Here is a 115343-nt window from a genome sequence, read left to right as displayed (position 1 = left end):
CAGAATTTGAAATTTCAAAAGAAATAGAATCGGCATTTTTAATTTTCACCGTCTCTTTTATACCGTCTCTTCCTATTGCGTAGGCGCTTAGTTCGTCAGATTTTTCTTTTAAAAAACTGTACTTTTTGCATACCTGCTGAAAGTGCTCATTATTTTTTATTCTCTTTTCCGCGGTAGTGTCAAAAATGATAGGTTTAACGTCATTTTTCTTTGTTTCATTTTTAGCGTTCGCTGTGGTGTCTGTGGCAAGAGTTACTTTGTTCGCTCCGTTCGCCTTTGTTGTTAAGTCATTCATTATTAATCGTTTACTGTAGTAAATTTACGAAAAAAAGACCGAAAAAACGAACTTTTTATAAGTTATTTTGTTGACTTTCAGTTATTTAGAATTGTTAAAAACTAGCTAAGTTTGACATTGCGAAGTGGTAAAAAATGAATATTTTCAAAAATCCAAAATTGTTAATATATTGAAAATCAATAGATAAACTCTATTTTGTTTTTTTTGAAAAAATTGAATTCCATTCTCACCCCGACCCGCTCTATGACGTATGAGGTGATCGCGGTGAATCGAGCACCTCAGATATATGATAGATGCCCATGGATAGGGGGTTTTAGCGATTTTGGGCTATTTTTAAGCCCTAACGGGCTTGGTGATTGACAAAATCTATAGGTTTGCGCGTCACAACGGATGCTGTATGAGTTAGGCAACTTTGCCAAAACAAGTAATCAAATGGCATCAGGTAAACAGATTAGGGATGAGATAATGCGCATGACTATTGCCGTGAATTCTGACCCTGCTCAAAAGGAAATATACAAGCTCAATCAAGATATACTTAAGTACTCCAATACTAATAAAGAGCTTACCAAGACTCTGGGTGCATTAGAGAGACAGCGAAAATCTGAAGAAAAGGCCATCAATAGCTATGCTGATAAAATCGACAATCTTAAGTCAAAGAAGCAACAGGAGTCTGTTGCTGTGATAGAGTCTATCAAAATGCTTAAAAGGCAGCAGGAACAGTATGATGCTGGCTCTCGGGAGTATCAGAAGATACAGTCTAAGATAGAAGATACAAGGGTAAAGGGAATAGCAACAAGTAAGAGGCTGGAGACGGCCATTTATGATCTTACGATGAAGCAAAGAAAGCTTATTGAATCTTATGATCAGTTACAGCCTGAGATTGATAAAGTAAATGATGAGTTAAAAGAGAACAGTGATATTATCGCTAAGAATAAAGATCAGGTAGATGAGCTTACTAAAAGCTTGGATATCAATAGGCTTAATGTTGCTCAATTGAAGAAGGAAGCTTCGCAGCTAAAGGCACAACTCCAGCATGTGATACCAAAGACCCCAGAAGCAAAAGAACTGGAGGAGAGGCTAGCCGCAGTCCGGGATAGATTGGCAGAAGTGAATGACGGGGCAGATGAAGGGTCTGGATCGTTTGGTGAGTTGGCAGATGCATTTAATCAATATGCCGGAATTGTTGCTGCTACTTTAGGAACTATAGCGGGGATTACCTTATCTATTCAGGAGATTATAGATAAGAATAATGAAATGGCTGATGCTATGTCTGCAGTTGAGAAGACAACGGGAATGGCAAGGTATGAGGTTGAAGAGCTGGCTAGATCATTTACTGACTTTGATACAAGGACAAAGAAAATAGATCTTTTAAAGATTGCTGAAGTCGGAGGTAGGTTAGGAGTTGCTAAAGGAGAAATAAAAGATTTTACCAAAGAAGTAGATAAAGCTTATGTTGCATTAGGAGACTCTTGGAAGGGTGGTATAGATAATCTGGCTGATTCTTTAGGCAGAATTTCATCACTTTACAAAGAAACTAAGGATCTACCTATTGCAACCTCCATTAATCAAGTAGGGTCAGCTTTAAATGAGCTGGCTGCTCAGGGGGCCTCAAGTGAGCAGAATATAGCGGATTTTGTTACAAGATTAGGGGCACTTCCTCCAGCAATGAAACCTCCATTAAATACTCTACTTGGCTTCGGATCTGCTTTGGAAGAATCTGGAATTAATGCAGAGATAGGGGCCTCCGGATTTGGGAAATTTATCAGGGTAGCATCCACAAATGCAACTGGTTTTGCTCAGATTATGAAACTACCGGTGGCACAGGTTAAAGAAATGATTAATACTAATCCTGCTGAATTTTTCCTGAAATTTTCTGAAGGGCTTAAAGGGCTCGATACAGTTCAGGTTGGAACAGTGTTAGACTCACTTAAGCTAGGTGACAATGAGGTCCAAAGAGTTATTGGGGCGGCAACGGAGAACACAGATAAATTCCGTGAAAGTGTAAAAGTTGCGAGTGAAGCAGTAAAGGAAGGAACTTCATTGCAGGACGAATTTAATAAAGTAAATAATAATGCTGCTGCCATTTACGAAAAGGTTCAGCGAAAAATAGCGGAAAGTTTTACCAGTAAAATTTTTGCTCAATTTTTGGAAAGTGCTGTGACAGCATTTGGTAGATTTATTGGTGTTGTGGAAGATGCGAGTGGAGTAGCTACAGGATTCAGAAATACTTTGATATTTTTAACAAAAATTATTGCGGTTCTTATTGCTTCGACTGTAACGTATAACTATTTAACAGGTGTCTATAATGCTCTATTGGTGACGACAACTGAAAGAGTTTTAGCCTTATCAATTGTCGAAAAGGCCCGAAATCTTGTTACTGCTATTGGTAGAACATTAAATACTCTTTATACAATGGGACTTGCGCTCATGGGTGCGGGTTATGCTTTAGTTGCCCGTAATACTGCCCAGGCATCTTTCGCAATGCAAGGCTTTAATGCTGCTGCTAGGGCTAATCCATTAGGAATTATTCTAACAATTATCACCTTAGTTGCAACCGCATATTTAACTTTCTCTGATGGAGCAAAAGAAGCATCTAAGGCCCAAAAGTCTCTTAATGATGTTATGAAAGAAGGTGTTGCCGGTGCTGCACAAGAGATAACCCAATTAGATATTGCTTATAAAAAAGCGATGAAAGCAAAAGAGGGGACTGATGAGAGGAAAAAGGCAATTGAAGCTTTACAAAAACAATTTCCTGCTTATTTTGGAAATTTAGATGCTGAGTCCGCTAAAAATGAAGATTTAAGAAAATCATATTTAAACTTGCGGGATGCTATTATTGCCTCGGCAAGAGCTAAAGCTGCTCAGGCAGAATTAGAGAAGAGGGAATCCGAAAGATTGAAAAGAGATGAAGAATGGAGACAAAGAATGATAGAAGAGCAAAAAAAGAAGTTTGAAATTGATTCCAGGGGTGATGGTCAAACTGAAATTGGGGAAACATCAGGAGAAAATATCAGATATGTTGACAATTCTAAATTGCTGGCTGCCAGTAATAAGATAATTAAAGATTTGATGGGCGAAAGATTAGCCTATAAGATAAAAGATATTAAGGATGATGATCAGTATTTAAAAGCAATTGAAGAGAATACTATTAAGGCTGGTAAGCTTAACGAATCCCGTGAGGAAAATGCCAAATCAAATTATTTCGTTCCTGATCCCGAAGGAGATAAAGCCGCGAAGGAAGCCGAGAAACAAAGGAAGAAAGCAGAACGTGAACGTCTAGCTGCTGAGAAAAAAGCAGAACGTGATGCTAACCAGCATGACAAAGAGGTTATTAAAATGCGAAAGTCCGGGGAAGAGGCTGAACAATTAGCTCGTGAACTTGAGGTTAACAAAACTGATGCTGTTATTGAAGCAATGGTTGATGGGTATGATAAAGAAATTGCACAAATTGATCTTCAGGAAAAAAGAAAAAAAGTAGAGATTGATAAAAAGCGAGTTGGGCAGACTGAGATTGATATTCTTCAGAAAAAAATAGATAAAGCCAAAGGAGACGATAAATTGCTGTTTGATGCCTTAATGAAATCTTGGATTGATAACAATAAAGCACTGGATGATTATAAGTCGTCTTTAGATGCGATTTCTAACAATAAAAGATTATCAGCTAAGTATAAAAGTGATCAGAAATCAATAAGCGATCAACAACGATCGCATGAGGCTGATGTAGCAAAAATTCAGCAGGATTATAATGAAGAGATATCACAGTATAATACACTATCGGAGCTTAAGCTTAGCTTAAAAGATCGTCTTGAATCAAAGGAGATCAATAAAATAAAAACCTGGGCTGAAGGAAGGGATGCTCTTCAAAAGATTTATAATAAGCAGGAAATTGATCTTCAGGTGGCTCACCTATCTGCAATGGTTACCCTTTACCAAGGTTTTGATCTGACTCTTCTTACTGAAGATCAGCGCAAGGAGGTTATGAAGTTTATAACCGAAGCAGGAAATAAAATTGCAGAATTTAAAGCTAAAGCTTCTGGCCAGGATCAGGATAAAGAAGAAAAATCCAAAGGTGATCTTGGAAAAGATAGTAACGTTGACATTCTTGGCTTGAATCAGGACCAATGGATCCAAATGTTCAACAATTTAGACAGGGGGACCGATATGCTCGGGACATTACAAGGGGCTGTTACGGCTCTACAGGCAGCCTTCTCCACTTACTATAAATTTGTCGAAGCTAATGAGAAAAGACAACTGCAGACCTATGAGAGAAATGCAGATAGCAAAAAGAAGAAACTAAAGCAACAGCTGGATGCTGGAATTATTAGTCAGGAAACATTTAAGAAGTTAACCATTGAGGCGGATACAGAGTTAGATAAGAAGAAAGCGGAAATATCAGTAAGATCAGCGAAAAGAGAAAGGAATATGCAGGTTGCCAATATTATTGGTAATACTGCCTTGGGGATAATGAAAGTTTGGAGTGATCCAGGTTACCCAATGGCTATTCCCTTGTCTATTGTTGTTGGAGCTTTGGGTGCTTTTCAGTTGGCAACCGTATTGGGAACTCCGCTTCCTACCGCAGAAGGATATGAAGATGGTTACAATATGATGGATCAGGAGTATCCAATGATAAGACAGCAAGATGGACGACGCTTTAATGTTCGACGTAAAAAGCTGTCGTCTGGCCTTGTTGATAGGCCGACTCATTTTATTGCAGGCGAAAATAAAGTAGAAATGGTTATTGATAATCCCACATGGACGACATATTCCCCTGCGCTTAAGGATGCAATTTACACAGCCAATGCCAGGGCAAAAGGTTTTGAATCAGGATTTAATACCGTTTCTCCATTAAAACCAACGTCTGTTTCATCAGATGAAGCTAATATTCTTATTGCTCAAGCGCTGCATAGATATTCAAATGTAATGGAGGATATTAAAACAAATGGAATTCCTTCTTATATAGTAAAAAGTGCGAGAAATGGGAAAGATATTGATGAAATGATTCAGGAGTATCAAAAATTACAATCTAAAAACAAACATTAATATGCCTATAAATATGATCGATCCGGAGGGAGGGACAGGCCCTTATTTTCAACTGATGTTAAGCAACTATGGACAAAATTTAAGTTGGGATGCTTCACAAGAGCAGCCTAATGCCTCTGCATTTACTCTAACACTTGCTTATAATTCTTTGGTGACAAATCGACGAATCACTTACTCAGTTGATGTGATAGAACCTGTTGCACCTTGGCTAACTATTTCCGGGGCTTCTGTAGTTGGCAGTGAAATAGCTACAAGTGGTACCGGTGTTAAGAACATCTCTGTAAATATTGGAAATGTCTCAGCAATGCCAAACGGGATATATAATACTCAGGTTTCGTTTTTTGCATATGGGAAATATCAAGGGCTGGAAAATTTGTACGATTTTGTTAGCTACATTGTGACTTTGACTATTAATAATAGTGGTGCTTCAATCAAAGTTGAACTAAACCAGTATAATGTATTTTTTAATAGACAGACGGGAACACTCTCAGGGGAAACTTCGGTTAAAGTTTTGAATAATACCACTCCGGTAGAGTTAAAATTTGAAGCGCAATATTTTCAATCAAAAAGTGGTGTAACTAACAAATTTGACTTAGTAGGATTAAATATGGCGAATGATCCAAATCTACCATCTCATGGAAGTGTTATTGTAAATGGAGGATTATTCAAGTCAGGAAATACTCGTGTAACGGATGTGAATATTAATTTAATTATTGGTCAAAATGCAGATATTTTTTTAGATAAAAGTGCAATTAATTTATCAATAATAAAATCTAATACCCAGCCCGCTACTACAAATTTCTATTTAACAAACCCTGAAAACAAAAGTTTTACAATTTCATCTCCAAGTTGGTTAAATACATCTATTGTTAGTGGGAGTGCTTCAACATATGTGACCGTTTCAACTATTCCTCCTTCTATGCTTTCGAGTGGTATATATACTGGAAAAATTAAGGTAGACTATGATAATAAACAAATAGTAATTGAAGTGGTACTATCTGTGGTATCATTCATTAATTTTCCTATTTCGGGAAATAATTTTTGTATGGATATACCTAAAATAACTTTCAATAAGATGAATTTATCATCAAGATTTGTAAAGATAACTATCAAGGCAGTTTTTAATCAATTAGGGGTGGAAATGGTAAAAGAAAATCAGTATATCATTCCTTACGTAAATGATAAGGCCGATTTTGCCATAGGTGAAAAAGTACAAAAGCAATTTCCCAGATTTAAAGGGGATTTTTTTAGTGTGAATAATGAAATTGAGTTGATGAAAAATGCAGTAGTAAGCTTTAAGGCTGAAGAATTAGACTCTAGTTATAACATTTTGCTCACAGAACTTCATCCGGAGATAAAACTTTTACCAGGATCAAAACCGGAAGGATATCCTCTTCTTACTAATTTCATGTTTAGGAAAAGAAATCCTAACGCTGTTTTTTTTAATTCTAAAGTTTTTGATGGTAATATTATAGTCGAAAAAATAGAAGATACAAATGATATAGACTCAATCCAGTATGGTGATAAAAAAGTTGTGTATTATGAATATCCAAAATATAATAAGATTCTGCATCTCCATTTTGAAAACGATAACCTTAGCCCTGAATGGTTTTCGTTCACAGGGGAATTTAAAATTTCCTCAGATTACAGTCATATTTATGCTAAGAGTGTTTTTAACATCCAGAATGAGAAGTATGATTTTAGTAAAGTAAAGATGTTGACTGTTAATTCGGGATTCTTTATGAAAGAAGAGTTGGGCTTAATTGAAAAAATAATTGAAAGTAGGCTTTGTTATATCAAAATAAATGATAAGGTCTATAGATGTTTCAGCACTTTACAGAAGCATATATTACGTGATTCATTGGAAGAACTGGCAAATAAAGAACTGGAATTTTTAATAGTAGAATAATGGAAGTAAAGTTTTTTACAAATAGTAATAGAATTCTCGATCTCAGCAAACAAAAGGTTTCTGTCCAAGAAAGCAATTCCAAAGTAAATGATAAGATGTTTTCTAAATTCATGTTTCCATTTGAGATTTATATGGATGAAGAATTTATCAATTCGTTTGGTGATTTTGATAGTTATGAAACGTTTGGTTTAGATAGTAAAATTGAGGGGTTTTTGCTGTTTGAGAACTATTTACATGAAGGAAGGCTGATTATTGAGTCAATCGAAGGTAAATACTTAACAGGTCAAATTGATTTTGGCTTTGAGGAATTACCCAATTGGAGTAAAAAATTATCTGAGCTGTCTCTCGAGCAGTTTGATGTTTCGGACATCCATATTTATGCAAAGGAAATCTGTGGTAAGAAATATCCCCAAACAAATTTTAATTTTCCGAGAATATATACTTCAAAATATTCTCCTGATGATAAAATGTGGGATGCTTTTAATGGTTATTACAACGATCTTGATGTGGGAGGTTTTGAAATGGTGCGTAATGAAGTTGATTCAGCAGGCAACATTTTTAACAAAAATATCATTCATCCATGTGTTCATTTTTTGTATCTACTCAGAAAGTGTTTTCAAGATGCAAATTTAATTTTGAAAGGTGATGTCCTAATAGACAGTATGTTTGAGAACGCATGGGTTTTTTCGGGTACAGAATATTTTAATAAGGTTTCTCAATTTCAAAATAGTCGTAATTTGACTGTAAATGATTATGAAGGTTACGAAAATGTTACCCTGTACCTTCAAGGTGGCCCGGCGATTTTACCAAGATATACCTACAGAGAAACTATTTCTTTAGCTTTTAATGATCAGATTTTTATCAATGGAAAATTTCATGCAAAAGTGAGAGGGCAGACAATGTTGAAATTTGTAATACAGATTAATGGTAATAATATATGGCAACATGAAAAATTTTATTCTAGTTATGAAGATGTAACAGTTCCATTTTCATTAAATCTTAATGTCAACAATGTATCTTTAGCATTTGTTATTGTAGGATTTGTTATAGGATTTAATGAAGGATATAATGTTTTAGAATATCAGTTAAAATCAAAATCTATAGTTTCTAATACATCGTCGCAATCAGATGATGCTGAAGTTGAAAACCCTAATAAAATAGATTTGAAAAGAGCTGTTCCTGATATGACTGTGGGTGAGTTTGTTAATATTATAAGAAATTGGTTCAACTATGAATTTTTTATCAAGGAAAATGTAATCTCGATGAACAGGATAGGTGATAAAGAACCGAACAATATCAAGAATTTTGAAGTAAGCGAAATTAAATCTCCGAAAAGGAATTTGCTTCAGAAGCGGTCCTACGTTTTAAAGAATACTGATCTGGAAGATTTTAAACTTAATAGTATTTATTTTGATAAAGATGGAGTAACTATCAATAAGGAAGAAAATGACAATACTACAGTAATAGAGATCAACGGATATCCTCTCCCAGTCGAAAAAAGAAAGGAGCTTTCTCCTTTAACTGCTTCTGTAAAAAAAGACAGCAGTTCTGTATTAGCTTTGGTTTTTTACAACGGACTTGATAATTCTGGTCAAAACAACGCAATTGCGAAGCCGCAAGCCACTTTTCCAGATTTATTCTATTCTAATTGGGAAAAGTGGCTAAGGCAACGTGTGAATGGTAGTGAGTTTAATTGGAAATTCCAGATACCGGCAGATGATCTTGAGGTTAAGATTAGTGACTACATTAAATGTTACAATAACATTCATATCATTACTGGTTGGACTAAAGATTTGAATGAAGGAACATATGAAATAGATATCACTACTGAGACTGTTTACTAAAAAATGAAATTTTATCAACTTCGTCCATCGCATCTGTATCAATCAAGTGAGTATATCTCATCGTATTGCTGATTTTGGAGTGTCCTAAAAGTTTCTGCAGCTTAGCGACATTGCCATCATTTAGGAGTATTGTGGTTGCAAAAGTGTGCCTACCTACGTGTGTAGTTAAATTCTTTTCAATTTTACAGACTTTGGCCACAAATTTTAGATGACTGTTTATTTTCTGTTCACTAAGCCTGTTAATAAAAAGGTCTGGACAGTGATCAAGTATTTTTCTTAATTCTGGATGTATTTTCATTTGCTGAAAATTTTCAGTTTTAACATGTTTAAAACTGAAAATTTCATTCTCAAGATCTGAACGTTGTATTTTCTGCACATCGGAAATACGCATGCCTGTATAGCAGCAGAATAAAAAATATCCTAATGGTAAAACGTGAGAAGGTGAGATAAATTTGTTGAAAAAATATTCCACCAAACTTTCCATTTCTCCAGGTATTAGAAATACGGGTGTGGATGCAGGCTCCACTACAATGAATTTGTTTTTATTAAAAGGCAATTTTATTCCATGATCATCAGCCAGGTTAATGAATTTTTTTATTATTTTAAAATCTGTGAAACAAGTAGGGTGTTTATTTCCTTTTTTTTCTAAAAGATACTTCCTGTATTTCTCGAAAAAGTCTAATGAAAGCATTGAGAAGGGAATTTCTCTTCGGTATTCTTTTAATTTTTTGATTGCTGTTTTATGGGCTTTTAAAGTATTTGGTTTGTAATTCCCATTTTCACTATGGTAGGTACAAAATGAAATAAAATCTAAATTAGGAGTACTATTATTAATGTGTTCTACTAATAATTCAGGGGACAAGACTTTCTCCATGATTAAGAAATCTCTTTTTATTGTTATAATCTTGGCATCAATGGTATCAAGTATTATATTGAAATTTTCAAAATTATCTGATTTTTTTACTCTGCCTTTAATGTTATCCCAGAATTTATGTTCAATCCTGATATCAAGGTTCATAGTAGTTTTTGCTTTTCCGGATCTTATTATTAGAAAAACTAAAGATTTTCCGTCCTTATTTTTGTCGGAACGAATTGAGAACTTGTGTGTCATAGCCACGAAGATTTTTTTTGTGTCTCTTCTTGTGTCAAAGGCGTTCTGGAGTGAAGATTGTAAATGCATAGTTTAAAGTTTAATTTTAGTGTTAAAAGACTAAAAACCATATACATAAAACGGAAAAAGGCAATTGTATAAATTGCCTTTTAATTGTAAATTTTTCTTTTTGTACCCAGTACCAGAATCGAACTGGTACATCTTTCGATACTAGAGTTTGAGTCTAGCGCGTCTACCAATTCCGCCAACTGGGCTTGTTTTAAATCGGTGTGCAAATATATAAACTTTTTTTAATGTTCAAAAGCTTTTTGAGAGAAAAATTTTAGAATTCTATTTCCAAACCATCGTAAGCCAGATGCATTCCTTCCGGAAGATCCTTATCTTCAATATCATGCAGTCCCAGATGGTGGCTGATGTGGGTTAAAAATAATTTTTTAGGCTGAAGCTCTTTAAACAGGGCGATAACGTCCGGAAGAACAAAATGTGCAGGATGCGGATCAAATTTCCTGATGCAGTTTAAAACCAGCACATCCAGATTCTGTAATTTTTCTTTTTCCGTGTCGGAAATAAAATTGGCATCGGTGATATAGGCAAGATTTTTAAACTTATATCCGAATACGGTAATCTCATAGTGAATCACTTCAATCGGAGTAATCTCCGTATCTAAAACCTGGAACGGTTTATTTTCAATTTCATGAAGATCAAAAGCCGGAGCTCCTGGATACCTTACGTCAGCAAAGGCGTAAGGAAAACGTTTTTTGATCTCATGTCCAACCCTTTTGTAGCAATAGAGCGGCATGTTTTTTCCGCTTTTAAAAATCAAAGGGCGCATATCATCAAGCCCGATCACATGGTCATTGTGTTCGTGCGTTAGAAGTGCAATATCTACGCTGTTTTCGTGATTGAGAAGCATCTGCTCTCTGAAATCCGGTCCGCAGTCGATCAGTATTTTTCTACTTTCCTCTGTAGTAATCATTACTGAGGAGCGGAAACGTTTGTCTTTGGGATTTTCGGAAGTACATACTTCACATGTACAGCCTATAACGGGTACACCTTGGGAAGTACCAGTTCCTAAAAATTTCAACTTCATTTTCTTTTGAGGTTGGTTTAATTTTGGTAAATTTACGAAAAATTTTACGTCCTAATGTATCAGAAACTAACTCCTAAACAAAAAGCATTAACAATTAATCTAGATCCTACTATTTATGGTACTTTCGCGGAAATTGGAGCAGGGCAGGAGACTGTTCGTCACTTTTTTAGAGCAGGAGGGGCTTCCGGTACAATTGCTAAGGCGATGTCTGCTTACGACAAAGATTTTAGTGATGCCATCTACGGGAAAGAGGTGAAAAACAGATATGTTACCCAAAACCGACTCCGTAAAATGCTTCGTTATGAAGTGGCACTGATTGAAGAGAGGATTTCAAGAGAAAACAATCCCAACAGAAAGTTTTTCTCTTATGCGAATACCGTAACAACGATTAATTTCGACAAAACGCTCAAAGGCCACGGCTGGGTAGGAATCCGTTTTCAGACCAAAGAAAATGAAAATTACAATGAGATCGTTATCCACGTAAAATTTAATGAGAATGATGCTACTTTACAGCAGGAAACTTTAGGGAATCTTGGGGTAAATCTGATCTTTGGAGCTTTCCATTATTACGACAATCCAAGAAATTTAATCGAATCTTTATACGATGATATCGCAAAAGACGGTCTTGAAATTGATATGATCGACTTCAGCGGCCCTGCTTTTGACTATGTAGACAATCGACTGATGTCTCTGCAGCTTGTGAAAAACGGAATGACGGATGCGGTGATCTTCAATTCTCAGGGAAGCAATATGCTTCCTGCTGATGTGCTGTACAAGAAGAATATTTTTGCGGTAAGAGGAAGTTTCAGACCGGTAACCAAAGTGAACATTGATATGCTTAAGAACGGTCTTGAGATGTTTCAAAAGGACGCCATCTGTACCCATGAAGAAACAGAAGTTCTGATCGAGATTACGATTTCCAACCTTAGGGCAGACGGAGATATTGACGAAAGAGACTTTATGGACAGGGTAGATATCCTGGGAAGACTTGGCTATACCGTTATTATTTCGAACTTCTCAGAATACTACAGACTGATCGATTATTTTGCTTCTTACACAACCGGAGATATTGGTGTTGCCATGGGAGTAAATAACCTGTTGATGGTATTTGATGAAAAGTACTACAAAGATCTTTCCGGAGGAATTCTTGAGGCATTCGGAAAATTCTTCAGAAACGGAATGAGAGTGTATCTTTACCCTTACAAAGATCCTGAAACTCATGAATTACTGGATTCTTCCAATCTTAAAGTGGAAGAAAATCTGAAAGAACTTTATAAATACTTTAAACACAACAACCGTATTGTTGATATAACCAATCATAATCCGGAGTTTCTGGAAATTTATTCAAGAGAAATACTAAGAAAAATTGCATGTTGCATTAAAGGATGGGAAAACCAGGTTCCTGAAGGTGTTGCAGAAATGATAAAAGAGCGTGGAATGTTCGGCTATAAAGAAGAACTTTCCTTCAAACAATTCTCCTAAAAAACAAAATAAAATGTCAGAATTAAAGAAAAGACTTTCTTCCATTCTAGAAAGCCCAAAACATAATACAGAAGAAAAACTTCAGAAAGTATGTCACCTGTTGGATCAGGAAATTTCTTATTTCAACTGGACAGGATTCTACTTTAAAAATGGAGATAAAGATGAGTTGAAATTAGGACCTTACGTAGGAGCTCCTACCGATCATACCATCATTCCTTACGGAAAAGGAATCTGTGGTCAGGTTGCCGTTTCCAATGAGACATTCGTAGTTCCGGATGTTCATCAGGAAAGTAATTATTTAAGCTGTTCTATTGATACCAAAGCAGAAATTGTAGTTCCGATCTTTAAAGATGGACAGAATGTCGGGCAGATCGATATTGATTCCCATACGGTAGATCCCTTTAAAGCGGAAGACCGTGAACTTTTGGAATGGGTTTGTAATGAAGTTTCCAAGATTTTGTAATTGGAATTTCAGTAGACATAAAAAATATCAGCTCCGATCTTAAGATTGGGGCTTTTTTTTGTTCAAACGTATAGATTTTGGGGGATTGATAGAAGATGAAGTCATAAGTATACTTAACTGCTGAAGGGAATATCAAGTCTCCAACTTTACTATTATTCATGTATGAAATTCGCAGTTTTTCAATCATGTAAATGTACTTATACAGAAGGATTTTAACCTAAAATGAACTTAAGTGTACAAACGTGATATCTTTTTGGATTGAAAAAATCAAATTTCCATCAGGTGTATCTCTGCCAGTAATTCTTTAAAGTAGTTCTCGCACTTTGCGATATGGGTACCATACCATGAAAATGCCTCTCCATCTACGATCATGATCTTTTTATCAGGATAAGACAACTTCATTTCCTCAATATGTTTTTCTTTAAAAGGGAAGGGTTCGGAAGAAAGCATAATAACATCTGCATCAGCAAGATCTTCCATCTGAATTTGAGGATAACGGGTTTTATCTTTAAAAATATTTTCAAATCCTATTTCAGACAGGATCTTATGAATAAAAGTGTCAGAACCGATGGTCATATAAGGATTCTTCCAGATGAGGTAAGCGGTTTTTACCGGAAAAGACAGTTTAGCCTGTTCCAGAACATCATAAATCTTGAGATTGAACTGTTGTGCTCTTTCTTCCTTGTTAAACAGATTTCCGAGCGTTTTAAGAAGGTAGTAATTGTCTTCAATGTTTTCAACATTGGTCAAGAGGACTTTAAAATCTTCCATTAATGCTTCCACCTGTTCTTTGACGTTTTCCTCTTTGTTGGCGAGAATGAGATCCGGTTTCATTGCCCTGATCTTATCAATATTGATATTCTTTGTACCGCCAATAACCGGGACGTTTTTTATTTTGTCTTCGGGATGGATACAGAATTTAGTTCTTCCGATAATTTCATTTTCAGTGAGGCCAAGGTCAAATAATGCTTCTGTGATAGAGGGGACTAGAGAAATAACTTTCATAGGCTAAATTTAATAATATAAGGATATATATTTCAATGTCAGTATGAAAATATATCATCTTTTTTTAGCCAAATGGAATTTTTCCCGAAGATTGGTTAATGGTTTTTCATAAAACTTATAGATTAAAATAGAAAGCAGAATAGTAAGTGCCCAATATAAAAAATAGGAAACAGGTAGTATAATATTGTAATTCTTTGTAAAATAGGTCCAGGGAATATTGCCTAAAATAAAACCTGCAACCAAAGTCAGATGAATCAGATACATGGAATAGGAAAGTAGACTTATTATGGTAATCAATTTTCCGATTTTATACTTTGTTTTCTTTAGACTGGAAAGGAAAGGAAGTAGCAGTAATGTGGCAAAAGATGTCAGGCTATATTCTAAAACAATCCTATAGAAACGATTGAAATCAGATATTTCTGTGAATGAAAATTTTTGATATAAGAAAATGAAAATGCCTGAAATAAATAATGGAAAAGGAGCTGCACTCCAATACCTGGGATAATAGTAATGAATGCAGGCAGCTATAACACCGAATACGATGCTGTCTAATCTGAAAATTACCTCATGACCAAATGTTGCTGCTTTATCGAGATCATTGCTGGCATAAATATCGTATTTCAAAAGACTTACAGATAGCAATACAATAAGAACGGTAACTAGAACAGCTATCTTAGCTTTCACTTTAAAAATGATGCTCGTGAAAAAAATTAAAAAAGGAATCAGTAAATAAAACCATTCTTCCACACTTAAACTCCAGGATTCAGGGAAATAGGGAGGGGTAGGATAAAATAGATTCTGACAGAAAATGTAATAAGGAGCGATGATTGAAAAGGTAAATGAAGGATACTGGATATAGCAGAGCATGGCAATAATTGATAAAACCAAAAAATAAGTGGGTACAGTTCGGAACCACCTCCTTATCCAAAAATCCAACAGCAGAGAAAAGCTGGGTTTATTATTTTCTATTTGCTTAATTAAAATATTGCCTATTAAAAAGCCACTTAAAACAAAAAAAATAGTAACACCATCAAAAGTGATATATTCATGAAATTCAGTGATTTTTTTTGGAAACATATTACGGCCATGGCTGATAATAACTGTTGTTATTGCAAAGAATCTTAATAAATCCAGACCGAAAATCCTGTTTTGGCTTAATTCTGCGTTAAATAAGGAATAAAAATCATCAAGTGTGATTCTATTTAAAAATGTTTTCAAGATTTGTGTTTGTAGAGGGTTAATAAATTTTCCACAAATGAAATGAAATTATTTTAAATAGAATGGTGTGTTTTTTTTTAAATATAATGTTTTATGTGATTATTGGTCTTATTTTAAATTAATATAACGAATAATATTAATCGATTCTCTGGTTGTAATGTGAATTATTTGCCCGCGAAATAATTATAGTAGTTTTCCTGTCAGGAAAAGTCCTGCCACGGAAAAGTAAATAATAAGACCGGTAACATCTACCAGAGTAGCTACAAATGGAGCAGAAGAAGTAGCAGGGTCAAGGTTGAGCCTTTTTAGAATAAAAGGAACCATAGATCCGGAAAGTGTTCCCCAAAGAACGATCATAACGAGGGAAACCCCGACGCTTAGGCCTACATAAGGCCAGTACATTCCATAATTGAAGAAACCTGCTTCATGCCAGACCATAATTCTTAAGAAACCAATAACTCCAAGAATGCTGCCGAGAGCAAGTCCGGTAAAGATTTCCTTTTTCATGACATACCACCAGTCTTTAAGACCAATTTCCTGAAGGGCCATAGCCCTGATTATAAGGGTTGCAGCCTGAGAACCTGAGTTTCCTCCACTGGAAATAATAAGAGGTACAAATAAAGCAAGAACTACGGCTTTTTGAATCTCATCTTCGAAATACCCCATCGCAGAAGCGGTCAGCATTTCTGAGAAGAAAAGAATGATCAGCCAGGTTCCTCTCTTTTTGATCATTTCAAGTAAAGAAGTCTGTGTATAAGGATCATCTAATGCTTCCAATCCCCCGAATTTCTGAATATCTTCTGTATTCTGCTGTTCGATCTGGTCGAGGATGTCATCAATGGTTACAATACCTACCAGAACACCTGCTTCTGTGATAATAGGAAGGGCAGTTCTGTCATATTTTTCGAAATAGGTTACCGCATCTTCTTTTGAAGTCACGGTTGTTATTGCCACGAAATGATTATCGGTCATGTCTGAAATCAAAGTATCCTCTTCGGCCAAAAGAAGACTTCCAAGGGCAATATCATCAATCAGACGGTTTCTTTCATCCACCACATAAAGGTGGTTCATCGTTTCCACTCTCTTTCCTACCTTTTTGATCTGCTGAAGACACCTTTTTACGGTCCATTCTTTACGGATCTGTATATAGTAAGGCGTCATCAGACGCGCAATAGAATCAGAATTGTAGCCCAGAAGCTTCAGTGCAATCCTTCTTTCCTGTGGATTAAGATGATTGATGGAATACTTGATCAGCTCATCAGGAAAGTCCTCAAAAAGAGCTGTTCTGTCATCCGGTGTCATGCCGTTTAGGATCTCAGAAACTTCTTCGCTTCCGATACTTCTAATGGTATCCTCCTGGAAATCAGGGTCAAGATGGGAGAAAACTTCCGCTTTGTATTCTTTCGGAACTTTTAAAAACGCCAGAAGCCTCTCGTCAGCAGGAAGGCTGCTAAGAGTTTCGGCAATATCGGCGGGATTAAAGATAAGTTCGTCTCTGGAATTCAAAACGTGAATTTTTTGGATATGCAAAAATAATTCAAAAATTTAAGACTAAAAAAGAAACCGTCACAATTAAGAATTAATTAAAGTATAAACCAGGCTGTAGAGCCTCTGACATAGAAAAACATCTGCCGGAGCAGATGTTAAAAAATTAAATTTAAAATTCATAAATACCTATATTATTCTAGAATAGGTCCGCACATAGGATAAAACAGGGAAGGCCTGCACATGCCTCCTTCACAGCATTCCTGGTAGCCGCACTCAGGGTGATCATGACATTTTCTGATCGGTCCGCCACCGTTGATTTTCTGCTGCTCTTTTCTTGTAAGTTTCTTAAGGTTTTTCATATCAATAGTTTAATATTAATAAAAATCTGTTTATTCCATACAAATGTGTTCCATACAGGCACCCTGGCAGCAGTAACCTATAAAACATGGTCTGGTTTCACTGCATTTGTTGATCGCTCCACCATTGATCTGTTTTTGCTGCTTTCTGTTGAGCTTCTTAATATTTTTCATATCAATCAGTTTAGGTATTAAATAAAAGATCCTTAATTTTCAATACATGCATATGGACTGCAGGTTCCATCACAACACCATCCGATAGTGCATGGTCTGGTTGCACTGCATCTCCTGAAATCCCCTCCGTTAATTTTTCTTTGCTGCTCTCTGTTGAGCTTCTTTAAATTTTTCATATTAATAAGTTTTAATTTGTCATACTAAAATAGTAAAAAATATTTAATTATTCACCATGTGATGAAAATATTTAACTAACAGTCAGTATGTTCGGAGTATTTTTCAGTTTTATAAAAAAAAGACACCTGCCTAAACAAGTGTCAAATATATTTCAAGATTAAAAAAAAATTATACTTCCGGACATGGACTGTAAACGCATGTATTCTGACAGCATGCTCCACCCGGACATTCGAATGAGTAGTTGCACTTTTTAAACCATGGACCATTTCCAAGGATTTCTTTCTGACCATTTCTGCTTAGCTTTTTTAAATTTGAATTTTTCATATGATTTAGATTTAATATATATCTAAATTAAAGAAAAACAGTAGGTTATTGAATATTTAGGGGCGGTTTGCCTGGTAAAGTCTATGAATGGATCAAAAACATATGAAAAAGTGAATAACGTATTGTTATCGGCAAATGGTCCCAATAGAAAATAACTGACCATCGACCATCAGATCTGAACTGAGAGAATTCATATCTGAAAATAAAGATTGGGAGTGAATAATAGATGTTCCGGCACATATCAATTGACTATCGACTTGTGAAGCAGAATTGACTATTCCCTTTTAAAGTTCAGCGCCAGCAAAAGATTTAAGTTTCCTCAGCTTTTTCAGAATACCCTTTATTGCACCGTCTGTTCCTATTTTAATAGAGTTCTCAGTAGAACCTAAAAGGCGCATATTTTTGCGGTACGTATCATAATCTGATTCGGTGACAAGATTTCCTTCGGCATCAAAGAGCTTCATGCTTACCACCACCTGGTTGGAAAACACATACTTTCCGATTCCTACTTTGAAATACCTTACCTTGGGAACAACGGCAAAATCAGCATCATTATTAACACAATAATCAGTAATGGTCCGTTTTTCTATACTGTCAAAAGGAATCTGCACTTCAGCTCTGAGAATTTTATTTTTTCTTCCGCTAAAATTATCAGAAACCGCACTGAAAAAAGCAAGGTTGGTGGGTTCTTTAATTTCTTCAATATCAGGTTCAACCTCAGGATTGAAGTATAGGATTTTTTTTACTTTATGGTCTGTATTTTTCTGTGCTTTCACCGAAATAACACCTACAAGTAAAAAAGTGCTGACTGCTGTAAAGAATATAATTTTTCTCATTTGTAATTCGTATGCAAAATTACTGCCTTTTCATTGGATGACATACAATTTATTAAGAAATTTTTAACATTTTTTTCTATCAATTTTGATACATGAAATCAATAATGTTTTGCTGAATTGAAAAATAGTTGTAATTTTGCACCCGTTACATAATAATCATTAAACAATATTGGAATGTACTTAACAACAGAAAAAAAGCAGGAAATTTTCTCAAAACATGGAAAATCTGCAACAGACACAGGAAGTGCTGAAGGACAAATCGCTCTTTTCACTTTCAGAATCAATCACTTATCTCAACACCTAAAGGCTAACCGTCACGATTTCAACACAGAGAGATCTCTAGTGAAATTGGTAGGTAAGAGAAAAAGTTTACTAGATTACCTTAAAAACAAAGATATCGCAAGATATAGAGCAATTATTGCTGAACTAGGTTTAAGAAAATAATCTACAAAGATTTTCAAATAAAAGCAACTTCGAAAGAGGTTGCTTTTTTTGTTTATTATTTCCTGTCTTTTCCAATTCTCCCAAGATGCGTATTCTGAAAACTATCCGGATATTTGAGTCCGTACCCCAATATTCTGTCAAATGCTGAATGTGAAAACAAAATGGCTCCTGCCATCTGCAAGTAAGGTAGAGTTAGTGCGCTTCCGGCAAGATAGATAACAACCGCCAGTCCAAGATGATGAAACAGATTGTAGAAAAAAGCCCCTGTTTTATTATTGACAGCATATCCAAGCATAGAAATGTCAGGTGTTAAAAAAAGTCCTGCAAACCACCACCATGAAAGCTCTGTACGGTTAAATGCCAAGATTCCCAGCACCAAAAAGGCAAAATATTCCAGTTTTAATTGAAGCTTCATAAAAATAATAATCTTACTTAAGGCAAAAACTAAGTCTTAAATATAACAAAAAAGTGAGATGCTTTTTCAAACATCCCACTTTATATTATTGATTAAAAAGAATCTGTTCTTGGAAAAAACTTCTTTTAGTTTACTTTTATGCAGGTTTTAGTGCCCTGATTTAGATTCAGTACTTTCTACATGTCCTAAATACTTAGTGCAGTAAGCACCAAAGATAAGAATCACCAGATAACAGAATACAGGAATAATAAAAGAATGCTGTACGCCAAACTGATCTGCAAGAAATCCCTGGAAAATAGGAACGATAGCACCTCCCAGAATAGCCATAACCACCAGAGAAGATCCCTGACTGGTATACTTGCCTAAACCTGAGATGGCCAAAGTATAGATATTGGAGAACATGATGGAGTTAAAGATTCCGATTCCTAAAATGCTGTACATCGCCAGTTCACCATGATTCACCATTGCAGAGATAAGAAGCAGAACATTGATGGCTGCAAAAATCGATAAAGTCCTTGCAGGAGCTGCCTTACCGATAAAGAATGCTACAAAATTAAGTATGATGAAGACAATGAAAAAGCTGATCTGTGAAAAGCTCAGATCTACAATACTGAAAATAACAAGGAAAACAGCAGCAGCAGCCCCCAGCATATAAAGCGCTTTTTTGCCCTGACTTAATGATTGGTTTAAAGATATCGCTCCCAGAAAACGTCCGATCATAGCACCACCCCAATAAAGGGAAAGGTAATTTTTACTGATGATCTCATTGAAGCCCATAATCTGAGGCTGCTCTAAAAAGCTGATGATGAAACTTCCTACAGCAACTTCTCCACCTACATAGCAGAACATGGCAAAAACTCCGAATTTCAAATGGCTGAACTGAAGAGCTCCCCAGCCTGTAACAATCTCTTCTTCCTGAGTTTGGAAGGAAGGTAGTTTTACTCTTGAAATTAATAAGGCAACCAATAAAAGGATACCTGCAAAAATCAGATAGGGAATTCTGGTAGCAACTGCACTGAAAGAGCCGTCCGGGGCCGAGAAAAATTCAAAGATCAGATGTCCTCCAAGTACCGGAGCAATCGTTGTTCCGAAGGCGTTGAATGCCTGAGTCATATTCAGACGGCTGGAAGCTGATTCTTCACTGCCCAGTAATGATACATAAGCATTGGCCGTAATCTGAAGGACCGTAAAACCCAGTCCCAGAATAAACAAAGCCCCTAAAAATAACGGATAATAAGAAAAGGTTGCTGCCGGATAAAATAAGACACAGCCAAAAGCTGCGAGAAAAATACCAAACACAATTCCCTTTTTATAACCGGCCTTATTAATAGGGTCTCCCTTTGATATAGAGATCAGAAAATAAATAAGTGAACCGATAAAATACGCCCCGAAAAAACAGAACTGTACCAGCATGGATTCGAAAAAGGTAAGCTTGAAAAGTTGTTTCAGATAGGGGATCAGAATATCATTCATACAGGTGATGAATCCCCACATAAAAAAGAGCAGGGTGATCGTGATTAATGGGATCGTATAGTTTCTGCTCTGTGTTTTCACTTCTTTATTGATCATAAACATTTATTTATTTGAAAAGAATTGTTAAGCTCTTTCAGTTGTTTTATCTGCTGCATATAGTTTGAGAAGCGTGGCAAATAGAAGGCAGTAGCCTGTTTTTCTGCAACTTTTCAAGTATTTATTGTTGTAAATAAGGCGTCTTTAGAAATGTAAAAACATTATTTACTTTTTTTGAGACAATAATACGAAAATGGCTTGATTCTTTAATCAGTTTTCTTTGGAAAAATTCTTTTTATTGAGAGAATGTGATGAATAAGTTAAACATTCTGTGAGTAATTCATACAACTTTCCTGAAATATACGGGTAAAATCTTACCATGAAATTTGCTATTTCTGAGACTGAAAATTTAATATTTCATTATTATACATTACCTTTGCACACGAAAATTTAAAGAGTTTAAATATTAATTCATACTCAATACGGAGTATCAAGACGACAAATTTATGAGTGTACCTCAAGCGTTTACAGAAACGATTACTCTTGCAGACGGCAGAGAAATCACAATTGAAACGGGGAAGTTAGCCAAGCAGGCTGATGGATCTGTGGTAGTTAAAATGGGTGGAACAATGCTTTTAGCAACTGTTGTAGCCAATAGAGAAGCAAATCCTGGTGTAGATTTTTTACCATTAACAGTAGATTATAGAGAAAAGTTCTATGCAGGTGGAAGAATTCCTGGAAATTTCTTCCGTAGAGAAGCAAGACCGTCCGATCAGGAAATTTTAACAATGCGTTTGGTAGACAGAGTTCTACGTCCGCTTTTCCCTGAAGATTTTCATGCTGAAGTTCAGGTAATGATCTCTTTAATATCTTACGACGGAATTTCTATTCCTGATGATTTAGCTGGTTTAGCGGCTTCTGCTGCGATTGCTATTACTGATATTCCTTTCAACGGACCAATGTCTGAAGTAAGAGTAGCAAGATTTGATGGCAAACTTTGCGTTAACCCAAGCTATGAAGATCTTAAAGTTTCAGAATTGGATATCATGGTTGGAGCTACTAAAGACTCCATCGTAATGGTAGAAGGGGAGATGAAGGAAATTTCTGAGCAGGAAATGCTGGAAGCAATTATCTTCGGTCATGCTGAAATTAAAAAACAAATCGAAGCTCAGGAAAGATTAGCTGAAAAAGTAGGAAAATCTTTACCAAAGAGAGAATATTCTCACGAAAATCACGACGAAGCTATTCGTGAAAAAGTTTGGAAAGAAACTTACGATAAAGTATACGAAGTAGCAAGAACTCCATCTGGTAAAGATGAGAGAGGAGAAAAATTCAAAGCGGTACGTGAAGAATTTTTAGCTCAGTATGTTGATAACGCAGAAGAATTGGAAAGAGTAACGCCATTCGTAAAAGTATATTATCATGATGTAGAGAAAGAAGCAATGCGTCAGATGATCCTTGAAGACAATATCCGTCTTGATGGCCGTGATCCTCAAACGATCCGTCCGATCTGGTCAGAAATTGACTACCTTCCGGGAGCTCACGGTTCTGCTGTGTTTACAAGAGGTGAAACTCAGTCTCTTACTGCAGTAACATTAGGATCTGTAAAAGATGCTAATATGGTAGACAGCGTTATCTCTCAACACGACGAGAAATTCTTCCTACACTATAACTTCCCTCCATTCTCAACAGGTGAAGCAAGACCTTTAAGAGGAACTTCAAGAAGAGAGGTAGGACATGGAAACTTAGCTCAAAGAGCATTACAGGCAGTTATTCCTGCAGAAAATCCTTACACCATCAGAATTGTTTCTGATATCCTTGAATCAAACGGTTCGTCTTCAATGGCAACAGTTTGTGCAGGAACATTGGCGTTAATGGATGCAGGGGTACAGATTACAAAACCGGTTTCCGGGATTGCAATGGGTCTGATCACAGATACAAAATCAGGTAAATTCACGGTGCTTTCTGATATCTTGGGAGATGAAGATCACCTTGGAGATATGGACTTTAAAGTAACAGGTACTGCAGACGGTATCACAGCTTGTCAGATGGATATCAAAATCCAGGGACTTTCTATGGATATCATGGAAAAAGCTTTGATGCAGGCAAGAGACGGAAGATTACATATCTTAAACAAAATCACGGAAACTATTTCCGAGCCAAGAGCAGATGTGAAGCCACACGCTCCGAAAATGGTAGTAATGGAGATCTCAAAAGACTTCATTGGTGCTGTAATCGGACCTGGAGGAAAAATCATTCAGCAAATGCAGAAAGATACAGATACGGTTATCGCTATTGAAGAAGTAGGAGAAATCGGACGTATCGAAATTGCAGGAAAAGACAGAGAGAAGATCAACGCTGCTATTGCGAAGATCAATGAAATCACTTTCGTTCCTGTAGTAGGAGAAGTGTACAACGGTAAAGTAGTGAAAGTAATGGATTTCGGAGCTTTCGTGGCCATCGCGAAAGGTACTGAAGGACTTCTTCATATCTCTGAAATCGAATGGGCTCGTCTTGACAAAGTTCCTTATGCAGAAGGTGATGAAGTAGAAGTGAAGTTCATGGGTTACGATGACCGTAAGAAAATGAAACTTTCAAGAAAAGTTCTTTTACCAAGACCTGCAAGACCTGAGTCTAAACCAAGACCTGAAGGGCAGGACAGACCTCAAGGTGACAGAAGACCAGAAAGACAGGACAGACCGGAAGGTGAAAGAAGACCTGAAGGGCAAGCTCCGAGAGAGAATCAGAATCCTTCATCTGAAGCTTAAGATTTAAATCTTATATATAAATGAAATCCCTCAATTTGAGGGATTTTTTTTGGTCATCATGAGATCCTTAGTGTTTGGGAAGATGTAAAGTTTAGCTTGATAAAATTGTTATAATCAATTTTAGAAAGGCGGCTATAGGGTTTTAAATAACTTATCAACCTGTTTTCTCGCAGCTGTATCAGGACATACTTTATAAAATTCATTAAGGAGATCCAGAGAAGACGGTTTCTTGGGATAATGATTGTTCTCAAGGAAATTTTTCAATGCTTTATTCACTTTTTCTTCTCCAAGCAATTCACTTAATTTAACCATAGCCACGGCTCCTTTTGAATAGGCGATATGGGGAGAATCACCCGTTGCCCTATAAACAGGTACGTCTTCAGAGAGTCCCTTCTCGTTGTCATAAATTTGCTGATGCACCTTTATTCTTTCCTTCATTTTTTCGTAGCCGTGCATTTTTTTGTAAAGCATCATTTCCGTATACATGGCCAGGGTTTCTGTAAGCATTACATTGCCCTCCCTATCATCCGGATCGATCTGACTGTTTCCCCACCATAAATGGGAAAGTTCATGTCCCGCGAGTTCATTAATCACGTCCTGTTCCTTATCCGCATGAATATTGGCGTGAAAAACCATGTCCTCCGGCATAAAAATCACAGAAGGATAAGCGGTGGCTGCAAATCCTTTGGTGAAAGATGAAATTTCAGCAAAATTTACCGTTTTAAAAGGATATTTTCCAAAATTATTAATGCAGTAATCTAAAGTGATTTTTGCATTTTCAAGGAGATGGTTGACGTTTTCGAAGTGCTTTTCGTGATAGAAGATATTCACTTCAATACCTTTATATAAAAAACTTTTCATCTGATAATCTGCTGATGAGACCGCAAACCGGAATGGAATGCTTTGAGCCTTATACTGAAAATAATTCCGTCCGGATTTTGCCCATTTTTTGACCAGATCTCCTGTACCTATAGGAGTTTGTCTGGCTTCTGTGGAAACGGTCATGTCTAAATTCACAAAATCCTTTTTAAAGACTTCCGGAGCTTCCGGCTTTTTGAGAGGTAAACGTTTTCCGAGCTGATGTTGTTCTCTTTGCTTTTCATCCTCAACTTCTTCGTCTTTCTGATATCCGATCACCGGATAATACCTGCTGATACGCATAAAAGATCCGTTTTCTATAATAGCGTTGAAGGATTGATGTCCGTTAACAGGGTACCATTTGTAAGAAAGTTTAAAATCAAAATAGGCGCTTTCACCAGATAGCAGAGGTTCCCTTAATTTAACTTCCGATGTATTTTCATTAAGTCTTATTTTTTCGGAACCTGCTGTAAAAACAGAGGATTTTACTGTGAGATCAGGATTAAAATGAACAAGGATTTTGTGAACAGGTTGATCTGTAAAATTGGTCAGGACATATTTTCCTGTGATTTGATAAGAGTTTTCCGAAGGATATAATTGCACCTCAGTGATGACCTCAGTAATGTCCGGTTGAGGCAGGGTCTCATATTTCTTAAAATCCTTTTCATACTGCACCGCTGCCGTGAGCTCTTTTTCTTCATTTTCCGGCATATATCCTTTCATGAATAATCTTCCTGCCCAAATTCCTGAAATGAGTAAAAGCAGGCTAAAGAGAAACGGGATAAGATGAAACTTTTTCGTTTTGACGATCCGATTCATCATCCATAGAAAAGAAATCAGTCCGGTTCCGAATAAAAGTCTTTCGGTAAAAGCTTTTACATAGGCACCATATCCACTGAAATCACTGTAACTGCCTTTGAAATCAGAAAATATTCTGAATAAAGGATAAGGAATGATCTTACCCGAAGCCGGACCTGCCAGCAGAAATACAGCAAGAATCGAAACACCTAAAGCAACAAATTTATTTCGGATATTGTTATTAATGAGCAGGATCAATCCAGAGAACAGAATCAATGGAAAAGTGTTGAAAAGAAAAACTCCCAGATAAGCATTCCAATCTATATGAAAATACCGATACATAGCCTGAAATCCAATTCCCTGCAAGATTAAAATTCCGGTAAAAAAGATCAGCAAAATACAGATAGAAATAAAGTGCCCTGACATTTTGCTTTTTGAAAAGAAGGTACTGTCCTCAATCAGAGAAAAGCCTGAGGACAAGCTTCTCCAATACAGATCATTCATGAAATAGGCAACAAGAAGAAGTCCAAAAAGAGTAAAGTTTTCTGAAATAGTCATTGCCATGAGACCTGAGCCTGCGTATTTCTGCGGAAGACGGATGCCTTTTTCAATTTCTGCATACATTTCCATTCCAACGAAAAAAAGCAGTAGAATAGAAACTGCTGGAATGCTGATACTTCTGAAAAGGTAAAGCAGATCAATTCTTGCATAAGAGACTACAGATTTGAAAGCATTTTTTTTACCAAAGTTGACCATTGAGATCGTGTAGGTAAGTGATGGCGTGTCTTGTCTTTCTTGATTAATGATTGCTTTTTTTGCTTTTTGTTTTGAAAGAGATGAAAAAGAAAATAACCGATAGGTAATGAATAGAAATATACCGGCTGTAACTGTAAAAAGAAGTCTGTTAAGAAGTATATATCTGGTAAAAGGGATCAACAAAGTATTTTTCTGATGCGCTGAAAATGTTCTGGCCTCAAAGAAAAAGGATGATAATCCGAACGGATCTATAACCGCGGAAATCTGCTGGGTTTCTATGGATTGGGGTAAACTTCCTGCCATAAAAGGAGAATTGGAAAAGACTAAAATGACCATATAGAGAACATAAAGCAATAATCCTCCTACTACTGTCAAGAGCTTTTTCTTCGATATTAAGGAAATTAGAAAAAGAAAAGCGCATACAAAAAAACAGTTGATGACTCCAAAAATAAACATCGGGTAAAGGTAGGATCCAATATGGAACTCCTTCTGCATTTCGCTTCCTGTCCGTGTGAGCTGTCCTGCAAGGAAACCAGCCATTAAAAAGAAGAAGCTAAGGAAAGTCTGTAAAAAAAAATTGCTGAATTTTCCACTGAGATAAGTCCATTTAGAAAATGGAAAAGAAAACAGGACGAGATCAAATTTTGCATCCTGATCTTTAAAAAGCAATTGAACAGCGTAAATAACAGCAGTAAATATGATGGAAAGACTAAGCATTCCGGTCATAAACCCAATAGTATAGGGGGAATTGAGATAGATGCTTTCACCGGCAGTTAGATTGAACTGACTGCCGCAAAAAATACCCATGCCCGCTAAGATCATAGCTATAAGGTAAGCTGGCCAGTGCTTGATACTGCGTTTGGCTTCGAATAGAAATATGGCGTTCATGATTAGATTTTTTGAGTGAGTGTACGGAAATATACATGTTCCAAAAGAGGGCTTACAGCTTCAAAATCTGTGGGTTGTACTTCTGAAAATACGGTAATGTGAAGCTCTCTTTCGATCAGCTGACGGCTGATAATTTCGTGACTGGAAAGATAATTTTCCAGTTCGCTTTTATCGATAGGTTTTGACCAGATCCGGTCTTTCAGTTCTGAAATCAATTCTGCAGGTTTCCCCTGCCTCAAGATTTCCCCTTTGTTCATAACGGCCATTTTGGAGCATAGATTTCTGACATCTTCTACGAGATGGGTTGAAAGGATCACAATCACCTCTTTGCTGATATCATTCAGAAGAGAATTGAAGCGGTTGCGTTCTTCAGGATCAAGACCAGCAGTTGGTTCGTCTACAATAATAATCTCAGGATTTCCCAACAGCGCCTGAGCCACACCAAAGCGCTGTTTCATCCCTCCTGAAAAAGTATGAACTTCTCTTTTTCTGAAATCCGAAAGATTGACTTTTTCAAGCAGGTTCAGGATCTGACCTTTACGTTCGTTACGGTCTGTAATTCCTTTTAGTACTGCGATATGTTCCAGTAGATCATACGCCGAAACTTTAGGGTAAACTCCAAAATCCTGTGGAAGAAACCCGAGGTTCTTTTTGATAAAATCAGGATCTTTGGAAACATCCGTTCCATTAAAAATAATATGTCCGGACGTAGGTTTCTGCAATCCCACTATAGTTTTCATTAAAGAAGATTTTCCGGCACCATTGGGGCCCAGCAAACCGAACATTCCGTTGCTGATGTCAAGCGATATATCTTTAACCGCCTGATAGCCATTTTTGTAGATAAGGCTGAGATTGTTGATAGATAAGGTATTCATATGATAAGGTTTGGGTAATACGAGGGCAGGGCAGACCTTTATGGTTGCTTAAAAAGTGTTGGATTTTGGATATCAGATATCAGACGTCAGAAAAAGATTTGAGCCTGAAACAACGACCGTAATTTATAACTGTCTATGAGAGATTAATTGGGATTTATAAATTAGAGAAGACTAAAAATTCATCAAGTTGAAATGCTTATTCTCTAAACTCAAGAATATCTCCCGGCTGGCATTCCAGAATTCTACAGATGGCTTCCAGGGTATCGAAACGAACCCCTTTTGCCTTGCCTGTCTTAAGAATGGAAAGATTAACAGGTGTGATTCCTAATTTTTCTGCCAGTTCTTTACTCTGCATTTTACGCTTGGCTAGCATGACATCTAAGTTGACTATGATCGGCATTATATAAATAGGTCTTGTTCGTTTTGCAAATGTAGTCCTTGCTTAAAGATATTTGCAAGAAACAGACAGAAAATTCCAAGCATGAAATGGATAAAAACCAATCCCCAGATAATACTTTCCACTTCCACAAAGAAACTGGCCGTGATCACTACTGGCAGCGGAACGAAAATATTATACATGTAAAATCTCTTAAGCTGAAGTATATTTTCTTTTATAAATAGTTTTGACTGAAAAAATACTTTGAAAACCTTTGCAGAAAGCCAGAAAAAAATTCCATATAAAAATAAAACCATTAAAAATGAAAAGATAATATAGGGATAATTACGTTCAATATTCAGAAAGGGCTGTTCCGCAAAAGGATAATTGATATGAAGGTAAAGATTATTCTTATAGGGAGTCACCGAAAAGTCGGTAATGAGACAGAAGACAGAGTAAACAAAAGTAATGAGATATCCTGCGGATACTATACAGCACAGATAGTACAGAATCTTCGAAATAATTTTAGTCTGGTTCATGGCAATCAGTATTTAACTATTGCAAATGTATAATTAATTATCGTAAAACAATAATTATTTTAAATAAAATTATATTTTTAAAATGAGATTATATGAAATAATAGTGAGAAAATACTGCTTTAATCGTAGCTTTTAATTAATTTTAATGGAGAAAAAAATTAGATCATGGCTTACAGTATTGAACTTGCAGACAGGGTCCGTGAATGGCTTTCAACAGTAGATCATATTGAGGTGGTGGAAAAGAAAATGTTCGGCGGATTAGCATTTCTGGTGAACGGGAAAATGTGTATCAACATCAGCCATGATAATCTGATGTGCCGCTATAACCCGGAACTTGAGGATGAGGTATCAGAAAAGAAAGGTTTTCTACCCATGATTATGAGGGGAAAACAACTTAAGGAGTATTGCTATGTAGAGCCGGTAGGTTTTCAGAGGCCTGATGATTTTGAGTTTTGGATGGAAATTTGCCTGGATTATAATAAAATTGCGAAAGCTTCCAAAAAGTGAGTTTTTGTGGGAGAGGAGTGCTATTGCTCCCACAGTGTATAACTCATAATGTATGATTTTTCACATAGAGAATCTCTCTGATCTCTATTAAAATTTTTGTTGTTTTTTCCATGTCAGGGAAGTCAGGAAGAAGAGATGCTGAATGATGGTATTCAATAGACCGGATAAGATCTTCTGCTTTTTCCATGACGGTTTCATAGGATTGGTTACCTGATTTGATATCAAGCAGCTCATCCCGGTTTTCTACACGAATTCGCAGCGTATTGTTTTTAAAAACAGATTCGCATGACTGCAGCAACCGGATGGTGTGCATCATATTTTTGCTGTCGTAATTCTGGCCATGCTCCTGATTGACGTTGTAGCGGTCTTCATTGCGTTCCGAAACCCATTTCCAGTATTCCCTATAATCTTTACAGTAGGTAGAATAAGCATTCAGATTGCAGTAAAGGTATGCCGCTGCTTTTTCATCTTTGGGAACAGACGAGACTGAAACCTGATTGGCCTCTTCGTGCTGAATAATTCCTTTATAGCTTAATACTCCGGATTCATCATAAAACAGCGCGTACATTCCATTGGTATTCCCGATATTGGTAAGTCCGCATTTTTCCTGAATCTTTTCATTTTCATAGAGCCATTTTTTCACAGGAACGGATCCATGTCCTTCAAGAATATAACAGAAATCAAGAATAGATTTTCTTTCTTTATCGATTGGATTAAGAATCTTTTTGTTAAGTCCTTTGGCTTTTTTAATCTGTGAAACCGCATATCCTGCAAAAGTATCTTTACATAATTTTGATAAGAAATCTTCGGGACGAAGCAAATCCATAAGCTGACTTTTCTGCAGGATACATTCTTCCGGGCTTGCCAGTATTTCCAATATATTGGGATTGTTTTTCTGCAGAAGCTCTACGAATCTTCCGATCTCATAATACGTGATGTCATTGGTTTCATTGGAGATCTGTGGGATATAATTCAGTCCGAAAAAATCTTCTTTTGGCAGATAATAAACTCCCCGGATATCTGTATCCGAGTTTTCCGTTGCCAATCCGAAAGCACGGCTTCCTGATATGGCTTCAAAGAGGATGAGGTTCTTGTTTTTTAAATCTTGGATAGTCATTTTTTTAAGAAAGTTCAAAACCTTCGTATTTTAATTTTTGAGAAATATTCTTGAAATATCTGTTGTCTTTTTTGAATTAAAAATAATATCTAAAGTATCCCGTTCCTGAGGGGTGTATTCAAAATCAAAAATGCTTTCCGTATTTAATTGTGAGATAATATTTTCCACAGAAATTCCATTCTCAAAATCTTCAGTAGGAATCATGATTTTCCCAAGTCTTTTTGATTCTTTTGTGCCTGTATATCTGCTTGAAGTCCAGATATATATGTTTTTTATTTCATAAATATCTCCTTCTATACAAGAGCAAAATTTTATCTCGTTATTGGGTGTACACATAATCATTTAATCTAAAAAATAAGGTATGAATTAATTTATAAGAATTCCATGAATTTTTCTGCGGTTCTGTTATTTGCTTTGTAGAATATTGTCCAAAAATAATCTGTAATTCTCTCTTATCGGTAGCTCTTTTTCCAGATAAAGTTCATTCCTCACGCATTCCGAAATGATCTCGGTTAAGGGGTTAAATCCTTGCTTGACGGCTTCTTTGGAATACATTCCGACGCCCCTTTTCTGCCACAGCGGAAGATTATTATAATTAATTCCCAATTGAAAAAGCAATTCATTTTTATCAGATTGCGGCATCTTTTCAATTTTTGAAGCTGCCTGTTTGGCTGTGAAATTATTCTTTATCAAAGTCCAGTAGCAATAGGCAGAAAGAGAATTTCTGTGAGAATCCTCCTGTCTCCAACAGAAATAATCCAGGATCATATCGTGGTTGGGAATCGCGATCGTTCTACAGTCGAAAACACAGATCTGCTGAAACTGCAAACTGAAAAAAGCACTTGCCTCCCCGGCCAGAACAGAGTTGAATTTTCGTACTTTTCTGCTGAATACATTTTCATCCTTGTGGATCAATAGTGAAATTTCGTCACTCTGCGTATAGCCGTAAATAACTCTAAAACCTACGGTAAAAAGATGCTCCATTGTTGCCGTCATAGCTAAATGAAATCTTTCATCAAAAGGTTTTTCAAGATTCAGCTTTTCTTTAGTTAATTTTGTAAATCCTTTTCCATCTAATCTTACGAGGATAAAATTTTCCGGGAGAATATACTGCTCGGATAGAGCTTCATTTTTTCTCATTAAGCCTTCAATTTCTTCAAACTTCATAGGGGGTGATTATAAATTCATTATCGACCATGTTCACAGTGTGGATATGGTCAAAACCTTCCTCATAGAAAGGTTTGGCCAATTCCTTGTATTTTGTTTTTATACCGATTTCACTAATGGTATCCTTGCGGTTTTTATTTCTTTCCAGGCAATCTTTGAGATGGCTATCAAAATAATATCCGATGATTTCGTAATTATTTTGCCGGGCCAGCTCAATGTATTTTTTCCTTTCTTCTTTCGTCACATTTGTATTGTCGATAACCATTTGTGATTGGGTCTCAAAACAGTATCGAAGGAGTTTTCCCTCTTTGTTTCTTGTATTAAGAAGATCCATGCTGATCCTGATATGGGAATTGAAAAAAAGCTCCTTGTAAAAAGAACTTTTTCCGCTGGCAGGAATCCCGATGAAAATAAGCATTTGCATATATGTTACATCATTTTAGATAGTTAATTACTATAATAAAAGAATTCCGGAAAGTCATCCGTTTTCAATGCTTTAATATAGTGAAATACTTTTTTCTATATTTTATTTCTTCACACAGCTTCCCACAATCACCTCCAGTGCTTTCTCTGCATCACAGGCATACAAACCGGAACACCAGGCCGGATTGGCTTCAATCAGTGCCCAGCCTTTTTCTTTGATGATCCCAAAATCTAAAACAATAGATTCCGGAAGTGTTGAAGCGTTTTGTTTCATAAACGAATCAAAAAACGAGAACATCCCATTCTGCTCTTCTTCTGAAAGCGGACTCGTATCAAATGTATCGTTGCGCCAGTAAGAAGAGTAGGTTTTTATGTCATTGTTTAAAACAAAACATCTTACTTCCAGCTGCCATTCCACAACTTCCGAGGTGAAAACTGTACAGTTGGGATCCACTGTATCAAAACCTTTGATATCTGTGATTTTTTGATAAACTCCAGCCTTGAAACTTTTAAAATCAGAACATTTAATGAAAATATTCTCCTTATTGATAGAGTCTTTGAGTTGTCCGTAAGAAATTTTACGTTTTGTAAACTCTTCAGAAATAAGGGAAAGCGAGTTGTCGTCAGGTTTCATAAGCGTCAATTCACACTGTTCAGCAACAATCTCGGCATAGATGTCTTCACTATACACTGCAATAACATCAGCCCGAAACTCCTCCGGAATATTCCACTTGGCATTGAAACGGTTAAGTTCGTAAGGTGAATTGATAGAAGCCTTTTTCAGATTGTTGCTGTCTTCCGTATACATGGGAGAAAGTGCTATTATGTTTTTCATGAATTTGTTTTTATTAAGTAAGGTGCTGTAACTTTTCGCTGTGAATTTGGGGTATTCTTACGTTTTAAAAAGTAAATATTTTCATTGTTTTTTTATTTTAATACTTCTCTAAAAAGCGATCTCTTTCTCACCTTTATACATATTGTTTGCCTTAACACTTTTGGATTCTTTCACTTTTAGCAGTATCTAAATCTTGCAGTGCTTCAATTAAAGGCTGAATGGACTTAAGCTAATAATCCACGGCTTGATAGAAAAGTAACTTTATAAATTACATCTATCAAAACGAATTAAAATAGTATAAAGTATTCTTATTTTGCTACACTATCTTAATTACAGCCCTCTTATTGGTTGATGACGCAAAGTAAGAAGGAATATACGCATTGTTTTTGCGTACAATAAAGTGTTTGATTTAAAAAAGGAGATCCTAGTCCCAATACAGCCAACAAATTAAAACGTCCTATATAGTAATAAGGTTGCTTTATTCTGATCTGTTGTATATCAGTTTATTATCAGATTTCATCCATTAATCATTTATTTTTCGAAATGCCGGGTTTCATTTAAAATTTATCTGAAAACAGGGATTTTCTTCCAAAAGTCTTTTTTTATATCAATTCTGTAAAAATCAATGTTGAAAAGGAATTAGCAGGGGCTCGCTTGATTTGTTGTTATCCGGAGTATGGTTTATAAAAAATACGAAAACACGTTGCATGGACATTTGGGTGGACATCTGCATGGACATTTTGATATCATTTCAGAAGGATTGAGAAACTGATCAAGCATTAAAAGCTACGTGAATTGTCAAAAAATAATGGTTCAGCACCCTTTAGGGGATGCTGGAATAAATATAAATAGATTTAAAATCAGTTACTTATGTTTCTGTTTAGTTTTAAATACTGTATTTCTGCTTCCAGATCATTCAATCGGTCATAAAACTCTGCAGGATCCGGCAGATTAAAATTAAGGTGAAGCTTAACTTCCCAAACTTCCTTTATGGTATTGGGGTGAATGTTTTGAGTCGGATAATTGCGTCGGTTATCTGATTTACAAATAAGGTTATCATATTTCTTAATCCTGTTCAGGCATCTTTTGATAAGACCATCTTCGATTTCATTGGATATGATAGCATACAGTCTGTTGTCGCTGATTCCGTGAATCCAGTCTTCCACAAACTGTGCTACAACATAAGTTCTGTCCGGCAGAGTCGGGAACATAGAATTTCCTTCTATTTCAAACATTCTGAAAACCCCGTTATTAAGATTGGGCAATCTGAAGGTTGGAAGAAGCTTAATAAAGTTAGGGTCATTATATCCCTGAAGATATCCTGCTTTCAGTTTATTGGGAACAAGAGCTATATTATCCCTGGTGTGCGAATCAATAGTAACGACTTGTGGAACCCGATGGTAAAAATCAGTATGAAGGGCTGTTTGCTCTTTTTTGTCTTCTGCAAGCATTTCTCCATTCCCTAAAATAATCCATTCGAAATTTATTGCGAGTGCTGTGCAAATTTTTTCGATGATATTGAATTTAGGCTCTGTACCGTTGATATAGCTTCTGATATTAGATTCGTTTACTCCAATCATATGGCCAAAAACAGAATTGTTGCCATTGGCAAAGTGATCAACAAGTTGTTTTATACGAAAATTTATTCCATTCATAATCAGTTAATTAAGACTTGATTCGTGAAATTATTCGAATTTTCATTTGGTTATTCGTGAAACTTTGCGATATTTGTCCCATCCAAAAGACAAACAACACAATGAACAAAACTACTAAAAAAAGGACGTATTACAATACGGAAGTATTAAATATTCTAAAGGGAAGGCATGACTGTTCCTTAGACTTTATTCGTAAATCTTTACGTGGAGACAGAGTTGGCGAAAAATCTGATGTTTTAAGAAAAGAATACAATAGTTTTTTAAAGAAAACTGAAGAAGCAATTAATAATGAGATGCGATCACTTAGTAACAAAATACCATGAAAAAAATAATTCAGATGCTATTCTGTCACAAAGAAATAGATGTGATAGATGCTAAAACAGGAAAGAAAGAAAAGGCAGTTTATAAAATCATACTGGGCGTTTTCTTCAGAATAAGATACAGACCTCAGTAAATCAACAAAAATTACGAAATCATGCCGATTCAATGGGGAAGTATTTTAGCGGTAACCAAGGATGAACTTGTTCCGGCCTATTTCGGCACTTTAGATGCGCTACAGAAGAAAATCCAGAGATACAGGGAACTTCCCTTTGGAATCAAGCAGGTTCGAAAAGGAGGAAACGGACGTCAGATGCTCATTGACTTTGATTCGCTTCCGAAAGAAATACAGGACAGTATTGGAGATCCACGTACCATGAAGCATCCCATGATTTCTTTCTTTCAGTTTGACCCTTCTGCGGTTCGTTATTATACCGATTTCAGATTTGAAGACGGAACTCCGTTAAAAGAGAATTTCAAACAGGAATACATCGTCAACGCCAGTGTACTCCTGGCTGCAGAAAGACTTAAAACCGCAAGACTTGAAGAGTGGAAGAAACTCAAAAAAACATCAGGACGCGGGCTTATGCCTTCCATCTGTACAGACGTCATCACTTTTAATGAATATCTGCCGAAACTTTTCAATACAGGACACACGATACCATCATCATACAGGGCATTTGACAGGATATGGAAACCCTTTTTTAATACGTATGAGGACGGAGGATACAACTACAGCTGTCTGATCTCCGGGAAACTGAAAAATCAGAACCGTAAACTCATGACTGATGAAATGATTGCACTGCTGAATGACATGTTTGCAGGACAGGATTATAAACCTTCCAGAACACAGGTCGCTGCGCAATATCAGGCTTTTCTCAACGGTGAACTTGAGATCATCTCCAATGAAACAGGTGAAATTTATGATCCCAAAGAAAGCAGAAAATTTAAAGAAATATCAGAAAGCTCAGTCATCGCATGGCTTGGAAAGTGGGAAAATAAGATAGGAACGTACGCCAGACGTGCGGGAGACAGGCAGAAACTCATGCAGGAATTTATCCCCTGGCACAAACTGACCAAGATTAAAGAAGCAGGAACACTTATCTCTATTGATGACAGACAGCCTCCCTTTATGTATGATAAAAAGAGAAACCGGGTATGGTTCTATATGGGGATAGACCTAGGTTCTGAAGCCTGGACTTGCTGGGTACACGGAAAAACAAAGGAAGGGATTATTATAGAATTCTACCGGCAGATGATAAGAAACTACACAGAATGGGGCTTTAATCTTCCCCTGGGATTAGAATGTGAAAGCTCACTGAACAGCAGTTTCAAAGATACATTTCTGCGTAACGGTGCCATGTTCGATCAAGTAAATATTTATGCAAACCGGGCCCGATCCAAGGCCATCGAAAGAAAATTTGAAGAATTGCGGTACAGACACGAAAAAAGCAGACTCGGATGGATGGCCAGACCTTTTGCAAGAAAAGAAGAGAATCAGAAGAGAGCAGATGAAGAAATCATCATCCCATACGATGAGATTATAGATGGTTCTCTGAATGATATTGAGATCTGGAACAACTCACCCCACTCCGTGTACAATGATAAAACCAGATGGGAGGTGTTCTGTGAAATGCAGAATAAAAATACCAGTCCTGCCAACTGGCACGCATTCCTGCCGTATCTGGGGAAAGAAACAGTGTCAAGCTGCAATGCGGGAATCATCAATTTCAGGAAAAGTACCTATGTTTTGGGGCTGGACGGGGAAATTGTTTTGGGAGAAGATCTGATAAGACTGATGAAATATGTAGAAGGAAAGGAATTTAAGATTTTCTGGCTTGATGGCAATGACAGCAGTACACTGAAAGCAATGATTTATTATGACGATATGATGCTGTGCGAAATCATTCCTCATCCGGAATATTCCAAATCAAAGCATGAAAGAAATGAACAGGGAGCGCTCAATAGAAAACTGATGTCCGCTTATGAAAACACCGTGAATTCCTTCATGGCGCAACAGAAGAGAGAAATTGAACAGGTAACTATTATAGACAACCGTAAAAAAACACTTAATAACAAGTTTCAGATTCCCGGTAGAAAAAGGTATACACAGACAGAATCTATTCCTGAGGAAGTTCTTTTTGAAGAAGCTCAGGAATATCAGTACAAGGAAACAGAAGGAACTGCAAGAAGCTGGAAATCAAATTTTAAATAACAAACACAAAATAGAAAATATGGAGATCACTAAAGAACTAAAACACCAAATCCGGGAAGCCATGATGAAGTACCGGAATAATTTCGGGGGAACCGATTCAGCTTTCGCGAAGACTTTAAATATAAGCGGCTCAGTATACAGCAGAATAAAGAAAGGCGAAACCGACAAAGTATTATCTGCCGGCGAATGGCTTAATATAGGAAGAAAATTCCAGGTGGATATCAATAAGAACAGCTGGAAGTTTGCAAGAACCGAAGTCTACGAACAGATGTATGAGAGTTTCATTTTCTGTCAAAAGTCCAAAAGTTCTATGATCCTGGTGGACGATTGTGGAATCGGGAAAACAGAATGCGCAAAAGCCATTATTTCACAAATGAAAAATGCTTTTTACGTAGATGCTTCGCAAACCCACACAAAAGTAAGATTCATCAGGCATCTGGCCCTGGCCCTGGGATGCGGAACCAAAGGAAAATACCATGAGGTTCTTGAAAATGTAAAATATGCTCTGAATATTCTTGAAAATCCTTTTGTATGCATAGACGAAGCCGGAGACCTTGAGTACAGCGCATATTTAGAATTGAAGGGTATTATGAATGATACCGTAGACAGTTGTGCCTGGTTTATGATCGGGGCAGATGGTCTTAGAGCCAAGATTACAAAAGGCATCAACAATCACAAGGTTGGTTTTGCTGAAATATTCAGCCGCTTTTCGGATGATTTTGTAAGCCTGGTTCCCAGAGGTCCTGAAGACCGGAAGAAATTTTACACCAAACTCATTGGAGATGTAGCCTACGTGAACCTTGAAGATAAAACAACCGTAAATGAGGTGATTCGGAGCTGTATGGTGAAAACTGATGCCTATTATAAGATCAGGAAAGGCCAGGAAGATGGAAAGATCAGGTCCTTAAGATATTTGAAAACTCTTGTAAATATCAGCAGATCATGAAATCAATATCAGTAAAACAGGCGCTATCGATCGTTTTTAAACAGTTTGAATTCAAAGGATTGTGGCAGGCTGCATTCGGACAGCCGGAGACAGCCGGATTCTGGTACCTCGGAGGTGCCGAAAAAAATGGAAAAACCACGTTTGCCATGATGCTGGCCAAATACCTCACCGGATTCGGAAAAGTACTGTACGTATCAGCAGAAGAAGGATTTTCAAAAGACATTATCGCAGCAATGGTTGCAGCGGGACTGTCCGATACAGATAAGAATTTTAAACTTCTGGATTATATGCCCTGGGACGAATTAAACCAAAAATTTGAATCAAGGAAATGTCCAAAAATCATTTTTATCGACAATACAACGGTGTACCGTGATGAAATCACAAGAAAAATGGTGCTGGAACTTAAAGAAAAACACAAAAACAAGCTCATCATTTTTGTGAGCCATGAAGAAAAAGGACTGCCGGACAGTGCGCTGGGAAACATCTGGAGAAAATTATCCAAAATCATCATCCAGGCAGAAGGGCTGAAAGCTATTATTTCAGGAAGATGTCCCGGTGGAACAATACATATTAACGAAGAAAAAGCAAACCTCTATTGGGGAACAACAATTCAAAACCAAGAACAATGAATACAAGAGAAAATATACTAATAATTGCGCTGCAGTACGACAGCTATGGGGAAAAGTACCTTACCGATTTCGACAGAATGTTTATTCATAAAGAAATCAGCTCTATTTGGAACGAAACACATTATGCGGTTCCTGAAGATGTGGAAGGGAAAATTCAGATCAAACTGAGGATTATCAACCAGCTTCAGTGGGAATCTCCCTATTAGAAACCAGTAAAATCAATACCAGTAAACACACCAAAAAAACAAGAAATATGATTACAGAAACATTAAAAATAATGTCCATTGAAGAACTAGAAGCGGAACTCAACGTAAGAAAACAGAAAGAAGCCCGTAAACGTGAAGAAAAACGCACCCAATATGAAAGCTTAAAAAAATCAGTTATCAATGATCTGGCACCTGCAGCAGACCGGATTTCTGCGCAGATTCAGGACTTTAAGACCAAAGCCTTTTCAGATTTAGGATCGCTTTTCGATCTTTTAAAAGATTACAGTAAAAGACATCAGGACGGAAAAGGAAACTTTAAAATCGAAGACGAAAATTTTAAAATTCAATACAAAAGACAGGGAAAAGGAATTTTTGACGAAAGATCCCATCAGGCAGAAAAACATATCATTGATTTTTTAACCTCAAAATATCACGGCGAACCGGATACGAAGGATCTCATTATGTCTCTCCTGGAACGTAAAAACGGAGCTCTGGATATCCTTCTGGTTCAGAAGCTCTACAGCATGGAAGACCGCTTTGATGATGAAAACTGGAGAGAAGGGATCAGATTGTTAAAGGAAAGCTACAGCTTTTCATTAAGCAAAGATTATATCTCCTTTTTTAAAAAGAATGAGAGCAATGAGTGGGAAGGTATTAATCTGAATTTTTCCTATTAAGAAACCAATGAAACTCCTTTTATCCTTAGACAACAGTAAGCTCAGCGTTCTCAATAGCACCATGCAGATCCTGGATTTACTGAACCTCAATACGCAGCCCAGAAACAGGAAAAGCAGTATCTCCATCTGTATGGAACTCCGAACGGAACTGCTGCAGAAAGCGGTAAAAACAAGACAAAAAGATAGGTCCTTCATCATCAGGCTTCCTTATTATAAAGCGGATGCACTCTGGCAGTTTCTAAAAGAATACGAAATTTATTTTCCGGACGATTTTGGAAGTTATGAAACCAATGCAGTCCTGATGATGAAAAATGAACTTCACAGGCAGCTGCAGTAATCCCATTTCAACATCTTATAAATTCAATGTAAACATGATTAAAATAAACGGTCACTGGTACAGCAGTAACGAAGTAAAAGAAGCCCTGGAAAAGAAAGGGTATACCATAATCACTCTGGAAATAAGTACAGAGCTGAGGGATTATCCTCATTATGAAACTTATGCACTCATTAACCAGGAAGAGCCCAATGTTCTGAACACCATGAAAAGTATTGCCCTAAAGGAGTTTCAAAAGAAGCCACCACTCCTCTAAATACCAAAAGCTATGGATATCCATAGCTTTTTTTGTGCCCGAAAATCGCCTTGACTCGTACAAAAAGACACTTTAATTTTGTAGTAATGTCTTACAACAATAAAAATTACATCAAACGTGCCCGGTACATTATAAATGTTTATAATGCACACAAGCATTCTGATGTACCGGATACAAAAATTGTAAGACATACTTTTCCGAAATACAACATTCACCTGTCCTACAGACAATGGATGAACATCAAAGGAATGGTGATTCCCAAGGAGGAAACCCAGCTTACCTTATTCTAGGTTGGGGTTATCGGATTGAAACTGTAACGGTAGATATTCCCCCGGGTTTCTTCAGGACTTGCAGAAAAATCCTCATACTGGGTTGTAAACATCAATTCTCTTACCTTAAATCCTATATGCTTTTTACTTGTACTCTTTGCCTGTGTTCTTGACAGTGGCGAAAAATAATCCATGCTCCAGCCCTGAAGTGCCTGATATAATTTTTGTTCGATTCTTAAATAATCCAATCCTTTTTTTCGTTCTTCTACAGGAGCCTGATGCCAGGTTAGGTGATCATCATTAGCTACCAACTGAAATGATATCGGAATGGTTCCCAATTGTCCGTTGGCAGACATTTCGGAATAGGAAGCTTCCGGGAAATCCACATCATAGACCGCTTCCGGGAAATCTATGAACAGGGCAGGGTAAATCACCGGGGTCTGTGTTCCGGAAACATTCTCAAGCTGTCCCAGCTGCTGATCTATATATTGTATTTCGGGTACCTCCTGGGCAATTCTTTCCTGAAGGTCTAATACCAATTGTACATAAAAATATTCTTCCATAAATAGTAATTATAGTTTCTCAAATTATTTCTGTTTCTCAATAGCATACAACAAGAGGCCAGTTATTTTACTTCCCGCTTACACTATTTCATGATACAAAATTGAGCTTAAAACAGCGCTTATGAAAAAAGCTGTGCAATCCTTGCGCGCTTATTTTCAAACCGGCGCCGGGTTTTAGAAATTTGTACTCAGAAATCAGACACAACCCTTATATATTAATATGGATTCACTATCAATAGCGGCACTACAGACCGCCATTACCCAAATAGGACAGGAAGAAAAGCCATTAGGTTCCAACTGGGGAATTCCGGTTAAAAATTATCTTTCATCAGTAGGAATCAATTTCCCTGCAAGCTGGTGTATGGCATTTGTATACTGGTGTTTTAATGAAGCTTCAAAACAGAAAAAATTACCCAATACGGCCATTAAAACAGGAGGTGTACTGTATGCCTGGAATAATGCTCCCAAAGAAAAGAAATCTTCAAAGCCTTCTGAAGGCGCTGTTTTTATTATGGATTTTGGGAAAGGTTTGGGCCACACAGGTTTTGTAGAAAAAGTTGACGGGCAGTATATCTATACCATAGAAGGCAACACCAATGATAACGGAAGCCGTGAAGGTATCAAGGTTTGCCGTAGAAAAAGAGCTTTAAACACCATTAAGGGCTATTTAAAATATTAACATGAAACAATTTGTTTTCTTCATAACGCTATTTTTTGTTTTGCTGGTTCTGGTTTCCTGTGCAAACAGGAAGCCTCAGGAACCGGTGGTCATAGAAAAAACACGGGAAGTCCACACAGTTGTTAAAGATACAATCTTCAGAATTGAAGCAGACAGCACCTATTACCATGCTTTTATAGAATGCATCAACGGGCAACCTGTTTTGAAAGAAGCTAAGGTAAAAGAAAATAGAAATGATAGATCTGAAAGCGGGCTAATGAAACCTAAAGTTTCGCTGACTCAGGGAAATCTATCCATAGAATGTTACAAACAGGCACAGGAGTCATTTAAAACATGGCGGGAAACCTATATCAAAGAACACGAGCAAACACCTATTTACATTGAAAAACCTATATACAAAGAAAAAGCTTTGTCATGGTTTCAGACCACACAGATATGGCTCGGAAGAATCTTTCTTGGTGTACTCGCCCTGTTCGCTCTTGTCCTGCTTATTAGATGGAACAGAATCATTTAAATATCATTTAAAGAAATAAAAAACGAACAGAAAAAGGATTTCTGAGTCAAAAAAATATGTACAACAACTTTTTAAAAAATAATTAAAAAATGTCACAAGGAAATGGAACACCGAAAGTAAAAGCGAATGTGGCCTCAGGCAACTTACTTCGTCAGATTCAGGTAATCGACGGCGTTGCAGGGATCGTGGGAACTGCTTACAAACCCAATAATATTGGTACAGTACAAAGAGTTTACTCACCGGCAGACGCAAAAGAAAAAGGTTACACAGAACAGGACGAGCCGTTTTTGTTTCAGGTAATCAATGAATTTTATCAGGAGCTTGGCGGTAGCCAGGAACTGTGGATCTTAGGAACAAAAGATACCACAACGATGAAGGATGCAGTAACAACTACCAATAATGAAGGGGTAAAAAGACTTCTTGGCGCTTCCAACGGAAGGGTTAATCTGGTAGGAATATGTAGAAAACCGGATGCAGCGTATGTATCTCCTGCAGGATTTCTGGACAAGGATGTAAAAGATGCATTAATTGCTTCAAGCGCATTGGGTGAATACCAGCAGTCTATTAACAAACCGGTAAGAATGTTTATCGAAGGAAGAATAAAAGATGCTTCTGCAATCTCTGATTTTGAGCCTAAAACGGCTGAAAATTCTTTCGCAGGAGTCGTTCTTGGAGGTTCGAAAAAAGACGGTTCTGCATCAGTAGCGCTGGTTTTAGCAAGAGCTTGTAAATATCCTGCTCACGTAAAGATCGGTGACGGACAAAACGGAGCCTTGAGCATTACAGAAGCTTATATCGGAAGCAAAAAAGTAGACGAATATTCAGTGGAAGAACTAGATAATTTTACAGATGCAGGTTTCATCACTTTCCACACAAGAGAAGGAGCAGCTGGATATTATTTCAGTGTAGACAGAATGGCCGGAGCAGACGATTTCAGAATTTTGGTTCACGGAAGACTGATCGACAAGGCTCAGAGAATTTCTACCGCTGCCGATACACCGTTCCTGGAAACATCAGTAAGATTAACTCCGGACGGAAAACTGAACGAAGTAGATGCGATGTACCTGGAAGAGATGACGAGAGCACAGCTTCTGAATAATATGGCAGGACAGATCAGCGGAGCACAGGTATTGATTTCTCTGGATCAGGACCTTATCAACACAAATACCCTTAACAAACAGATCCAGATTCAGCCATTGGGCTATATGACGTGGATTGTACTGAACATGGGATTAACAAAAACAATTTAATTTAAAACATGGCTAATATTAATATTACATCATCAGAATGTGCATGGTCTCATTTTGAAGTGAAATTATTATCGAAAGTAATCAAGGGACTTAAAGGTTTCAGTACCAAAAAAACAGTAGAATCTGAGCATATCTACGGTTCTGGAAACGAGCCTATTGATATCATGAAAGGTAATACAAAATACGAAGGAAATATCAAACTTTTAGGTTTTGAAGCAGATGCACTGAACAAGGCAGCACAGGCTGCAGGGTATGAGGATATCACAGAAGTTCCGCACGAGCTTATCGTCATTACAATTTCTTACAAGAAAAGACCGGGCGAGAAAATTAACACCATAGTGACTTCAGGAGTTCAGTTTACAGAAGACGGTTTCGAAATGGAACAGGGCGCTAAAAACAGAGAAGTTACCCTTCCGTACATCGCGATGAGCAGAAGAATGATCTAATCTAATCACTAAACAAAAATAAAATGGCAAACGAAAAATTACAGGAAATTTTCAATAACAGAAAATCTAAAGAAGAAAAAAAGACTAAGGAAACCAAAAAAGATGCAGTAAAAGATCTTAGTCCTTTTGAGGCAAGATATACAGCAAAAAAACTTGATGAGTGGAAAAAAGAGTACGGCAACAGAGACCTTATTTATTTGAAGGTGGATGACTTCCTTGCTGTTCTGAGACCCCCTAAAGCAGATGACCTGGGCGACTATCTTACAGCCATCGGTTCCAATGGAATGAGTAAAGCTGTAGCTATGATTGTAGAACAGCTTTGGATTGAAGGAGATTATCAGCTGATCGAGGATGAAGACTGCTTCATCGCAGTGTTCTTACAGATGAACAACATCCTGGAAAGCAAGAAGGCCGACTTTTTTCGCGCTTAGTGAAATCGGCCGGAGTTCATTCTCCGACAAGAAGACCGAAGGAATAGAGTTCCTCATTGTTTTTGGAAGTATGCAGTTTGGAGCCGATGCTTTAAAGAATTGGGGTGATGAAAAGTTTTTCTATCGCACCGGAATAGCCTTGGAAATTTGGAAAAAACAGGGCGAAAGAAATTTTTAAATTATGAATGATAACGTTGACTGGATTGCAAGAGCAACCGAACTGCAGAAGCTATTCAATAGCATAAGGGATACTTACAAAGCAACTAAATTAGGCAAGGGACTTGATGCTGTAAATACAGACATGCAAAATGCAGCCGATGTCCTGAGAGGTGATATAGTTGCTGGTTTTAAACAAGCAGGAAAAAATATAGGCGGAGCCATTATAAATATGGGGAAAGCTATTAAGGATCTTCCCACCTCCGTTCCCGATGGAATTGGAAAAGCATATGATCAGTTCAAATCCTCTATCTCATCAAACTACAACAAGTTTAAAGACTATATGAAGGTAAAGCTGGGGGTCCCGGGTGCATCTGCGCCCTCAGCCCCTTCTTCATCAGACGCACAATCAGGTGGCGAAGGCGGAGGTTTTCTAAGTGGTGTACTGGGATCACTGGGTGGAGGACTTAAAGTAGTGGGAGATGCCGCTTTAAGCCTGCTTAAAAGTGGTGCTTCAGCCGCTATTTCAGGAGCCATGCAGAGAGAAAAAGAGGTTGCCGGCCTTTCGGGGCTTTTAGGTAAAGGGGGTGCCAATGCTGCATACAAAAATATTAATACCGATTCCAATAACAGCACATATGACATGACTACATTGTTAAGTGCCAACAAAGCGCTTATTTCTGTAGACGGAGATGCCAAACGTGCACGGGTGGAAGTGATGAATCTTGCCAATGCCGTAAGTGCAGCAGGAGGGGGAGGCAGTGAACTTTTGAACCTTTCAGAACAGATGAAAGAGATCAAAAGCGAAGGCTCTGCATCCAGCGATCAGCTCAAGCAGTTTGGAGCAGCCGGAATTGATATATATGGAGCATTATCATCATCCACAGGTAAAAGTATTGAGCAGCTGAAAGGAATGAACATTACTTATGATATGCTGGCAAAATCACTCGCTGATTCCAGAGGAAAAGGAGGAATGTTTGAGGGAGGCTTAGAATCCCAAAGCAATACAGTAGAAGGTAAGTTAGATATCATCAAAAAAACATCTACGAGCATGCTTACAGAAATCGGAACTGCTTTCATGCCACTTATATCGAGAGTATTGGAAATAGGTGTACAGCTGGTGAAAGGTTTTGAGCCTTTAATGACTATGGTACAGCCTTATATTGATTCTATCGTAGGAAGCCTGGGCTCGGCACTGGACTTTATTTTAAATCTGGGAGGCGAAACCAATGCCTGGGGAGGATTTGTAACGACCATTCAGGAATACTTCTCTACCGTCTGGAGTACTCTCGGAAGTGTTTTTGATGCGGTATGGAGTATTGTTTCAGGACTGATCACCTGGATTGCCAATAGTGAACTGATCAAAGATGTTTTTGCAGGAATCTACGGAATTTTAGGCATCGTCCTAAAAGTGATCGGATGGGTTGCTGAAGGGCTTAAATGGGTTTGGAATAATATTTTAAGTCCGATTTTAGATGGTATCGAAAGTGCCTACAGATGGGCTAAAGAACTCATCACCGGAGAAGAAATAAAAGTGACCAAAACGACTGAAATCAAAGCCTCTGCAGACCTCACCAACAACATGCAGGAGCAGACGGCGTTAGTAAACGGATTCTTAGTTTCAAAAGGTCCGGCAAAAACCGATCTGACGTCAGCAGGAAAACCAACAATAAACAGAGCCGAAGATACCAGAAAAAGCAATACCGCGAAATCCCAGGAAACAGGAGACACCGTTTCAGGAGGCGGGCAGAAAACCATCAATATCACACTGGGCAAATTTTTCGATACGATTCAGTTTAATACTCTGAATTCAGGAGAAACCTCAGACCAGCTTGAAAGTGTAGTCATGGAATGTTTAGGCCGTGTACTTTATAACGGAGCAAAAGTAATATAATATGCAGACAGTTTTTGATTTAGAAAATTTATATAAAAGTTATTTCTCAACGTCCCCTTACCGCATCAGCGGACCGGATCTTAGCATGTTAGGAATTCCAGGCTGGGATCTGAAGAATCCATCGCCCAGAGGAACTGTACATTACAGCAAAAATACCATACCCTTTAATAAAATAGGGGCTTATGGTCAGGATATCTGGTTCCCGGCCCTCTTCAAAATTAATGAAGTTGAGGCTATTGAAATCGATATCTGCACCATTGCTGTCAATCTCAGTAAAACGATCATCAGAACTGCGGTCAGCGAAAGAAAAGGGACTGTGAAAGAAATGTTCAATATCGATGACTATAAATTCACGATAAGAGGCTTTTTAATGGGAAAAAACAGAAAAGTTCCGGAGGACGATATTGAAGCGCTCAAAAAAATTTTTGAAACAGACCTTCCCGTTACCCTTCATGGAGGATATCCCGAAATGTTTTTAGATAAAAGCTGCCGCGTAGCAGTGACCTCTCTGGAGTTTCCGGAAACACAAGGCAAAACACACTGGGTAAGACCATTCAGCTTGACTTGCGAAAGTGACTTTATTGCCGATGTAAAAAATTTAGAAGTACCACAAAATGCTAACATTAACCAGTAACATCTCTATTGCAGATGAGAACAATGTAAAACCCAGCAAGGTAACCTGGAAAAGTGAAGTAGGATCTTTTATTGATTCATGCACGATTGAGTTACCTAGAATCAGCTACCTGAAAACAGACAAAGTACAGACCCAGGATCTTAATAAAGAGCGTACAAGCAGCGAGAGAATGGGGTATGCTTTTAAAGAAGGTGACAAAGTAAGCGTCTCTTTAGGATATAATAACGTCAATAAAAAAAGGTTTGAAGGCTTTATCAAAAGAGTCAACATGGGAATTCCCGTGAAAATTGAGTGTGAGGGATATGGATACCAGCTCTATGAGACGATGTTTAATAAATCCTATCCTACAGTAACTGTCAAAAAGCTTTTGGATGAACTTACCGCCGAAACAGATATAGTCGTTTCCGGAGAAGTACCGGACATTCCGTTAAAAAATGTAAGATTCAAAAACGTCAATGGAATCAAAGTCTTGGAGTGGCTGAAAGATGAATGTAAGCTTTCTGTCTATTTCAATATGAATGAAATCTTTGTAGGAACACTTTATGGAAAAGTACAGGACAGGATAAAAGCAAAGGTTGGCTGGAATATAGTAAAAGACGATGAATTTCAACAAAAGGCTGTAGATAAAAGTACCAAGATTGTCATCAGGGAAAAAAATGACAAAGGACAAGTAAACAAGACGAAATCTGATCAGCAGAAATCGTCAAATGAAAAAAGCTTAAAAGTAAAGGCAGGAATTCCTGCCCAGTTTTTAAAGCAGATCGCCAATCGTTTACAGACCAAAGAAAACTACAAAGGCTACGAAGGAAACATCACTCTTTTCCTGGAACCATATGCTGTAAAAGGAATGGTCCTGGAACTTGATGGAGGAATGTATCCGGACAAAACGGGTGAGTACTTTATAGAAAGTGTAAGCGGCGAGTTTGGTGCATCAGGAGGAAGACAAACGGTAACATTAGGATTTTTAATGCAAAAATAATGGCAACACCAGAGTATATAAGAGAAGGATTAAGACAGATCGCAAGTTCGCACGCCCCCGCAGTAAGCAATATTGCACAGGTAAAATTTGTGGATGAAGAAAAAGCCATCTGCATCCTGATTGATGAAGACGGGCAGGAATACCTGGACGTAAGACTTCGGCCGGTACTTACCGGTAACAAAAGCTTTATTCAGATTCCAACAATTGGCAGCTACGTATTGGCGGTAAGAGTGGAAGATGATGATGATTGGATGGTGATCGCCTGTGATGAGGTAGAAAAATTTTACTGGAAAACAGGAACAGCCAATCTTGAACTGAGTGATAAGATTCACATGGAGGCTAACGGAAAAAATTTTGCTCTACTTGTAGATACACTTTTTGATGCCATCCGGGACATGAAGTTTACCACCAATTATGGTCCCACTATCAATCTGATCAATCTCGCGGATTTTGAAAAACTTAGAAATGAATTTAAATCCCTTTTAAAATGAGTTTAAGCACAGGAGAACCAGTACTTATCAGTGACCTGATCAGTATTATGGAAGATGAGACCGCTGAAAAAGATGATGCAGGGGCATCAAGAACAAGAATTGCCCAGGCAATGGCCAAAGCAATAAGAAAATTTGTAGAAGCCGGACAGGTCAAAGTAATAGTAAATACAACGGGGACGGCAGCTGCCCAAACCGGTACAGGAACAGGAAATATAATATAACATGCCGACAGATATTCTTTTAGACGAAAATTTTGAACTGCAGTTCAGCGATGGCGATTTTGCCGTGGGAGAGAGCACATACGAACAACAGAAAACACTGCTCTTTGCAGATAAAGGTGAAATGAAGCTCTTTCCCAAAAATGGAGTAGGAGTAAGAAGATACCTGGAACATGAAAGGCCGGAAGACCTGGCAAGAGAAATACGACAGGAGTTTTTTGCCGATGGAATGACAGTGCATCACGTGAAAATAGATGAAAACCTTGAGATTGATATAGACGCAGATTATGGAGATTAAAGTATTAAACCAACAGTCCATTCTGGACATCGCCATACAGTATACCGGAGATGTTCAAAACTGTTTCGACATTGCCGTAGCCAATGGAATGGCTGTGTCAGACCTTCTGAATACAGGAAAAACACTCAGTGTTTCAAATAATGCCAACGCAAAAACAGATGTCCTGCAGTATTATACCTCAAAAAACCTCAAGCCTGCCACAGGAACCACGCTTAGCCAGGACAGCCAGGTTCCTTCGCTGAAAGGTATCGGATATATGCAACTGGAAAATAGTTTTAAAGTAAGTTAAAGATGAATAAAACGCTTCAAGATATAATCAACAGCATCATAGCACTTAAAGATGCAAACCCTTATCTGCAGAAACTCACCTCAGATGTTTCTAAAAATCCGTTCTGGAGGAAAATTTTTGAGGTTGTAGGATTTACCATATGGAATTTCCAGGAAGCCTGTAAGCTTCACCTGAAGGAAATTGAAACCAAAATTAAAGAACAAAAAGTACCTACCTTAAGATGGTACAGAAACGAAGCCCTGAGGTATCAGTACGGTTTCAGTCTGTTACCCGAAAGCGGAGACTTTTCACCACTGTACAAACAGAACGGAACGTCAGTACCTGCAACAGAAGACCAGATAGAAGCCTCTAAAGTGATCAGATACGTGGCGGTTACGAAAGCTCCCAACTCCTCAAAGATATCGATGAAAATCGCGACGGAAAAGGACGGAGAAATTGTACCGGTAGCCGATAATATCGGAATGGCCTTCAAATCTTATATTGAAGAAATTCAGGCAGCAGGAGATAATATCGTTATTGTCAACTATAAACCTGATATTCTGAGAATTAAATTCGTTGTGTGCTACAACCCCGGAGTTTTACTTGCGGATGGAAGAAGCATCCTCGCTATCGGAACTTATCCTGTAGTGGAAGCCATCAAAAGATTCCTGAAAAATCTTCCCTTTAACGGAGAATTGAGTGTCCAGAAACTGGAAGCTGCAATTTTGGCCGTAGATGGAGTAACTGATCTTCAGAACCTGATCGTAGAAAGCGGATGGGTAGAGCCTGGCTCCAATTATCCAGCGGTATTCCAGCCTATTGCTATTTCGGTGATTCCAAAATCAGGATACTTCAAAATTGATGACTGGAACGGAATACAATATCTTAATTATCAAGCAGAATAACGATGGACGATAAGCTTTTCAATATTAATTTTAAAAGACTGGCGCAATGGTGGCTCTTTACTTTCTGGCGCACAAAGTCTGTTCTGAACCTGATCTGGGTGCTGATTTTTGAAATCGAAACCCTTTACATCGAATTTTTGAAAGCCAGAAAACAAAACCTGATTAAGATGGATTTCAATTATCAGAAATTCTCGCTTCAAAAGCTTCTCAATAATAAGTTTGATCCACTTGGCAGAAGGATAAAAATAGTGAAATCTGTACTCTACGAAGGAACTTTTCTTTACACGGAAGCAGAAGATGATCAGTATTATTCAAAAACCAAATGGGTAAACGGTGACGAAAGACCACTTTACCTGAGGACAGAATCAGAACTCTACAGTGAATATGATTTCAAAGTGGAAATACCCGATACAGCCATCAACCAAGACCAACTCAAGGCGGAGATTGATTTTTACAAACTGCCGTCCAAAAGATATATAATAACAATCATTTAAAAATGAAATACAATTTCAAATTTTTACAGACAGGAGGTATGCCTCTTACCAATGACTTAATGAATACCATTGAAGAGGCGTACGAAATCTTTGAAGTACTCGGAGATCTGGCAGGAGACAAAACCATCCTTGCAGGTTGTGAAACAGTAGGCTCCAGTGTAAACCCGGGGGTCGTAACTATTGAAGGAAAGCTTTACTACTTTGAAGGAGGAGTCTATTCGCCTACAGCTACCGTATACATTCATAAAGAAGATATTCCGAAAACATTCCAGGATCAGCTTTCAAAAGCTCTGATTGAAAAAAGAACCGTTAAGTTCGGGACAGGAGCTGTGAGTTACAACTGGTCCGAGTTTCTGAAACTGGAAACGTTAAGAAATATCCAGGTGAAAGTAAACAACACGGCTACCCAGATAGATTTGTCGGCCCTGACGGCCAGAATTGAAAAACTGGAACAGAAAACGGCACCTATTATCAACGGAGGTATTGTTGTAGCCTGGAGAAAACCTGCAGCTGAGATTCCTGCCGGATGGAAAGAATGTCTGGATTTCAGAGGGAAAACCATCGTAGGATGGAGTCCCAATGAGTCGGAATTCAATAACCTGGGCGGTGAGTACGGATCCAAAACCCATACCCTTAACATCGATCAGATGCCAAGACACTCCCACCAGCACTATTGGACCATCGGAAGCGGCGGCGCCAGCGGAAGAGGCGGAACCCTGGTAGACGGATGGAGAAGCACCTCTGAAGTAGGTGGCAACCAGCCTCACAACAATATTCAGCCATCGAGAATCGCCTTGTACATCGAACCCAATTTTCAGTAAATAATTATGTCAATACCATTAAATACCATATACAGTTACTTTGAAACCGGAGACTTTCCTACCCAGGATCAGTTCCAGGCTTCGTGGTCATCATTCTGGCACAAAGATGAGTCTATCCCGACAGGTAAAATTGAAGGGCTGGATCAGCAGCTACAGAATAAAACAGATAAAAAAATTTTTGAACAGCATCTTGCCAATCCGGATTCTCATGCTGATTATCTGGCCAAAAAAGATGCGACCAACCTTACCGAAAGAAATATCCATTCCTGGAGAGGAGCTTTAGGTGTGGGACAACTGCCGGACAATATCGCAACGGTAGATAATGGAGATCAGACAGGAAGTACTTACACCAAAAGGCAGAGTGATACCAGATTTATGATTTGGGATGATTTTGTGAATGGTGACGAAAAAATCCTTGCCGAAAAAATAGAAGCTTTAGGGATTACGACGCTCATACAGTCGGTGGAGACAACCATAGCAGAATTTGCAGGAAATTCAAATGCTTATCAATTTGAGGATAATGATTTCATTGCAATTCCTGATAACAATGGTCACTTTTCACTGTATATGTTTAAAGGCGGTGAAAAAACAAATACTGCAAATTATCTCCCGACAGGACTTTCCAACGTCACTATAGGAATGGTGGAAGGTTTACAGAATGTCCTGAACACCAAAATGGACAAGCCCACTGCTTCAGGAAATTATATCGCTTCTCTTTTGAACGGAACAGTCACCTGGAAAGCAGTCAACCCTGCCTCCAACTACCTTATGTACTGGAACGGAACCGATTTTAAAGAATCAGGTGTTTTCCATAGTGCTGGTAAGCTTGGAATAGGATTAACAACCCCTGCTGAACAGTTGCATTTAACGGGAAGGGTGCGAAGTATGGGGTATATTTTGGAGGAAAATAATGAAACAGTTAATAATCAAATCACTGCCTTCAATAGAAACCTTTTATTCACAAACAGTGTCGGAATCAAAAAGACCATTTTAACTAATGAAGATCTGCCGTCTGAATTTTTGAAATTGCCTGCAAAGCTCACTAAAGCTCAGAAAGAACAATTTGGAATCGATTGGAATAACCAATACTCCAACGGAAATCTGAATGTATACGGGCTCACTCCTACTGTTATTAAAAATGATCATATTGTCAGATACTTTGTATTGCAGGGATTAAACCTCAATGTCAATCCGGCATTCACTTCCATTAAATTTATTCCGGTTGGAAATGCTATTGGAACAGGTGAAATCGAATGTTTAGGATTTCAGACTTTTGCCAACGGATTATCGATGATTGTTTCTGTGTATGGTGATTCTCTACAACCAGGAAATAGCTATAACCTGGTCATCAGAACAACTAATCCTACGATCCAGGTACATAGAACGACTGGCTCCATCAATGTTGTAGATACGATCAACAATATTGATATCAGCGGGCTTAAATGGGAAACCAAATCGTATACGCCGGAACAGGAAGGAAATATATTTAACATTAATGGAGGATTGTTCAAGTATAATTCAAGCCCTAACAATAAAGCGTATGTTTACGAACCCAATGTTATTGTAGCAAGTGCTAAAAGTGATGTTGTTTTTGAAGCCAACACCAACTTTTATCTGGAAATGAATATGGCTCTTTCAACAGTGGGACCATCTACCGTAAGTGATGCGTATGATTTTTATGGTTACCTGGGCTTAATTCAAAAAAGTATCCCTTTAGCCTTAGCAGATAACTCATTTTTAAGAGTGATAGGTTCCAGTTTCAGAAGTGGTGGCTATGAATCTGTACTGGTTTGGAATAATATTTCATCCCTTGCGACCAAAATTGAACCGGGTGCGGCAGTTATCAATGCCAATATTATTATCATGAGACAGGGGAATGTTTATACACAGTTTGTGACAGTAGGCAGTACCTCCGTCATTCAATCCATTACATCCACAACAGAAGCAGTTTCCTTATCACTGGTTACTTCAAACAGTTCAAGACAGAAAACCATCAACGGATCTGTTGTTCAGGCTTTTACATTTTAAGCAAAATATATAAGATCATTATTCAATTATAAAAATTATGTCAATCCCATTAAATACTATATACAGTTACTTTGAAACCGGAGACTTTCCTACGCAGGACCAATTTCAGGCTTCATGGTCATCATTCTGGCACAAAGATGAATCTATACCAACCAGTAAAATCACAGGCTTAGAAAATCTTTTACAAAATAAAGCTGATAAGTCGGTGTACGAGCTTCATCTTTCAGATCCTGAGGCACACACTGCATTTTTAGCCAAAAAAAATGCTTCCAACCTATCGGAATCAGACAGGCAGTCATGGAAAGCCGCCCTGAATGTAGGTGAGCTTCCGGACAATGTGGCCACGGTAGACAGTGATCCGTTAGTCGGTAATGTGTACACAAAATCTCAATCGCAGGATTTATTCATGATGATTGATGAGTATGTAAACAATGATGGGAAAATTACGGCTGACAAACTTGAAGCGCTTGCTCTGACCAGAATCTTTAAGGTCAATGAACATACACTTCAGGATTTTATGAACAATTCTGATGCATATGAATACGAGGAAAGCGACATTATTGCCGTTCCTTCCGCTGATTCTGAACCCAGATACACGCTGTATTTCTATATTGGAGGAGACAAAAAAGACATTAAAAGCTACCTTAATACCGGCGTTTCTACTATATCAATGTCAATGGTGGAAGGGTTGGCAGATGCCTTAAAACAAAAACTGGAAAGACCTACAAGGGATGGGAATTACTATCTTAAGCAGGATCAGGGCTTCACCCTGTGGTCACCATTACCTGAGCCTACCCTGGCGGATGTTGTCAATAAAGATGCCTATAGCCCTCAACCTATTACCTTTATAAACGGAGAAGAAAGACCTAATGGGATGCTGGGAATGAACCCTGCGACCTATTCGCTTTTCTTCGGAAATATGAATCCTAACCATACGGGGGTGTATAATATCGCCTTGGGGTACAACAATATGCCGTCTCTTACTACAGGATCATCCAATACGATTGTGGGACATTTTGCTGGGAAAGCAGTTACTACAGGAGGAGCCAACGTTGTCATGGGACTTGATGCCGCAACAGGGCTGACTACAGGGAATGACAATACGCTGATAGGCGTTTCATCCGGATATGGTCTTGCAGGAGGTAAAGGAAATGCTATGCTTGGAAAATGGAGTGGATGTTTCATTACCGGAGATAACAATACCTTCCTGGGATATCAGGCCGGGCAGTATTGGGGGAAAGGAGGAAGCGGCAAATGGTCGTCAAACATTGTCATAGGAGGAGGAACTACGGGGCATCCTATGGGAGTCTGGGGCGAAAACAGTATTATTATCGGATCCAACCTTGAACTGAACGGACAGCAGAACAATAAGTTTATCATTAATAACTTCCTGGCTAAAGATAATAATTACTACAAAACACACTTCATTGAGGGGAATTTTGCTGACCGATGGCTGAGGTTTGACACCAGCTTGCAGGTGCTGAGAATGCCTGCAGCAGACGCTTCATACACTAAAAATATAGTGGCGCGACCTGATGGTACTTTCGGGACTGAAGATAGGGTTGATTATATACCGTTAACAGGTACAAAGACTGGGAAACCGGTTTCAGGAAATATTGAATTCTCAAAAGACTTCCTGGCAAAATTATATTGCGGATCTTCTGAGCTGTACATCAATAACGGGCTCATTTCAATGCACGCTAACCAATCAAATATCTCAGTAAGTGATTTTGGCGCGGATATAACAGATGGAGTGAATGCTATTAATTTGAAAAGTGACACTTCGCACATCTCTGTTAAATCTAATGTTGATGGAGCAGGTCTGTTGGGTGCTGATTACTATGGCAAGAATTACGAACCTAATTCATTTGTTCAGAAACAGTGGGTTGAAGAGAGGATAGGCGGTATCGGTGACGTTCATCCTTATAAAGTATACATAGCGCTAATGCAATTCAGTGACGACGGAAATTTTGAGCCTCAATTCAACGTCCTTGAAAATACAATCGGTGATTTTGAATGGAAACGTCAGGATATCGGACGTTATATAGGATTCAATAAAGACCTGTTTAGCGGAAACCTGTGGATCAACAGTAATATCAATTATTACGATCGGGGAATGATCGTGGACTGCCGTTCAATCCGTAATTCCAAAGACAGCGTTGACCTTAATATTTTTAGAGTCAGTGAATATAATCCTATTGATCTTACCGGTGAAATCGGGATCATAGAAATTCGCCTTTATCCGGTAACAAACTAAAAAAAACATATGAAAGAAATACTAACCGAACATATAAGCACCTTTCTGGGACTCATGGTTACAGGCATTGCGGGATTTGTTTTCGGAAGAAAGAAAATAAATGCCGAAGTTGCCGGAATGGATGCAGACAATGAAGGTAAAGAAATAGAAAATGCAGACAAACTGGTCAAGCTGTACAAAGATGCACTTGACGATCTTGCCGGACGCTATGAGGTGAAATTTAAAGAATTTTCAAACCTTGCAGAAAGAAAGATTAAGCTGCTTGAAGAAGAAATAAATATACAGAAACGTATTAATGATCAGCTAAAAACTGAGAATACAAAGCTGAGAACAAAGCTTAAAGAAAATTGAATTATTAAAAAATCCTGTAATTTTTTTAGTAATACTGCCATGAAACACCCGCAAGGGTGTTTTTTTGGTTTTGTAAGAAAGGATCAACCATTTACTTCTAAAAAAAAACAGACATTTCGAAAACGTGTTCCGGCATTTGGTATTGCTGTCTGTATCAATTAAAACATACGTGGGTGATCCCGATTGTTCAGGTTATCTCAATAATTCCCTAAAAACCCTTTCCATTTCACCTTTATCCGTATTTCCTCCCTTAAGACTTTTAGATTTTTCTTCATTTTCTGCAACCGTCTTTTCCAAAAATCCGAACAGTTCCCAGTCATTGGGGTGATAGTAAGATTCTCCTTTAGTCGCTTTTAAAGCGATCAGATCTTCTATTTTTTTTCTGGTAAAATCATCAACCAAAACCAATAGCTCACTAAATAAGATTGGTGGAACCGTTCCTTTTTCTATGATCCATTTTCCGGTTAATGCCGTTCTTAAACAGTAAAAATAACTTTTCAATTTTACTTCATCACTTCTGCACGCTTTCAGGTATTTTTTGCTCATGCTCAAATAGTGATAGGAAACTGCTATCGGCGAAAAACAGGCATCTGCCAAAGGAGTGAACAGCTCCAAAAAAGTATCATTCTTTCTGTAAACGATAGGAGAATAGAACCAGCTCAATAAAGCCGCATTTGATTTCAGCAAAAGATGAAAAGTCTTTCGGAGATCCCATCCGGAACCATCCAGGTCATCCTCAGTCATGAATTCTATCGTCTCATCTTTATCCCACGGAGAAACATACCAGTCTTTTTCATGGCGGTAGATAAAACGTATATCATAATCACTGTCCGAAGAGGCAAAACCCCAGGCTCTACTTCCTGATTCTACGGCAAGAAGTATTTCTATGTTTCTTTCTGCCTCTATTTCTTTTAATTTTTCTAATATTCTCGGTCTCATTGTTTTAATTTATATTGCAAAGTAAAAAATGGAATGCGCAGTGTTTTTGCGTTGTGAATTTTAAGATACGCGTATGAAGTTTTTAAGCAGATTAATTTCAAATAATTTTCTTCACTTCAGCCCTGGTTGTAATTAAAAATCTCATATCTGTTATCTCAGATATGAGATCTAAAATCTTGACGCTCTCCTTAATTTCACTAATATTGCAACTTCATTATTCAACAAAAACGACGTATACATCCATGTTAGCAGAAGAACTACAACATAAAATTGATTTCAAAACAAAACCTTTGGGCGCATTAGGGCATCTGGAAAATCTTGCTTATAAAATTGGGAAGGTTCAGAATACCACTTCACCTCAGCTGTCAAAACCTCACATGATTGTTTTCGCCGCAGACCATGGTATTGCGACAGCGGGAGTAAGCGCCTATCCACAGGAAGTTACCTATCAAATGGTGATGAATTTTATAGGTGGAGGGGCAGCAATCAATGTTTTTTGCAGACAGCATGGTATTGAGATTAAGATTGTAGATGCCGGGGTAAATTTTGATTTCCCGGAAGGCTTGGATTTAGTCAATAAAAAGGTCAGAAAATCAAGCCGTAACATTCTTGAGGAACCAGCAATGACTTTTGAAGAATATCAGCAGGCGCTGGAAAATGGAAGATCTGTGGTTGCTGAAATTGCCGGAACGGGATGCAATATCATTGGTTTTGGCGAAATGGGAATTGGGAATACTTCCGCATCTTCACTGATGATGAGTCAGTTGTTTGATTTGCCAGTTGTAAGCTGTATTGGTCGTGGTACCGGTTTGAATGACGATCAGTTGCAGAATAAAATCAATATTCTGTCTGCTGTCATAGAAAAGTATCCGGGGATAACAAATCCGGATGATATTGCTCAAACTTTTGGAGGGCTGGAAATTGCCCAGATGATAGGCGCCATGGAAGAGGCTTTCCGTCAGAATATGCTGATCATGGTAGATGGCTTTATTGCTTCCGTTGCTGTAGCCACTGCATGGAAAAAAAATCCTGAAATCCTCAACAATTGTATTTTCTGCCATGTAAGTGATGAAAATGCTCACCTTCAGCTGATCGGACTTTTGGGACAGAAAGCTTTACTCAATCTGAATTTACGTTTAGGAGAAGGAACAGGCTGCGCACTCGCTTATCCACTGATTCAGAGCGCGGTTAATTTCCTGAATGAAATGTCAAGTTTTGAAGATGCACAGGTTTCAAATAAAGAATAGATGAAAATCCTGAAGAATGAACTGATTTATTTGGCGACGGCACTTATGTTTTTTACAAGAATTCCGGTTCCGTTTGCCATTCCGTATTCAAGTGAGATTATGAATCAATCTCAAAAATATTTTGCCTGGGTAGGATTGCTGGTAGGATTGCTGAATGCCCTGATCTTATATGGATCTGTCCAACTTTTTAACCTGGAAATAGGGATTGTCCTTATGATGATTGGCAGTGTTTTGCTGACCGGAGCTTTTCATGAAGATGGTTTTACGGATATGTGTGACAGTTTCGGAGGTGGGTACGGAAAAGAAAAGATCCTTACCATTATGAAAGACAGCAGAGTGGGAGCCTATGGCACGATTGGGATTATTCTTCTGTTTGCCTTGAAATTTTACAGTATTCAGGCACTGGGAACAATAGATTTGTTTCAGGTTTTGTGCATTATTGTTTTAGCTCATACATCAAGCCGTTTTATTTCGGGAACTATGATCTATACCCATCAGTATGTAACAGATATTGATGTCAGTAAATCCAAACCTTTAGCTAATAAACCATTGGAGGGGACCGCCTTACTGACGGGATTTATAAGTGTTTTGATTGCTTTTGCTTTTATTCCCGACTGGCGTCTGATCTTTGCTTTTGCGCTGGCATATTTAGGTAAAATGTATATGGGATGGTATTTTAAAAAACATATCGGAGGATATACCGGTGACTGTCTGGGCTCTGTACAGCAGGTTTGTGAAGTTTTATTTTATTTGGGAACAATGATCGTATGGAAATTCATCTGATCCGTCATACTGCTGTAGAAAATCCTGAAAATCTGTGCTATGGTTTTTCAGATATATCTTTGAAAGAGAATTATAAGGAAGATTTTAAAAGAATACTCCCGGATCATGATTTTGATCTTGTGGTTTCAAGCCCATCCTTAAGATGCCGTCTTTTAGCAGATCATTTTAAACTGGACTATAAAACAGATGATCGACTTAAGGAAATGAATTTTGGAAACTGGGAGCTAAAGAAGTGGACCGAGATTCCGGAAAAAGAAATCAATCCCTGGTATCAGGATTTTATCAATGTAAAAGCTTCAGGCGGAGAAAATTTGCTTGAAATGCAGGCTCGGGTCATTAGCTTTTGGACTGAACTTACTGCAGAGAAGAATATAAATAAAGCTCTGGTCGTTACTCATGGAGGAGTAATCCGCCTCATTGTACAGTATGTTTTAGAGTTTCCGTTACAGAACATCTTTAAGATTCAGATCGATTATGGGAAGAAAGTGATCATTCATTTCAATGAAGGATATTTTTATGTCCATAAAATGAATGTATAGAGAGAACTCAAATGTCTTAAGGATCCCATATTGTATCGCGTATCCCATCAAAGTAGATTATCTGAAAATCTTTGGATATCCGCATTCAAAAACTTTACCTCTTGAAAACAAAAAAAGAGGCTGTACACATGAGTGACAGCCTCTTTTCAATAAAATTAAATTCTAACTACTTCTGCCTTTAAGCAGTAATCTGCTTAGGTCCTTTTCCTTTGTCCTGTTCTTTTTTATCTAATTTCTCAGATATTTTTTTTACGATATATTCTATCGCAATAGGTGCTATAATTGCAATCAATGCTTTAAATATTCTTGATTTCATAGTAAGATTTTTTAATGTGCAGATTAATACAATTTCTGAGCCATTTTGAAATTTTCTTTGCAGATCGGGGTTTTACATGAAGTGATTTTTTAATGTGACAATTTTGTATTGTATGAAACTACGGCGGCAAAAATTCAAAGAATTTTTGCCGCTCCTATATGACAGAACAATTCCGATCCTACGAAGTTCTGTCATCAAAAATCTTAGATTTTCAGGAAACTGCTCCCCAAAAAAAATATGGTTTTAAAGGCTTCTGTCACCCTTTTGGTTAAAAAATAATATAGAATTATGACAGAAAATCAGTTTTCATCCGGAACAATTAATTCCTCATAATTTTTACATCCCGCCTTAAACTTATCCTGAAGTTTTAATCTCAGCTTTTTCGGGCGGTGCACGATCAGAGAGTCTCCAAAACCAAGAAGCAGTCTTTCCAGTTCATAATTTAACTGTACACAGATTTTAAACAGCGTACCACCTTCCTCATCGCTTATGGTTTCCTGGCTTTTATGAAGGGGCTTTGTTTTTACATAAGGAGCATTTGCGGAATCAACGAAGAAAACTACGTTCCTTGGGGCCATCGTTTCCGAAACGGTAACGCCTACAATATCTTTGAAATACTCATCACCATCAAGATCTTTATCAATGTAAGGCGTATTTTCATCTACGGAAATACTTTCCATCCGGTCTAAGGCCAGATTATACATTTTACCTTTGTGCTGGCAGATCAGGAACCAACGGTTATTAAATTCCTTCAGTAGCTGGGGATGAACCACATAATTGCTGGATTCTCGGGCAGTAAAACTGCGGTAAAGAATATTCAGCACTTTTTTGTTTGATATGCCTTCATATAGAATGTCAATATGTTCAAGCCCTTTCAGCTGTTCATTTTTATCCAAATGAATAATTGATTTCTGTCCGGTAGAATGGATGGAATCTTCCAGTTTTTGAATGACCCCGTTCATTTCTTTAAACATCGAAAAATCCTTGAACTGCTTAAGAATCTGAACGGCATTATTCATCGCTTTCAGATCACTTTCGTTCACGGAAATATTATGAATGCTGTATTCAGGATCACTGTAACGGTAGTATTTCCTTTCGAAGACCTCAATAGGCGCTTCATACCCGAATTTTTCACTTCGCATATTCTGCAGATCAAGCTGAACCGTCCGCCTGCTTACGTAAGATTCTTTTCCTTCAAATTCAAAAAGGGCATCAGAGCAGGCATCGATAAGATCTTCCAGTGTATATTTTCTGTATTTGTTCTTAAGGCATTTGTCTAATGTTTTGTAACGGATCAGAGCGTTTTTATTGGATGACATATTTTGTTTTTTGTGATTAGGGAAAGGGAAAAGGGAATAATGAATTTTGCGTCGTAAGTCAATTTTTTAATCGGTTTCATATTCACAATTCACTGGCGAAGCAAAATTCATGGTGGAATTATATAATTATTTCTCCTTCAATGCTTCTCCTTCAAAAGAAATTCCATCCCATCCATATTCCATAAAGTTTCTGATATTCTGGTGATCTGTTCCTTCAGGGTTTTGTAATACATCTTCTCTGTAGAAGTCACCAAAAAGAGGAAGGGTCTGCTCTTTGGGCAATTGGAGAAGTTTTGCAAAACTGAAAACTTTGCATGAACCATTGTTCTGACCTTCTTCATTGACAGTAGTTCCGTTTTTAAAAGAAGTAGGTGTAAAATCATAACGTTCATCAATATAAGCAATAACCTCTTTGAATTGAATGGTTTCAGGATTGTTTTTTAATTGTTCTAATAGCATTTTTTTAATTTTAAGCGTTGAAAAGTAAGTAAAAAGAGAGATCTGAAAGTTCTGCATTTTCACTTCTTTACAAAAATAAATAAAATATTTTTATCTACGCAGAATTATTGCGCACTTGTATTATTACTTTGCATTATCAAAATGAAAAGAACAATGGAATTTAACGGAAATCACTTAATTGAATTAGGTTATAGACCAGCCAAATGGTTTAAAGATGCCATTACCCATATCAACGAAAATAATCTGGATGAAGTTCAGATCACAGAATATCTGGATCAGTTCAAACAGCCTGATATTATTCCGCTTCATGAAACAGCGAAAGACTTTATCATCAATATCAGAGCGGAACATGAAGCCGAATCTGATAATGTAGAAAAAGTGATTGATACGATGAAAGTCTTAATGAAGACGCCAACTTTAATTAAGGGAGCAATTATGCCTGATGCCTGTCCGACAGGTCCTGCAGGTCAGATACCGGTAGGTGGAGTGGTCGTGGCGAAAAATGCCATTCACCCGGGATTCCATAGCGCAGATATCTGCTGTTCTGTAATGTTGACAGATTTTGGAGATGCAGATCCTAAAGAAGTACTTGATGCAGCTCATTCAGTGACCCATTTCGGATACGGAGGAAGACCGAGAGGTGAGCAGATGCCGGTATCTAAGGAGTTAATAGATGCTTTTAAAGGAAACTATTTTCTAAATGATGAAAGACTGATTAGTATTGCACGTGATCATATGGGAACTCAGGGAGATGGAAACCACTTCTTATTCGTAGGAAAGTCTAAGAATACAGGAAATACTATGCTGGTTACTCATCACGGTTCAAGAGCTCCGGGAGCAGCCCTTTATGATAAAGGAATGAAGGTAGCAAATCGTTTCAGAAAGGATATTTCCCCTGAAACATTGAGAGAAAATGCATGGATTCCTTTTGACACTGAAGAAGGTCAGGCCTACTGGGAAGCTCTTCAGTTGATAAGAACATGGACGAAGGAAAATCATACGAACATTCATGATGCGGTTTTAAATAAACTGGGTGCTGAAAAGAAGGATAGATATTGGAACGAACATAACTTCGTTTTCAAAGACGGTGACTTATTCTATCATGCCAAAGGAGCTACTCCGTTAGATGATAAATTTATGCCCGATATTACTGGGCCGAGATTGATCCCATTGAATATGTCAGAACCTGTTTTGATCGTTCAGGGAAAAACCAATGATAGAAACCTGGGTTTTGCTCCTCACGGAGCCGGAAGAAACTTCAGCAGAACACAGCATAAAAGATCATTGGCTCATAAAACAGTTGAAGAAATTTTCAATGAAGAAACCAAAGGACTGGATATCCGTTTCTTCTCCAAGGAAATTGATATCTCCGAACTGCCGAGTGCTTATAAAAGTGCAAAAAACGTGAGAGCACAGATCGAAGAATATGGATTGTGTGAAGTTCTGGATGAGGTGATGCCTTACGGATGTATCATGGCAGGTGATGTGGAGAAAAATGCACCGTGGAAGAATAAGAAGAAGTATAGAAAAGCATAGCGGTAAAAGCCTGCTTTTAATTCAAACCTTACAGGTTGTATAGCTTGTAAGGTTTATAAAATATTGAACAAAAACGGGGCAGTAGCTCAGATGGTTAGAGCAGTGATTACTTTCCGCTGATGGCAGACAAAGTTCCTGTTATACGGGTCACAGGTTCGAGTCCTGTCTGCTCCACAATACTGATGAAAATTACTTATATTTGAAATACCATTGAAGTGTTTTTATCATTAAAAAAATTACAAGGCATCCAGAGTTCCTATAATTGGTAATTACTCTCCGCCATTTTCAAAATAATAGGTAAAAGGAGTTCCTATATGTTTCTTTTAAAACCATACTCCTCACTTATTTTTAATGTTTATCAAGATGAAAACACTTCAATTATTTAATGCTGTACTGGCCAAAACAACAGAAACTAAACCTTTTGTTTCTGAGGAAGGTTTTGTGATCGAAGCAGATGCTGTTTGGGCAAAAGCCGAGATCATCAGATTTTATGCAAAGGAAAAATTAAACGGAAATGATCTGAACAAATCATTCCATAAGTCCTGGGAAAAGATCAGGAGCAGCACAAGAACCGAGCTGTTTATGGAACAGATCAATCACTATATGTCTACGTATGGAAGTTCTTTTCAGGATGAAATCTATATCCCTGATGAAATATTGAATGTTCCCAATGCAAAAATTGTTTTCAAAGTAATTAAAGCCTTTTCTGAACAGGAAATGACTGAAAAGTGTCTTTCCCTTTTGAAATCAGGAATAGCTCTGAAAGAAGAAACCATCAACGATTTACTTTCTGTTTTAACAAAAGAACTGAATTATACCTTTACGGGAACCGAAAATATCAGAAATAAGGAAGCCATTGTCAAAATAGCAGATATCTATAAAGTGTATCCTGCAAACCCGGTAGAATTTTTCAGATATGTGATTTATAAAACCACGGATACCACCCTTTTAATCAAGAATGATGAGCTGATTAAGGCAATCAGAGAAAGCAAATTTAATGCGTCAGCTTTATTCGAAAACTATGGCCTGGAAAAACTGGCTCAGATTTTCAACAGATTCAAACCTTTGTTTTTAGCCTATAAAAAAAGATCATCTAAAACGATTAATAAAATCTCAAAGCTGTCTAAAATCCATCATCAGCCACTCGTTTCCAATCCATTGAATGAGGCTACTCATATACTGCTGGAAAAAAGCGATCTGCACTGGCTGGATCATGCGACTCCGTTTGCTTTGTTTAAAGCTTTGTCGGCATGTTACCAAAGAATGTACGGACAGGATACCTTTGTGTACAGGATCAGAAATGGAAAATCATATGTCAAAGCAGGAAAGACAGGAACTGCGAGTGAAAAGAATTTTGATTTTATATTGAATTATTTAAAATCAAGATTTGATCTTTCCGGAAAGCAGTTTTATTTCCCTGAAAATATAGAGTACGGATTGCCTTCATCCGAAAAAATGTTTGTGGGAAACCTACCTGCAGGAACAAGATTTTTCGGAGAAAATCTGGCGGTCGGGATCTATTGGGAAAATGCCTGGGGAGCTGCTGATCTTGATCTTTCGGGACTGAATATCGGAGGGAAGGCCGGATGGAATGCTGCTTATAACCAGGATCAGGGAAATCTGATGTATTCCGGAGATATGACTTCTGCACCCAATGGTGCTGTTGAGTATCTGTATGCATCCAGAGGGTTGAGTGCTCCGACTTTGATTATGAATAATGTTTATTCAGGGAGTGCGGATTGCGGTTATAAAATTGTAATCGGAAAAGGAGACCGTATTTCAAGAGAGTATATGATGAATCCTGATCACCTTTTCGCAGAATTGAAATGTAATTCTGTCCAGCGACAGACTATCCTCGGAATGCTTCTTCCAAAAGGAGAAAAGCAATGTTTTGTATTGCTTAATTTCGGAGCCGGACATACCCATGTTTCAGGGAATTCTGAGATATCAGTGATGGCAACTAATGCTCTTTATCAGCAATGGTATGAGCCAATGTCATTTAATATGCTCGTCATGGAACTGGGAGCTTCAGTCACTTCTGAAAAAGAAGAAGCCGACTTTGATTTCTCATTGGAAAGTCTTGAAAAAGATAGCTTCACAAAGCTTTTTAAATAATATAATACTGCCATTTTGATTGATAAAATCAGAATGGTTTTGTATTTTAAATCCCGTCATATAAAATCATAGATTCCATTTTTCCAGCCCAATACTTTGGAAGAATCAGCTTTCAGCCAGTTTTTCAGAATCGTGGCATATACTTTTCTGAAATCTTCAGTATAAATCAGATCGCCTTCGTTCAGTTTTTGAAGATCAGGAAGGGCATTCAGAAGCCCCTTTTTTTTGAGACCTCCGCTGATGAAGAACATTTGATTGGCGGTCCCGTGATCCGTTCCGTTGCTTGCATTTTGCGCTACCCTGCGTCCGAATTCTGAAAATGTCATCAGCAGAACATCATTGAAAATTCCGTTGCTTTTGAGATCTGCTACAAAAGACTTTACCGCTTCATTAATGTCGCTGAACAGCTTGGCCTGTCTTTCATTTTGGTTGACATGGGTGTCAAAACTTCCAACCGAAAGATAATACACCTGCGTATTGATATCAGATTTAATCAATGAAGCAACAGTTTTAAAATCCTTTCCCAGCTGTGAATTTGGATACAACTGATCTGTTTTTTTTGACTTGCTTTTTTCAAAAATATATTCTGCATTATTGATGGTCGAGCCAAGGGTCTGATATAAATAAGAAACCGTTTCATCATCGTGATGATGGTCATACAGAGATTTAAAATACTTTTCCTGACTCGTCTGATACAGTCTTTTCGGATCCTTGAAGGCAAATGCTTTATTGTTTTCTCCTTTCAGCGCAAGACTCAGCATATCGTCTACTTCCAGTGCCTGGGTAGGATGATCGCATCGGTAGCATTCTTCATCCAGAAAACGGCCCAGCCATCCTGTTTCCAGAAATTCATCGCTTTTGCTTGCAGAATGCCAGATATCCATACTTCTGAAATGGGATTTGTCAGGATCCGGATATCCTACATTATTCATCACCGACAGTTCTCCATTATCGAACAGTTCCTTAAAGTAGGAGAGTGCCGGATTGATTCCCGTTTCATCATTCAATGGGAGAGAATCCTTGATCGCAATACTGTTTCTTTCTTTAAAGTAAATATCATTTTTCGTAGGAATGATGGTGTTTAACCCGTCATTTCCACCAGTGAACTGCAGTACGACAAGGATCTTCTGATTCGGCTCAAGGGCTTCGTCCAGCGTCATTGCTTTAAGGAAATTAGGCATCATCAGCGATGTCGCAGCTAATGAACTTATTTTAAGGAATTCTCTTCTTTTAATTAACATAGTCTTCTTTTTAGGTTAAAGATTGCAGGACTTGGCTGTATTTTATTAATTGGAGGCTTCTGCCAATGTTTCCTAACACAACTGATATTCCGGTGTAGACATGAGATTAATAATATTCATCTTTATACTTTTGTCCGAGAAATTCTTTACCGAATTCATATCAAGGGTTTTTGTATTCTGGATCAGATAATCCTCACCGTTTTTGTCGGCAAAAATCTTTTCCAATCTGCTCCAGTCAATGGTAATGTTTGGATTCTTGAACGATTTGTTGAGGGCGGTTTCACGGGATTTCATACCCATATCAATATCATCATCCTGCCGTGGGCTGTATTCCAGAGGACGCAATCCCGACCATATCTGTGGAATCTGCAGACGGACCATCAGCGTAGAACTGTCGATCCATGATTTTCCGTTCGGCCATCCCGCGACATTGGGCGGATAGAGGAGCATTTGGCCAAGCAGTTTCTGATAAACGATGAGGTTTTCCGGATTTTGAATAGTCATGGGAAGCATCCGCATCATTCCGGCCATCAGCTCGATGGGCGATTTTATCCGGTTTCCGATATTCTTTTGATCGTAAAACCAGGAGCTCGAAAATATATCAGTCATTAGTTTTTTTATATCGTACCCCGACTTGTAAAATTCAGTGCTTAATTGCTCTATAATCTTAGCGTCTGTATTTTCATTGACGAAGAACTTATATATTTTAGTGGTAATAAACGTTGCGGTAGCTTTCTGTTCAAGAATAATATTTAAAACATCGGTTCCTGTGAAATTTCCCGTCTTTCCCAGAAATGCCTTTGTTCCTTCATCCTGAAGATTTTTTCTTTCCTTAAAATTACCTTCCTTATCATAGCCCCAGCCTGTAAAAGCTCTTGCTCCTTCCCGGATATCTTTTTCAGTATAGTTACCTCTTCCCATAGTGAACAGCTCCATGACTTCGCGGGCAAAGTTTTCATTGGGATGATCTTTTTTGTTTTGCTGATTGTTGAGGAAGCCCAGCATTGCGGGAGATTGACTTACTTCAAAAAGAAGGTCTTTAAAATTTCCAAGTGCATTGTTCCTGATCGTATTAAGAAGCTGTTTACTGAATTTGGAATTATTGACTCTCGATGCAAAATGTCCATGCCAGAAAAATGCCATCTTTTCTCTCATCTGATCTTTGCCGTTCACCATCTGGTTCAGGAAATTAAGGTTCAGTTCATTGCTCTGTTCGCGGATAATCCGTTGTGTCTCCTTTTTCTTTTCTGCTGGAGTTCTGCTGTCCATCATTTCCTCGGAAACCGGAATGTCAGGGGTGTCGTAATTTATTTCTGAAAATGGCTGTACTTTAAATAGCTCTGTGACCAGCGTTTTTATATTCTTGTTTTTCAAATCCCCGATCTGATTGATTCCGGGTCCGAAACCGGCACGCCAGAGGAGGTGTTTATTATGTAATAGTGAATCGGCCATATAGAGAATTTAATTTTTTGATGCTGTATAAAGACAAAGGTTAAAAAGATAACGGTTAAGAATTCTTAATATTACTTTTTTTATGATTTAACTTAAACAATCATTTAATTTTAGGATAAATTAACATATTGATATTCATTGATTTGTGTTTTTGTTTAGTGTTAAAATCAAACCAGATGCTCCCCTTGGCACGATTTTTACATCTTATTGCTTTAGTAAAATTTAAAATTAGAGTTATGAAAATGTTAAAACAAACCATATTACTCGCTGGAATCTTAACAGCAGGTATCGCAAGCGCGCAAAGCTCAAAAATGAACAACATGATCAAGGTAGGCGCCAATGTTGGTTTAGCAGTTCCTTCTGATAATGTTTCCGCAGCTGCAGGTGTAGATGTTTCTTACCAAAATCTGATCACTCCTGGATTTGGATTGGGTATTGCAACGGGATATACTCATTATTTTGGAAAAAGTAACAACGGTTATGATAACAATGATGTAGGAGTAGTTCCTGTAGGAGCTCTAATCAGAATCTATCCTAAACAGACCGGTTTCTACTTTGGAACAGACCTAGGATATGGTTTTCTGGTAGGAAATGACAAGGTGGCTTCCAACAGTACGGTTGACAGACCAGACGGAGGTTTCTACATCAAACCGGAGATCGGATACCACAACAGAGACTGGAATTTCTTCGTACAATATCAGAAAGTTTTTGTAGGAGATAAAGGCGATATCGCCGGACAGGACTATAATGTGGGTAATATCGGAGTAGGATTCGGATACAACATTCCATTAGGAAAGTAGTAAGATTTACATATAAACAATTATAAGCCAAACCTTTTTATGGAAATGAAAAGGTTTTTTGCTTCCCTGCAGGATTTACGAAAACTATTATTATATTTGATAAAATTTGAGGTTATGATATTGAATCCAAAATTTCCGCTTTATTTACCAGGAGTAGAGAACAGTAATAATGATAATGTTTCTATCATTGGGGCAAGTCTCCGTGAAGATATAACCATCTTAGGCTATTTTGTTTCCAGTAACGGAGGTCTTGAGATAAAAATTCAGAATGAGTATAGCACAAAAGACTATTCTTCGTTTTCTGATATATTAAGAAAATTCATTCAGGATAATAAGCTGGACAATGTAAAACGTTTGGCAATGGCCGTACCAGGACCAGTAATCGACGGGAAAAGCAGCCCGGCAAGATTAGGATGGGATCTAAGCATCGAAGAGTACACCAGAGATTTTGGATTTGAGAAAGGAGATATGCTGAATGACCTTGAAGCTTCCGCTTACGGAATGGGGCTTCTTGCAGACGATGATCTAGATCCGATCTATACCAGCGGACATCTTGAAAAAGGAAATGTAGCCATCCTGGCACCCGGAAACGGACTTGGGGAAGCTGGGTATTTCTTTGACGGAAAATACCTGAGACCTTTTGCTACAGAAGGTGGACATTCTGAATTCTCACCGAGAACGAATGTGGAGGTTGAATTTTATCAGTTCCTAAACAATATCTATGGTATTGTAAGCTGGGAAAATGTTTTGTCTAAAACAGGTCTTTTCAATATCTATAGATTCTTAAGAGACGTAAAAAGACACCCTGAACCGGAATGGTTGGCAGAACGTCTGGCAGGACCAAATTTTGTTCAGGAGTTATACAAGGCTGCTGTAGAAGAAGAAGTTCTGATTTGCAGAATTGCTTTAGACACCTTCCTGGAATTCCTTGCAAGAGAAGCGAATAACCTTACGCTGAAACTTAAAGCAACAGGTGGATTGCTTATTTCGGGAGATATTCCACAGACCATCAGAGAGTATATCGACAAAGGAAAATTCTATGATAAGTTTAAGATAAGTGATAAGATGGAAGAGCTGCTTAAAAACACTCCGATCTATCTGGTGAAACAGAACCACACGGCATTGAAAGGAGCCGCACTGTACACCGCTTACTATCAAAATTAAAATACAAAACTCCGAAGCTTTCGGAGTTTTTTTATGGGATGATATTATTCATAAAAATAATTGTTTTTATTGATATACATCAATGAAATCTATCGGATAAGTTGGCTACATTTGCACCGTTAAACAAGTACATAACTTTATTCAAATGAAAAAAATATTCTTATTAGCAGTTGTTGCCAGCGGTTTGGCATTCGGACAGTCAAAAAAAGTAGTGGCATCTGATGTTCACTGGTGGGGATACAAAGTAGCAAAATCTGAGGCAAGCTCTCACGATGGTACAGTAAAAGTAAAATCAGGAGATATGATCATGAAAGGAAATGATCTGGTGGGTGGAAGCTTTGTATTGGATATGACTTCTATCAACGCAACTGACCTTACAGGAGAGTATCAGCAGAAACTAAACGGACACCTTAAGAATGGTGACTTCTTTGAAGTTGAAAAATTCCCTACTGCTTCTTTCAAAATTACTGCTGTAAAGAAAAACAGTGATAAAATCTACAACTCGTTAGTAACAGGAAACCTTACTGTTAAAGGAAAAACAAGTCCAATTACTTTCCCTGCAAAAATTGCTTACAGCAAAGGAGTAGTAAGTTTGGTTTCTGATAAGTTCGCTTTCGACAGACAGAAATTTGATGTGGCGTACAAGTCTACAATGCAGGATGTTTTTGTGAAAGATGACATCGAAATGCTTGTAAAGGTCACTGCTAAATAATTTAATCAAAAAAAGATTGTTAAAAGTGTAGAAGTTCTACACTTTTTTTTATTTTTGTTGAATTGTAAATAAAAAAGAATGAAAAGATTACTATTGTTTGCTATGGTGTGCGCGAGCATATCATTTGTTTCTGCACAGAGGAAATTTGATAAGGTTTCAAAAGTGACTTCATCAGAGATCAGGTGGTGGGGATATAAAGTCGTAAAAACTGAGGCTTCTTCGCATTCAGGGACGGTAAAGCTGAAAAGCGGAAAATTCAATTTTGATAAAACGGTCTTGGTAGACGGAGAGTTTATTATAGATATGAGAAGTATGATGGCGGGAGATGTTTCAGAAGAAGATCAGATCAAGCTTACCAACGAACTGAAAAGCACCAATTTCTTTGAGGTTAAAAAATTCCCTATCGCAAAATTCCACTTGACTAAAATTATTCCTTTAGCAAACAGTGAGTACAATTCTACGATATATGGTGATATTACCATCAAAGGAGTGAGAAAAACAATCACCTTCCCGGCCAATGCGTACGTTACTCAGTTTACTGTGGTGATTGAATCTGCAAAGTTCTCACTGAACAGAAGAGATTTCAAAGTATTCTACCAGTCTTCACTGAAAGATTATTTCATCAAGGACGAAATGGATTTCCAGTTCAAAGTTTCTACAGAAAAACTGGATAATGACAACAGAGTTCCTGTAAAGAAAAAGAAATAAGAAAACATATTTCAACATAGTAATGGGCAGTTTTTATAAACTGCCCATTTTTTTATGTCTGTTTTTGAATACTGAGTGACCATTATACAAAAAGATTTTTTGCAGAAAGTAAATCCGCTGGAGAAATTTAATGAATGTCTTTACCCTAATTTTTTATAAATTAGTAGTATGAAAATTTATGTGGTAAGTGGTCTCGGAGCAGACTTTAAAGTCCTGGAAAGACTTGAATTTCCCGAGAACTGTGAATTGATTTTTATAGACTGGCTTATTCCTGAGAAAAATGAGCCCTTTTATTCCTATGTGGAGAGAATGGCCGAGAAAGTAGATCCTTCTGAGCCGTTCAGTCTTCTTGGATATTCTTTTGGTGGGATTATGGTGCAGGAGATCAATAAACTCAAGCCTGCGGAAAAGGTGGTCATCTTGGGAAGTATTAAATCTGATAAAGAAAAATCTAAATTTATAAGAACAGGAGAGATCACAAAGCTTCCAAGGATATTGCCGGTTGGAATGTTTAATGATAGAGCAGCCAATGTGTATTCTGTGGTTAGAAAACTGTTTGATCCCAAAAACCCTAGAATTCTTCAGTATTTCAGAGTCAGAGATCCATATTACCTGAAATGGTCTGTAGAAAAGGTTTCAGAGTGGAAATTTGAAGAAATCCCTGAAGTGATCCAGATATTAGGGGATAAGGATATTGTCTTTCCTATTAAATATTCAAAACCGGATTATGTAATCAAAGGGGGTACTCATCTTTTTCCTGCTACAAAATATAAGGAAGTATCTAAAATATTAAAGGAGGTGTTTGTTTGATAATGATAAAATTTCAATTTTTATCATTTTTTTAAGGGGTGTTTTTGTAAAAATATATGTTTTTATAAAATTTATATTTAATTTTGATAGGGTTAAATGTAAATATTATGAAAATTGGTTTAAAGTGGATCGTTTCATTCTGCGTCATTACCCTGGTCGCATTCGGAGGACTGTTCTGGAGTCCGGCCGTTGATTCCCCTGATGCCGGAGATTTTCTCAGTGAAGATAAGATCGTAGGGGCAGATGTCGCATGGATCCTTGCTGCTGCAGGTTTGGTCCTGCTTATGACGCCCGGACTTTCATTCTTTTACGGGGGAATGGTAGGAAAGAAAAATGTGATTTCTACGATGCTGCAAAGTTTTATTGCACTCGGGGTTATCTCAATTTTGTGGGTCGTCGTCGGATTTTCATTGTCGTTTGGGGATTCTTTAGGTTTTGAGATCAATGGTGTGCATTACGGAATCATTGGAAATCCGCTGAGCTACCCGTTTTTCAATCATGTAGGGGTGCTGCCTCACAAAATGATGGCTACTACGATTCCCTTCGTACTGTTTGCCCTTTTTCAGATGAAGTTTGCGGTTATTACTCCTGCACTTATCACAGGTTCTTTTGCCGAGCGGGTTCGTTTCATCTCTTATCTTCTTTTCATGGTGCTTTTCAGTATTTTCATCTATACCCCGCTTTGTCATATGGTGTGGCATCCGGACGGTCTTCTGAATAAATATTTTGGAATAAGAGATTTCGCCGGCGGAACAGTAGTTCATATGAGTGCCGGTTTTGCAGCTTTAGCGGGTGCTATGTTTTTGGGAAACAGAAAAAATCCACATCATGAGCCGTCCAATATTCCTTATGTACTTTTAGGAACCGGAATGCTGTGGTTCGGATGGTTTGGTTTCAATGCGGGTTCTGCTTTAAGTGCCAATGCATCTGCCGCTATGGCTTTCGGAACAACGACCATTGCTTCTGCTTCCGCTATGATGACCTGGATCTTTTTTGACAGGATAAATGGAAGAAGTGTTTCTGCATTAGGAGCCTGTATCGGAGCCGTGGTGGGATTGGTAGCGATTACTCCCGGCTGTGGTTTCGTCAGTATTCCGGAAAGTCTTTTTATAGGATTTTTAGCAGCTGTCGTTTCAAATCTCATGATGAACTGGAAAGCTTTGAAAAAGATAGATGATACCCTTGACGTGTTTGCCTGCCATGGAGTAGGAGGGATTATGGGAATGATCCTTACCGCTGTTTTTGCTCACGGTGAGAATGCCAGCCTTCTTCACGGAGGAATTGGAGTTTTTGCCCATCATATGGCTGCTTTGGCTCTTGTTTCTGCTTTTACATTCTTTGGTTCACTGCTGTTGTATAAATTGACAGATTCCATAATTACATTACGGGTTTCCGAAGAGTCTGAGAATGCGGGACTCGATCTTTCTCAGCATCAGGAAAGCTTCAGGTGATGATAAAAAAAGGGCACGGGCAGCTTTGCCGGAATGCCCTGATTGAAAAATACCTTAATTAAAAGAGGTTTTCTGATCTTATTCAATGGATTGGATGATATTGAAAATATTGTTTTTCGATTCTTCAAAGACTTTTCCTCCAAACTCTTCATTATCTAAAGAAATAATAGTGATGTTTTCGACTCCCATAATTCCGAAAATGTGCTTCAGATAGGTCGTTTGAAAATTGACATGCCTATTTTTTTCATTTTCTCCGTATCCTGTGTCGCCTCGGGCAGACAGTATAAATGCCTTTTTGTTTTGAAGTAAACCTACGTAGTCGCCATCCGGAACTCCTGACCTGAACTTCCAGGTTTCATTGATCCGCATAACCTGATCTATATAAGCCTTTAATCCACCTGGAACAGACCAGTTATACATTGGTGTTCCAATAATATACATATCATGTTCTTTGAGTTCTTTTACCAGCTCATCGCTTAGCTCTAATGCTTTTTGGTTTTCTTCAGTTCTGTCTGACGGTTTTTTAAACGCTGCTGCGATCCAGGATTCGTTAATATTGGGAATGCTGTCAATACCCGTTTCTCGGTAGGTAAATACATCTGAGGGATATCTGGTTTTCCAGTTTTCAACAAAAAGCTGGGTTAGTTTTCGACTGTAAGATCTTTCATTTCTTACGCTTGCATTAATAATTAGGACTTTCATTTGTTATAAATTGTATAATAACAAAATTCCTGATTATTCATTTCTTAAAAATTGATCTTGTTCAAGAGGATTTATTTTTTTTCCTTATTCTGCTTATAAATTCTGGCGAAACTCCTAAATAGGATGCAATTAAATATTGAGGAACCCGGGAGACAATATCCGGATAGGTGTTGAGGAAATCATAATACTTCTGCTCAGCTTTGTACATATTGTTAAATACAATCCGCTTCTCAAGTGTTCCCAGGTACCCCTCTAAAATAATCCTGAAATATCTTTCAAGAGAAGGAATTGCCTGCAGCATTTTTTGAAAAGCTGTGTGACTGATCTGTAAAAGAATTGTTTTTTCTACAGCCTGTATATTGTACATTGAAGGTTGTTGTTTAGAAAAGCTGGAGATATCGGTGGCCCACCAGTTATCAATCGCTAAAAAAAGAATCTCTTCATTTCCATTATCTGAATTGATACAAAAGGCCTTTAAGACCCCTGAAACAATATAGCTGTCGTAACGGCAGGTTTCTCCGTTTCTCAAAAGAAATTCACCTTTTTCCAATGTTTTTTCACTCCAGCAGCTTTTAAACACAGTAATTTCTTCCTGGGTAAGTGTGACATGCTTTAGAATATTCTTAATTAATATTTCCATTTGAAGGCGTTAAAAGGATAGAAGTTTATATGATTGATTTAAGAGCCGGTACCGTACCAGCTAATTTACAAAAATACGGATGATAAATTCATTTCAGGATCTGTTGTAGTGTTGGTAATTCTGGGATGAGGACATACTTTTATTGGGATTTATCATGTATCTTTGTTTTTCGAGGAAAATGATGAATTGTCTATGGAATCAATATCGGTTTTTGAGATTATTAAAGTAGGAATAGGCCCGTCCAGTTCGCACACGATGGGACCGTGGAATGCAGCATCTGCATTTATCAGAATTATAAAAAGGGAAAGATCAATCGCAGAAGTGAAGGAAGTTTTCCTTGAATTTTTCGGTTCTTTAGCCAAAACCGGAATCGGGCACGGAACGGATATTGCCGGAATGCTTGGGTTGAATGGCGAAGATTTTACCACCATCAATACTTCAAAAATTGATGAAAAAATAGCGAAAATCAAAAATGACCAGATCATTAACCTGGGTGGCGAAAAGGAAATTCCTTTTATCTACGGCTATCATTTGGTTTTAAATATGCAGAAATCCCTTGATTTTCATCCCAATGGAATGATTTTTAAGGCTGTTTTCGAAGATGGAACCGAGCTTGTTCAGGATTTTTATTCTGTAGGAGGAGGTTTTATAGCAAGTCAGGAAAAAAACTCTATAGAAAAACAGTGTGTCCGCACCCTGTATCCATGCCACCATGGTTCGGATATTATCAAATATTGTAATAAACTGGGTTTTGAAAAGTTTTCAGATCTGATCCTGATCAATGAAGAAAGCTGGAGAACACAGGAAGAAACCAGACAGCAGGCATTGCATATCTGGAAGAATATTAAAGAATGTATCTACAAAGGCGTCAATAAAGAAGGAATTCTTCCGGGCGGTTTAAATGTAACCAGAAGGGCTGCGGGAATCAACCGAAAGCTTTTGGGAGACAAGATCTATAAAAATATCGACGAGTGGTTTAAGCTTGTTGTAGATGCTGAGGAGAACTTTACCAATATCAATAAATGGATCGCGTGTTTTGCATTGGCAGTGAATGAAGAGAATGCGAGTTTCGGAAGAATCATTACAGCACCTACCAATGGAGCCAGCGGTGTTATTCCGGCAGTTTTAATGTATTCACAGGCATTCACAGAATGCACCAGCGAAGATGATATCACCAGATTTTTACTGGTAGCCGGAGAGATCGGAACTTTATTTAAGAAAAATGCTACCATTTCAGCTGCAATGGGAGGATGTCAGGCAGAGATAGGCGTTTCATCAGCGATGGCAGCAGCAGGGCTTACAGAAATCTTAGGCGGAAGCATAGGACAGGTGCTGATGGCAGCAGAAATTGCCATGGAACATCACCTGGGACTAACCTGTGATCCTATTAAAGGTCTTGTCCAGATTCCATGTATTGAAAGAAATACAATGGGAGCAATGAAAGCAATCACAGCAGCTAATATTGCATTGGAAAGTGATCCTTCCAAAGCAAAAGTAACGCTGGACGAAGTAATTCAGACCATGTGGGAAACCGCTTTATCAATGAGTGACCGTTTCAAGGAAACTTCAGAAGGCGGACTGGCTATTGCCGTAAACGTTCCCGAATGTTAAAATAAATGACCTTGTTTTAAAATACAAAATCCTTAGATGATCGTCTAAGGATTTTTTTTGAATATATAGTGTGTTTTCTTGGTAATTAGTTGAGTGATGTGTTTTTATCTTGAAATGTAATAAACCATTAAGACCAGTTATGAAATGAAGAAGAGTTAAGAAAAATCAAATGATTTTTAAGTTCTTATTGGCTAGTCCCAACTTATAATTCTTAAACACTTAAAAACTCTTAATGGTTTGAAGAAAAGTACGAACTACTTTTTATTAAAAAGAGATGTTTTTCCCTTTTGTATCAATTGCATTTGCTTACTTTCCGGAATGAAGAGAATCGTAATTCCTGCCTGTTCAAACTGATATTTATTTTTTTCAATCTTTTTCAGGGGAAACTCAGGTTGTCCTTTTCCCTGTGCAAATAAAGATCCGTTTTTGGAGAAGACAGTTAAAGGAATCGGAATTTCTTTTGATTCATATTCTCCTGCATATGGGTCCAGCTCAGGATCAGATTTTCCATGATCAAACGATGGATATTTATAATCTCTTCCATACAACAGGTTTAAAATGCCAAGGTACAGATCATTATGACGCATGTTTTCTCCGTTCAGAGTGACAGCAAAAGAAAGCTTGTCGGTAGGTTCATAAGATACGGTAGAATGAGAACCTGCTGTATCGCCACCGTGTCCGTAAGCAGTAATGGTATAGAAAGGCATTTTCATCATTCCTATTCCGAAGACCTTTTCATTTTTATTGGAGATCATCATGTCAAGCGTTTCTTTTTTGATGAATTTTCCACTGAATAAAGCGTCCATGAAAAGGTTCATATCCTCCGTTGTAGAGACGATATCTCCCAAACCGATACAGTTATAAAAATTAAAATCAGAAACTTCGTTCCAGTTGCCGTCTGTGAATTTGTAGGATTTAAACACATTCTTTGGATCATCCATGACCGAGAAGGTATGTTTCATTCCTGCTTTTTCAAGGATATTTTCTTTTAATATAACGTTATATGGCTTACCTGAGAGTTTTTCAAGAATTCTGCTCAAGAGAAAATAGGCTGAGTTGGAATATCTCAGTTTTTTTCCGGGTTCAAAGCTTACGCCCTGCTTTTTGATCTCTGCGATGATCGCTTTATCACCTACAGGCTTTTTGAAAAGCCAGTTGTCCTTTGGCTCACCTACATAATCGCCCAGTCCGCTGGTATGATTCAGCATTTGGTGCAGGGTGATCTTTTTTGCATTAGGAATTTCGGGATAGAATTTTGACAGTTTTTCGTCCAGTTTAAGCTTTCCGTTTTCAACAAGCTGCATCAGCATTACTGCGGTGATCATTTTACTGACAGATCCTATCTGATATTGGGTGTCTTTGTCATAAGTCACGTTTTTTAACAACTGCTGGCCAAAGTCTTTGTGATATTCCTGAACCCCGTTTCTGAAAATAGCAACACTGCCTATTCCCTGATTTTTCTGAGCAATATAGTCCAGAAAATCATCAATTTTTTCTTTGTTGATGGCTTTTCCATGGAGATAGGAAACATCATCGTTTTTAGAAACCGGAAGATCTCTGAACAGGTTCAAAGGTAGAGCCTTTCCGCCCTGGGTGAGAGTCCCTTCAATGTGATCTTCTTTAAAAATACCTTTGTAAGAGGCATTGATTTTCCTGATCTCAAAACTAAGCTCATTATTGGTAAAACCTGTCCGGTCTACACTAATATCGTCTTTGCTTTGCTTAGGGCTGTTCATCAGGGATGTATATCCTTCAGGTCCTTTTTTAATCTTTAAAACCAAAGGAAGTTTCATCATCTGGGTATCGAGTTCACCGTTCCATGTTCCTTCGATTTGGGCGTGACAAATCTGTGCCAGAAAGACCAGCACCAGTAGAAATTTGATTTTCATGTTATTTAAAAGTATTTAGATATTAAAATTTGGCATATCATAGTCGTTAGTAATGAAACGGCCGCAAAAAGAGTAATGTGCTGCCATTTTTTGATGTTGGTTGCTGTTTTGAAACCATTGTAATAGAGTGTGATACTATAGATCATAATGATAAGGCTGATGGTTGCTATGCCTATCGTAACGGTAAGGTCCCAGATAGGTAAGGCTTCCGAAGGGTGGGCCTTTTGGCTGATCATTCTGGCCTGGGTATTTTTTATTAAAGGGATTTTATCCATTACCTGCATAACACTCACCACCAGTTGTGAAATGAGTACGGTATTGACAATATCAATGACTCTTGTCTTATTGTTTAAAATCCTCCCCAATATGAAAAGAATGATAATGGCTGAAGCAAAACTTATAAAAGTGGGAATAGCGATAGCCTCAAAGGTTACCTTGTCCATGCGGCTGATCCTGTAGATACTGATGAAGGAGTTACCTGTCCAGTAGTATCCCAGCAAAACAATTAGAGCTGTTCCCAACAGGCCGATAACCAGCAGAAGTTTATCATCAAATCTTTCAAACGGATTAAAAATAGTTTTCCAGTTCATTACGGTCGGTTTACAGGTTATTTTTTAACTGTCCGACTTTGGTTATCAGGTCGTCCATTTTATTTCTCATAGTCGGGTAGGAGAGTCCGGCCTGCTTGGCCATTTCTTTGATGCTGCCGCTGGAAAGTAAAAAATTCACAACAAATTCCTGCTCTTCGCGATTAAGCTTAAGCAGAACGGGAAGTTCATATTCGCCGCTTACCTCTGTTTTGCAGCTCGGGCATTTCATCTGACTTACGTTTAAAGTATTTTCGCAACTTGGACAAACCGTCGGAAGTTTCATGGATTATATTTTTTACGAAAGTAAGCTTTTTTTTAATAAAGTTAAAATGTTTTTTAATTTTATTAAAATTTAATTGATGTAATTACTTGAATGACCCAAATTTTAATGCTGTAGAAAGAAAAAATTGAAGTGTGGATGAGTAATGGACTGAAAGATGGAACCACTCCGTCAAATCTAAGGTTTACCACCATAGGAGGGGAGTTTTTTCAATGAGAATCAAAAGGAAATGCTTAAAATAGAAAAGCTGAAAGAAGCAGTAAGAGCGGTCCTGACCTTCGTACTGTTTCTTTCAGCTTCCTGTTATTTGAATATCCGTTAATCCGGATTTACCTTAATATGCCTCTGATCCTGTTGGCATTCGTGATCAGTTCTTCCAGGTATTCATAATTTTCTTTTTCCAGAGCAGCCTTGAACTTTCTGAGCTGGGTGATATGTTCATTCAGGACATCGAGTACGTTTTCTTTATTTTGTTTAAAGATGGGTACCCACATTTCAGGATGGGATTTGGCAAGACGTACTGTACTAGAAAAACCGGAACTGGCCAACTGGAAAATGGTTTCTTCTTCACGTTCTTTTTCCAGAACCGTATTGGCTAAAGCGTAAGAGGTAATGTGTGAGATATGTGAAATATAAGCGGTATGAATATCATGGTCTTCCGCATTCATATAGATGAGGTGCATACCGAGGTTTTCCGCCACTTTTTCTACCAGCTGAAGGGCATCGGGTGCAGACTCTTCCTTGTTGCAGATCACACCTGCCTTTCCTGAAAAACTGTCTGAAACAGCTGATGCAGGACCATTGTTTTCTGTACCCCACATCGGGTGGAACGCCACAAACCGGGAGCGTTTAGGATGATCTTTGACGGCATTGACGATTCCTGCTTTTGTAGATCCGGCATCCATGACGGTCTGATGATCAGAGATCAGATCCAGAACAGAGGGCAGGAGTTTTCTGGCTGCGTCCACAGGGATCGCCAGGATAATAAAATCTGCATTTTTGACCCCGTATTCAAGATCAGTACCTGCATCAATGATCTTAAGTTCCAGAGCTTCATTGATGTGCTGCTGATTGTTATCGATTCCATAGATGAAATCGGCCATGCCTTTTGATCTTAATTTTAAAGCCATTGAACCCCCGATTAAACCTGCACCAATAATACTTATTTTCATCTTTCTTAATTTTTTAAAATAAAAAACCCCGTCAAAGGACGAGGTTGTAAATTATGTTCATAAGAATCCCTAGCCCAGATCTGAGTTTAAAATTCTATAATAATATGTTCCGTTATTGAAATTCACAGAGCAAAGGTATAAAACATTTTTTAAACACAGGATATTTTTGGCTTAAATTATTATGGAGCTTCTTCGCCGCTTTAGTCTGCGCTGTGAATGATAACTCTTTTAACGTCTTTATCTTTCTGCTCCAGACTTAAGGTGGTTACTCCGCCCTCAAACTGAAACTCAATATCTGTTTTCTTTGGAGAAACTATGTAGCTGATGGAAATCAGACCGTCTTTATTGATTTCTTTAGTGATATTTTCTTTTGGAAGTTCTGGCAGTAAAAGTTCTGCTTTTTCTATCTCCCGGTCTTTTATAGTCTTGTGATAAACTTCACTGACGTCTTTGTTTTTAAAGATACATTCGACTTCGGTTTCATATTCTACCTGCTTTTCTGTGCATTCTTTCAAAGTGGGAAGCTCTTTGGTTTCAGCGGTTGGTGTATTTTCTTCTGCCTGAGTTTTAACGATAACGCTGTCTTTTTTAGCAGTGACGGTTTCAGTGGTCGTTACTTTTGAATCATTTTTACAGGCTGTAAAAACTAACAGACTGCAGCAGACGAAACTTATTTTTTTCATGGATGAAAGTTTAAATTTACTTTGTAGAATGGTTCAAAAATAATGAATATTCCTCTGTGAAATTGATTAAATCTACAACTTTAAAGTTTCTGTCTTTATACAGTATTGAATACCAGTCGCTTTTTTGTTTGGGAATCACTTTGGTTTTCGTTCCGTCCTTATAGGCTAGAATGACCGTTTCATTTTGGTTCGTGTATTTTTCATGTAAAGAATCCATATGCTCTGTGGAATTGGCGTAATAATAATTGGCATCATCTGCAATCGTGTAAAAGTCTTCTCCCTGTTCTTTTTTCAGTTTTTCGATTTTCTTGAGGCTGGGAGATATGAATACAACTGTTTTTTCTTTTAGCCATAAAGTATCTTTGTTAGGGATATGAATCACTGTATTTTCATTCTTTTTACAGGAAAATGAAAAGAAGAACATGAGTATGACGATGAAGAATATACTTTTCATAGAAGTTCGTGGGATAAGTGTTTTTATTTATATTATTACTGTAGTTTTTCTAAATGTAAAAGTAAAATAATATTTCTTTTTCAGAGACCTTTTCCAGAAGTATTGTTCCGGGAATACAGTTCGATATTAAGATATTTGGAAATGATAAGTAGTGATCGGAAAACCTTATTAACTTTCAGTAACAAAAAATACAGAATTGATACATTTTTATACTGGTAGTTCATTCTATTGGGATATTGATCATTGTAAAATAAAAATAGGCCTGATCCAAGTGGTCAAGCCTATTTTGTGTAAATTTTCAGAATGAAATATATTATTAGTGATGGTAATTAATTAGTTTCAAACTTTGTGCCATCCATCGGCCTAAGTCATTAAATCGTGATTTTTGTGGTATCTAATTATATCGTTAGCCAATAAGCGAACCTAAAAGTTAATACGCTCGCAGGATTTGCAGGTCCTTTCGGGACTCAATATAATGTAATCGCTTAAGCACGGGCTAATTTAACTGGCTTTTCCTGCTAGAAGTGAGAGGGTAGTTGCAGCCTTTTTGTATTTTTGTACGGCGAAGTCTTTTGGTAACAACAAAACGATTTCACTACATCTTATGTATCTTATCATTAAAATATAATCATATGAGCTATCTGAAAAAAGTAATATTTGGTATATGCTTTACCGCCGGTATCTGTCACGCCCAGCAAAAGAATACAGACGCAAATTATAGTTTTAGCGGTCTTCTTGACAAAAAGATCCCTGTTGAACTCACCATCAGCGTTTCAAACAATGTGGTTTTGGGAAATATTAAATATGTAAAGACTAAAGAAAAGAAACCCATTAAAATAATTGGAAAGTTGGATTCCGGAAATCATTATCATCTGGAGGAATTTGAGAAAGATGGAAATATCAGCGGAATTATTGACGCGGTATTGAAAAATGGAAAATTAGAGGGTGCCTGGAATTCTACAAAGTCTGATGCAGTTTATCCTATGGTACTTGATGTCCAATCTAAAGTAAATCCAAAGCCGGAAGTATTTTCACCTGCTTCATCTGATCGTTTTGAAGGAACATATACCTACCAGTATGGAGAAGATGGGTATCAGGGAAGTATCACTATTAAGAAGATAAAAGATCAGATGTATTCCTATGACATTGGTTCTGTGACGAGGGCCCCGGGTAGAAATATTGCAGATGCGTCGGGAGAGGTGATGATTAAAAATAATCAGTTTACTATTGAAATCAATACATCATGTGCATTCCTCGTTACGTTTTATAATGGGTTTTTAACCATTACACCAGTCTCGTCTGAAAAGGTATCAGGGTGTGAGTTTGGATTGAATGCAACGTTACGTGGAACTTTCCTTAAAGTGAAATAAGGTCGTGAATGAATACAAAAACAAACGTATTGAACACACTTTTGAAATAAAAACCAACTTTTTAACAGTTGGTTTTTTTATGTAGTACATCAATGCTTAATCTAAAAAAGTCTGATATTGTTGAGTCTTTATTTGGATACGAGCGCTGGCATTGGAGATACTTCTTCAGGTTTTAAAACGCTGCCTGATGCAGGAATAAATAAGATTGAGTAGATTTGCTGTTGAACAGCAGATCAATATCACAGCAAAATACAATGATCATGAAAAATCGTTTTTACACTTTACTGGCGGCCATTGCGGCCACACATTGTTGCCATGCGGAAATCTTCCCAACCGAAACTGGAAAGCAGCGAATTCCCACGTCTTTACAGGTTAATACATCTGATACGATAAAGATTAAGGAATCCTTCAATGAAGAGGATAAAAGTGTTAATGAATTTTTGGACGACAGGCTTAAGCCCATTCGCCAAAATTTCAAAAGGATCAATTCCATTACAAAATGGAGTTCAATAAAAAAGAAAGATATAGAAGGGGAGTCTGCAGAAGGCGGGGAAGCTGTATTTTACGAACAGAAAGGAGGTCTTGAAAAGATTACCGCAAGACTTTATGGCGAAATGGGGCAGGTGCTTACAGAATATTATCTGCTGAATGGAAAGTTATCTTTTGTTTTTGAGAAAATATATACCTACAACCGGCCACTTTTTTATGATGTAAAAGCCATGAAAGAAAATAATGATACCGAAGCTTTTGATTTTGAAAAATCAGAGATAGAAGAGAACAGAAATTATTTCGAAAAAGGAAAACTGGTTCACGTACTCAACAGTCTGGATTGTGGTGCTCCGTTCAGCAGTGATTATATCAATGAAGAGCAGAAAAGGTTTTCCGAAGCATTTCAGAAACTCCTGAAACTAAAGAACGAAAAGTAATATGATTGTTGAATACCAGTTTATTATATTGTTATTACACGGGTGCATTGTTACCCGGGTGAAAATTTCCGCAGATTCCCCGGCAGCTTTCCCTTCTGCAGGAAGGTCAGCTGCCGGTTCTACAGTTCCGTATCATTATTGATCAACCACGCTTGGAATAGCATAAGAAATAGAAATTTGCTGATCAATACTGAAAACGAAAGTTATGGACTGTGGACTGTTTCTTGTTATATAAAGTGATGTGATTCTGTATAACCTATTTAATGTTTCTATAGGTTCTTTATTGTTCCATTGTCCTTTTTTTGTTTAAAAACTATGGATTAGAGATAATCAACGTTGAAGGAATGTCTGATAACCAAAGGCTCTTGCTGTCGATCAGATTTTTCCAGCTCTTGCTGCTGACCAGCATCAGATCCTGTGAATTCAGAAACTCTTTCTCAATCTTTTTCTCATTATATAAAGTAATGTGATTGGGAGCAACCTGTTCTATACTTCTGATCAGTTCCTTAACCTCAATATTATTTCGGATCTGTCCGGCTGCATCCAGGATAATGATCTGGGAATTGTTATTGTTGATCAGTCTTTTGGCATATTCCAGAAGATAAAAATCGCTGAGGTTGAAAATCGGCACAAATACTTTATCTGCAGACTTGAAATTTTTTTCTACCATAACGCCAACCGGGATATGGGTTTTGTCCAGGATTTGAAGCGTAAAATCGTCAAAAGGAGAATTGTTGAAAATATTTCCTTTGCCTTTTACTGTGTTCAGAAGTTTTTCAGGATTGATGATCTTTGTGGTGAATCCCAAAAGTCTTCCCAATAAACTTCCTTCATACATCGACTTCCCGAGCATGATCAGAAGAAGATCATAGTTTCCTTTATTTGAAATACCTGTAAGATCATTCTCAATATCTGTAGAAGCTTTGAAAAGAGTAGTGACTTCCAGTTTAAGATCGTGTGAAGTTTCAATCACGTTTTTGAACTGGGCATCTTCATACTCATTGATATCATAGGCATGCATCTCGTCCACCGGAGCAATATTCATGGCAGTGATGCTTTTATTGCCGTTCATTTTATTGGTGAAATCATGGGCCAGTTTCAGTAAGGTGCTTCCAGATTCAGGCTTATCAAAAGAGAGCAGTACGCGGTACTTGGAATCATTATCATCGTGAATTTCTTCATCACCGCTTTTTTTAGATTTAAAAATAAAATTAATAAAATCCAAAGCTGGGCCTGTCATAAACGTTGTAAATAAAGCCATGATCACAAGCATTGCGAATATTTCCGGACTTAATACCCCAAGATCATATCCTATATTCAATACAATAAGCTCCATTAACCCCCGGGTATTCATCAGAGCACCGATCGTTAAACTTTCTTTCCAGTTGATTCCTACAAAGCGTGCGGTGAGTGCACTTCCTATAAATTTTCCGGTCACAGCCGTTAGGATGATAAATCCTGCCGTAATCCAGAGATGTCCGTCATTCAGTAATCCGATCTGGGTACGAAGACCTGTAAATACAAAGAATAAAGGAAGAAGCAGGACTAAAGCCACGTCTTCAACTTTATCAATGAAAAGAGTACGGAATTTTGCATTTTCAGGCATAATAGCTCCCGCCATAAACGCTCCGAATAATGCATGAATACCAATTACTTCAGTAGCATATGCAGAAAGGATCAGCGTCAGGAAGAAAATAGCGACCATCGGTTTGCTGATGGTATTTTTGCCTGCCTGAAGATCTCCGATTCTTTTTAAGAAAGGCCTTACAATTTTAATCATTAAAAATACATAAGCAATAGCCATGATGATCACGTAAATAGAACTGGTAAAAGAACCTGCTTTTACAATCGCGATCACTGCAGCAAGGATACACCATGCCGTAATATCATCTGCTGCCGCACAGGTAATCACAATGGTTCCCAGTTTGGTCTTCTGAAGATTTCTTTCCTGAACAATTCTCGCCAGTACCGGAAAAGCCGTAATACTCATTGAAATAGCAATGAAAAGGGCAAAGGAAGTAAACTGAATACCTTCCGGTGCAAATTCCTGATAAACAAAATAGGACAGTCCGATTCCTAATGCAAAAGGAATAATGATACTCGCATGGCTGATCACCACGGCATCATGAGCTTTTTTCCTTAATACACTAAGATCCAGCTCCATACCTACGATGTACATGAACAGGATAAGTCCTATCTGACTCAAAAACTGTAAGTTGCCTAAAGATTCTTTCGGGAAAAGAAATGCTGAAAATTCCGGAAAGTACATTCCCAATAGGGAAGGCCCTAAAACAATACCTGCAATCATTTCACCAATAACTGTAGGCTGCTTGATCTTCATACAGATCCATCCAAACAGTCTCGCCACAAGAATAATGGTGACAATCTGGGCAAGAAGCAGAGCCAGCGGATGATGAAGGTTTGCCTTAAAGGATTCCTGGAAATTTTCCCAGGTAGATCCGGTGTTTGTTTTTGTTACTATATTTTCCTTGATCTCCAGCGTTTGTCCTTCTATGATGAAGAAGTACATCAGGCAGGAAAAAAAGGCGATCGTCAGTATGTAAAAAATTAAATTTCTGTATTTCCCCCAGTTCATGATTCCTTATATTTTAATGCAAAGTTGATAAGAATATATTGATGTTACACATCCTAATTTCTAAAATGTAATAAATGTTCTAAAAAATGTAATAAAAGTCTATTTAAAAGAATAGCCGAGGCCTGCACCAATTTTCCAGGCTCCGTTTTCTGTAGATGTTTTCGTATTATAATAGACCGGTATCTGAAGAGCGATCTTTTTGTACACTACCGTAAGACCAGCACCCAGGTTGGGCATCACAGGACTGTTTTTGGTTCCCGGTGAACGGTCTTCTTTGATTCGCAGTGAAGGAAGCATTCCCGCGATAAGTTTCACTCCTTTATGGGTAAAGCTTATATTAGGTCCTGTAAAGTTTATAAAAGCTCCATGATCTACATATCCGGCCACCACAATCCCATCGAAAAAAGAGGCTTTTACTCTTGAAACGGTTTCCTGGGAAAAGCAAAGTCCGGATATGAGAATTCCTGCTGCATACATACAATTTTTCATATAATCATTTAATCAGCCACAAAAATACACAGGATAGGCCCTGTAAAAGAGGAGATGTAATGAAACCGATATATTATGCAGTAAAACCGGAAATGTCTGAAAGATCTACTTTCCGAACAGTTCCATTAAGGCTTGTTTATAGGCATCTCCAATCTGGAGTTTAAGAAAATTTTCTCCTTCTGAATGAATGGTTGTAATAATTTCGTTGGTGGAAAATACTTTAATGGAAGAAAGTGCAATGATCTCTTTTTTATTTACCTGAGCAAAATCTTTTGGAGGAAGCATTTCAAGGAGTGTTTTAAAGCTGAGGTTTTTAAGGACAATGGTAGTGCCGTCATTCAGGATAATATCTTTGTCGCGGCTGTCGATCTCTGATGTTTTTATATACGCAATCTGTTCAGTGAAAATCACTGTCCTGCCGATGTTGGTATTCCATTCAATCAGATCCTTTTTATGAGGAATGTCTACCAGTTCTTTTGCTTTTTCAAATGCTTGAATCAGTCTCTCTTTTTTGATAGGTTTTCTGACGTAGTCTACCACATTAAGGTCGAAAGCTTCCGCAGCATATTCCTTATAAGCAGTGGTGAAGATGATTTTTTTGGATCCTGAAATAAGTTCGGCTACCTGAAGCCCGGTCATTCCCGGCATCTCAATATCGAGGATACAGAGATTACAGTCGATCTTATCTATTTCGCTCAGAAAAACTTTAGGATCGTTGAAGGCCTTTACGACTTCTACATTTTCAATCTGTTCGCATAAAAGCTTTAAATAGCTGATCGCCAGAAGTTCATCATCAAGAATAACGCATTTTATCATAGAACTCTCCTAAATTGATTTTTAATTCTGCGGTGAATATACCGTTTTTTGAACTTTTCTCCAGCTGGTAATGACTGCTGTAAATCATTTTAAGCCGTTGATCCAGTGATTGACTTCCGAAACCACTGTTTTCCTTTTCAAGAATATTCTTTAAGGAAGATTTATTGCTGACTTTCATGGTGAACACCCTGTTTTCAAGCTCCAGATGGATCGAAATAAAAGAATCCTGTGCCAGAAAATCAGTATGTTTAAAGGCATTTTCAATAAGATCTACAGAGATCAACGGAGCGAAGACTTTTTCTTCATAAACGGTGTCAGACTTATCGATCTTAGATTTTATTCTGAAATCAAAAAGAGGATTGATCTTTATTTTATTGATTTCAATGAGGCTTAAAGCAAAATTAAGCTCTTCTTTGGGACTTACAAATTTATTGTTGCTTTCATACAGAATATAATCCAGAACGTTCGCAAGCTTATCAAGAGACATATACGTCTGGTACGCATGCGACTGCACAGAATTGAGAATATTCTTAAAAAGATGAGGGTTAAGCTTTGTGCCGATATGCTCTAGTTGAACTTCATTCAGTTTTTTCTCAATGATGTTGTTGGTTTCGGACAGTCGGATGTTTTTCTGTTTCATCCTTGCGTTCTGGCTGAACAGGTAAATACTGACGGTAAGCAGAAAGAAAATAGCAAATACTCCAATGAATATCAGATAATCGTGGATCATGTAGTAATTGCCTTCCATAAAAATAACGGTTAATGGTCTTTCAGTAAAATAAGTGAAAGATCGTCAGGATTATTTAAGTTTTTTCAGACTGTTTACAGTAGTGGTTTCTTCACACTTTTCAAACGTAATCTCATAAGAAGGATTATTCTCCGGATAAGTGATCACATAGTCCGGACACGGCTTTTTCTGAGCATGGCTTCTTTCGAAATCTACTTTCCCGTTGGTAATGATATTGTCTTTTATAAACTTTTCATCTATTTTATAAGTGCTCATTGCACTTTTGGCATCTTCAGAATATTTGAATTCTTTAGAAAGAGTTTCGGCAATCACACGGCTGTTTGGAAGATATCCGCTGCAGCTTGCGCCTTTTTTGTTTAAAATAAAGAATACAAGAATCAGCCCTGGAATAAGGCCTATTAAAAAGAATTTAAGCTTTTTCATTAGAAAATTAAAAGATTGATATCATGATAAGTAAGTCCGAAACGGTCGCAGATCACTTTTTTCGTATGTCTTCCTTTGTACATGTACAAACTCTGCTTCATTTCATTTTTGCGGATCAGCATATTTTCAAAACCACCTTCTTCATCATAATTCAGAATATAAGACAGGAAGAAATTGGAAATTGCTTTGGTCGTTGTTCGTGGCATTCTTGACGTAAGGTTCGGAAGTCCGCAGTGGATGACACCATGTTTGATGATATAAGGATCTTCCATTGTCGTAAGTTCCGATGTTTCGATCACCTTGCCGTTATCTATGGTAATATCAATAATGACACTCCCTTTTTTCATTTTCGCAACCATTTCTTCGGTAACGATAGGCGTCATATTTAATCTTGGAAGGGCACCGATGACCACATCAGCACGTCTTAATGCTTTACTTAATTCTTTAGGATCAATGATCGATGTAGGAACTCTGCTGTCTACAAGGGTATGAAGCCTTCTCAGCTTGGAAAGTGAATTGTCGAAAACCCTCACACTGGCTCCCAGTCCGATGGCTGCTTTTGTGGCAAATTCGCCCACAATTCCCGCACCTAATATAACCACTTCTGCAGGTCTTACTCCTGTGATCCCACCCAGCATTAAACCGTTGGAAAGGGCAAGAAGTTCAGAGGCATATAAGATAGATACTGTTCCTGCTATTTCGCCGACCAGTCTTACCAGAGCAAGCTGTTTGTATTCGTCAACGATAAATTCAAACGCAATAGCATTGATCTTTCTTTCGGCCAGCTTTAAGAAATAAGCTTTATCTCTTAAGTTGATCTGAAGAGCTGAAACCAGATACGTATTAGGTTTCATATAATCAATTTCTTCTTCTGTAGGAGGATTGATCTTTAAGATAAGATCCTGTCCGAAAGCTTCTTTAGGATCATTAGTGATCTTTGCTCCGGATTCAGAATACTGCAGATCTGTAAAAAAAGAACCTTCTCCGGCACCTGCTTCTATAATAAGCTCATGACCGTGTTCTACCAATACCTGTACCGCGTCAGGAGTAATGCAGGTTCTCCTCTCATTAAGACAGGTTTCTTTAGGAATTCCAATACTGAACTGTTTTCCTTTCTTTATAACCTCCAGCTTTTCTTCTTGCGGCATTAATTCTTCTTCGGTAAAAGGAGTAAAAATATTTGTAGTACTCATTCTTTAAATAAATTATGTCTTACAGGTTGTTATTTTACAATTGAATTGATAAGCAAAGATACATAATATTTACTCGAATGAAATTTCTCTTTCATCCCCTGTATTCACGATGCTCATTGTGTGGTAGTTAAGCCCATAGAGCTCTTCTTCGTACACTTCAGGCCATTCTATGATGCATAAAAAAGCATTATCCAGGTACTCTTCAATGCCGATATCATATACTTCTTCAATGTTTTTTAACCGGTAGAGATCAAAGTGATAGATCTTTCCTTTCGGCGTATTGTATTCGTTGACAATAGAGTAAGTAGGAGAGTTCACTTCATCCTGACTTCCCAGTTTTTTAAGAAGAAATTGAGTGAACGTTGTTTTACCTGCGCCAAGATTTCCCTTTAAAAGTAATATGTTATGCTTCAAGTCAGGAATGATCTTATCAACAACTTCCTGCCATTCATGTAAAGACTGTATTTTCATACTGCAAATTTAAATCTAAATTATATAATTTATACAAATACTTAATAGGATCACCGGAATACTGTTTTAAAATACTCAAAAAAACCGGCTGAAAAAATACTTCCAGCCGGTTTATCATTTAATAATACAAAGACTACTGTTTAATGATCTTATTGATAACAGTCCGGCCATTGTCCAGCGTTACCGTAAGGATGTATATTCCCGAAGCTAGATTTTCAAGTGATACTTCCTGAACCTGACCGCCTGTTTTCACAAGCTGTCCAGAAACATTATACAGTTCAAAAGATTTTACTTTCTCCTTAGAGTCGATCTTTACGAAAGAGACTGCAGGATTCGGATAGATTCTTAATTTATCTTTTACCGTTTCAAGAGTAGAAAGTGAACCTCCCTTAATTTCAAAACTGTCAAAAGAAAGATCAAAATCTCCCGCCGTCCTGTTGGCATTAATTCTAACTTTTACAAACTGGTTTTGGTAAGCGGCGAGAGAATATGTTTTTTTAATATAACTTCCTGTTCCGGCTTCATTACTTACTGTTCCTATCGTTGTCCAGGTAGCTCCGAAATCTGTAGAGATCTGTACTTCAAAACTTCCCCAATCGGGTAATGATGCGAAAGGGCTGCTGTAGTTACTCTGTTTATAATAGAAACTTAGTTCATAATCAGCAGTGTTCAGCGGGCCTACACTGATTGTGCTGAAAGTTCCTGCCGTTGAACTTGCATATAGATTTTTATAAAGGTTTCTTGGTGTCGTTCCTGTTCCTGTAGCTCCTCTTTCCGAACCAAGGGCAAATGCCTGCGGACTGGTTCCGGTAGTCCATCCCTGAGGAAATGTCGATGTTGAGAACTCTTCTTTCCATGGTGCAGGTGCCGTAGGAACGGTCGTAAACATTACTGATTTCCACGGGCTTTTGTCTCCCGGTGCACACACTCTTCTGATCCAGAAATAATAGGTCCCGTTTGCAAGTCCTGAAACAGTTACAGAGTTTGCTGTTGGCGCCAGTGAAACAAAGGTATTTGTATCTGCAGGCGGTGTGTTGGATGCAGATACAAAATATTCATATCCTGTTCCGGGCTGTTGATTGTTTACATTGATCCATGAAATTTGAGCACCATTGTAAGTTTCTGCGTTGAGAGTCACCGAAGCCAGTTCCGGACAGGTTGGAGCAGCTTCCCAGATCACATCATCTACATACATATAAGACCATGTACTTCCGTCTATTCTTCTTATTCCTAAATGATCAGCAGATCCTGTGTAATTATTGATATATACGATATACTCCTGATATGTAGTTGTTAGTGGTAAAGTTTCGATAATTTCTACGTTGGCGGAAGCCGTGTTTCCTGTTAAGGCAACGATCTGAATTTTGGAATCCGAAGACGTTTTTTTTGCTTTAAAACGGAGTCTGTGTGTTCCGCTGCTGATATTTGTCAACTGAGGGCTTACCAGAATGATCTTTGTAGAAGCTTCCGTTGTGGTAGCTCCGTTTCCGTAAAAACTGATATTATTCGGTGCTGAATCAGCTTCTGTAGTCGTTAAGTTAATGGTCGGTGTAGATCCGTTATTGGATGTCAGAATCTTACCCCAGCAATTAGGAAGACTGTTGGTTCCTGAAACCGCATCAAAGTTTTCATAAAATGCAGAAACAGGGGTACAGGCAGTATATATACTTACCGTGCTGGAGTATGAGCTTTCACACTGTGTGGTTACACTTTTTCCACGGATGAAATATTGAGTGTTCGGCTGAAGTCCCGCAATATGCTGAGACAAAGTAGAAGTACCCAATGTAAAAGGTGAGCCCGCTACCATTGAACTAAAATTACTGTCAGCTGCCACTTCGATAATTGTGCTGACCGGCAGTGCATTGCCGTTTTCAGGAGCTGGCCATGCTATATCAAATGAATTGGTCGTTGCATTGGAAGCCGTAATGCTGTTTACGGAAATCGGGCAGTTAGTAACAGAGCTGCTTACAGGATTCTGTGTATTGTACAGAGGCCCGTTCAGACAGTTTGAATTCACAGCATAAACGGTATAAGTATACTGATTATTTCCCCTTATACCGTGATTGTAATTATTTTCAAAAGTGGTATTGGCACCATAATAGGCCACATATGCATTAAGGGAAGAATTTTCTCCTGTGGTATATACCGTTCCGTTTGACGGAGCATTAGGAATCATTCCGTTGACGTTTCTCAGGATAAGATATTTATCTGCTGCAGGAGAACTGGCAGTAAAACTTCCGTTAATAATAATTCCAGAATTCGTTAAAGTTAAATTAGAAGGCTGTGTGGCGGGTGCAACACATGCACTTGGAGCGGTCCAGTTGAAAGTAAGACCCTGCGAAGGAAGAAAACTGTAGTTGGTGGCAATTCCTGCAGAAGAATTCGTTCCTGCTGTCGTATTGTTCCAGTTGCTGCCGGTATTTCCTGAAGCAGCCCTGTTGTTGTAATCGCTGCTTGTCGTTCCTCTCAGACCCACTTTAACATTTGTTGCACTTGGTGTTCCCTGGGAAGTCATATTGTATACATATTGTACACTGCCGTTTTCATGCAGTCTTGCCTGGAAATTCCAGTTATGGTGAGAAGCTGCAGTAGCAGGAGTGGATGCATAAGGCCTGAAATGACTCCATTGTACAACAAATTCACGGTTCGGGGCACTTCCCACAACGGCATAATCAATAGATCCTGTTAACCCGTTGATGTTATAAAGGGACTCAAGGTCCGCAGACAGCGGTGAAATAACCCCCGAATAAGAAACTCCTGAACTGATAGGGTCAGTAGAACTGGTATTGGCACTTCCAAAGCTGATGAATCCATTGGCATATACCTTTATAGAATTAAATGAACTCCCGTTAAAAGGAAAAGAAAAGGGAATGGCATTATTCAGTTCATACACATTGTCATCCAGTGCACCGGTACCTGAAGATGCTGTAGCGGTTGCAATATTCGTTGGGCTGGACAGTGAGGTATATGTTCCCTGATTCTGAGAGAATGAATAATAGGAAACCACCTGTGCCTCCATGGCAGTCCAGCCTGAAAGGGCAAGAGCCCCGATCATGCTTAATTTGGTCCGCTTTAATAAATTAAAGAGTTGATTTGTAATCATGCTTAATGTTTAAAATTTTTCAATGCAAACTTATTATTTTTACTTAGAATTAATATAAATAGCTGTAATGATTAAAATCATTCTTTTGAGGTAAATTTTTTTCTTCAAACTAAATATTTAATTTTACACTATGATTTCCAAACAGACCATAGATAAAATTTTTTCAACGATACGGGTAGAAGAGATAGTAGGAGAGTACGTTCAGCTGAAAAGAGCCGGGTCTAACTTTAAAGGGCTCAGTCCTTTCCATGATGAAAAGTCACCCAGTTTTGTCGTTTCTCCAAGCAAACAGATCTGGAAAGATTTCTCAACGGGGAAAGGGGGAACAGCCATTTCTTTCCTTATGGAAATCGAAAACTTCACGTATCCTGAAGCCCTTCGCCACGCTGCTAAAAAATACGGGATTGAAATTGAAGAAGACCAGCGGGAATTCTCCGAAGAAGCCAAACATGCACAGACGGAAAAAGACCAGCTGTACAAAATTCATGAGGTAGCCAATTCTTATTTTCAGGAGATCCTTTGGGATTCAGAAGAAGGAAGAAGTATTGGTTTGGCGTACTTCAGAGAACGTGAGCTGAAAGATGATATCATTAGAAAATTCCAGCTCGGATATTCCGTTGAGCAGAAGAATGCTTTCACTGTGTATGCGGAAGAAAAGGGATATACAAAAGACATCCTTGAAAAATCAGGACTGTCCATATTCCCTGAAAACACACCTTCCGGAATCGACCGTTTCAGGGAAAGGGTAATATTCCCGATTCACAGTTTTTCAGGCAGGGTTTTAGGTTTTGGAGCCAGAATTCTTAAGAATAATGTAAAAACAGCCAAATACCTGAACTCTCCGGAAACGGAAATTTACCACAAGTCCAATGTACTTTACGGTTTAAATCAGAGTAAACAGGCCATTTCAAGAAAAAACAACTGTCTTCTGGTGGAAGGGTATATGGACGTTATTGCGCTCCATATGTCCGGAATTGAGAATGTAGTGGCCAGTTCGGGAACCTCTTTGACGATCGAGCAAATTAAGCTGATCAAAAGGCTGACTGAAAATGTAACCATTCTTTTTGACGGTGATAATGCCGGTATCAAAGCCAGTTTCAGAAGTATTGACATGCTTTTGACGGAAGGAATGAACATCCGTGTCCTGCTTTTCCCGGAAGGTGATGATCCGGATTCATTTGCCAGAAAACACCCACAGGATTATGTGGAAAAATTCATCGAAAATGAAGCGACTGACTTCATCGACTTTAAGGCAGATATCCTTTTAAAAGATGCCGGAAATGATCCGATAAAAAAAGCCGAAGCTATTCAGAATATCGTGAAATCGGTTTCTTTTGTACAGAATGCTTTGAAAAGAGAAGTCTATCTGAAAGAAGTTTCCAATAAATTTGGTCTTTCGGAACAGAGCCTTTTTAATGAGCTGGATGTTCAGAAACAGATTACACAGAACCAGAATCAGCACGTTCAGCAGCAGAAAGAAAAAATTCAGCCGAAACTGGAAATTGTACCTTTGGATGAGGAAAAAGAAGATCCTTATCTGTATGATGTCCTCTTTATGGAAAGCAAACTGGTTGACCATATGCTGATGTTCGGTGATATTGTTCTGAAAAGGACAAATGAAAAGAATGAAGAATATCAGATCACAGTGATTGAAGAAATCCTGCTGCATTTCGAAGAGGAACAGTACAGTTTTTTAGTAAAAAGCAATGAAATTATCATTAACCAGGTAAAAGAAGGTATTCAGAAGGATGAACTGAGGAGCGGAAACTTTTTTGTGGCTTTTATGGATGAAGAAATTACATCCAAGGTCGTAGATGCGCTGATTCCTTTGGACGAACTGGAAAACTGGGGTTCCAGAAATATTTTTGCTCCCAATTACGGAGACAAGATAGCAGAACAGGTACAGGGCGATGTTTTACTGCATAAATACCGGTATATAGATTATCTGATCAAAGAGACTGCAAGACAGTTGGATCAGTACAGCGGAACAGATGAGGTGAAATATTACGAACTGATCAAAAAGATTACCTTGCTGAAACAGGCATCAATCAGGCTGAGTGATATTATCGAATATTCACCTATCAAAGGCATCTACATGGATAGGAAAAGATAAATTTCAGACATATCACTTACTGTGAGATGGAATTCTCTGACAAAAAGTCCTATAAAATTTTAGGAATAAAAGTTGTAATTTAAACTTCGAAAAATATTTAATAATACATAATAGAAATATGGACATTAAAAAAGACTTCAGAGATTTCTCTGTAAAACATTTAGGAAACAGCGGTCTGGCTACCGATCAGTATATGGGAATGTATGGTCCAACGAATCTTACACCATATATCATGGAAGAAAGAAGATTAAACGTTGCACAAATGGACGTATTTTCACGTCTGATGATGGACAGAATTATCTTCCTGGGAACAGGAATTGACGATCAGGTTGCCAACATCGTAACTGCACAGCTTTTATTTTTAGAAAGTGCAGATCCTTCTAAAGATATTCAGATCTACATCAACTCTCCGGGAGGAAGCGTTTATGCTGGTTTAGGAATCTATGACACGATGCAGATCATCAAGCCGGATGTAGCAACTATCTGTACAGGAATGGCAGCTTCCATGGGAGCGGTATTGCTTGTAGCAGGAGAAAAAGGAAAACGTTCAGCACTTAAGCACTCAAGAGTAATGATTCACCAGCCTTCAGGAGGTGCTCAGGGAGTAGCTTCAGATATGGAGATCAACCTGAGAGAGATGCTGAAATTAAAGCAGGAGCTTTATGAAATTATCGGTCACCATTCAGGGCAGACTTATGAATGGGTAGAAAAGTCTTCAGACAGAGATTACTGGATGACTTCTGAAGAAGCTAAAGGCTACGGAATGGTAGATGAAGTTTTACAGAGATCTACAGAGAAAAAATAATTTCCTCTTTTTTAGGAATATTGAAAACGCACCGGAACCGGTGCGTTTTTTTGTTTTTATTGTAGCCACAAAAGGAATAAATGTTCTTGAACACTTAGCTACTCCTGAGTTTAGTCACCTTGAAAAATAAAAGACCACTTAAGTTTTATGAAAATTCGTAGAAATAAGAAATCGTTTTTTTTTGAGTTTAGACAAGTGTTGATTGGGAGGAGATATTTTAATATAGGGCCTGATGACTTAGGAAGCAGAGGCGTTAAAAAAATGATTTCTATGAACTTTAAGAAAATTCTACTGTTTGAGTGCGGGATAAATTCTGATTCTAAACATACCTATCTACCGAACGAGTTTAGAATTTTTAGAGAATAAAAATCATCTTCAGCCGATGATTCCAGTCTTGAATTTTTGCTGCTTTTGTTTCAAGACAAAAGTAAGAGATGAAAAATACTTCAGTGATTAATTACTATTAAAATCATAAAATAAAAATGCGCCTCGAGAGGCGCATTTCATTTATTTCTTAATAATCTTATGAATCGTGGTTTTCTTTGAGGTTTTAATTTCAACGATATAAATTCCCGTTTTCAATGACTGTATATTAATTTTTGCAGTAGAAGCACTTAATACTTTCTGTCCTGAAACAGCATATATATTGACTTCTTTAAGATCCTCCGCAGTTTCTATCTGGATAAAATCACTCGCAGGATTTGGATAAATTCTGAATTCTTTTTTATGGATATCAGAAACACCCAGAATCAGATTAGAAGCTTCTCTTGGAGTAAACGGAAGTCTCTGTCCGAAACTTAGACCCAGCCAGTCATTATTACTCAATTGGATCTGTGAAAGGCTGGATTGTCCTCTCCAGCTTGAAAGATCTTTTCCTTTGAATAATTTCCATGTATGGTTGCCGGAAGTATTTCCTGTAAAATTATTTAGAGCCAATGTGCTGACCTGACTGTTGTCTGCTGTAAAATTAAAATAAGGAGCTTGTGCCTGAATCAGCTGAAGAGCCTGTTCTGCCGTTAAGCTTCCGTTGTATCTGATTCCGAAAACAAAAGAATGAGCATCTCCTGCAGAACTGTCGGTTCCGAAGTCAATAACAACAAGGCTGCTGTTGCTTCCCGTTCCGATCCAGTTAGAGATCTGCACGGGATTATAAGATGCGGAGCTATAGGCAGCCACTGGTGTGGAAGGATGAGAAAGAGGTGGCGTAGTATCAGTAAATCCGTAGCCAAAAGAAATTCCGTACCATTTTCCATTTATTAGAGGATCGTTATTCACCCCGTTGTTCAGTTCCATATCTTCAGCAGAAGGACCGGACCATGTAGACCAATAGTCTTCCAGGCTTGGAATATGGTGGTTATAATTGAAACTGTAAAGAAAACCTGAAGGAACCTCCGCTTCAATTTTAGGTTCTGCTGCTGCAACAGCATTGATAAGGTCTTCCATCGTTAGATCATCCGAATCAAAACGGTAGCCCCATGCATACGATGTGGGATTGTCGTCATCATTAAAATCAGCAATAAAATAAGCCTTTTTGGAACCTGTTCCTACCCAGAACTTAATGTCATTCTCTGTAAACTGGGCTGAGAATAGCTGCAGACAAAGCAGCAGAAAAAAAAGATAGATCTTTTTCATAATATAATTAAATTAAAGTTTTATTCCCGAAACTTTCCCGCAGGAGAGCACATTTAGAATCTTTTCAAATCCTTCTCTTCCTGAAGTGAATGCAGATAAGGCAGGTCTCCTGGCTCGCTTCTCAAAATACGCCTTCCCGGAAATGGTTCCAGTGGCATCATGTATCTTAAGTTTAAAACAGCTTACAGTTGCGGGTACAGCCCAAGCATTGAATCTCTTCTCACTTGATTCCCTCTTAATGAACAGATGTTCAGCCTTAACGGGTGCAAATATATCATATAAATTTTTGAAGACGTTTTGTGAATTATTGTTCTTTTTTTCTGTTTGTTTAACTGTAGAATCAGTTTTAAGTGATTGATTTTTTAATTTAATAAAGAATTAAAAGAATAATTGATGATATCAGGATAATTTTAGTGTTTAAAATTAATTCATTTAAAGATCTTATTGTTAAAATACAATTATTATTAAATTCAACATCAGTTTACAATCAATGTATACTTTCGCGGCATAAAATTTACTATGAAAAAACTGCTGCTATCGGCTATGGTATTCACAGCGCTCGCATCGTGTAAAGATGATGACAAAATGAATAATCAGGATATCAATTATACAAAGCTGCCTCAGGAATTTCCTTTCTCCAAATTGGCAACCGTGAATGGTGTTGACGTGATTAATGGTGGATTCGGTTCCGGTGCGGCGGCTCATCCGACCAGAAAAGGAGAGTTTTATGTGATCACCGACAGGGGGCCGAACACCGACTACCTGAATGGTAAGAAATTTCCGGCTCCGAATTTTACTCCTACTATTATGCATTTTAAAATTAATGCAGAAGGAAATATTGAAATCATTAAATACATTAAACTGAAAAATCCTTCAGGACAGCCAATCACGGGACTTCCAAATCCTGCAGGAATGGGCAGTACAGGAGAAACAGCTTATGATGTCTCCGGAAATGTATTGGGAACGGATAATTATGGTTTGGACAGTGAAAGTATTGTAGCTGCAGCGGATGGAACTTTTTGGGTTTCTGATGAATATGGACCGCATATCGTTCACTATAATGCAGATGGAGTAGAGCTGGAAAGAATAAGCCCGATTGGCGTTAATACCGGACCAAGAAAACTTCCTGCAGTCTTAGCTAAAAGAAGAGCTAACAGAGGAATGGAAGGCTTGTGCATTACACCCGATGGAAAAACATTAGTTGGTACGATACAGTCCACAATGTACGTGCCCACAAAAGCTCTGGCGACCAATACAACATTAACAAGAATCGTCACTTTTGATATTGCAACAGGACAAACCAGACAGTATTTGTATAAGCAGAATGGGGGAGCTTCAGATTCCGTATGTGATATTACGGCTATCAGCAGTACGGAGTTTCTGGTCATTGAGAGAGATGGAAACTTTGGTTCACTGGGTGGAACAAAAAAAGTGTACAGAATCAATATAGCAGGGGCTTCAGATGTGAACGGTACCGATATTTCTGCCGTGGACGGACTGAAGATCAATAATAAAGCTTTAGAGCAGTCTACATGGGATGAAATTACAAATGCCGGAATCAAACCGGTATCTAAAATTTTAGCCGTAGATCTGGTTGCTAAATTAGGATATGAACATGATAAATTTGAAGGAATCGTTTACTTGGGCAATAACAAAATAGCGGTTTTCAATGATGATGATTTTGGGATCTTAGACGACGGAAACGGAAATCCGAAAGCTAAAATTCTTCCTAAAACCGGAAAAGTAGACAAAGGAACAATGTATGTAGTCGATATTCAATAATTAGATTTTTTTTAAGAAAACGGCGGCATCGAAGATGCCGCCGTTTTTGACTGTATATATTTCTGTTTAAGCGCAATGAAAAAGATTCCATAGGAATGTGCTTTAGCCCATTTAATAAAAATGATCCATTCCATTGGCTTTAGCCAAAACCTATGAATTAAATCCCTCAATAATTTTAGAGAAATCCTCTAATTTTAAAGCTGCTCCTCCGATTAATCCACCGTCGATGTCAGGCTGGGAGAAAATTTCTTTAGCATTATCCGGTTTTACAGAACCTCCGTAAAGAATAGAAATCTCGTCAGCAACCTCCTGACCATACTTTGCAGCGATGATACTTCTGATATGAGCATGAATTTCCTGAGCCTGTTCCGGAGAAGCTGTTTCACCTGTTCCAATAGCCCAAACCGGTTCGTAAGCAATCACCACTTTTTTAATTTCTTCAGCAGAAAGCGTAAAAAGAGCGACTTCAGTCTGGTTTTTTACCACCTCAAAATGCTGTCCTGCTTTTCTCTGTTCAAGCGTTTCACCATTACAGTAAACAGGGATCAGACCTTTATCAAGAGCCAATTTGATTTTTCTGTTGCAGTGAGAATCCGTTTCACCATGATACTGTCTTCTTTCAGAGTGTCCGATCAATGAACCGGTTGCATCGATAGATTCCAGCATATCTGCAGAAAGCTCACCTGTATATGCACCGCTTTCATGCTCACTCATATCCTGAGAGAATACTCCGATCTCATCCTTTTCAAAGATGTCTTTTGCCATCATCAAATACAAAGAAGGTGGCGCAATCCATACTTCACAGTTGGTGGCATTATTATTTTTATAGCTCAGTAATTGAATCATTAACTGTTGTGCGTCAATGACATTTTTGTTCATTTTCCAGTTTCCTGCAACTATTTTTCTTCTCATAATTATTTTTTATTTTAATCTTCTACTATTTTGGTGTCGGTAAAGGTATAGGTATTGTCTTTTTTGCCCATCAACTCAATAGACTGAAATTTGACATCTCCGTTTTCTAGAACTTCATAATTATAAACGTCAGTAACTTTGTCATAATTGTGAAGCTCATAATATTTGCCATCTTTGGTCCACCATGTACCGTTTTCTGTTTCCTGTCTTACATCACCATCTTTGTCAATGGCTACAAACATTAGAATACTTTTCCCTTTTTCCAGTCTGCATGATACCCAATATTTTGAAATACCATCAACCTGTTGATTGGCTTCAGAACCTTTATAGCATCCAATCATTTTCTGATCATATTCTTTTTTCTGTGCCGATATCTCTGCTGCCAAACAAAACAGAGATAATACCAATAATTTTTTCATTAAGTTATTTATTAATTCCTTCAAGTTTAAACATAAAAGCATACACCAGGGAAATATCCTTCAGATAATCAAATCTTCCGGAAGCACCACCATGACCGTAATCCATATCCGTTTTTAATAGCAATACGTTTTTATCAGTTTTCATATCCCTAAGTTTGGATACCCATTTTGCAGGTTCAAAATACTGAACCTGAGAATCATGAAGTCCTGTAGTTACCAGAATGTTAGGGTAGTTTTTCTTTTCAATATTTTCGTAGGGTGAATAAGATTTCATGTAAAAATACGCCTCCTTATTGTTCGGATTTCCCCATTCGTCATATTCATTGGTCGTTAATGGAATACTTTCATCAAGCATGGTATTCACCACGTCCACGAAAGGGACCTGTGAAATAACCCCATTCCATAAATTCGGACTCATATTCGCTATAGCACCCATCAATAAACCTCCGGCACTTCCGCCCTGAGCATAAAGATGTTTTGGTGAAGTATATTTTTCTTTAACCAAATACTCTCCTGCATCGATGAAATCCGTAAACGTATTTTTCTTTTTCATCATTTTTCCGTCTTCATACCATTGTCTTCCCATTTCCTGACCGCCACGGATGTGAGCGATAGCAAAAGCAAAACCTCTGTTCAGAAGGCTCAATCTCGTACTGCTGAAAGAGGCATCCATTGAACTTCCATAAGATCCGTATGCATAAAGAAGCAGTGGACTGTTTCCGTCTTTCTTGTATCCCTTTTTATAAACAATAGAGATTGGGATTTTTGTCCCGTCTTTTGCCGTGGCAAAAAGTCTTTCGGTGGTGTAATTATCCTTACTGTAACCGCCAAGAACCTCCTGTTGTTTCAGCAGCGTTCTTTTCCCGGTCTTTAAATCCTGCTCAAACTGAGAAACCGGCGTAATCATGGAAGTGTACCCAAAACGGAAATTGTCTGTATTGTATTCAGGATTTTCCAGCGAAGAAATGGTGTAAGCAGGTTCGTCAAAGGTCAACGCTTCTTTCTTAGCTGTCCTTCTGTCATAAATAACCAATTGGGTAAGTCCGTTCTGTCTTTCACTGAAAACAAGATAATTTTTAAAGGCACTCACAGCCTGCATTAAGACATCACTTCTGTGCGGAATGAAATCTTTCCAGTTCTCCACACCTGTTTTATCCAGAGGAGTTTCTGCTATTTTGAAGTTAAGTGCATCCTTGTTCGTTCTGATCAGGAATTTGTCTTCCAAAGGCGTAATTGAATACAAAACATTTTTCATTCTCGGCTGGAAAACTTTGAATGTTCCGTTTGGTTGATCAGCATCCAGATACCTTGTTTCAGAAGAAGTGGTAGCTCCGGAATAAATCAGGATGAATTTGTGATTTTTAGATTTATATACCGAAATATAATTGGTTTTATCCTTTTCCTCGTAAACCGTCACATCTTTAGCAGGATCAGTTCCCAGCGTATGTTTCTTAATCTTTTCAGACAAAAGGGTAACCGGATTGTTCTCCGTATAAAAAATTGTTTTATTGTCATTCGCCCATTCTGAAGAACCTTCGGTGTTTTTTATGCCGAGATCGGTTGTTTTTCCTGTTTTCAGATCCTTTAAAAATAAAGTATACTGTCTTCTGGAAACATCATCAACGCCATACACCAGTTTGTTATTATCTGGACTGATGCTGAAACCGGTAGCACTGTAATAGGGGTGACCTTCGGCAAGTTTATCTACGTCCAGAAGAATTTCTTCGGGAGCAGTAAGACTTCCTTTCTTTCTGCAGTATTTGAAATACTGCTTTCCGGCTTCAGTTCTGGTGTAATAGTAATATCCGTTTTTTAATACCGGAACCGATTCGTCTTTTTCTTTAATCCTGGCTTTCATTTCCTCGAAAAGCTTTCCTCTGAAAGGTTCCGTATCTTTCATCATGCCTTCCCAATAGGTGTTTTCAGCTTTCAGATAATCAACGACTTTCGTGGAATCTTTTCCTTTTTTGAAATAATCGATCATCCAGTAATACGGATCATTCACTTTATCTCCGTGAATTTCCCGGATGTGTTCCTGCTTTTCCGCGATAGGCGCCTTAATAGCAGGAAACTTTTGAGATTGTATCGTTGAAGCACTCATAATTAATATTCCAAGATAAAATTTTTTCATGATGTATTTTGTTGTTTGGTGTGCTTTCTATGCCAAATTCCAAAGATTTTTTAAAAGCTTATAGAAAGTATGCTCTTCATCAGTTACTTTATTGTCAGCTTTGATCAGTGTTTTGGCAAATTGTACAAATTTTACACGTTCGTCTTCAGTAGAATCATCATAGAAACATCTCGCATGGAATTCAAAGTGGTCTTTCCATTCCTCAGGCTGTAAAAGAGCCAGAGTTTCCAGTTCATTGTCAAGATTCATTCTGAATGGAAATTCATCTGCCATATACTGTTGAACCAGCATTCCCTCTTCAGGAGCAAATTCCCCGTCTACAGAAGAAAGGATCATTAAAAGATGATAACCGGCGATTGATTTATTTGATTTTTGCATGTGTAAGTATATGTTTTAAGTTTAGTGTTTATATTTAAATTTTGGCAGTTGTCTAAGGCCAAAGTTAGAGTTTTGTGACCGGGAATTTTAAATTCAAAATCTACGATTCAGAATGCACTTATTGACCATTCACTTATTCCCCTAGTCGACATAGTCTTTCGCAGGCTGCTTGTCTACAATTTTACCCTTTTCCAGAATCACAACAAACGGATTGCTTCTTGCAATGGTTTTGATCGCAGTACCGTCCATCATAGCATTTTTAATGGTTTTGAAGGTATTATGATCCGTTGAAATCCCATAGATTACAGCGCCTTTTTGGGCATTGACTTTAGCCTCAACTTTCTGAATAAGATCAGCGGAAACTTCCTTCGGGTGGTAAGAGAAAACCAGCACAGCTTTGGGTGCATTGATGATTTCATCCGTAAGATCCATTCCTGTAGGATCTTCAATTTTGAACTTTACGATCTCAGATTTATACCCTTCTTTCGTCAGAACAGATTCATTTTTTCCTTCTTCAATTTTCCATGGAGAATCTTCTGCCCAGTATTTTGTTTCTTTAATATAATCATCCTGATTAACCTTTAAAACTTCTCCTGTCTTTTGATTTTTAAGCGAGTAAAAAGTCTTGTATTCAGAAGGATTTTTATTGATTTTTTCCTTTTCAGCTTTAATGTTTGTTCCTATCTTATAATCACGGAAATCAATTAAGGGCTCATGCATAATTCCTTGAGCCATAATGTAAATCATGATCACAGAAAAAAGACCTAAAAGTGCATATCTGAATTTGCCCGAAGACTCTTTCGTGTTATCGCTGCTGTACACATCTTTTTTGCGGAATTCCTTTCTGTAAAGGATAAAGACAATAATAAGACCGACAAGAAGTACAATGTCTTTTATAAAACTCTGCCACGGTGTAAACTTGATTGCATCTCCAAAACATCCGCAGTCGGTGACCACATTGAAATAGGCCGAATAAAAAGTAAGAAACCCAAAGAAGATACAAAGGGCTATTAATGCTGAAAGAGTGAATTTAAGCTTCAGTTTAAGAAGAAGCATAAATCCTAGGAAAAGCTCCAGTACGACGACAATGATCGAGAACAGAAGCGCAAATTTTTCCAGGAACGGCATATTGAAAACCGGTGGGGCAAAATATTCTTCCATCTTGAAAGAAAATCCTACCAGATCCACAGCCTTTACAAAGCCTGAAAGAATGAAGATGACAGCAATAATAAAACGTAATAAACCTTTGATCATATTAAATTATTTTTTGGGTTCAGAAATATTTTCTTTTTCAGAAAACTTGATCAGACAGAAAACAGCATAATTAAGCATATCAAAATAGTTCGCATCAAGACCTTCAGAAGCAATTGTTTTGCCCTGATTATCTTCAATCTGTTTTGTTCTCAGTACTTTCTGATAAATAAGATCAGTGATAGATGAAATTCTCATATCTCTCCATGCTTCACCGTAATCATGATTCTTTCTCTCCATTAAGGCCTGAGCGTCGTTGGAATACCGATCATAAAGACTTAAAATTTCTTCCTTATTTTCATTAAAATCATTGGAAAACCCTTTTTCAAGCTGGATCAATCCAATGATCGAGTAGTTCACGATGGCAATGAATTCATCCTCTTCACTTTCATCCACCATTTTTTTATCTGTCATCTGCAGCGTACGGATTCTGTTTACTTTGATGTAAATCTGATCTGTAATGGAACTGGGTCTCAAAACCCTCCATGCTGCCCCGTAATCCTGTAATTTTTTACTAAATAGATCACGGCATTCACTGATAACTTTCCCGAACTGTACTGATGTTTCTGACATAAATTCTCTTAATCTCCCAAATATACGAATTAGGTTTTAGGTAGCAGGAATCGGAAATTGATTTTTGTCAGAGTTTGAGGCTTTTGAATAGGAGAGTGGGAGATGTTTAAGGTTTTAGAGTTTAGGGGGTCCGGGGGAGACAGTGGGTTGCTGGTTGTCAGTTTTGGGTTTCTTGTCAGGAAATTTTAAATACTCGTTTCTGCTGCAAACTCTTACGAACGAATAACAAAGCAGCAACTGAGAACCAGGAACAACTAACCAACAAAAATCATCAAGTCTTATATTCCACAATAAGTCTTAATTTTGCAGAACAGTATCACGTATCAATCATCATTTATCAATCGTAAACATGCTTTCAAACTCCGGAACTCTCAAATCCTCTGACGCTTCGACCCAAAAACCTTTCCACTCCATCAATTGCAACGGAAAACTGGTGGAACTTGATAGCCCCAAAATCATGGGTATCCTCAACCTTACTCCGGATTCTTTTTCCGATGGGGGTCAGTTTACCAGTGAAAAATCAGCATTGGAGCATACAGAAAAACTCCTGAAAGACGGTGCCGAGATCATCGATATTGGCCCGCAATCCACACGTCCGAATGCTCAATTTTTGAGCAGCAAAGAAGAAATAGAAAGAATTGGCAGCATGATTTCGGAGATTAAAAAAGAATTTCCCGAAGCACTGATCTCACTGGATACATTTTATGCTGAAACCGTTAAATTTGGATTCAATGAAGGAATTGATATGATCAACGATATTTCTGGTGGACAGTATGACGGTAAAATGTTTGATGTTGCTGGCGAAACAAAACTTCCCTACATTTTGATGCATGTGAATCCGTCTTATGAGACGATGCACGATAAAGTGAAATTTGAAGATATTACCCTTGAAGTCAATCGCTATTTTTCAAAAAAGACCAACGAACTTCTTCAGAAAGGAGTAAAAGATATAATTCTTGATCCTGGTTTTGGTTTCGGAAAAACAGTAGAAGATCAGATGAAAATGATCAGCGAAACTGAGTATTTGGGATTTGGTAAATTTCCTTTACTCATAGGGATTTCCAGAAAATCATTTATCTATAAACCCCTTGGTAAATCTCCTCTTGACATCAATGAGGAAACGCAGAAACTTCATATGAAAGTTTTGGAACAGGGAGCTAAAATTCTTCGGGTACATGACGTGGCTGAAGCAGCAATAACCATAAGAGAATTTTGCGAAAAAAATAAAAAGCTTTAAAAAAACTTGTTCAGTATTTAAAAATTAATACATTTGCAGTATGAATTTTACGAATCAGAAAAATATTATGGTCATTTCTACAATTATTGTTGTCATTAACAGCAGTAAGGAAGCGGCATTGTAAAATATTTTAATTTAAATTATATAAGCCGTTTCATATTGAAGCGGCTTTTTTTATTTCAGAAATTATGTATCAGTTATTAACCGTAATTATTATCGTCATTATTATTCCCTTGCGTCTGTGAGAAGGATAGAGTATGACTATACATATTTTGCAGCCCTCTCACATCGTGAGAGGGCTTTTTTTATACCCATTTGTTAATTTTTAAACCCCATACAATGTATTACAGCGACAAAACTATCGTGTATTTTAATGGAAACTTCTTGAAAGCCGGAGAAGCTGGAATGGATCTTTACGGACAGTCTCTTCACTATGGTTATTCTGTTTTTGAAGGTATTAAATCCTATGCTACCAATCATGGAACCAGAATCTTTAAAGCAGAAGAACATTATGAAAGACTGAAAAGATCAGCAGAATTGATGCACATCCCCTTTGATTATTCAGTCAGCCAGCTTACAGGTCTTACCTATGAGCTTTTGGAACGTAATGGATTCAAAGATGCCTATATCCGGCCATTGGTGACCTGCTCCCCTAATATGTCTCTTTCCAAAGGTAAAGAATCCTATCTGTCTCTGCTTGCCTGGGAATGGAGCAACGGCTATCTCGCAGACAAAATGAAGATCATGACCTCCGGTTTTCAACGCCCAAATCCTAATGCTTTTAAAGTAGAAGCCAAAGTAAGCGGACACTACGTCAATTCTATTCTGGCCTGTCAGGATGCCAAAGACAAAGGTTATGATGAAGCCCTTTTACTCGATGAGTACGGAAATGTTGCTGAAAGCTCAGGAGCCAATATATTCTACGAAAAAGACGGAACATTATATACACCTGCAAAAGGAAGCATACTGCCGGGGATCACAAGACAGACCGTTTTTGAAATATGCAGTGACCTTCATATTCCCGTTAAAGAAACCTTCTTTAAACCCGAAGATATGAGAGGAGCTGATGCCGCTTTTTTTTGTGGGACAGCGGCGGAAATTGTGGCCCTGGATTCTTTGGATGATGTTCCGTTTACCAAAAACTGGAGCGACACAAGAAGTGAAAAGGTACAGAAGGCCTATCAGAAACAGGTAAGACTTCTGTCATTGTAAATTTATAGAATTTAAAATATTGATTATCAGTTAATTGTGTCTATTTTTCAAACGGTTGGATATTGTAATTTTCATAAAATTGAAAATGAAAAAGATATTACAAACTGTAGTTTTGGATCAAAATTAAGTAAAAGCTTCATTTATGAATTCCGAAAAAATTGAAATTTCTGATATCACACTGAGAGATGATAACAACAGCAAATGCAGGATAATATGTTAAATAAATATTCAAAAACATTCACACAGAACAAGGAACAACCCGCTGCAAAAGCAATGCTTTACGGAATAGGTTTCACAGATGATGATATGCAGAAAGCCCAGATAGGAATAGCGAGTATGGGCTATGATGGGAATACCTGTAATATGCACCTTAATGATCTTGCAAAGGTTGTAAAAAAAGGAACCTGGAATCACGGTCTTGCAGGATTGATATTCAATACCATAGGCGTAAGTGACGGGATGAGCAACGGCACAGACGGAATGCGGTATTCACTGGTAAGCCGGGATGTTATAGCAGACAGCATCGAGGCAATCTGCGGGGCGCAATATTACGACGGGATTATTGCTTTACCCGGCTGTGACAAGAATATGCCGGGAACCATTATTGCGATGGGAAGACTGGACAGACCATCCATCATGGTGTATGGAGGTACAATTGCCCCCGGATGTTATAAGAATGAACCGCTCAATATAGTTTCAGCTTTTGAAGCCTTGGGGAAAAAGATTGCCGGAGAAATTTCAGAAGAAGATTTCAACGGGGTTATCAAAAACTCCTGTCCGGGAGCAGGAGCATGCGGAGGAATGTATACCGCTAATACGATGTCTTCAGCCATAGAAGCTCTCGGAATGAGTCTTCCATACTCCTCTTCCAATCCGGCACTAAGTAAAGAAAAGCAGAATGAATGTCTGGAAGCAGGAAAGTACATCAAAATATTGCTCGAAAGAGATATCAAACCATCAGATATCATGACGCGTAAAGCTTTCGAAAATGCACTTCGTCTGATCATCATTCTTGGAGGCAGCACCAATGCCGTTCTCCATTTTATCGCAATGACAAAAAGTGTAGGCGTTTCCGTAACTCAGGATGATTTCCAGAAAATGAGCGATATCACACCGGTATTGGCAGATCTTAAGCCGAGCGGAAAATACCTGATGCAGGATCTTCATAACCACGGAGGAACACCAGCTGTAATGAAATACTTGCTTGAAGAAGGTCTACTGCATGGAGACTGTTTAACAGTTACCGGAAAAACCATCGCTGAAAATCTTGAGAATGTTCCAAGTCTTGATTTTACAAAACAAAAAATCATCAGACCCTTATCAGATCCCATCAAAGAAACGGGGCACCTGAGAATACTTTACGGAAACCTGGCAGAAAAAGGAAGTGTAGCGAAGATCACAGGAAAAGAAGGCGAAAAATTTTCGGGGAAAGCAAGAGTATTTGATGGCGAAAAAGATTTGATCCAGGGCATTGAAAACGGAAGAGTTCAGCAGGGCGACGTGATTGTAATTCGTCATGAAGGACCCAAGGGCGCACCGGGAATGCCTGAAATGCTGAAACCAACCAGCGCTCTTATCGGTGCAGGCCTGGGCGGAAGCGTAGCTTTGATTACTGACGGTAGATTCAGTGGAGGGACTCATGGTTTCGTAGTGGGACACATAACTCCCGAGGCATATGAGGGTGGTCTTATCGCTTTTGTAAAAGACAATGACCTTATTGAAATAGATGCAGTCAATAATACCATACAGCTGAAAGTCTCCGAAGAAGAGATCAAAGAGAGAAAGAAAGGGTGGCAAAAACCCGAGCTTAAAGTAAAAAAAGGACTGTTGTACAAATATGCACTCACCGTGTCATCAGCTGCCGAAGGTTGTGTAACAGACGAAATCACTTAATATCAAATATAATGGAGAATTTACATATATCCGCAAACACCGAAATCAGTGGCAGCAGGATTATCCTTGAAGCATTTATTCAAGAAGGGGTAAAAACCATATTCGGATATCCGGGAGGAGCTATTATCCCAATATATGATGCACTGTACGATTATAAAGATCAGCTCGAACATATTCTTGTGCGTCACGAGCAGGGAGCAGTTCATGCAGCACAGGGTTTTGCCAGAGTATCTGGAGAAGTCGGAGTCGTGCTGGCTACCAGCGGGCCCGGTGCAACCAATCTGGTAACAGGACTAGCTGACGCACTGCTCGATAATACTCCAATTGTATGTATTACAGGGCAGGTGTTTGACCATCTTCTGGGAACTGATGCTTTTCAGGAAATAGATGTAATGAATGTGACAAGCCCGGTTACCAAATGGAATTATCAGGTAACCGATGCCGATGAACTTTCTGAAGTATTGGCCAAAGCCTTCTATATCGCAAAATCAGGACGTCCCGGCCCGGTGCTGATTGATGTCACAAAAAATGCACAGCTGCAAAAGGTTTTCAATCAGGGCTATACTCCCTGTGATTCTTTGAGAAGCTACAGACCGGATCCTGTTCCCAATATAGAAAATATTGAAAAAGCATCTTTGTTGATCAATCATGCAGAACGCCCTTTTATTATTGCCGGGCAGGGAATTATGTTGGGAAAAGCAGAAAAAGAATTTTTGGAGTTTGCAGAGAAATCCGGAATTCCAGTGGCGTGGACAGTTTTAGGAATGAGTGCTATTCCCACAGACCACCCGCAAGCCGTAGGAATGGTAGGAATGCATGGAAACTACGGACCCAATATCCTTACCAATGAATGTGACGTCCTGATCGCAGTGGGAATGCGCTTTGATGACCGGGTGACCGGAAGACTTGATCAGTACGCAAAACAGGCGAAAATCATCCATCTTGATATTGACAAGGCAGAGATCAATAAAAATGTAAAAGTTGATGTCCCCGTTCTGGGAAACTGTAAAGAAACATTACCGCTTCTTACCCAGTGGATAGAACCACGAGAACATACGTCCTGGCATCAAAAGTTTAAGGATTGCTATGACATAGAACATCTTAATCTGATAAATGATGAGCTGTATCCTTCAGAAGGTGAAATTACAATGGGAGAAGTGATTCGCCACCTGAGTGGTATGACACTTGGCGAAGCTGTCATTGTAAGCGATGTAGGGCAGCATCAAATGGCGGCCTGCAGATACTCCAGCTTCAGACATTCCAGAAGTAATATTACCAGCGGGGGGTTGGGAACCATGGGATTCTCTCTTCCCGCTGCCATAGGAGCGGCTTACGGAACAAACCGTCCTGTTATTGCGATAATGGGCGATGGAGGTGCACAAATGAATATCCAGGAACTGGGAACACTGATGCAGTATCAACCCGATATTAAGATCTTGATTCTGAATAACTGCTATCTGGGAATGGTAAGACAGTGGCAGGAACTGTTTCATGAAGAACGGTATTCTTCGGTAGATATTCAGAGTCCGGATTTTGTGCAGGTTGCCAAAGGATATCATATTCCGGGAAGAAAAATAGATCAAAGGGAAGAATTAGAAGAAGGTCTCAGTGAAATGCTTCATCATAAAGGAGCTTTCCTTCTGGAAGTAATGACGGGAAAAGAGCATAATGTTTTTCCCATGATTCCTCAGGGAAAAAGCGTTTCAGAGATTGTACTGACTCATAATAAGACATAACAATATAAATAGGAAAAGATGAAATCAGAAAACAAAGAATACACCATTACGGCCTACACAGAAGATTATCTGGGATTGATCGGAAGGATCAATGCGATTTTTTCAAGAAGAAGAATTTCTATTGTGAATTTCAATGCCGGGCCCTCCGAAATGGAAAAAGTGAAAAAGTTTGTCATTGTTATCAGAGAAACAGAAGAATCTGTACAGAAGATTACCAGACAGATCGAAAAGCAGGTGGACGTACTGGAAGTTCATTATCACAAAAACCCATACCTGACAGCGGTAGGACATGCCAGCTGATCATCAGTAAAAAGTGAAATAATAATTAACAATACATAAAAATTTAAGAAAATGGCAAAATTGAATTTTGGCGGAGTAGAAGAAAACGTAGTGACAAGAGAGGAGTTTCCATTGCAGAAGGCACAGGAAGTATTGAAAGATGAGGTAGTAGCGGTCATCGGATATGGAGTACAGGGGCCCGGACAGGCGCTTAACCAGAAGGACAATGGGATTCATGTAATTGTTGGCCAGCGAAAAAATTCAAAATCCTGGGACAAAGCAGTGGCAGACGGATTTGTACCGGGAGAAACCTTATTTGAAATAGAAGAAGCCCTGCAGAAAGGAACTATTATCTGTTACCTCTTAAGTGATGCGGCACAGATCGAATACTGGCCTAAAGTAAAACAACACCTTACTCCGGGAAAAGCACTGTATTTTTCTCATGGTTTTGGAATTACATTTAACGAGCGTACAGGAATTGTTCCTCCGGAAGATGTTGATGTATTTCTCGTAGCACCGAAAGGATCAGGGACATCATTAAGAAGAATGTTTCTGCAGGATCGAGGACTCAACAGCAGCTTTGCTGTGTATCAGGATGCTACCGGAAAAGCAAGAGAAAGAGTGACTGCATTGGGAATAGCAATCGGAAGCGGATATTTATTTGAAACAGATTTTAAAAAAGAAGTATTCAGTGATCTTGCAGGAGAAAGAGGAACATTAATGGGGGCTGTACAGGGAATATTTGCAGCACAATATGATGTACTGAGAAAAAACGGACACAGTCCTTCAGAAGCCTTTAACGAAACAGTGGAAGAACTGACGCAGTCATTAATGCCTTTAGTTGCAGAAAACGGAATGGACTGGATGTATGCAAACTGCAGCACAACAGCTCAAAGAGGAGCTCTGGACTGGTGGAAACGTTTCAGAGATGCCACTTCTCCGTTATTTGAGGAGTTATACGACAGCGTTGCTACAGGAAATGAAGCCCAGCGTTCAATAGACAGTAACAGCAAACATGATTACAGAGAAAAACTTGAAGTGGAGCTTACCGAACTTAGAGAAAGCGAAATGTGGAGAGCCGGAAAAACCGTCCGCAGTCTCAGACCGGAGAACAATTAACTCAAAAAACAATGGAAAAAGAAACGTATCCCTCTGTTTTGGACAACGTCTATAAAGCAGCGGGAAGGCTCAAAAATATTGTGGTAAGAACACCTTTGGCGATCAATAATAATCTTTCTGACCGATATCATGCGAAGGTAAGCTTTAAAAGAGAAGACCTGCAGAGGGTGAGATCTTACAAAATAAGGGGTGCTTACAATAAAATGGCAGTAATGTCTCCTGAAGATCTTGCGAAGGGAGTGGTTTGTGCCAGTGCAGGAAATCATGCTCAGGGAGTTGCTTTCGCATGCAGCACAATGAAGGTGAAAGGAACTGTTTTTATGCCTTTGCCTACACCGGGGCAAAAGCTGGAGCAGGTAAAAATGTTTGGAGGGAATTATATCGATATTGTCCTTTATGGGGACACTTTTGATGAAGCTAAAGATGCGGCTGTAAAGTTCTGTGATGACCGTGCGGGAATATTTATTCATCCTTTTGATGACCAGAATATTATTGATGGTCAGGCAACGGCTGCACTGGAAATTCTTGAACAGTCGGATGAGCCTGTTGATTACGTTTTCGTTCCGATAGGAGGTGGAGGTCTAGCGGCGGGAATTTGTACAGTATTCCGGGAACTGTCTCCAAAGACAAAGATCATAGGAGTAGAACCTGCTGCGGCCGCAAGTATGAAAAAAGCACTGGAAAAAGGAAAACCTGTCCTGCTTGAAAAGATCAGCCGGTTTGTGGATGGTGCGGCAGTACAGAAAGTAGGGGATCTCAATTTTGAGATTTGCAAAGATGTTTTACATGATATGGCTGTAGTGGATGAAGGAATGGTTTGTGAAACCATTCTTTCCCTCTACAATAAAGATGCTGTGGTGGTAGAACCAGCGGGAGCCCTTTCTGTGGCGGTACTGGAAAAATATAAAGACCAGATTAAAGGGAAAAATGTCGTATGTATTATCAGCGGAAGCAATAATGATATTACACGGATGGAAGAGATCAAAGAAAAAGCTCTTTTGTATGCTGGGTTAAAACACTATTTTCTCGTAAGATTTGCACAGCGTCCCGGAGCTCTGAAAAGCTTTGTAATGAATGTCCTGGGACCCAATGATGACATTACCACTTTTGAATATACCAAAAAAAATTCTAAAGAGAAGGGAATTGCTGTGGTAGGTATCGCACTTAAACATAGCGACGATTTTACTCCACTGCTTAATAACATGAAGAAATATGAATTTTTCGTTAATTATCTGAACAATGATCCATCGTTAATGAATCTGCTTATCTAAATTTAAAAGTTTCAAGACAAAAGAAGATGATATAACCCTCATAAATCCGACATAGGAAAATGGAGCGTTAATAAAATCAATCCTATGAACGTAAAGAAAATTCTACTGTCCGAAGCGCGGGATAAAATTTGATTCTTAACATAGGGTTCTACCGCGCGAGTTTTAGAATTTTTAGAGAACAGGATTTATTTTTAGCGGAAGTTTCCCGGTCTTGAATTTTTGATTCTTTTGTTTCAAGACAAAAGAATACGATGAACTATTTTGCACATTATCTAAGTCTTGTTGGTATGTAGTAAAAACGTTCTACCAATCCGACATAGGAAAATGGAGCGTTAATAAAATCAATCCTGTGAACGTAAAGAAAATTCTACTGTCCGAAGCGCGGGATAAAATTTGATTCTTAACATAGGGTTCTACCGCGCAAGTTTTAGAATTTTTAGAGAACAGGGTTTATTTTTAGCGGAAGTTTCCCAGTCTTGAATTTTTGATTCTTTTATTTCAAGACAAAAGAATACGATGAACTATTTTGCACATTATCTAAGTCTTGTTGGTATGTAGTAAAAACGTTCTACCAATCCGACATA

The 115343-nt window shown here is 38.0% G+C and carries 113 protein-coding genes, 1 tRNA gene, 1 pseudogene and 1 riboswitch (1 of these 116 running past the window's edge); of the genes and pseudogenes, 61 read left to right on the top strand and 54 right to left on the bottom strand.

What is annotated here, in order from left to right:
* A protein-coding gene (locus tag IW16_RS05880; protein ID WP_051889966.1) for a hypothetical protein crosses the window boundary here: on the bottom strand, positions 1-295 show its 5' portion. The gene continues 92 nt to the left of window position 1, outside the view; only the first 295 of its 387 coding nucleotides appear in the window; it begins with the start codon at positions 293-295; its stop codon lies beyond the left edge, outside the window.
* A gap of 432 nt (positions 296-727) precedes the next feature.
* On the opposite strand from IW16_RS05880, the gene IW16_RS05875 reads away from it, so the two are divergent.
* From IW16_RS05875 to IW16_RS05865, 3 genes are read left to right on the top strand one after another with little or no spacing between them, the layout of a single operon-like run.
* Positions 728-5335: a phage tail tape measure protein gene (locus IW16_RS05875; RefSeq protein WP_165571964.1), complete on the top strand. Its 4608-nt coding sequence runs from the start codon at positions 728-730 to the stop codon at positions 5333-5335.
* A 13-nt stretch (positions 5336-5348) separates the two neighbouring features.
* The gene (locus IW16_RS05870) at positions 5349-7244 is read left to right on the top strand and encodes a hypothetical protein (RefSeq protein ID WP_131327843.1); all 1896 of its coding nucleotides are present in this window, start codon (positions 5349-5351) and stop codon (positions 7242-7244) included.
* On the top strand, positions 7244-9088 hold the full coding sequence (locus IW16_RS05865; RefSeq protein WP_034740924.1) for a hypothetical protein: 1845 nt from the start codon (positions 7244-7246) through the stop codon (positions 9086-9088). Before IW16_RS05870 ends, IW16_RS05865 begins: the two co-directional genes overlap by 1 nt.
* Here the strand turns inward: IW16_RS05865 and IW16_RS05860 are convergent.
* The 3 genes from IW16_RS05860 to IW16_RS05850 form a co-directional block, all read right to left on the bottom strand.
* Positions 9069-10268: a site-specific integrase gene (locus IW16_RS05860; protein ID WP_034740922.1), complete on the bottom strand. Its 1200-nt coding sequence runs from the start codon at positions 10266-10268 to the stop codon at positions 9069-9071. The two genes, IW16_RS05865 and IW16_RS05860, sit on opposite strands and share 20 nt — an antisense overlap.
* A gap of 103 nt (positions 10269-10371) precedes the next feature.
* Positions 10372-10453, bottom strand: a tRNA-Leu gene (locus tag IW16_RS05855).
* Positions 10454-10521: 68 nt separating this feature from the next.
* Positions 10522-11289: an MBL fold metallo-hydrolase gene (locus IW16_RS05850; RefSeq protein WP_034740919.1), complete on the bottom strand. Its 768-nt coding sequence runs from the start codon at positions 11287-11289 to the stop codon at positions 10522-10524.
* A 54-nt stretch (positions 11290-11343) separates the two neighbouring features.
* On the opposite strand from IW16_RS05850, the gene IW16_RS05845 reads away from it, so the two are divergent.
* Together IW16_RS05845 and IW16_RS05840 are read left to right on the top strand one after the other, a co-directional pair.
* The gene (locus IW16_RS05845; protein WP_034740916.1) at positions 11344-12771 is read left to right on the top strand and encodes a nicotinate-nucleotide adenylyltransferase; all 1428 of its coding nucleotides are present in this window, start codon (positions 11344-11346) and stop codon (positions 12769-12771) included.
* A 13-nt stretch (positions 12772-12784) separates the two neighbouring features.
* Positions 12785-13234, top strand: coding sequence for a GAF domain-containing protein (locus tag IW16_RS05840; protein ID WP_034740913.1), 450 nt, complete (start codon positions 12785-12787; stop codon positions 13232-13234).
* 267 nt (positions 13235-13501) lie between these two features.
* Here IW16_RS05840 and IW16_RS05835 read toward each other — a convergent pair whose 3' ends face one another.
* From IW16_RS05835 to IW16_RS05820, 8 genes are all read right to left on the bottom strand, one after another.
* A complete protein-coding gene (locus IW16_RS05835) occupies positions 13502-14239 on the bottom strand; it encodes an ABC transporter substrate-binding protein (RefSeq protein WP_034740909.1) in 738 nt (245 codons plus the stop codon).
* Positions 14240-14293: 54 nt separating this feature from the next.
* Entirely contained in the window at positions 14294-15457 is a 1164-nt protein-coding gene (locus IW16_RS05830) for an acyltransferase family protein (RefSeq protein ID WP_034740906.1), read from the bottom strand.
* Between the two features lie 183 nt (positions 15458-15640).
* Positions 15641-16963, bottom strand: coding sequence for a magnesium transporter (mgtE, locus tag IW16_RS05825; protein ID WP_034740902.1), 1323 nt, complete (start codon positions 16961-16963; stop codon positions 15641-15643).
* Between the two features lie 173 nt (positions 16964-17136).
* Positions 17137-17304: a bacteriocin-like protein gene (locus tag IW16_RS26550; protein WP_165571963.1), complete on the bottom strand. Its 168-nt coding sequence runs from the start codon at positions 17302-17304 to the stop codon at positions 17137-17139.
* Positions 17305-17334: 30 nt separating this feature from the next.
* Positions 17335-17475 (bottom strand): bacteriocin-like protein, encoded by a 141-nt coding sequence (locus tag IW16_RS26545; protein WP_165571962.1) that lies wholly within the window; start codon positions 17473-17475, stop codon positions 17335-17337.
* Positions 17476-17507: 32 nt separating this feature from the next.
* Entirely contained in the window at positions 17508-17651 is a 144-nt protein-coding gene (locus IW16_RS27270; protein ID WP_449390379.1) for a bacteriocin-like protein, read from the bottom strand.
* A gap of 169 nt (positions 17652-17820) precedes the next feature.
* Positions 17821-17976, bottom strand: coding sequence for a hypothetical protein (locus tag IW16_RS26540; RefSeq protein WP_165571961.1), 156 nt, complete (start codon positions 17974-17976; stop codon positions 17821-17823).
* A 284-nt stretch (positions 17977-18260) separates the two neighbouring features.
* Positions 18261-18812, bottom strand: coding sequence for a hypothetical protein (locus tag IW16_RS05820; RefSeq protein ID WP_034740899.1), 552 nt, complete (start codon positions 18810-18812; stop codon positions 18261-18263).
* A gap of 174 nt (positions 18813-18986) precedes the next feature.
* On the opposite strand from IW16_RS05820, the gene rpsO reads away from it, so the two are divergent.
* Positions 18987-19256 (top strand): 30S ribosomal protein S15, encoded by a 270-nt coding sequence (gene rpsO / locus IW16_RS05815; protein ID WP_034726714.1) that lies wholly within the window; start codon positions 18987-18989, stop codon positions 19254-19256.
* A 55-nt stretch (positions 19257-19311) separates the two neighbouring features.
* Here the strand turns inward: rpsO and IW16_RS05810 are convergent, their stop codons facing one another.
* Together IW16_RS05810 and IW16_RS05805 are read right to left on the bottom strand one after the other, a co-directional pair.
* Complete coding sequence (locus IW16_RS05810) at positions 19312-19671, bottom strand: DUF4260 domain-containing protein (protein WP_034740896.1); 360 nt, start codon at positions 19669-19671, stop codon at positions 19312-19314.
* A 147-nt stretch (positions 19672-19818) separates the two neighbouring features.
* A complete protein-coding gene (locus IW16_RS05805) occupies positions 19819-21240 on the bottom strand; it encodes a sugar MFS transporter (protein ID WP_034740893.1) in 1422 nt (473 codons plus the stop codon).
* Between the two features lie 446 nt (positions 21241-21686).
* Between IW16_RS05805 and IW16_RS05800 the strand changes: the two genes are divergently transcribed.
* The gene (locus IW16_RS05800) at positions 21687-23948 is read left to right on the top strand and encodes a polyribonucleotide nucleotidyltransferase (protein WP_034740890.1); all 2262 of its coding nucleotides are present in this window, start codon (positions 21687-21689) and stop codon (positions 23946-23948) included.
* Positions 23949-24080: 132 nt separating this feature from the next.
* Here IW16_RS05800 and IW16_RS05795 read toward each other — a convergent pair whose 3' ends face one another.
* The 4 genes from IW16_RS05795 to IW16_RS05780 all read right to left on the bottom strand — a co-directional run bounded on the left by IW16_RS05795 (position 24081) and on the right by IW16_RS05780 (position 29038).
* Positions 24081-27248, bottom strand: a complete 3168-nt coding sequence (locus tag IW16_RS05795; RefSeq protein ID WP_034740888.1) for a M1 family aminopeptidase — start codon at positions 27246-27248, stop codon at positions 24081-24083.
* A 2-nt stretch (positions 27249-27250) separates the two neighbouring features.
* Complete coding sequence (locus tag IW16_RS05790; RefSeq protein ID WP_034740885.1) at positions 27251-28123, bottom strand: ABC transporter ATP-binding protein; 873 nt, start codon at positions 28121-28123, stop codon at positions 27251-27253.
* 196 nt (positions 28124-28319) lie between these two features.
* On the bottom strand, positions 28320-28523 hold the full coding sequence (locus IW16_RS05785; protein ID WP_034740883.1) for a helix-turn-helix domain-containing protein: 204 nt from the start codon (positions 28521-28523) through the stop codon (positions 28320-28322).
* On the bottom strand, positions 28523-29038 hold the full coding sequence (locus IW16_RS05780) for a DUF2975 domain-containing protein (RefSeq protein ID WP_034740878.1): 516 nt from the start codon (positions 29036-29038) through the stop codon (positions 28523-28525). Before IW16_RS05780 ends, IW16_RS05785 begins: the two co-directional genes overlap by 1 nt.
* A gap of 165 nt (positions 29039-29203) precedes the next feature.
* Here IW16_RS05780 and IW16_RS05775 point away from each other — a divergent pair, with 165 nt between their 5' ends.
* Positions 29204-29545 (top strand): TfoX/Sxy family protein, encoded by a 342-nt coding sequence (locus IW16_RS05775; protein ID WP_034740875.1) that lies wholly within the window; start codon positions 29204-29206, stop codon positions 29543-29545.
* 43 nt (positions 29546-29588) lie between these two features.
* Here the strand turns inward: IW16_RS05775 and IW16_RS05770 are convergent, their stop codons facing one another.
* The 6 genes from IW16_RS05770 to IW16_RS05745 form a co-directional block, all read right to left on the bottom strand.
* Complete coding sequence (locus IW16_RS05770) at positions 29589-30662, bottom strand: nucleotidyltransferase domain-containing protein (protein ID WP_034740872.1); 1074 nt, start codon at positions 30660-30662, stop codon at positions 29589-29591.
* 30 nt (positions 30663-30692) lie between these two features.
* A complete protein-coding gene (locus tag IW16_RS26535; RefSeq protein ID WP_165571960.1) occupies positions 30693-30866 on the bottom strand; it encodes a hypothetical protein in 174 nt (57 codons plus the stop codon).
* Between the two features lie 201 nt (positions 30867-31067).
* Positions 31068-31829: a tRNA(His) guanylyltransferase Thg1 family protein gene (locus IW16_RS05760; RefSeq protein WP_034740868.1), complete on the bottom strand. Its 762-nt coding sequence runs from the start codon at positions 31827-31829 to the stop codon at positions 31068-31070.
* Positions 31819-32247, bottom strand: coding sequence for an AAA family ATPase (locus IW16_RS05755; protein ID WP_228376912.1), 429 nt, complete (start codon positions 32245-32247; stop codon positions 31819-31821). Before IW16_RS05755 ends, IW16_RS05760 begins: the two co-directional genes overlap by 11 nt.
* Before the next feature lie 108 nt (positions 32248-32355).
* Positions 32356-33087 carry an ATP-grasp domain-containing protein gene (locus IW16_RS05750; protein ID WP_034740863.1) on the bottom strand — a complete coding sequence of 244 codons (732 nt, stop codon included), beginning with the start codon at positions 33085-33087 and terminating at the stop codon, positions 32356-32358.
* An 860-nt stretch (positions 33088-33947) separates the two neighbouring features.
* On the bottom strand, positions 33948-34742 hold the full coding sequence (locus IW16_RS05745; RefSeq protein WP_034740860.1) for a S24 family peptidase: 795 nt from the start codon (positions 34740-34742) through the stop codon (positions 33948-33950).
* A gap of 101 nt (positions 34743-34843) precedes the next feature.
* Here IW16_RS05745 and IW16_RS05740 point away from each other — a divergent pair, with 101 nt between their 5' ends.
* The 10 genes from IW16_RS05740 to IW16_RS05700 all read left to right on the top strand — a co-directional run bounded on the left by IW16_RS05740 (position 34844) and on the right by IW16_RS05700 (position 40613).
* Positions 34844-35065 (top strand): hypothetical protein, encoded by a 222-nt coding sequence (locus IW16_RS05740; protein WP_034740856.1) that lies wholly within the window; start codon positions 34844-34846, stop codon positions 35063-35065.
* Entirely contained in the window at positions 35062-35196 is a 135-nt protein-coding gene (locus IW16_RS27065; protein ID WP_262485508.1) for a hypothetical protein, read from the top strand. The genes IW16_RS05740 and IW16_RS27065 overlap by 4 nt, the downstream gene beginning before the upstream one ends.
* 21 nt (positions 35197-35217) lie before the next feature.
* Positions 35218-37275, top strand: a complete 2058-nt coding sequence (locus tag IW16_RS05735) for a hypothetical protein (RefSeq protein WP_034742615.1) — start codon at positions 35218-35220, stop codon at positions 37273-37275.
* 19 nt (positions 37276-37294) lie between these two features.
* Complete coding sequence (locus tag IW16_RS05730; RefSeq protein ID WP_034740853.1) at positions 37295-38221, top strand: AAA family ATPase; 927 nt, start codon at positions 37295-37297, stop codon at positions 38219-38221.
* Positions 38218-38850, top strand: a complete 633-nt coding sequence (locus IW16_RS05725; RefSeq protein ID WP_051889963.1) for an ATP-binding protein — start codon at positions 38218-38220, stop codon at positions 38848-38850. Before IW16_RS05730 ends, IW16_RS05725 begins: the two co-directional genes overlap by 4 nt.
* Positions 38847-39056 (top strand): hypothetical protein, encoded by a 210-nt coding sequence (locus IW16_RS05720; RefSeq protein ID WP_034740850.1) that lies wholly within the window; start codon positions 38847-38849, stop codon positions 39054-39056. The genes IW16_RS05725 and IW16_RS05720 overlap by 4 nt, the downstream gene beginning before the upstream one ends.
* 47 nt (positions 39057-39103) lie before the next feature.
* Positions 39104-39733, top strand: coding sequence for a DUF3164 family protein (locus IW16_RS05715; protein WP_131327842.1), 630 nt, complete (start codon positions 39104-39106; stop codon positions 39731-39733).
* A gap of 7 nt (positions 39734-39740) precedes the next feature.
* Complete coding sequence (locus IW16_RS05710) at positions 39741-40070, top strand: hypothetical protein (protein ID WP_034740844.1); 330 nt, start codon at positions 39741-39743, stop codon at positions 40068-40070.
* Positions 40071-40104: 34 nt separating this feature from the next.
* Positions 40105-40323: a hypothetical protein gene (locus IW16_RS05705; protein ID WP_073173070.1), complete on the top strand. Its 219-nt coding sequence runs from the start codon at positions 40105-40107 to the stop codon at positions 40321-40323.
* An 86-nt stretch (positions 40324-40409) separates the two neighbouring features.
* A complete protein-coding gene (locus tag IW16_RS05700) occupies positions 40410-40613 on the top strand; it encodes a hypothetical protein (protein WP_034740838.1) in 204 nt (67 codons plus the stop codon).
* Here IW16_RS05700 and IW16_RS05695 read toward each other — a convergent pair.
* The gene (locus IW16_RS05695; protein WP_034740835.1) at positions 40610-41155 is read right to left on the bottom strand and encodes a hypothetical protein; all 546 of its coding nucleotides are present in this window, start codon (positions 41153-41155) and stop codon (positions 40610-40612) included. The genes IW16_RS05700 and IW16_RS05695 overlap by 4 nt on opposite strands.
* Before the next feature lie 220 nt (positions 41156-41375).
* Here IW16_RS05695 and IW16_RS05690 point away from each other — a divergent pair, with 220 nt between their 5' ends.
* The 18 genes from IW16_RS05690 (at position 41376) to IW16_RS05605 (ending at position 56269) form a co-directional block, all read left to right on the top strand.
* Positions 41376-41834 carry a CHAP domain-containing protein gene (locus IW16_RS05690; RefSeq protein ID WP_034740832.1) on the top strand — a complete coding sequence of 153 codons (459 nt, stop codon included), beginning with the start codon at positions 41376-41378 and terminating at the stop codon, positions 41832-41834.
* 1 nt (position 41835) lies between these two features.
* Positions 41836-42348 (top strand): hypothetical protein, encoded by a 513-nt coding sequence (locus tag IW16_RS05685; RefSeq protein ID WP_034740829.1) that lies wholly within the window; start codon positions 41836-41838, stop codon positions 42346-42348.
* An 89-nt stretch (positions 42349-42437) separates the two neighbouring features.
* Complete coding sequence (locus tag IW16_RS05680; RefSeq protein WP_034740827.1) at positions 42438-43598, top strand: DUF2586 family protein; 1161 nt, start codon at positions 42438-42440, stop codon at positions 43596-43598.
* A gap of 8 nt (positions 43599-43606) precedes the next feature.
* Entirely contained in the window at positions 43607-44044 is a 438-nt protein-coding gene (locus IW16_RS05675) for a hypothetical protein (RefSeq protein WP_034740825.1), read from the top strand.
* Positions 44045-44067: 23 nt separating this feature from the next.
* On the top strand, positions 44068-44475 hold the full coding sequence (locus IW16_RS05670) for a hypothetical protein (RefSeq protein WP_034740822.1): 408 nt from the start codon (positions 44068-44070) through the stop codon (positions 44473-44475).
* Positions 44476-44656: 181 nt separating this feature from the next.
* Complete coding sequence (locus tag IW16_RS05665; RefSeq protein WP_034740819.1) at positions 44657-46525, top strand: hypothetical protein; 1869 nt, start codon at positions 44657-44659, stop codon at positions 46523-46525.
* A 1-nt stretch (position 46526) separates the two neighbouring features.
* Positions 46527-47159 carry a DUF6046 domain-containing protein gene (locus tag IW16_RS05660; RefSeq protein WP_034740817.1) on the top strand — a complete coding sequence of 211 codons (633 nt, stop codon included), beginning with the start codon at positions 46527-46529 and terminating at the stop codon, positions 47157-47159.
* Positions 47140-48138, top strand: a complete 999-nt coding sequence (locus tag IW16_RS05655) for a hypothetical protein (RefSeq protein ID WP_034740814.1) — start codon at positions 47140-47142, stop codon at positions 48136-48138. The genes IW16_RS05660 and IW16_RS05655 overlap by 20 nt, the downstream gene beginning before the upstream one ends.
* On the top strand, positions 48138-48629 hold the full coding sequence (locus tag IW16_RS05650; protein WP_034740812.1) for a hypothetical protein: 492 nt from the start codon (positions 48138-48140) through the stop codon (positions 48627-48629). Before IW16_RS05655 ends, IW16_RS05650 begins: the two co-directional genes overlap by 1 nt.
* A complete protein-coding gene (locus IW16_RS05645; RefSeq protein WP_034740809.1) occupies positions 48626-48850 on the top strand; it encodes a hypothetical protein in 225 nt (74 codons plus the stop codon). The genes IW16_RS05650 and IW16_RS05645 overlap by 4 nt, the downstream gene beginning before the upstream one ends.
* A 1-nt stretch (position 48851) precedes the next feature.
* Positions 48852-49145: a hypothetical protein gene (locus IW16_RS05640; protein ID WP_051889960.1), complete on the top strand. Its 294-nt coding sequence runs from the start codon at positions 48852-48854 to the stop codon at positions 49143-49145.
* A complete protein-coding gene (locus tag IW16_RS05635) occupies positions 49135-49434 on the top strand; it encodes a hypothetical protein (RefSeq protein ID WP_034740807.1) in 300 nt (99 codons plus the stop codon). The genes IW16_RS05640 and IW16_RS05635 overlap by 11 nt, the downstream gene beginning before the upstream one ends.
* 2 nt (positions 49435-49436) lie before the next feature.
* Positions 49437-50318, top strand: a complete 882-nt coding sequence (locus IW16_RS05630; RefSeq protein WP_034740804.1) for a hypothetical protein — start codon at positions 49437-49439, stop codon at positions 50316-50318.
* Between the two features lie 2 nt (positions 50319-50320).
* Positions 50321-50812, top strand: a complete 492-nt coding sequence (locus IW16_RS05625) for a hypothetical protein (RefSeq protein ID WP_034740801.1) — start codon at positions 50321-50323, stop codon at positions 50810-50812.
* Positions 50813-50814: 2 nt separating this feature from the next.
* Positions 50815-51633 carry a phage baseplate protein gene (locus tag IW16_RS05620; RefSeq protein ID WP_034740798.1) on the top strand — a complete coding sequence of 273 codons (819 nt, stop codon included), beginning with the start codon at positions 50815-50817 and terminating at the stop codon, positions 51631-51633.
* Positions 51634-51639: 6 nt separating this feature from the next.
* Positions 51640-53661, top strand: a complete 2022-nt coding sequence (locus IW16_RS05615) for a hypothetical protein (RefSeq protein WP_034740795.1) — start codon at positions 51640-51642, stop codon at positions 53659-53661.
* 37 nt (positions 53662-53698) lie between these two features.
* The gene (locus IW16_RS05610; RefSeq protein WP_034740792.1) at positions 53699-55918 is read left to right on the top strand and encodes a hypothetical protein; all 2220 of its coding nucleotides are present in this window, start codon (positions 53699-53701) and stop codon (positions 55916-55918) included.
* A 9-nt stretch (positions 55919-55927) separates the two neighbouring features.
* Positions 55928-56269, top strand: a complete 342-nt coding sequence (locus tag IW16_RS05605; protein WP_034740787.1) for a hypothetical protein — start codon at positions 55928-55930, stop codon at positions 56267-56269.
* A 192-nt stretch (positions 56270-56461) separates the two neighbouring features.
* Here the strand turns inward: IW16_RS05605 and IW16_RS05600 are convergent, their stop codons facing one another.
* Positions 56462-57208 (bottom strand): nucleotidyltransferase domain-containing protein, encoded by a 747-nt coding sequence (locus IW16_RS05600; protein ID WP_034740784.1) that lies wholly within the window; start codon positions 57206-57208, stop codon positions 56462-56464.
* Between the two features lie 242 nt (positions 57209-57450).
* Between IW16_RS05600 and cobT the strand changes: the two genes are divergently transcribed.
* Genes cobT through cobC form a run of 3 tightly spaced genes read left to right on the top strand, consistent with a single transcriptional unit; the run spans position 57451 to position 59777 of the window.
* Positions 57451-58455, top strand: a complete 1005-nt coding sequence (cobT, locus tag IW16_RS05595; protein WP_034740781.1) for a nicotinate-nucleotide--dimethylbenzimidazole phosphoribosyltransferase — start codon at positions 57451-57453, stop codon at positions 58453-58455.
* Positions 58456-59238 (top strand): adenosylcobinamide-GDP ribazoletransferase, encoded by a 783-nt coding sequence (locus IW16_RS05590; RefSeq protein ID WP_228376911.1) that lies wholly within the window; start codon positions 58456-58458, stop codon positions 59236-59238.
* Positions 59223-59777 (top strand): alpha-ribazole phosphatase, encoded by a 555-nt coding sequence (cobC, locus tag IW16_RS05585; RefSeq protein ID WP_034740778.1) that lies wholly within the window; start codon positions 59223-59225, stop codon positions 59775-59777. The genes IW16_RS05590 and cobC overlap by 16 nt, the downstream gene beginning before the upstream one ends.
* A 178-nt stretch (positions 59778-59955) precedes the next feature.
* On the opposite strand, the gene IW16_RS26530 is transcribed toward cobC, so the two are convergent.
* The 3 genes from IW16_RS26530 to IW16_RS05575 all read right to left on the bottom strand — a co-directional run bounded on the left by IW16_RS26530 (position 59956) and on the right by IW16_RS05575 (position 61871).
* Entirely contained in the window at positions 59956-60093 is a 138-nt protein-coding gene (locus tag IW16_RS26530) for a hypothetical protein (RefSeq protein WP_165571959.1), read from the bottom strand.
* Between the two features lie 299 nt (positions 60094-60392).
* Positions 60393-61412: a helix-turn-helix transcriptional regulator gene (locus tag IW16_RS05580; RefSeq protein ID WP_034740776.1), complete on the bottom strand. Its 1020-nt coding sequence runs from the start codon at positions 61410-61412 to the stop codon at positions 60393-60395.
* Positions 61413-61538: 126 nt separating this feature from the next.
* A complete protein-coding gene (locus tag IW16_RS05575) occupies positions 61539-61871 on the bottom strand; it encodes a HopJ type III effector protein (RefSeq protein ID WP_034742607.1) in 333 nt (110 codons plus the stop codon).
* A gap of 153 nt (positions 61872-62024) precedes the next feature.
* On the opposite strand from IW16_RS05575, the gene IW16_RS05570 reads away from it, so the two are divergent.
* The 3 genes and pseudogenes from IW16_RS05570 to IW16_RS05560 all read left to right on the top strand — a co-directional run bounded on the left by IW16_RS05570 (position 62025) and on the right by IW16_RS05560 (position 65522).
* Positions 62025-63407 (top strand): RtcB family protein, encoded by a 1383-nt coding sequence (locus IW16_RS05570; protein WP_034742606.1) that lies wholly within the window; start codon positions 62025-62027, stop codon positions 63405-63407.
* Positions 63408-63482: 75 nt separating this feature from the next.
* Positions 63483-63581 (top strand): annotated as a pseudogene (locus tag IW16_RS05565).
* A 189-nt stretch (positions 63582-63770) separates the two neighbouring features.
* Positions 63771-65522: a hypothetical protein gene (locus IW16_RS05560; protein WP_131327841.1), complete on the top strand. Its 1752-nt coding sequence runs from the start codon at positions 63771-63773 to the stop codon at positions 65520-65522.
* A gap of 56 nt (positions 65523-65578) precedes the next feature.
* On the opposite strand, the gene IW16_RS05555 is transcribed toward IW16_RS05560, so the two are convergent.
* Together IW16_RS05555 and IW16_RS05550 are read right to left on the bottom strand one after the other, a co-directional pair.
* Positions 65579-66763, bottom strand: a complete 1185-nt coding sequence (locus tag IW16_RS05555; RefSeq protein WP_034740772.1) for a DUF1501 domain-containing protein — start codon at positions 66761-66763, stop codon at positions 65579-65581.
* A 72-nt stretch (positions 66764-66835) separates the two neighbouring features.
* A complete protein-coding gene (locus IW16_RS05550) occupies positions 66836-68215 on the bottom strand; it encodes a DUF1800 domain-containing protein (RefSeq protein WP_034740767.1) in 1380 nt (459 codons plus the stop codon).
* 236 nt (positions 68216-68451) lie between these two features.
* On the opposite strand from IW16_RS05550, the gene IW16_RS05545 reads away from it, so the two are divergent.
* From IW16_RS05545 to IW16_RS05520, 6 genes are all read left to right on the top strand, one after another.
* Positions 68452-69015 (top strand): membrane protein, encoded by a 564-nt coding sequence (locus IW16_RS05545; protein ID WP_034740764.1) that lies wholly within the window; start codon positions 68452-68454, stop codon positions 69013-69015.
* 114 nt (positions 69016-69129) lie between these two features.
* The gene (locus tag IW16_RS05540) at positions 69130-70179 is read left to right on the top strand and encodes a glucokinase (protein WP_034742603.1); all 1050 of its coding nucleotides are present in this window, start codon (positions 69130-69132) and stop codon (positions 70177-70179) included.
* Positions 70180-70324: 145 nt separating this feature from the next.
* Positions 70325-70891, top strand: coding sequence for a YceI family protein (locus IW16_RS05535; protein WP_034740761.1), 567 nt, complete (start codon positions 70325-70327; stop codon positions 70889-70891).
* Between the two features lie 78 nt (positions 70892-70969).
* The gene (locus IW16_RS05530) at positions 70970-71599 is read left to right on the top strand and encodes a YceI family protein (RefSeq protein ID WP_034740758.1); all 630 of its coding nucleotides are present in this window, start codon (positions 70970-70972) and stop codon (positions 71597-71599) included.
* 168 nt (positions 71600-71767) lie between these two features.
* Positions 71768-72409 carry an alpha/beta hydrolase gene (locus IW16_RS05525; protein WP_034740755.1) on the top strand — a complete coding sequence of 214 codons (642 nt, stop codon included), beginning with the start codon at positions 71768-71770 and terminating at the stop codon, positions 72407-72409.
* Between the two features lie 107 nt (positions 72410-72516).
* Positions 72517-73860, top strand: coding sequence for an ammonium transporter (locus tag IW16_RS05520; protein WP_034740751.1), 1344 nt, complete (start codon positions 72517-72519; stop codon positions 73858-73860).
* 78 nt (positions 73861-73938) lie between these two features.
* On the opposite strand, the gene IW16_RS05515 is transcribed toward IW16_RS05520, so the two are convergent.
* Positions 73939-74562, bottom strand: a complete 624-nt coding sequence (locus IW16_RS05515) for an FMN-dependent NADH-azoreductase (RefSeq protein ID WP_034740747.1) — start codon at positions 74560-74562, stop codon at positions 73939-73941.
* A 61-nt stretch (positions 74563-74623) separates the two neighbouring features.
* A complete protein-coding gene (locus IW16_RS05510) occupies positions 74624-75202 on the bottom strand; it encodes a Crp/Fnr family transcriptional regulator (RefSeq protein ID WP_034740743.1) in 579 nt (192 codons plus the stop codon).
* A 192-nt stretch (positions 75203-75394) separates the two neighbouring features.
* On the opposite strand from IW16_RS05510, the gene IW16_RS05505 reads away from it, so the two are divergent.
* Entirely contained in the window at positions 75395-76813 is a 1419-nt protein-coding gene (locus IW16_RS05505; protein WP_034740740.1) for an L-serine ammonia-lyase, read from the top strand.
* A 254-nt stretch (positions 76814-77067) separates the two neighbouring features.
* Here IW16_RS05505 and IW16_RS05500 read toward each other — a convergent pair whose 3' ends face one another.
* The 6 genes from IW16_RS05500 to IW16_RS05475 all read right to left on the bottom strand — a co-directional run bounded on the left by IW16_RS05500 (position 77068) and on the right by IW16_RS05475 (position 81881).
* Positions 77068-78702, bottom strand: coding sequence for a serine hydrolase domain-containing protein (locus IW16_RS05500; RefSeq protein ID WP_051889958.1), 1635 nt, complete (start codon positions 78700-78702; stop codon positions 77068-77070).
* Positions 78703-78707: 5 nt separating this feature from the next.
* Positions 78708-79292, bottom strand: coding sequence for a YIP1 family protein (locus tag IW16_RS05495; RefSeq protein WP_034740737.1), 585 nt, complete (start codon positions 79290-79292; stop codon positions 78708-78710).
* A 10-nt stretch (positions 79293-79302) separates the two neighbouring features.
* Positions 79303-79575 (bottom strand): DUF2089 family protein, encoded by a 273-nt coding sequence (locus tag IW16_RS05490; RefSeq protein WP_034740735.1) that lies wholly within the window; start codon positions 79573-79575, stop codon positions 79303-79305.
* Positions 79576-79901: 326 nt separating this feature from the next.
* Positions 79902-80744 (bottom strand): prephenate dehydrogenase, encoded by an 843-nt coding sequence (locus IW16_RS05485; RefSeq protein WP_034740733.1) that lies wholly within the window; start codon positions 80742-80744, stop codon positions 79902-79904.
* 200 nt (positions 80745-80944) lie between these two features.
* Positions 80945-81427 carry a hypothetical protein gene (locus IW16_RS25610; RefSeq protein WP_051889957.1) on the bottom strand — a complete coding sequence of 161 codons (483 nt, stop codon included), beginning with the start codon at positions 81425-81427 and terminating at the stop codon, positions 80945-80947.
* 16 nt (positions 81428-81443) lie between these two features.
* The gene (locus tag IW16_RS05475) at positions 81444-81881 is read right to left on the bottom strand and encodes a hypothetical protein (protein WP_131327840.1); all 438 of its coding nucleotides are present in this window, start codon (positions 81879-81881) and stop codon (positions 81444-81446) included.
* 632 nt (positions 81882-82513) lie between these two features.
* On the opposite strand from IW16_RS05475, the gene IW16_RS05470 reads away from it, so the two are divergent.
* Positions 82514-83251, top strand: a complete 738-nt coding sequence (locus IW16_RS05470) for a hypothetical protein (protein ID WP_034740728.1) — start codon at positions 82514-82516, stop codon at positions 83249-83251.
* Between the two features lie 260 nt (positions 83252-83511).
* Positions 83512-84177 carry a hypothetical protein gene (locus IW16_RS05465; protein ID WP_223878136.1) on the top strand — a complete coding sequence of 222 codons (666 nt, stop codon included), beginning with the start codon at positions 83512-83514 and terminating at the stop codon, positions 84175-84177.
* Between the two features lie 313 nt (positions 84178-84490).
* On the opposite strand, the gene IW16_RS05460 is transcribed toward IW16_RS05465, so the two are convergent.
* From IW16_RS05460 to IW16_RS05425, 8 genes are all read right to left on the bottom strand, one after another.
* Positions 84491-86773, bottom strand: a complete 2283-nt coding sequence (locus IW16_RS05460; protein WP_034740726.1) for a cation:proton antiporter — start codon at positions 86771-86773, stop codon at positions 84491-84493.
* A 99-nt stretch (positions 86774-86872) separates the two neighbouring features.
* Positions 86873-87262, bottom strand: coding sequence for a hypothetical protein (locus IW16_RS05455; RefSeq protein WP_034740723.1), 390 nt, complete (start codon positions 87260-87262; stop codon positions 86873-86875).
* 105 nt (positions 87263-87367) lie between these two features.
* Positions 87368-88078 (bottom strand): LytR/AlgR family response regulator transcription factor, encoded by a 711-nt coding sequence (locus IW16_RS05450; protein ID WP_034740720.1) that lies wholly within the window; start codon positions 88076-88078, stop codon positions 87368-87370.
* Positions 88056-88826, bottom strand: a complete 771-nt coding sequence (locus IW16_RS05445) for a histidine kinase (RefSeq protein ID WP_083536143.1) — start codon at positions 88824-88826, stop codon at positions 88056-88058. Before IW16_RS05445 ends, IW16_RS05450 begins: the two co-directional genes overlap by 23 nt.
* A gap of 51 nt (positions 88827-88877) precedes the next feature.
* Positions 88878-89249 carry a hypothetical protein gene (locus IW16_RS05440; protein ID WP_034740717.1) on the bottom strand — a complete coding sequence of 124 codons (372 nt, stop codon included), beginning with the start codon at positions 89247-89249 and terminating at the stop codon, positions 88878-88880.
* Positions 89249-90442: an alanine dehydrogenase gene (locus IW16_RS05435; RefSeq protein ID WP_034740715.1), complete on the bottom strand. Its 1194-nt coding sequence runs from the start codon at positions 90440-90442 to the stop codon at positions 89249-89251. The genes IW16_RS05440 and IW16_RS05435 overlap by 1 nt, the downstream gene beginning before the upstream one ends.
* A 69-nt stretch (positions 90443-90511) precedes the next feature.
* Positions 90512-90913 (bottom strand): tRNA (adenosine(37)-N6)-threonylcarbamoyltransferase complex ATPase subunit type 1 TsaE, encoded by a 402-nt coding sequence (gene tsaE / locus IW16_RS05430; protein WP_034740712.1) that lies wholly within the window; start codon positions 90911-90913, stop codon positions 90512-90514.
* Between the two features lie 133 nt (positions 90914-91046).
* Positions 91047-94016, bottom strand: a complete 2970-nt coding sequence (locus IW16_RS05425) for a T9SS type A sorting domain-containing protein (protein WP_034740709.1) — start codon at positions 94014-94016, stop codon at positions 91047-91049.
* A gap of 130 nt (positions 94017-94146) precedes the next feature.
* Here IW16_RS05425 and dnaG point away from each other — a divergent pair, with 130 nt between their 5' ends.
* Together dnaG and clpP are read left to right on the top strand one after the other, a co-directional pair.
* Complete coding sequence (gene dnaG / locus IW16_RS05420) at positions 94147-96129, top strand: DNA primase (protein ID WP_034740706.1); 1983 nt, start codon at positions 94147-94149, stop codon at positions 96127-96129.
* A gap of 118 nt (positions 96130-96247) precedes the next feature.
* Complete coding sequence (gene clpP / locus IW16_RS05415; RefSeq protein WP_034740702.1) at positions 96248-96934, top strand: ATP-dependent Clp endopeptidase proteolytic subunit ClpP; 687 nt, start codon at positions 96248-96250, stop codon at positions 96932-96934.
* A 507-nt stretch (positions 96935-97441) separates the two neighbouring features.
* On the opposite strand, the gene IW16_RS05405 is transcribed toward clpP, so the two are convergent.
* A complete protein-coding gene (locus tag IW16_RS05405) occupies positions 97442-98566 on the bottom strand; it encodes a T9SS type A sorting domain-containing protein (RefSeq protein WP_034740695.1) in 1125 nt (374 codons plus the stop codon).
* An 82-nt stretch (positions 98567-98648) separates the two neighbouring features.
* Positions 98649-98840, bottom strand: a riboswitch (cobalamin riboswitch).
* A 245-nt stretch (positions 98841-99085) separates the two neighbouring features.
* Between IW16_RS05405 and IW16_RS05400 the strand changes: the two genes are divergently transcribed.
* Positions 99086-100348 carry an esterase-like activity of phytase family protein gene (locus IW16_RS05400; RefSeq protein ID WP_034740692.1) on the top strand — a complete coding sequence of 421 codons (1263 nt, stop codon included), beginning with the start codon at positions 99086-99088 and terminating at the stop codon, positions 100346-100348.
* A 150-nt stretch (positions 100349-100498) separates the two neighbouring features.
* Here the strand turns inward: IW16_RS05400 and tpiA are convergent, their stop codons facing one another.
* The 6 genes from tpiA to IW16_RS05370 all read right to left on the bottom strand — a co-directional run bounded on the left by tpiA (position 100499) and on the right by IW16_RS05370 (position 106012).
* Entirely contained in the window at positions 100499-101260 is a 762-nt protein-coding gene (gene tpiA, locus IW16_RS05395) for a triose-phosphate isomerase (protein ID WP_034740687.1), read from the bottom strand.
* 14 nt (positions 101261-101274) lie between these two features.
* Positions 101275-101679, bottom strand: coding sequence for a hypothetical protein (locus IW16_RS05390; RefSeq protein ID WP_131327839.1), 405 nt, complete (start codon positions 101677-101679; stop codon positions 101275-101277).
* Between the two features lie 4 nt (positions 101680-101683).
* Positions 101684-103810 (bottom strand): S9 family peptidase, encoded by a 2127-nt coding sequence (locus IW16_RS05385; protein WP_034740680.1) that lies wholly within the window; start codon positions 103808-103810, stop codon positions 101684-101686.
* Positions 103811-103837: 27 nt separating this feature from the next.
* The gene (locus tag IW16_RS05380) at positions 103838-104188 is read right to left on the bottom strand and encodes a tellurite resistance TerB family protein (RefSeq protein ID WP_034740677.1); all 351 of its coding nucleotides are present in this window, start codon (positions 104186-104188) and stop codon (positions 103838-103840) included.
* A 141-nt stretch (positions 104189-104329) separates the two neighbouring features.
* Positions 104330-105442, bottom strand: coding sequence for a BT_3928 family protein (locus IW16_RS05375; protein WP_034740673.1), 1113 nt, complete (start codon positions 105440-105442; stop codon positions 104330-104332).
* Positions 105443-105448: 6 nt separating this feature from the next.
* Entirely contained in the window at positions 105449-106012 is a 564-nt protein-coding gene (locus IW16_RS05370; RefSeq protein ID WP_034740668.1) for a DUF1599 domain-containing protein, read from the bottom strand.
* 349 nt (positions 106013-106361) lie between these two features.
* Here IW16_RS05370 and folP point away from each other — a divergent pair, with 349 nt between their 5' ends.
* The 7 genes from folP to ilvA all read left to right on the top strand — a co-directional run bounded on the left by folP (position 106362) and on the right by ilvA (position 114759).
* Positions 106362-107249, top strand: a complete 888-nt coding sequence (gene folP / locus IW16_RS05365; RefSeq protein ID WP_051889954.1) for a dihydropteroate synthase — start codon at positions 106362-106364, stop codon at positions 107247-107249.
* Positions 107250-107588: 339 nt separating this feature from the next.
* Complete coding sequence (locus tag IW16_RS05360; RefSeq protein ID WP_034740663.1) at positions 107589-108461, top strand: aminotransferase class IV; 873 nt, start codon at positions 107589-107591, stop codon at positions 108459-108461.
* Positions 108462-108674: 213 nt separating this feature from the next.
* Positions 108675-110354, top strand: a complete 1680-nt coding sequence (gene ilvD, locus IW16_RS05355; RefSeq protein WP_185116417.1) for a dihydroxy-acid dehydratase — start codon at positions 108675-108677, stop codon at positions 110352-110354.
* A gap of 11 nt (positions 110355-110365) precedes the next feature.
* Positions 110366-112090: a biosynthetic-type acetolactate synthase large subunit gene (gene ilvB, locus IW16_RS05350; RefSeq protein WP_034740655.1), complete on the top strand. Its 1725-nt coding sequence runs from the start codon at positions 110366-110368 to the stop codon at positions 112088-112090.
* An 18-nt stretch (positions 112091-112108) separates the two neighbouring features.
* Entirely contained in the window at positions 112109-112390 is a 282-nt protein-coding gene (locus IW16_RS05345; protein WP_051889952.1) for an ACT domain-containing protein, read from the top strand.
* 51 nt (positions 112391-112441) lie between these two features.
* Positions 112442-113488 carry a ketol-acid reductoisomerase gene (gene ilvC, locus IW16_RS05340; RefSeq protein ID WP_034740651.1) on the top strand — a complete coding sequence of 349 codons (1047 nt, stop codon included), beginning with the start codon at positions 112442-112444 and terminating at the stop codon, positions 113486-113488.
* 11 nt (positions 113489-113499) lie between these two features.
* The gene (gene ilvA, locus IW16_RS05335) at positions 113500-114759 is read left to right on the top strand and encodes a threonine ammonia-lyase IlvA (RefSeq protein WP_034740646.1); all 1260 of its coding nucleotides are present in this window, start codon (positions 113500-113502) and stop codon (positions 114757-114759) included.
* The last annotated feature ends 584 nt before the right edge of the window (positions 114760-115343 follow it).

The organism is Chryseobacterium vrystaatense (assembly GCF_000737765.1).
GTDB lineage: Bacteria > Bacteroidota > Bacteroidia > Flavobacteriales > Weeksellaceae > Chryseobacterium > Chryseobacterium vrystaatense.
This window is presented reverse-complemented; position numbering and strand designations above follow the sequence as displayed.

Coding starts and splice junctions, on each gene's coding strand:
- IW16_RS05875 (WP_165571964.1), top strand. CDS start 728: ATGGCATCAGGTAAACAGATTAGGGATGAGATAATGCGCATGACTATT.
- IW16_RS05870 (WP_131327843.1), top strand. CDS start 5,349: ATGATCGATCCGGAGGGAGGGACAGGCCCTTATTTTCAACTGATGTTA.
- IW16_RS05865 (WP_034740924.1), top strand. CDS start 7,244: ATGGAAGTAAAGTTTTTTACAAATAGTAATAGAATTCTCGATCTCAGC.
- IW16_RS05860 (WP_034740922.1), bottom strand. CDS start 10,268: ATGCATTTACAATCTTCACTCCAGAACGCCTTTGACACAAGAAGAGAC.
- IW16_RS05850 (WP_034740919.1), bottom strand. CDS start 11,289: ATGAAGTTGAAATTTTTAGGAACTGGTACTTCCCAAGGTGTACCCGTT.
- IW16_RS05845 (WP_034740916.1), top strand. CDS start 11,344: ATGTATCAGAAACTAACTCCTAAACAAAAAGCATTAACAATTAATCTA.
- IW16_RS05840 (WP_034740913.1), top strand. CDS start 12,785: ATGTCAGAATTAAAGAAAAGACTTTCTTCCATTCTAGAAAGCCCAAAA.
- IW16_RS05835 (WP_034740909.1), bottom strand. CDS start 14,239: ATGAAAGTTATTTCTCTAGTCCCCTCTATCACAGAAGCATTATTTGAC.
- IW16_RS26550 (WP_165571963.1), bottom strand. CDS start 17,304: ATGAAAAACCTTAAGAAACTTACAAGAAAAGAGCAGCAGAAAATCAAC.
- IW16_RS26545 (WP_165571962.1), bottom strand. CDS start 17,475: ATGAAAAATATTAAGAAGCTCAACAGAAAGCAGCAAAAACAGATCAAT.
- IW16_RS27270 (WP_449390379.1), bottom strand. CDS start 17,651: ATGAAAAATTTAAAGAAGCTCAACAGAGAGCAGCAAAGAAAAATTAAC.
- IW16_RS26540 (WP_165571961.1), bottom strand. CDS start 17,976: ATGAAAAATTCAAATTTAAAAAAGCTAAGCAGAAATGGTCAGAAAGAA.
- IW16_RS05820 (WP_034740899.1), bottom strand. CDS start 18,812: ATGAGAAAAATTATATTCTTTACAGCAGTCAGCACTTTTTTACTTGTA.
- rpsO (WP_034726714.1), top strand. CDS start 18,987: ATGTACTTAACAACAGAAAAAAAGCAGGAAATTTTCTCAAAACATGGA.
- IW16_RS05810 (WP_034740896.1), bottom strand. CDS start 19,671: ATGAAGCTTCAATTAAAACTGGAATATTTTGCCTTTTTGGTGCTGGGA.
- IW16_RS05805 (WP_034740893.1), bottom strand. CDS start 21,240: ATGATCAATAAAGAAGTGAAAACACAGAGCAGAAACTATACGATCCCA.
- IW16_RS05800 (WP_034740890.1), top strand. CDS start 21,687: ATGAGTGTACCTCAAGCGTTTACAGAAACGATTACTCTTGCAGACGGC.
- IW16_RS05795 (WP_034740888.1), bottom strand. CDS start 27,248: ATGAACGCCATATTTCTATTCGAAGCCAAACGCAGTATCAAGCACTGG.
- IW16_RS05790 (WP_034740885.1), bottom strand. CDS start 28,123: ATGAATACCTTATCTATCAACAATCTCAGCCTTATCTACAAAAATGGC.
- IW16_RS05785 (WP_034740883.1), bottom strand. CDS start 28,523: ATGCCGATCATAGTCAACTTAGATGTCATGCTAGCCAAGCGTAAAATG.
- IW16_RS05780 (WP_034740878.1), bottom strand. CDS start 29,038: ATGAACCAGACTAAAATTATTTCGAAGATTCTGTACTATCTGTGCTGT.
- IW16_RS05775 (WP_034740875.1), top strand. CDS start 29,204: ATGGCTTACAGTATTGAACTTGCAGACAGGGTCCGTGAATGGCTTTCA.
- IW16_RS05770 (WP_034740872.1), bottom strand. CDS start 30,662: ATGACTATCCAAGATTTAAAAAACAAGAACCTCATCCTCTTTGAAGCC.
- IW16_RS26535 (WP_165571960.1), bottom strand. CDS start 30,866: ATGATTCCTACTGAAGATTTTGAGAATGGAATTTCTGTGGAAAATATT.
- IW16_RS05760 (WP_034740868.1), bottom strand. CDS start 31,829: ATGAAGTTTGAAGAAATTGAAGGCTTAATGAGAAAAAATGAAGCTCTA.
- IW16_RS05755 (WP_228376912.1), bottom strand. CDS start 32,247: ATGCTTATTTTCATCGGGATTCCTGCCAGCGGAAAAAGTTCTTTTTAC.
- IW16_RS05750 (WP_034740863.1), bottom strand. CDS start 33,087: ATGAAAAACATAATAGCACTTTCTCCCATGTATACGGAAGACAGCAAC.
- IW16_RS05745 (WP_034740860.1), bottom strand. CDS start 34,742: ATGAATGGAATAAATTTTCGTATAAAACAACTTGTTGATCACTTTGCC.
- IW16_RS05740 (WP_034740856.1), top strand. CDS start 34,844: ATGAACAAAACTACTAAAAAAAGGACGTATTACAATACGGAAGTATTA.
- IW16_RS27065 (WP_262485508.1), top strand. CDS start 35,062: ATGAAAAAAATAATTCAGATGCTATTCTGTCACAAAGAAATAGATGTG.
- IW16_RS05735 (WP_034742615.1), top strand. CDS start 35,218: ATGCCGATTCAATGGGGAAGTATTTTAGCGGTAACCAAGGATGAACTT.
- IW16_RS05730 (WP_034740853.1), top strand. CDS start 37,295: ATGGAGATCACTAAAGAACTAAAACACCAAATCCGGGAAGCCATGATG.
- IW16_RS05725 (WP_051889963.1), top strand. CDS start 38,218: ATGAAATCAATATCAGTAAAACAGGCGCTATCGATCGTTTTTAAACAG.
- IW16_RS05720 (WP_034740850.1), top strand. CDS start 38,847: ATGAATACAAGAGAAAATATACTAATAATTGCGCTGCAGTACGACAGC.
- IW16_RS05715 (WP_131327842.1), top strand. CDS start 39,104: ATGATTACAGAAACATTAAAAATAATGTCCATTGAAGAACTAGAAGCG.
- IW16_RS05710 (WP_034740844.1), top strand. CDS start 39,741: ATGAAACTCCTTTTATCCTTAGACAACAGTAAGCTCAGCGTTCTCAAT.
- IW16_RS05705 (WP_073173070.1), top strand. CDS start 40,105: ATGATTAAAATAAACGGTCACTGGTACAGCAGTAACGAAGTAAAAGAA.
- IW16_RS05700 (WP_034740838.1), top strand. CDS start 40,410: ATGTCTTACAACAATAAAAATTACATCAAACGTGCCCGGTACATTATA.
- IW16_RS05695 (WP_034740835.1), bottom strand. CDS start 41,155: ATGGAAGAATATTTTTATGTACAATTGGTATTAGACCTTCAGGAAAGA.
- IW16_RS05690 (WP_034740832.1), top strand. CDS start 41,376: ATGGATTCACTATCAATAGCGGCACTACAGACCGCCATTACCCAAATA.
- IW16_RS05685 (WP_034740829.1), top strand. CDS start 41,836: ATGAAACAATTTGTTTTCTTCATAACGCTATTTTTTGTTTTGCTGGTT.
- IW16_RS05680 (WP_034740827.1), top strand. CDS start 42,438: ATGTCACAAGGAAATGGAACACCGAAAGTAAAAGCGAATGTGGCCTCA.
- IW16_RS05675 (WP_034740825.1), top strand. CDS start 43,607: ATGGCTAATATTAATATTACATCATCAGAATGTGCATGGTCTCATTTT.
- IW16_RS05670 (WP_034740822.1), top strand. CDS start 44,068: ATGGCAAACGAAAAATTACAGGAAATTTTCAATAACAGAAAATCTAAA.
- IW16_RS05665 (WP_034740819.1), top strand. CDS start 44,657: ATGAATGATAACGTTGACTGGATTGCAAGAGCAACCGAACTGCAGAAG.
- IW16_RS05660 (WP_034740817.1), top strand. CDS start 46,527: ATGCAGACAGTTTTTGATTTAGAAAATTTATATAAAAGTTATTTCTCA.
- IW16_RS05655 (WP_034740814.1), top strand. CDS start 47,140: ATGCTAACATTAACCAGTAACATCTCTATTGCAGATGAGAACAATGTA.
- IW16_RS05650 (WP_034740812.1), top strand. CDS start 48,138: ATGGCAACACCAGAGTATATAAGAGAAGGATTAAGACAGATCGCAAGT.
- IW16_RS05645 (WP_034740809.1), top strand. CDS start 48,626: ATGAGTTTAAGCACAGGAGAACCAGTACTTATCAGTGACCTGATCAGT.
- IW16_RS05640 (WP_051889960.1), top strand. CDS start 48,852: ATGCCGACAGATATTCTTTTAGACGAAAATTTTGAACTGCAGTTCAGC.
- IW16_RS05635 (WP_034740807.1), top strand. CDS start 49,135: ATGGAGATTAAAGTATTAAACCAACAGTCCATTCTGGACATCGCCATA.
- IW16_RS05630 (WP_034740804.1), top strand. CDS start 49,437: ATGAATAAAACGCTTCAAGATATAATCAACAGCATCATAGCACTTAAA.
- IW16_RS05625 (WP_034740801.1), top strand. CDS start 50,321: ATGGACGATAAGCTTTTCAATATTAATTTTAAAAGACTGGCGCAATGG.
- IW16_RS05620 (WP_034740798.1), top strand. CDS start 50,815: ATGAAATACAATTTCAAATTTTTACAGACAGGAGGTATGCCTCTTACC.
- IW16_RS05615 (WP_034740795.1), top strand. CDS start 51,640: ATGTCAATACCATTAAATACCATATACAGTTACTTTGAAACCGGAGAC.
- IW16_RS05610 (WP_034740792.1), top strand. CDS start 53,699: ATGTCAATCCCATTAAATACTATATACAGTTACTTTGAAACCGGAGAC.
- IW16_RS05605 (WP_034740787.1), top strand. CDS start 55,928: ATGAAAGAAATACTAACCGAACATATAAGCACCTTTCTGGGACTCATG.
- IW16_RS05600 (WP_034740784.1), bottom strand. CDS start 57,208: ATGAGACCGAGAATATTAGAAAAATTAAAAGAAATAGAGGCAGAAAGA.
- cobT (WP_034740781.1), top strand. CDS start 57,451: ATGTTAGCAGAAGAACTACAACATAAAATTGATTTCAAAACAAAACCT.
- IW16_RS05590 (WP_228376911.1), top strand. CDS start 58,456: ATGAAAATCCTGAAGAATGAACTGATTTATTTGGCGACGGCACTTATG.
- cobC (WP_034740778.1), top strand. CDS start 59,223: ATGGAAATTCATCTGATCCGTCATACTGCTGTAGAAAATCCTGAAAAT.
- IW16_RS26530 (WP_165571959.1), bottom strand. CDS start 60,093: ATGAAATCAAGAATATTTAAAGCATTGATTGCAATTATAGCACCTATT.
- IW16_RS05580 (WP_034740776.1), bottom strand. CDS start 61,412: ATGTCATCCAATAAAAACGCTCTGATCCGTTACAAAACATTAGACAAA.
- IW16_RS05575 (WP_034742607.1), bottom strand. CDS start 61,871: ATGCTATTAGAACAATTAAAAAACAATCCTGAAACCATTCAATTCAAA.
- IW16_RS05570 (WP_034742606.1), top strand. CDS start 62,025: ATGGAATTTAACGGAAATCACTTAATTGAATTAGGTTATAGACCAGCC.
- IW16_RS05560 (WP_131327841.1), top strand. CDS start 63,771: ATGAAAACACTTCAATTATTTAATGCTGTACTGGCCAAAACAACAGAA.
- IW16_RS05555 (WP_034740772.1), bottom strand. CDS start 66,763: ATGTTAATTAAAAGAAGAGAATTCCTTAAAATAAGTTCATTAGCTGCG.
- IW16_RS05550 (WP_034740767.1), bottom strand. CDS start 68,215: ATGGCCGATTCACTATTACATAATAAACACCTCCTCTGGCGTGCCGGT.
- IW16_RS05545 (WP_034740764.1), top strand. CDS start 68,452: ATGAAAATGTTAAAACAAACCATATTACTCGCTGGAATCTTAACAGCA.
- IW16_RS05540 (WP_034742603.1), top strand. CDS start 69,130: ATGATATTGAATCCAAAATTTCCGCTTTATTTACCAGGAGTAGAGAAC.
- IW16_RS05535 (WP_034740761.1), top strand. CDS start 70,325: ATGAAAAAAATATTCTTATTAGCAGTTGTTGCCAGCGGTTTGGCATTC.
- IW16_RS05530 (WP_034740758.1), top strand. CDS start 70,970: ATGAAAAGATTACTATTGTTTGCTATGGTGTGCGCGAGCATATCATTT.
- IW16_RS05525 (WP_034740755.1), top strand. CDS start 71,768: ATGAAAATTTATGTGGTAAGTGGTCTCGGAGCAGACTTTAAAGTCCTG.
- IW16_RS05520 (WP_034740751.1), top strand. CDS start 72,517: ATGAAAATTGGTTTAAAGTGGATCGTTTCATTCTGCGTCATTACCCTG.
- IW16_RS05515 (WP_034740747.1), bottom strand. CDS start 74,562: ATGAAAGTCCTAATTATTAATGCAAGCGTAAGAAATGAAAGATCTTAC.
- IW16_RS05510 (WP_034740743.1), bottom strand. CDS start 75,202: ATGGAAATATTAATTAAGAATATTCTAAAGCATGTCACACTTACCCAG.
- IW16_RS05505 (WP_034740740.1), top strand. CDS start 75,395: ATGGAATCAATATCGGTTTTTGAGATTATTAAAGTAGGAATAGGCCCG.
- IW16_RS05500 (WP_051889958.1), bottom strand. CDS start 78,702: ATGAAAATCAAATTTCTACTGGTGCTGGTCTTTCTGGCACAGATTTGT.
- IW16_RS05495 (WP_034740737.1), bottom strand. CDS start 79,292: ATGAACTGGAAAACTATTTTTAATCCGTTTGAAAGATTTGATGATAAA.
- IW16_RS05490 (WP_034740735.1), bottom strand. CDS start 79,575: ATGAAACTTCCGACGGTTTGTCCAAGTTGCGAAAATACTTTAAACGTA.
- IW16_RS05485 (WP_034740733.1), bottom strand. CDS start 80,744: ATGAAAATAAGTATTATTGGTGCAGGTTTAATCGGGGGTTCAATGGCT.
- IW16_RS25610 (WP_051889957.1), bottom strand. CDS start 81,427: ATGAAAAAAATAAGTTTCGTCTGCTGCAGTCTGTTAGTTTTTACAGCC.
- IW16_RS05475 (WP_131327840.1), bottom strand. CDS start 81,881: ATGAAAAGTATATTCTTCATCGTCATACTCATGTTCTTCTTTTCATTT.
- IW16_RS05470 (WP_034740728.1), top strand. CDS start 82,514: ATGAGCTATCTGAAAAAAGTAATATTTGGTATATGCTTTACCGCCGGT.
- IW16_RS05465 (WP_223878136.1), top strand. CDS start 83,512: ATGAAAAATCGTTTTTACACTTTACTGGCGGCCATTGCGGCCACACAT.
- IW16_RS05460 (WP_034740726.1), bottom strand. CDS start 86,773: ATGAACTGGGGGAAATACAGAAATTTAATTTTTTACATACTGACGATC.
- IW16_RS05455 (WP_034740723.1), bottom strand. CDS start 87,262: ATGAAAAATTGTATGTATGCAGCAGGAATTCTCATATCCGGACTTTGC.
- IW16_RS05450 (WP_034740720.1), bottom strand. CDS start 88,078: ATGATAAAATGCGTTATTCTTGATGATGAACTTCTGGCGATCAGCTAT.
- IW16_RS05445 (WP_083536143.1), bottom strand. CDS start 88,826: ATGGAAGGCAATTACTACATGATCCACGATTATCTGATATTCATTGGA.
- IW16_RS05440 (WP_034740717.1), bottom strand. CDS start 89,249: ATGAAAAAGCTTAAATTCTTTTTAATAGGCCTTATTCCAGGGCTGATT.
- IW16_RS05435 (WP_034740715.1), bottom strand. CDS start 90,442: ATGAGTACTACAAATATTTTTACTCCTTTTACCGAAGAAGAATTAATG.
- tsaE (WP_034740712.1), bottom strand. CDS start 90,913: ATGAAAATACAGTCTTTACATGAATGGCAGGAAGTTGTTGATAAGATC.
- IW16_RS05425 (WP_034740709.1), bottom strand. CDS start 94,016: ATGATTACAAATCAACTCTTTAATTTATTAAAGCGGACCAAATTAAGC.
- dnaG (WP_034740706.1), top strand. CDS start 94,147: ATGATTTCCAAACAGACCATAGATAAAATTTTTTCAACGATACGGGTA.
- clpP (WP_034740702.1), top strand. CDS start 96,248: ATGGACATTAAAAAAGACTTCAGAGATTTCTCTGTAAAACATTTAGGA.
- IW16_RS05405 (WP_034740695.1), bottom strand. CDS start 98,566: ATGAAAAAGATCTATCTTTTTTTTCTGCTGCTTTGTCTGCAGCTATTC.
- IW16_RS05400 (WP_034740692.1), top strand. CDS start 99,086: ATGAAAAAACTGCTGCTATCGGCTATGGTATTCACAGCGCTCGCATCG.
- tpiA (WP_034740687.1), bottom strand. CDS start 101,260: ATGAGAAGAAAAATAGTTGCAGGAAACTGGAAAATGAACAAAAATGTC.
- IW16_RS05390 (WP_131327839.1), bottom strand. CDS start 101,679: ATGAAAAAATTATTGGTATTATCTCTGTTTTGTTTGGCAGCAGAGATA.
- IW16_RS05385 (WP_034740680.1), bottom strand. CDS start 103,810: ATGAAAAAATTTTATCTTGGAATATTAATTATGAGTGCTTCAACGATA.
- IW16_RS05380 (WP_034740677.1), bottom strand. CDS start 104,188: ATGCAAAAATCAAATAAATCAATCGCCGGTTATCATCTTTTAATGATC.
- IW16_RS05375 (WP_034740673.1), bottom strand. CDS start 105,442: ATGATCAAAGGTTTATTACGTTTTATTATTGCTGTCATCTTCATTCTT.
- IW16_RS05370 (WP_034740668.1), bottom strand. CDS start 106,012: ATGTCAGAAACATCAGTACAGTTCGGGAAAGTTATCAGTGAATGCCGT.
- folP (WP_051889954.1), top strand. CDS start 106,362: ATGCTTTCAAACTCCGGAACTCTCAAATCCTCTGACGCTTCGACCCAA.
- IW16_RS05360 (WP_034740663.1), top strand. CDS start 107,589: ATGTATTACAGCGACAAAACTATCGTGTATTTTAATGGAAACTTCTTG.
- ilvD (WP_185116417.1), top strand. CDS start 108,675: ATGTTAAATAAATATTCAAAAACATTCACACAGAACAAGGAACAACCC.
- ilvB (WP_034740655.1), top strand. CDS start 110,366: ATGGAGAATTTACATATATCCGCAAACACCGAAATCAGTGGCAGCAGG.
- IW16_RS05345 (WP_051889952.1), top strand. CDS start 112,109: ATGAAATCAGAAAACAAAGAATACACCATTACGGCCTACACAGAAGAT.
- ilvC (WP_034740651.1), top strand. CDS start 112,442: ATGGCAAAATTGAATTTTGGCGGAGTAGAAGAAAACGTAGTGACAAGA.
- ilvA (WP_034740646.1), top strand. CDS start 113,500: ATGGAAAAAGAAACGTATCCCTCTGTTTTGGACAACGTCTATAAAGCA.